Below are 114,356 nucleotides of genomic sequence, written 5' to 3'. Positions count from 1 at the left end.
AGAAGGCCCTGGTGCCGCCGCTGCGCCAGACACTCGATCAGAACGTCAACGCGCTCGCCGTGCTGGTGTCGCGCCCGCCGGAGAGCGTGCGCGTGCACGGCGGCTCCCTGGATCGCATCGCGATCCCGCGCGTGACGCCCGGCCTGCCGTCGGAGCTGCTGACGCAGCGGCCGGACATCCGCCGGCAGGAGGCGCAGCTCGCCTCGGCCACCGCCAACATCGGCAATGCCCGTGCGCAGTTCTTTCCGACCATCCAGCTCACCGGCAATGGCGGCTATCAGAGCGCGGCGCTGGTCTCGCTGTTCCAGCCGCATGCGGCCTTCTTCCAGCTCGTCGGCAGCGCGACGCAGCCGATCTTCGACGGCGGCAAGATCCTCGGCAATTTCGAATTGGCCAAGGCGCGGCAGGACGAGCTGCTGCAGACCTACCGCAAGACCATCGTCCAGGCCTTTGCCGACGTCGACAATGCGCTGTTCTCGATCAAGCAGACGACGATCAAGCTGCAATTGCAGCGCGACGTCGTCGCCGCCTCGCGTCGCGCTTTCGATCTCTCCGAGCAGCAATTGCGCGCCGGCACCGCCGACATCGTCACCGTGCTCAACACCCAACTGACCCTGTTCCAGGCGGAAGACGCGCTGTCGCAGGCCCAACTCGCACGGCTTCTGGCCATCGTCAGCCTGTACCAGGCGCTCGGCGGCGGCTGGGAGCCGCGAATGGAGAAACCGGTCAATGCTCTTTAAGCCCGACACCAAGCAGGGCGCGGGAGCGGGGACGGCGACGAGATCGCGCGGCCGCGGCTTCGTCATGACCCTGATCACGCTCGCGATCCTCGGCGGTCTGGGCTATGTCGGCTGGATCGTCATGCACCAGCAGCAGACGAACAACCGCAACCAGCGTCCCGATCTGCCTGTGCCGGTGCTGGCAGCGAGCCCGCGCATCCAGGACGTGCCGGTCTATCTCGACGGCGTCGGCGCGATCCGCGCGCTGAACACCGTGACCGTGCGCTCGCAGGTCGACGGCAAGCTGATCGCGGTCAACTTCACGGAGGGCCAGGACGTCAAGAAGGGCGACGTGCTCGGCGAGATCGATCCGGCCATCTATCAGGCGCAGTACGACCAGGCGGTCGCCAAGAAGGCGCAGGATCAGGCCCAGCTCGCAAACCAGCGCATCGACCTGACACGCTACGAGCAGCTCGCCGCCTCCAACGCCGGCTCCAAGCAGCAGGCCGACACCCAGCGCGCGCTGGTCGCGCAGACCGAGGCGCTGGTCAAGGCCGATCAGGCCGCGATCGACAACGCTGCGGCGACGCTGAGCTACACCAAGATCGTGGCGCCGATCTCGGGTCGTGCCGGCCTGCGCCAGGTCGACCAGGGCAACATCATTCATGCCTCCGACACCACCGGCCTCGTGGTGATCACGCAATTGCAGCCGATCGCGGTGTGGTTCAGCCTGCCGCAGCAACAGATCATGCGGGTCAATGCGGCCGCGGCGAAGGGTACGCTCGCGGTCGACGTGTTCGGCAATGACGGCATTACGGTGATCGATACCGGCAAGCTTACCGGCATCGACAACCAGGTCGACCAGACCACCGGCACGCTCAGGCTCAAGGCCGAATTTCCCAATGCCAATTACCAGCTCTGGCCGGGCCAGTTCGTCAACGTCCGCCTCAAGGTCGAGACCTTGACGCAGGCGCTGGTGGTGCCGACCTCGGCGGTGCAGCGCGGCCCGATCGGCACTTTCAGCTACGTCATCGGCGAGGGCAACATCGTCTCGGCCAAGCCCGTGACGGTGACCCAGCAGAACGAGCATGATGCCGTGATCGCCAGCGGCCTGTCGGCGGGCGACAGGGTCGTCACCACGGGCTTTGCCAATCTGTCCGACGGCTCCAAGGTGATCGTCGGCCGCGACGACCAGACGCCGTCGGCCGATCTCGCCCCGCGCAAGCGCTCGCGCGCACCGGACGCGCAGAGGCAGGACGGTGCCAAAGAAGGCCAGAAGGACGGGCAGGGCAAGGACGGCGAGTTACGCGCCAAGCGCAAGAGCAGCGAAGGCGACCAGAAGGGGCAGACAGGACCGGCACCGGGGCCGGGGGCATCGGAAAGTGGAGCCAAGCAGCCATGATCCGACAACGGCCGCTTGCAGCGGCAGGCACAGCCCATGGGTGTCTCTGAACCCTTCATCCGCCGGCCGATCGCGACCTCGCTGCTCGGCATTGCGCTACTGATCGGCGGGCTGCTGGGCTATTTCGCGCTGCCGGTCTCGGCGTTGCCGCAAGTCGATTTCCCGACCGTGCAGGTGACGACGCAGCTGCCTGGCGCGAGCCCCGACGTGATCGCCTCGCTGATCACCGCGCCGCTGGAGCGGCAGCTCGGGCAGATCCCGTCGCTCTCGGCGATGAACTCGACGAGCTCGTTCGGCGTCAGCCAGATCTCGCTGCAGTTCGATCTCAACCGCGACATCGACGGGGCAACGCAGGACGTGCAGGCCGCGATCAATGCCGCGGCCGGCGTGCTGCCCAAGACGCTGCCTTACCCGCCGACCTACGCGAAGGTGAATCCGGCGGATGCGCCGGTGATGACGCTCGCGCTGCGCTCGGACACGATCTCGCTGCGCGCAATGAGCGACATCGCCGACACCATTCTGGCGCAACGTTTGAGCCAGATCTCCGGCGTCGGGCGCGTTTCCGTGCTGGGCGGGTTGAAACCGGCCGTGCGTATCCAGGCCGATCTTGCGCGCCTTGCAGCCTATGGCATCGCGATGGAAGACCTGCGCACGGCGATCGCCAATGCCAATGTCTCGGGCCCGAAGGGCTCGCTCGACGGCGCACAGCAATCCTACGTCATCGCCGCCAACGACCAGATCGCCGTCGCCGAGGCCTACAAGCCCGTCATCATCGCCTACCGCAACGGCTCTCCGGTGACCATTGCCGACGTCGCCCAGATCGTCGACGGTCTCGAGAACGACCGCACCGGTGGCTGGTACCAGGGCACGCCGGCGGTGATCATCGACATCCAGCGCCAGCCCGGTGCCAACGTCATCGACGTCGTCAGCCAGATCCGCGCCGAAATTCCCAAGGTCCAGCGCGCGATCCCGGCCGGCGTGAACCTCACCATCGTCTCCGACCGCACCGTCACCATCCGCGCCTCGGTGCGCGACGTGCAGTTCACGCTGGTCCTTGCCGTCGTGCTGGTGACGCTGGTCGTGCTGTTGTTCCTGCGTTCGTTGCGCGCGACCGTGATCGCCGGCGTCGCGCTGCCGTTGTCGCTGATCACGAGCTTCGGCATCATGTATTTTGCCGGCTTCAGCCTCGACAATCTGTCGCTGATGGCGCTGACGATCGGCACCGGATTCGTCGTCGACGACGCCATCGTCATGATCGAGAACATCGTGCGCCACATGGAGAATGGCGATGGCGCGATGGAAGCCTCGCTCAAGGGCGCCAGCGAGATCGGCTTCACCGTGATATCGCTGACGGTCTCGCTGATCGCGGTGTTCATCCCGCTCCTGTTCATGTCGGGCCTGGTCGGGCGCATGTTCCGCGAGTTCGCGCTGACCCTGACCATCGCGGTCGTGACCTCGGCAGTGGTCTCGCTGACCCTGACGCCGATGATGTGCTCGCGGCTGCTCAAGCACGCCCACGAGGAGCTGGCCGTGCCGGGACTGGCCGCGATCAGCCGCTTCATCGACCGCACGGTCCATGCCTATCACCGATCGCTGTTGTGGGTGCTGGAGCGCCAGCGCGCCACACTGGTCGTGACCTTCGCCACGCTGATCGCGACCCTGGTGCTCTATGTCGTCGCGCCCAAGGGCTTCCTGCCGCTGCAGGACACCGCCTCGATCACGGCGGTGACGGAGGCGGGGCCCGACGTGTCGTTTGCGGAGATGAAGAGGCGGCAGGCCGAGGCGGCGGACGCCATCAGGGCTGATCCTGATGTGGTCGGCGTGGTCTCGGTGATCGGTGCGGGCTCCGTCAACCCGACCACCAATGTCGGCCGCCTCGTCATGAGCTTGCGGCCGCGCGGCGAGCGCCGTGACGATGTCAGCGTGGTCGTGACCCGGCTGAAGGAGAGGGTCTCCGGCATCCCCGGCATGACCGTCTATTTCCAGCCGGTGCAGGACGTGCAGATCTCGACCCAGTCGAGCCGCTCGCAATACCAGTACACGTTGACCGGCACCGATGCGACGCTGGTCTCGGAATGGGCGCGCAAGCTGGTTGCGGAGATGCGGCGCGATCCCCTGTTCCGCGACGTCTCCTCGGAGGCGCAGGAGGGCGGCCTGCGGGCGCAGCTCGACGTCGACCGCACCCGGGCCGGCCAGCTCGGCGTGAGCCTGCAAGGAATCACCGACACGCTGAACGATGCCTTCGCACAGCGGCAGATCTCGACGATCTACGGCCAGGCCAACCAGTACCGCGTGGTGCTCGAGGCGCTGCCGATGTACCAGCGCGATCCCTCGATCCTCTCAAAGCTCTATCTGCCGGGCGCGGCGAGCGCCACCGCCGGCGCGCCCAATGCCCAGGTGCCGCTGTCCGCCGTGGCGACGCTGAAGCGGACCACGGCGCCGCTGGCGATCTCGCACCAGGCACAATTCCCGTCGGTGTCGCTCAGCTTCAACCTCGCGCCGGGCGCGGCGCTCGGCGATGCCGTCGAAGCCGTGAAGGTGATCGAGACCCGCATCGAAATGCCGGGCAGCATCGTCGGCATCTATGCCGGCGATGCCGCCGAGTTCGCCAAGGCGCTGGCCGGCCAGCCCTGGCTGCTGCTCGCCGCCGTGATCACGATCTACATCGTGTTAGGGGTGCTCTACGAGAGCTACATCCACCCGATCACGATTCTTTCGACGCTACCCTCGGCCGGCGTCGGCGCCATCCTGGCGCTGATGTTGTGCGGGCAGGACCTCTCGGTGATCGGCCTGATCGGCATCATCCTCCTGATGGGCATCGTCAAGAAGAACGCGATCATGATGATCGACTTTGCGCTCGAGGCCGAGCGCGGGCAGGGCATGTCGCCCCATGAAGCGATCGTGCAGGCGTGTCTCTTGCGCTTCCGCCCGATCATGATGACCACGCTGGCGGCGCTGTTCGGGGCGTTGCCGCTGGCGATCGAGAGCGGCACCGGCGCCGAGCTGCGCTTCCCGCTCGGCATCTCCATCATCGGCGGCCTTCTGCTCAGCCAGCTACTGACACTTTACACGACGCCCGTGATCTATCTCGCGCTCGATCGCATCAACCGCCGTCTCGAGCGGGCGTTGCCGCCGACCGAATCCGGCGGCCCGCCGGTCGCCGGCGCGACCGAGGGGATGCAGTGATGGCGTCGATCTCGGAGCCCTTCATCCGCCGTCCGGTCGCGACCACGCTGCTGTCGATCGGGCTGTTCCTGCTGGGTGTCGTCGCCTACGAGTTCCTGCCCGTCGCCTCAGTCCCGAACGTCGACTTCCCCGCCATCTTCGTCTCCGCCAGCCGGCCCGGCGCCGATCCATCCGTGATGGCGGCGACGGTGGCTTCACCCTTGGAGCGGCGTCTCGGCGAGATCGCCGGAATTAATCAGATCACCTCGACCTCGAGCCTCGGCACGACCAGCATCCAACTCCAGTTCGATATCGGCCGCAACATCGACAAGGCCGCGCGCGACGTGCAGGCGGCCATCAACGCCGCGATGGTCGACCTGCCGAGCGACCTGCCGACGTTGCCGCGTTTCCGCAAGGCGAACACGGCCGGCGCACCCATCTTCGTGCTGGCGCTGACCTCCAAGACGATCTCTCCGTCGGCGATCTACGACGTCGCCGACAGCGTGCTGGCGCAACGCATCTCACAGGTACCGGGCGTCGGCAACGTGTCGATCTCCGGCGCCGACCAGCCGGCCGTGCGCGTGCAGCTCAACCCAGTCGCACTGTCCAATGCTGGAATAGCGACCGACGACGTGCGCACCGCGATCATCGGCGCCAACGCGCTCGGCCCCGTCGGCATCTTCGAGGGCGAACGTCAAAGCGAGACGCTGTCGCTGAACAAGCAGATGCGCACGGCGAAGGAGTTCCGCGACATCGTCATCAAGAGCTCGGGCAGCAATTTCGTGCGTCTGTCCGATGTCGCCGACATCGAGGATTCCGTCCGCAACGTCCGCTCGATCGCCTGGTTCAACAGGCAACCGGCGGTTCTGATCCAGATCACCAAGCAGGGCGATGCCAACGTCATCGACACTGTCGACCGGGTCAAGGCGCTGATCCCCGAGCTGAAGCAGTGGATTCCCGCCGGAGTCGAAATCTCCACCCTGGTCGATCGGACCGGCACGATCCGCGCCAGCGTGCTGGATATGCAATGGACGCTACTGGCGACGGCTGTCCTGGTGATGGTCGTCGTATTCCTGTTCCTGCGGCGGATCACACCGACCATCGCGGCCGGCATCTCGGTGCCGCTGGCACTCGCCGGGACCTGCGCCGGCATGTGGGTCGCGGGCTTCTCCATCGACAATCTGTCGCTGATGGCGCTCGCCATCTCCGTCGGCTTCGTCGTCGACGATGCCATCGTCATGATCGAGAACATGTTCCGCAATCTCGAGCACGGCATGCCCCCGTTCCGGGCGGCGCAGGAGGGCGCCAAGCAGATCGGCTTCACCGTGGTTTCGATCAGCCTGTCGCTGATCGCGGCCTTCACGCCGCTGATCTTCATGGACGGCGTCGTCGGCCGGCTCTTACGCGAATTCTCCCTGACGCTGACCTTCGCCATCCTGGTCTCGACGCTGGTGTCGCTGACGGTCACGCCGATGATCTGCGCCCATTACATCCGGCAGACCACCTCCGGCACGGCAACGCTGTTCGACCGCATCATCGAAGGCACGCTGTCGCGCACCATCGGGTTCTACGCTCGCAGCCTTCGCACAGTGCTGGAATTCCCGCTGCTGACGCTGCTGGTGTTCTTCGCCACCATCGCGCTCACGGTGACGCTCTACGTCAAGGTCCCCAAAGGCTACTTCCCGACGGACGATTCCGGCTTGATCATCGGCGCGACGCGCGCCTCGGCCGATATCTCGTTCCAGTCGATGCTCGGCCTGCAGCAGCGGCTCGCCGAGATCGTGATGAAGGATCCGGCCGTGGCCGGCATCGGATCGACCGTCGGCAGCGGAGGCGGGGGCCCGGGGCCGGCGACCTCGAACCGCGGCACCATGTTCATCAGCCTGAAACCGCCGGAGGAGCGCGCGCACGTGTCGACGGAGGTCGTGATCGACCGGCTCAGGCGGGCGCTGTATCCCGTGCCCGGCATCCGCCTCTTCATGTTCGCCGCCCAGGACGTGCGCGCCGGCGGGCGGCAGAGCGATTCCGATTACCAATATACGCTCACCAGCACCGATCTCGGCCTGCTGCAGACATGGGCGCCGATCGTGGCCAAGCGCATGGAGAGCGTGGAGGGCATCACCGACATCTCCAGCGATCGCGACCCCGGCGGACTGCAGCTGACGCTCTCGATCGACCGCCAGAAGGCGTCCGCGCTCGGCGTCAGGGTTCAGGACATCGACAACGCGCTGAACAACGCGTTCGCACAGCGGCAGATCTCCATCATCTACACCCAGCGCAACCAGTACATGACCGTGCTGGAGATCGACCCGAAGTTCCAGGTCGACCCCTCCAATCTCGATCGCATCTACGTCGCCGGCGCCGGAGATGCGCAGGTGCCACTGTCGGCCGTGGTGCGCGCGACGCGCGGACTCGCTGCGCTCGCCGTCTATCATTCGCAGTCGTTCCCATCGACTACGGTGTCCTTCAACCTGATGCCGGACGTGCCGCTTCAGGCGGCGACGCAGAACATCCAGCGCGCGGTCGATGAGTTGCACATGCCGGAAGGCATTCGCGGCAGCTTCGACGGCAATGCCGGCGACTTCGCCAGGACGAGCGGCCGCCAGCCGCTCTTGATCCTCGGCGCGTTGGTTGCGATGTATATCGTGCTCGGGGTGCTCTATGAGAGCCTCGCCCATCCGCTCACGATCATCTCGACGCTGCCCTCGGCCGGCTTAGGTGCGCTGCTCGCCTTGCAGCTCACCAACACGCCGCTGACGGTAATTGCCTTCGTCGGCATCATCCTCTTGATCGGCATCGTCAAGAAGAACGGGATCATGATGGTGGACTTCGCGCTCGAAGCCGAGCGCCAGCGCGGCCTGTCCTCGGCCGAGGCGATCTTCGAGGCCTGCCAGGCGCGTTTCCGCCCGATCCTGATGACGACCATGGCGGCGCTGTTTGCCGGCATTCCGCTGGTGATCGCGACCGGCCCCGGCACGGAGCTGCGCCGCCCGCTCGGAATCACCATCATCGGCGGCCTGTTCGTCTCGCAGATCCTGACGCTGTACACGACGCCCGTGATCTACCTGCTGATCGACCGCATGCGGCGCCGCTCCGTGCCGCGGCCGCTGGCGGCACCGGCGGAATAGGTTGTTGACGCGCCGCTTCAAGCGTATAGCGGCGCCATGTCCAACCCGCCCGACACCGTCGCCGCGCCGGCCGAACCGATCCCTGAATGCCCGCATTGCCAGAAGCCGATGCCGCTCTGCATTTGCGACAGCGTCACGCCGATCGAGAACCGGCTCTCGCTCCTGATCCTCCAGCATCCGCAGGAGCAGGACAGAGCGCTCGGCACGGCGCGGCTGCTGGCCAGGCACTTCGCCGATGCCACCGTGCGGGTCGGCCTGTCCTGGCCAAGCCTGTCCAAGGCGCTGGGACGGCCGGTCGAGATTGCCTCGCACTGGGCCGTGCTCTATCTCGGCTCGGCACGCGCGGCCGATCTCGATGCTGAAGGCGAGATCGTCGCGCTCAACCGCAAGGGCGAGGTCGCGGAGAACCAGCGCGCGCTCCTCGGCAAGCTCGAAGGCGTGGTGCTGCTCGACGGCACCTGGAGCCAGGCCAAGGCGCTGTGGTGGCGCAATCCCTGGATGCTGAAATGCCAGCGCGTGATCCTCAATCCGTCACGCCCCTCGCGCTACGGACGCCTGCGCAAGGAGCCGCGCCGCGACGGTCTCTCGACCATCGAAGCGGCGGCGACGATTCTGGCCGGCCTCGAGCGGCGTTCCGACATCGCCGAGACATTGCTTACCAGTTTCGAACGGATGCTGGCGCGCTACCGCGAGGTCCAGGCAGAGATGCCGGAACTCGCGCCCAAACCCGCGCCGAAGAGCCGTCGGCGCGACTTCCGGCGCGGCAAGCGCGCCTGACTTTGGTCCACATTGGAAAAGGCTAGTGCCGTCAAAGTCGGACGAAGGCGGTTGCCTCGGCCATTGATCCCCTATATTGCTCCGCCCCTACGGGGCCACGTGGCGGAGTGGTTACGCAACGGTCTGCAAAACCGTGTACACCAGTTCAATTCTGGTCGTGGCCTCCATTACAAGCTCCTGATTTTTCAGCAAAAGTGCGAACTCGCCGCGGCTTTCACGGCAGTGCCGGCAAGGCCTGCATTGCCGCGCCCACCGGGTTTGTCCGGGGCTTGGCGGAAACCCGCGATTGTCCCATGGCACAGACTTCGCATGTGCGAAGCGATGCATGTTCCCATCAACTGAGCGCTGGAGAGCACGTGGGCGAAATCGTCCGATTTGTCTCGAAATCCGAGCTGGAGCGGGCTCGTCTCATTCGTGAGGCGCGCGCGATCTATGACAGCATCTTCCCACCGGCCGTACCCGAGCGGGCGCCGCAGGACGGCGACGAGCGCGCCAAGAATTGATCGTCGTGACGCTGGGCGTGGGGGCTCGGTGGTGGGCCGCCCGCAAGGCGAGCCGCATCCGCTGACGTGAAGTCGGCCTCAGCAGGCCGCGTACCAGCCGTCGGGAAAGGGCAAGAGGGGCCAGGCGCCCTCGTTGTCATTGGCAGCCTTGGGCGTCGCGTCGAAGCTCCACGAGCGGGGCACGAATTCCTCCACCGGCACGGGCGCGAAATCTTCAAAGACCATGGCGTCCCGGACAGCATCCAGCAGCAAATTGAATTCGGCTTCGCTCATCACACCCTCGCAGAACGCGGATGGCGCAATGTCGCAAAGTCGGTTTGTTTCCGGATTGACCCGATCGTTCGCATTTTAACGATGCGGCGATCGGGATCCGAATGGTTAGCGATTCCTGAAAATCCCCATGGAACCCTAAGCGCCGCCGCCTCGCGGCGGGTGTGAAAGAGATCACATTCTCAGCGGTTTATTTCTCCTACCCCTTTGCACCATGCCGGCCAATGCAGGCCGGAGCGGGCAGGGTAGAGCGGGAGACTGGTCATGAAGGCGAGATTCTTGCGGTTTGCGGGCGTGAAGAGCCGGGCGCGGGGCGCCTCGACGGTCGGGCTGTTCCTGACGCTGTTTGCCTCCGCCGCCCATGCGCAGGGAACAGCGGAGCAGCGGCGGGCCTGTACCCCCGACGTCTACCGGCTGTGCGCCGGCGAGATCCCCAACGTCCGCGCCATCACCACCTGCCTGCGCCGCAACCGCGCCAGCCTCAGCGAGGCCTGCCGATCCGTGTTCGACCAGGCGGGTGGCTGAACGGCCCCGCTTGTGGGTTTGTGCGCAGCAAGGGCATCGCACGGGCTCGCGAATCCGCCACAGTCACCCTGTGGATATGCTGTGGATTTGCTGCGGATACCGGACGTGGATGCTTCGCTCTCTCGTCGCATCCTGGTCGGCAATCGTCATAGCTCTGTCAAAATTAGCTCACCGAATGATTCGTAAACGCGAAGAAGTTGCGGCGCCGGCCGATATCAGTTGGTTTCCAGCATTCGAAGCCCCATTGATGAACCACGGCCTGCCGAACCGTCCCCGCATTTCGCCTCAAATTGCAACCGACGCGTGCAAGAAGTCTTGATCGGCCGTGAGCTAGGGGTGATCAGGCCGCCTTGAACGCGGGCCCGGAGCGCCGCGACTAACCGACAGAGTGCATAGGGATCAGCGGAACGTGATCGAGCTTCCTCTTTCGAAAGCACCAAAATGGTGCTTTAGTGCTTTCCATGAGCCAATCGCCCCGACACGCGCCGTCTGCGCTGCGTTACAGGCTTGCCCCTGACCCGGCCGCCAAGGCCGCCATCGAGGCGACGTTTCAGGCCTATGACCGCATGATGGAGATCCTCGACGAGGTGGCGCGGGCTCACAATGTGGGTTCCAACGTGGTCCTGATCCACGCCCATGCCTACGAGCCGATCCGCAAACAGACCGCGCTGCCCTCGCGGCTGGTGACGCTCGGCCTGCGCGACCGCACGGAGTATCGCGCCGCCCAAGGACGCCGCCTGCCGCTCGACGACAAGCTCGCCAAGATCAAAGGGCCCGCCACCATTTCGATCGCGACCGTGCAGGGGCGCTTCAGCGTGCCCTTCGACTACGCCGGCTATGCCGAGGGCTGGGGGCAGAGCGTGCCGGCGCGCCTCATCCGCACCGACGACGGTTTCGAAGTTCACTACGGCGTCACGCCGAACAGCCTGCCAGAGGAGGAGAACGCCATGGATACCATCGCTGCCGCTCCCGACAACTTCCTGTCCCGTGTCGGGCGCCTGATCGCCGGGATCGCGTACGATGCGATCGAGCAGGCGGAAGGCAAGAACAAGCTCAAGGTGGTCGGACAGGCCATCCGCGAGATCGAGCGCGCCGAGAGCGAAGCGCGAGATGCGCTCGCCGCCGCGCGGGCCGAGGAATACCGCCTCAACGCGCGCCGTAGCGAAATCGAGCGCGCGATGACCGATCTGACCGCCAAGATCGAGGGCGCGATCGCCGATGGCCGCGACGATCTCGCTCGCGCCGGCATCGCGCGGCAGATGGATCTGGAGGCGCAGTTCGAGGTGCTCTCGCGGGCCATCGACGAGAACAACGAGAAGATAGAGCAATGCGTCACCTCGCTGCGCGCGGTGCTGTCGGCGCTCCAGGATGCCGAGCAGCGCCGCGCCGATCTCGAAAAGAGCGAGGCACATGCCAGCCCACAGGCATCAACGTCGTCGCGGAAATCCGGCGGCACCTCCGCTGCCGCGAAGGCGTTGCGCGCGGGCAGGGCGGTGGCGCGGGCCACCGGCGTGCCTCCGGGCATCCCTTATTCGAGCGACATCGACGAGCTCAGCACGTTGCATCGCGACAAGGAAATTGCAGCGCGGCTGGCCCGGTTGAAGTCGGGCTCCTGAGTGCCGTGTCATGAGCGCTCTGCTCGAACACGTCATGTCGCCGGAAGTCAGGCCGTTCGCTATCGCGGCGGCCATGATCGTCATCGTCGGCTCGATCGAGGTGGTCTCCATGCTGGTGGGGGCCTCGCTCAGCGAGATGCTCGGCACCAACATCGATTTCGCCCATCCCAGCGACAACGGCGTGCTCAATGCCATCTCCTGGGTCAATGTCGGTGGCGTGCCGCTCTTGATCTTCCTGTTGTTGCTGCTCGGCGCCTTTTCCATTACCGGCTTCCTGATCCAGGACATCGCCCGGTTTGTTGCAGGTCCCTTGCCGGCGACGGTCGCCTCTGCCGCCGCCGTCGTGGTGTCGGTTCCGCTGGTCCGCTCCGCCAGCCGGGCTATCGCGCGGATCATTCCCAAGGACGAAAGCTACGTCGTCGGCTTGGGCGATCTCGTCGGCCGCATCGGGGAGGTCGTCGTCGGCCCGCTCGACCAGGGGCCGCCGGGCCGCGTCAGCGTCGCCGACGTCCACGGCAACCGTCATTTCGTCTCGGCGGTCGCGGCGCCGTCATCGGGGCCTTTGCCGCAGGGAACCATGGTCCTGCTGGTCGACCGCGATGGCACCCGTTTCGTCGCGGTGAAGGCCGACGATGAACTCAAGCCGTCCAAGCCCACTCTAAGCAGTTAGCAAGTCCTACAGCGGAGAAAGCCATGTTCGACATCGCAGTCCCGGCCGTGATTGGCGTCGCGCTGATCGTCGTCCTGGGGATCGTCTTTACCATTCTCTACAAGCGCGCCACCCGCGACGAGGCCTTCGTGCGCACCGGGCTCGGCGGCAAGAAGGTGGTGCTCGACGGCGGCGCCATGATCCTGCCGATCTTCCACTCCTACGCCAGCGTCAATCTGAAGACGCTGCGGCTCACCGTCGAGCGCAAGGAGCGGGAATCCCTCATCACCAAGGACCGCCTGCGCGTCGACATCGTGGCCGAGTTCTATGTGCGCGTCCGCCCGGACGAGGAAAGCATCGCGCTCGCGAGCCAGACGCTGGGCGCGTTGACCAACGACGCCGAAGCGTTACGCAACCAGGTCGAAGCGAAATTCGTCGACGGTCTGCGCTCGGTCGCGGCGACCATGAGCATCCTGGAGCTTCAGGAGAAGCGCTCGGACTTCGTCAAGCACGTGCAATCGACGGTCGAGTCCGACGTGAAATCGAACGGGCTCGAACTGGAATCGGTGTCGCTGACCAAGCTCGACCAGACCGACGTCAAGTTCTTCAACCCGGAGAATTTCTTCGACGCCGAAGGTCTCACCCAGTTGAAGACGGTCACCGAGACCCGCCGCCGCGATCGCAACGCCATCGTGCGCGACAACGAGGTGGCGATCGCGCAAAAGGACCTCGAGGCGCGGCAGCAGACCCTCGGGATCGAGCGGACCAAGAAGGAAGCCGAGCTCTCCCAGGAGCGAGACATCGCCAACAAGACCGCGAGCACCCGCGCCGAGGTCGCAACCGCGACGCAGACCGCGCGCCTGACCGAGGAGAATGCCCGCATCGACACCGACAGGGCGGTTGCCGAGAAGGAGGCCGGCGCCAAGCAGGTCAAGGAAACCGCGGTCATCGAGTCGGACCTCGCAATCAACAAGCGCAAGACCGACGCCCAGCGCGAGATCCAGATCGCGACGCAGGAAAACGAGATCCAGATCGCAGCGAAGAGCAAGCAGACCTCGGAAGCCGTTGCCGAGGCCAAGGCCGCCGAAGCGCTCGCCGTCTCGGCCGAAGAAAAGGTCGTGACTGCACGCGCGGTCGAGGTCGCCGATCGCGCCCGTCTCACCCAGGTGCTCGCCGCCCGGACCGAGGCCGAGCGCAAGTCGACCGAGTTGATCGTTGCGGCCGAAGCCGAGAAGAAGGCCTCGCTCGACCGTGCCGAGGCCGTCAAGACGCTGGCCACGGCGGAAGCCGAATCCAACAAGATCAAGGCGGTCGGCGTGCGCAACATCGGCGAGGCGGAAGCTGCCGTCATCACCATGAAGAACGAGGCGCAGAACAAGCTCGGCAGCAACGTCATCGATTTCGAGATCGCCAAGAAGCGGATCGAGACCATGCCCTCGGCCCTGGCCGAGATGGTGAAGCCGATCGCGAACCTCAAGGACGTCCGCATCCTGCACACCGGCGGCGCTTTCGGCGGCAACGGCGCCGGCGGAGGCAATGTGGGCTTCGGCGAAGGCCTTGCCGGCGAGCTGCTCAAGGTGCACGCGCTGCGCCCGATGATCGACGAGATCCTGCGCCAGAGCGGCTTTGCGCCGGGCGACGATCCGGTGAAGGCGCTGGTCGGCGCCGTGACGGGAAAGAGCAACGGCGCGGCCGTGCCGGCGCCTGTGCCGGAGAAAACAAGCCCTGCCGAACTATGAATGCCCGTTCATTGCTGCGGAGAATTCCAACCGATAAACAGGCTGGGCGCGTCTCGCGTCGCGCAAACGTTCGGAAGTGCAGACCGATCGTCTCTTGAATCGTTCGATCTCGCTCCGGACTTGTCTTGAGGCAACGTTTTGTTTGCCGCAGCGCCTGCGTCGATCGACGTCGGGCGCTGAGACCTGTTTCGATCGGAGAATTTCACATGAAGCAATTTCTGTCTGGACTGATGGCCGTCAGTCTTTCGATCGCCGCTGCGCCGTCGCTTGCGGCCGATGCCCGCAACGTCACGGTCGTCAACGAGACCGGCTATGCCATCAAGTTCCTCGGCTTCAACGCGCCGGATGACGGGCTGGACGAATGGGAGAACGAACTCGACAAGGTGTTGCAGAACCAGGCCAGCACCTATGTCGAGTTCGACGACGACGACGAGGGCTGCGTCTGGAACATTCGCGTCGATTGGCAGAACTATGACGAGTCGGTGCTGTGGAAGAACGTCAATCTCTGCAAGTTCACCGCGCTCCGCTTGCGTTACGACCCCGGCACCAAGACCACCTCGTTCCTCGCCGAATAGTCTTTGCCCGGCAGGGCCGGAGGAGAGGCCATTCCAGGCCCCTCCCGAGCGCGTTGCGGATGATGACGAATTCGTCCTTTGCAAGCGCAAGCGGCTTTGTTATACGCAGCCGCGCGCGAACGAATGGTTCGCCTTTTCCTCGGTAGCTCAGCGGTAGAGCATCCGACTGTTAATCGGATGGTCGCTGGTTCGAATCCAGCCCGGGGAGCCAAATCTTTCAGATATTTCAATGATTTGTGTTCGCCTCCTAACGCGGCGCGCGATCTGCTTTCCCTGATCTTTGAACATTGCACCCGTGGTCCGGCGCGGAATCGGGGTCAAACAGATGTGTTTGCGTCGGTCGTCGTCTCGCCATTGGGACGACTCAATTCACGTCGAGCGTGGATTTGCCGGACATTTGCGGAGCTGATTCCCATGCCAGAGATCCAGGTCGACCGTTCGGATATCGCCCCCTCGATTCTGCCGGCCGGCATTCCCGAGCTCAGCGACGATCAATGCCTCGCTTGTCTCGCGCGCGCAGTCGAGGCGCCGGATTCGGCGAGGCTGGACAAGGTCGCTGCCCTGATCGGCCGCCTGGCCGTCGCCATCGAATAGGGCTCGTCGCGCCCCCATCAGGAGGGTTGCGGAGCGCGGTGCGCCACCGCCAACGGCCATGTTGCGTTTTGACCGAGCATGCTCCAAAGATGCCGCGATTTTTCTCCGCGGCATCGTCCGCATTGCAGGGTCCGCAAATGTCCGGTTTTTCGACCGCGCGCCAAAAAATGGTCGATGGCCAGGTGCGCACCAATGACGTCACCGACCGTCGTGTTCTCGATGCCATGCTCACGGTGCCGCGCGAAGCCTTTGTGCCGGCCGGCAGGCAGGCGCTGGCTTACCTCGATCTCGATCTCGACGTGAGCGAAGGCACCGCCAAGCGGTTTTTGATCAAGCCGGCGCTGACCGGCAAGCTGCTTCAGGCCGCCGAAATCGGCGAGGGTGACAACGTGCTGGTCGTCGGCTGCGCCACCGGCTATCTCGCCGCACTGGCCGCCAAGCTGGCGCGGCAGGTCACGGCGACCGAGTGCGATTCGGCTTTGGCCGCCAAGGCCGGGGACGCCTTCACCGCCCAGGGGCTGGCCAATGTCGCCTGCAAGGCGGCGGCCTGTACCGACGGGGATCCCGCTGCCGCCCCCTATGACGTGATTGTCCTCAACGGGGCGGCCGAAGTGCTGCCCGAAGCTCTGCTCGGGCAGCTGAAGGAGGGTGGGCGCCTGGTGGGGGTGTCGGCCGAATCGAGGCCGCCGCGCGCCATGATTGTGACCCGTACCCACGGCGAATTCGGCCACCGGGCGCTGTTCGACGCCGCCGCCCCGGTCCTTCCCGGGCTGGAGCGCGCGGCTGCGTTTGTCTTCTGACGGCCCCAAAGCCGCCCCAAATCCCGTTCTGAATCAGAAGTGTGGCCGGGATGCTGCACGTGAAGAGTTTCCACTGAGAACTACCCTCGGGTAGTTCCGTCGCGCTTGGCCGCGTCCTATGTTGCGGCGGGGCAACGACTCCACTGATACGGTAACCCAGCTCGCGGGCACGAGTCGGGCGTTAGAATGAACGGAATTTCACGGATGCATGGGGTGAAGCTCTTCACCGGAGCTGCGGTTTCGGTCCTGCTGCTGGCGCTTGCCGGGCCGACGCCTGCCTTGGCGGATACGATCGATGGCGCGCTGGTGCGCGCCTATCAGAACAATCCGCAGCTCAACGCGCAGCGTGCCCAGGTGCGCTCGACCGACGAAAACGTGCCGCAGGCCTTGTCTGGCTATCGTCCTCGGGTGTCGATGACTGCGAGCGGTGGCTATCAATACCAGGATCTGCAGAGCGGCGTCGGCACCAACTCAATCCACGGAACCACCTTACCTCGCAGCGCTGGAATTACCGCTTCGCAGACACTCTACAATGGCAATCAGACCGCCAACAGAACGCGGGCGGCGGAGAGCCAAGTGTCCGGTGCTCGCGAAGCGCTGCGCAGCCTCGATCAAAGTGTGCTGCTTCAGGCCGCGACGACCTACATGGACTATCTACGCGATGCGGCCACGCTTGAAGTCCAGCGCAGTAACGTGCGCGTGCTCGAGCAGACGTTGAAGCAAACCCGCGATCGCTTCAACGTCGGCGAAGTGACTCGCACAGACGTTGCGCAATCGGAAGCACAGCTGGCCGCCGGCAGGACGCAGGCCCTTACCGCGGAAGCAAATCTCACCACCACGCGCGCAAACTTCCGCCGCATCATCGGCAACGAGCCGGCAAATCTTGCACCCGGATCACCTGTCGATCGTTTCCTCCCCTCAACGCTTGCCGCAGCGATCGAGCTTGGCCTGATCGAGCATCCCAACGTCACGGCTGCGATGTTCGGCATCGACGTCAATTACCTGCAGGTCAAGGTCGCCGAAGGTGCGTTGCTGCCCACGATGACGATCCAGGCATCGGCCACACAGGCCAACGAACAGTCCTTGATTTCGTTGCGCTCGTTCAACGCATCCGCGATCGCGCAGCTCTCGGTGCCGATCTATCAGGGCGGCAGTGAATACGCGCTGATCCGCCAGTCCAAGGAAAACCTGGCGCAGCAGCGACTCAACCTCGAAACGACCCGCGACCAGACCCGTGCGACGGTTGTGCAATGGTGGGGCTCGCTGCAGGCCACCAAGGCGCAGGTCCAGTCGGCCCAGGCGCAGGTGGCGGCATCCGAGATCGCCCTGAACGGCGTACGTGAGGAGGCCAAGGCCGGCCAGCGAACCACGCTGGACGTGCTCAACGCGCAGCAGGCGCTGGTGAATGCGCGCGTTGCGTTGGTGACCGCGCAGCACGATCGCGTCGTTGCATCCTATAACGTCCTCGCTGCGGTCGGGCGTCTCTCGCCGCAAGTCCTCGGCCTTGCGACCACGGTCTACGACCCCAGCGTTCACTACCATCAGGTCCGCGACAGCTGGGCCGGCGTGCGCACACCTGACGGGCGCTGATTCCCGCAATCATCCGGTCGATCTCGCCAACAGCCGAGGTCGACCGGTGCTTTGCTTGCAATCATCAAAATCCCTGACATAGCCTTGCCAAGATGATGCGGGTCGATTCGCCCCGCGTTGATGTCGTGTGCGTAACGCTTCGGTGCCGGGGGCAGGGCACGCCGCTGCACGTTGAGCCGTGATCTGGGGACAAGTCGGGCTGCGGCGACGAAAATGACGGGCCTGTCGTTGCGGAACCGGCCAATCCTGCCGTGCTTGGTGTAAAACAACGCATGCGAGGGCGTTGATGATGTGGAGTCGGAGATGACGCAGCCTGCAAAGGTCACAGAACCCTCCATGGAGGAGATTCTGGCCTCGATCCGGCGCATCATTGCCGACGATGAGGCAAAGCCCCCGCCGGCCGAGGCCGCCAAGCCCGAGAAGGCGGCGGCGCCAGCCGCGCCGGCGAAGCCGCAGGCGATGAACGACATTCCGCCATCCAAGGTCGCTCCACCCAAACCGGCTGCTGAGAAGCCTGCTGCACCGCCGCCGGCCGCAAAGCCGGCGCCGCCACCGGCGCCCGCGGCGGACGCATCCAACAGCCAGGACGATATCGACGCGTTGCTGGCTGGCCTCGATGCGGCCACACCTGCGCCCGAGGTCCGCGCGCCCGAACCAGAGCCAGAGCCCGAGCCGGACGTGCTCGAGCTGACCGACGACATGGCGATGGACCCGACGCCGCCTCCGCCGCCGCCGAGCTTCCGCAAGGTCGAGCCGCGCGACGATCTCGAATTCGCCGAACCGCCGCGGCCCGCTCCGCCGCCGTCCTACGCGCCGGTGGACTTCGACGCGCCGCCGCTGCCCCCGCAGCAGCCGATCCTCGCGCAATCGACGGTCTCCGCGGTCGAATCCGCCTTCAACTCCCTGGCCCATACGGTGCTCAGCAGCAACGCGCGCACGCTGGAGGACCTCGTCAAGGAGATGCTGCGGCCGATGCTGAAGTCCTGGCTCGACGACAACCTGCCCGGCCTCGTTGAACGCATCGTGAAGGCCGAAATCGAGCGGGTCTCGCGCGGCGGCCGCTGAGGGCGGCCGACAGGCCCTCATAAAGCCCGGCTTGGGTGTCATATCCGCGCCCCGACCGGGCCGGAAAGCGCCGTTGCCGCCTCGTTTTTCCCTGACCTTTTCGTTGACTTGGCCCCCTCCCGCGGCTTTCTAGCAGCCCCATGATCGAGAAAAATTACCAGCCCGCCGATATCGAAACCCGCATGTCCGTGGTGTGGGAGGACAGCCTTGCGTTCAAGGCTGGCCGGCCCGACCGCCGTGATGCCGTGCCCTTCACCATCGTGATCCCGCCGCCGAACGTGACGGGCTCGCTGCACATGGGCCACGCCCTCAACAACACGCTGCAGGACATCCTGTGCCGGTTCGAGCGCATGCGCGGCCGCGACGTGCTCTGGCAGCCCGGCACCGACCATGCCGGCATCGCCACCCAAATGGTGGTCGAGCGGCAGCTGATGGAGCGTCAGCAGCCCGGTCGCCGCGAGATGGGCCGCGAGAAGTTTCTGGAGCGGGTCTGGCAGTGGAAGGCCGAGAGCGGCGACACCATCATCAACCAGCTCAAGCGGCTCGGTGCGTCCTGCGACTGGTCGCGCGAGCGCTTCACGATGGACGAGGGCCTGTCGAAGGCCGTCATCAAGGTGTTCGTCGAACTGCACCGTGAGGGCCTGATCTACAAGGACAAGCGGCTGGTGAATTGGGATACCAAGCTGCTCACTGCGATCTCGGATCTCGAGGTGCAGCAGACCGAGGTCAAGGGCAGCCTCTGGTATCTGCGCTACCCGATCGAGGGCAAGACCTTCAGCCCGGAGGATCCCTCGAGCTTCATCGTCGTCGCCACCACGCGCCCCGAGACCATGCTCGGCGATACCGGCGTGGCCGTGCATCCGGAGGACGAGCGCTATCAGAAGCTGATCGGCAAGAACGTCGTCCTGCCGCTGGTCGGCCGCAAGATCCAGATCGTCGCCGACGAGTATTCCGATCCTGAGAAGGGATCTGGTGCGGTCAAGGTGACGCCGGCGCACGACTTCAACGATTTCGAGGTCGGCAATCGCCACGGCCTGCGTCGCATCAGCGTGCTCGACAGGGAAGGCTGCCTCGATCTCCTCGACAATGAGGACTATCTGCGCGACCTGCCCGAAGGCGCCGCGCAATTCGCCGAGGAGTTCCACAAGGTCGACCGCTTCGCCGCGCGCAAGCGCATCGTCGAGCGGCTGGAATCGTTCGGCTTCGTCGAGCGGATCGAGCCCCACACCCACATGGTGCCGCACGGCGATCGCTCTGGCAGCGTGATCGAGCCCTACCTGACCGACCAGTGGTACGTCGACGCCAAGACGCTGGCGAGACCTGCGATCGCCGCGGTGCGTTCGGGCGAAACGACGTTCGTGCCGAAGAACTGGGAAAAGACCTATTTCGACTGGATGGAGAACATCCAGCCCTGGTGCATCTCGCGCCAGCTCTGGTGGGGCCACCAGATCCCGGCCTGGTACGGGCCGGACGGCAAGGTGTTCGTCGCCGAGACCGAGGAGGAGGCCGTCAGCCACGCGCTCGGCTATTACGTCGAGCAGGAGGTCATCACGGCCGAGCAGGGCCGCGAGATGGCGCTCGACCGCAACAAGCGCGAAGGCTTCATCACGCGCGACGAGGACGTGCTCGACACCTGGTTCTCCTCGGCGCTGTGGCCGTTCTCGACGCTCGGCTGGCCCGACGACACGCCCGAGGTAGAGCGCTACTACCCGACCAATGCGCTGGTGACCGGCTTCGACATCATCTTCTTCTGGGTCGCCCGCATGATGATGATGGGCCTGCACTTCATGAAGGAGGTGCCGTTCTCGACCGTCTACATCCACGCCCTCGTCCGCGACGAGAAGGGCGCCAAGATGTCGAAGTCGAAGGGCAACGTCATCGATCCCCTCCACCTGATCGACGAATACGGCGCGGACGCGCTGCGCTTCACGCTGGCGGCGATGGCAGCGCAGGGCCGCGACATCAAGCTCGCCACCAGCCGCGTCGAAGGCTATCGCAATTTCGCGACCAAGCTCTGGAACGCGTGCCGCTTCGCGGAGATGAACCACTGCGCCGTGCCGGAAGGCTTCGAGCCGGCGAAGGCAAAGGAGACGCTGAACCGCTGGATCGCGCATGAGACCGCCCACACCACGCGCGAGGTGACCGAGGCGATCGAGGCCTATCGCTTCAACGATGCCGCCGGCAGCATCTACCGCTTCGTCTGGAACGTCTATTGCGACTGGTATGTCGAACTCGCCAAGCCCGTGCTGCTCGGTCCGGACAGCCCTGCCAAGGACGAGACCCGCGCCATGGTCGCCTGGGCGCGCGACGAGATCCTGAAGCTGCTGCATCCCTTCATGCCCTTCATCACCGAAGAGCTGTGGGAGGTGACGGCCAAGCGCGACGGCCTGCTCGCGCTGGCACCGTGGCCGCTGAGGCCGGTCGAGCCGACGCCGGAGCAGCTCGCGATGCTCGCGGTGACCACGGGACCGACCGATGCGCTCGTCTCGCCGGCCTGGGTGCTGCCGATCTTCGATCATGCCGACTTTGCCGATCCCAAGGCCGAGGCCGAGATCGGCTGGGTCATCGACCTCGTCACGCAGATCCGCTCGGTGCGCGCCGAGATGAACATCGCGCCGGCAACGCTGACGGCGCTGGTGCTTGCCGGCGCCTCCGCCGAGACGAAGGAGCGCGCGCCGCGCTGGACCGATGTCATCAAGCGCCTGGCGCGGCTGTCGGATATCTCGTTCGCCGACCGCGCGCCTGACGGCGCTGTCCAGCTGCTGGTGCGCGGTGAGGTCGCCGCGCTGCCGCTCAAGGGCGTGATCGACGTGGCCGCCGAGCGCACGCGTCTCGACAAGGAGATCGCCAAGGCCGAGGCCGACATCAAGCGTGCCGAGTCCAAGCTGGCCAACGAAAAGTTCGTCGCCAACGCGGCCGAGGAGGTCGTCGAGGAGGAGCGCGAAAAGCGCGAGGCGGCGCTGGCCCGCAAGGCCAAGCTGCTGGAGGCGCTGGAGCGGCTGAAGCAGGCGTCTTAGGGCTACTTCGGAAACGGCTTGCTCAGAAACTTCGAGCCCCTGACGCCGTAGCGCCAGGGCAGCTCGACCGCCTTGGTGATGCCGATGCGGATGCCGGTTGCGACCTCCATCTCCTCCGTCCGCGCATGCAGCGAGATCGGCGGCCGATCCAGCGGCAGGGCGTTGTGCGCGATGGTGATGCCGAGTGCCTCGGTCAGCTTGCCCGGGCCAGAGCACAGCGCATGCACGTCCTGCATGTGCCGGCGTCGGCGCATCGCAGCCAGGCCATGCGTCGGCTCCAGCGCACGGATCAGCACGGCGCTGGCCGAGCCTTCCTCCTCGCAAACGAAGTTCACGCACCAATGGATGCCGTAGGAGCGGTAGACATAGGCAAAGCCGGGCGGGCCAAACATGACCTGGTTCCGCGGCGTCGCCCCGCGGTAGGAGTGCGCAGCCGGGTCGGTATGATGATAGGCCTCGACCTCGACGATGATGCCGCCGACACCGTCGACCAGCATGGTGGCACCGATCAGGTCGGGTGCGACCTCGTGCACGCTGCGCCCGAAGAAGGCGCGCTTCAGGGGCTTGCCGAGCCGCGGTGGAGAAGTCTTCGAGATTGGAGCCATTCGAGGTGAGAATCGCCTGAGAACAGAGCAGGATATTGCCCATATCTGCCATGTTCCCTGAAGCGGGGCGAGCCGGGTTGCGATGCCGGGCCAGACCGACTAGGTAGGACCTGAACAGACCGGACACCCCATGGTCGTTATTGTCGATACCATCGCGAACCCGCTGCGCCCACGCCACCCCGAAAAGGTGAACCGCCCCGATTCCGCTTCGCCGCCGAAGCCGGACTGGATCCGCGTGCGCGCACCCAACACCCGCGGCTACGCCGACACCCGCAATATCGTGCGCGCGAACGGCCTGCATACGGTGTGCGAGGAGGCGGGCTGCCCGAATATCGGCGAGTGCTGGGACAAAAAGCACGCGACCTTCATGATCATGGGTGACACCTGCACCCGGGCCTGCGCTTTCTGCAACGTCAAGACCGGGCTGCCGAATGCACTGGATGCGGCCGAGCCGCAGAACGTTGCCGAGGCCGTGGCCAAGCTCGGCCTCGCCCACGTCGTCATCACCTCGGTCGACCGTGACGACCTCTCCGATGGCGGCGCCGAGCACTTTGCCCAGACCATCCGCGCCATCCGCGCCGCGTGCCCCTCGACCACGATCGAGATCCTGACGCCCGACTTCCTGCGCAAGGAGGGGGCACTCGAAATCGTCGTTGCGGCGAAGCCTGACGTGTTCAACCACAATCTCGAGACGGTGCCGTCGCGCTATCTCACGGTGCGGCCCGGCGCGCGCTATTTCCACTCGATCCGGCTGCTGCAGCGGGTCAAGGAGCTCGATCCCACCATCTTCACCAAGTCCGGCATCATGGTCGGCCTCGGCGAGGAGCGCCACGAGGTGCAGCAGGTGATGGACGATCTGCGTTCGGCCGACGTCGATTTCCTGACCATCGGGCAATATTTGCAACCGACCCGCAAGCATCACGCGGTGATGCGCTACGTGCCGCCGGACGAGTTCTCGTCCTACGAAAAGATCGCCTACACCAAGGGCTTCTTGATGGTGTCGGCGAGCCCGCTCACCCGCTCGTCGCATCATGCCGGCGAGGATTTCGCGAGACTGAAGGCTGCGCGGGCAGCTCACGCCAGCTGACGTACCATGCATCGAGTTTCGAGCAAGCACCGTGTCAACCACAGCGCGTCCGAGATGTTCGATCTGGTCGCCGATGTCGAGCGCTACCCGGAATTCGTGCCGCTGTGCAGCGCGCTGAAGGTGCGCCAGCGCATGGCGAAGCCCGACGGCACCGAGGTGCTGGTCGCCGACATGACGGTGTCGTTCAAGCTGGTCAAGGAATCCTTCACCAGCCGCGTGACGCTCGACCGCGCCAATCTGAAAATCCTCGTCGAATACCTGCAAGGTCCGTTCAGGAATCTGGAAAATCGTTGGACGTTCGAGCCCAAGGGAGAGGGCGTCTGCGACGTCGGGTTCTTCCTCGCCTACGAATTCAAGAGCCGCATGCTGGCGATGCTGATGGGCTCGATGTTCGACGCCGCCTTCGCGCGGTTCTCGACGGCGTTCGAGAAACGGGCAGACGCGATCTACGGTCGGCCGAAGGTGGCATCGACGTAGGCACACTCTTTCCGCCGTCATTGCGAGGAGCCCTTGCGACGAAGCAATCCAGAATCCCTCCGCGGAAAGAGTCTGGATTGCTTCGCTTCGCTCGCAATGACAGTGAGGCTCAATCCACCGCCTTCACCACATCCGGCGGCTGCGAGGCGTAATACGCCGCCGCCTGCTCGATATCCTGCGGCGTCATCGCGCGCGCGATGTTGCGCATCTGCTGGCTGATGTCGTTGCGGCGCTCGCCTGACGCGAAGGCCTGAAGCTGCGCCTTCATGTACGTCTCCGATTGTCCTTCGAGCCATGGGCTGCCGGTCTTGTTGTCGAGGCTGCCATGGCAGGAGCCGCAGGGCGCGATCCCGCGCATCGGCGCGCCATAGATGACGATGTTGGGCTTCGGCAGTTGCGGCGTCGGATGATAGGCCGGCAGCCGCGGCAGATAGGCATAATAGTGAGAGAGATCGGCGATCTCCTGGTCGGTCAGATTGACCGCAAACGGCGACATCACGGCATTGGTGCGCGCGCCCGAGCGGAAGTCGTGCAGCTGCTTGTAGATGACCGCGGCATACTGGCCCGCAAGGTTGGGGGAGTCCGCGCGACTGATGCCGGTCGGGCCGTGACAGATGGCGCAACGCTGTGCCAGCGTCGCGCCGCGGCCGATCGCCTCCTGGCTCGGCCGTGAGAGCGTATTCGAGGTAAGCACGACGTCGGACAGACGCTTGGTCTGCTCGGGCGCCGTGACGGTTGCCGCGCGCTGTGGCAGGCCGGCGGCACTACAGATCGCATCCCAGACATTGGCGAACTGGACCCAGGGCTGCGCGAACGGCAGCACGATGAAGCCGCCGATCGCGGTCACGATGAGGATCGCGGCGGTGACGCCGACAGCCGTCGTAAAATGCGGGTTACGGAAGCTGAAGAGGTCGCGCGCGCTCATCACTGCGCTCCCACATAGACGGCCGGCACCGAGGTGCCTTCGTTCAGCGCCAGCGTCAGGATCGGGTAGCCGTAATTGGTGAGGGTGAGCGCGATCATCAGCCCGACCCACAGGGCGTAGGTGTTGAGCGCGACCGGCACGGTCGCCGGCTGGTGCACGGCCAGCGCAAACCGATAGGGCCCGGCGTCAGCCTGCGGCGCGCGCATGCCGCGCGCAAGAATGACCAGGAACAGAACCCCCGAGGCCAACAGGATGAATCCGCCGATCGCCGAAAGGGTCACGGACAGCGCCTGCGGCGAGATCGCTGGATCGGCGAAGTCGAAATAGGCCATGCGGCGCGGCATGCCCAGAATGCCGACCCAGTGCCACGGGAAGGTGGTGACCATCATGCCGACGAACCAGAGCCAGAGCTGGGTCCGGATCAGGCGGAGATCGATCAGCGAGCGGCCGGTCAGATGCGGCCACAGATCATAGGCGATCGCGAAATACATGATCACGATGGCGCCGCCGAAGATCAGGTGGAAATGGCCGGTGATCCACTGCGTGTTGTGGATGGACGCATCGAGCTGATAGCTCATGTTGATCAGGCCGCCGGCGCCGCCGAAGCCGAGCATGACGAACGAGAAGGCCAGCGCCAGCATCATCGGATTGTCCCAGGGCAGGGCCCTGATCCAGCCGAACAGGCCGCGCCCGCCGCGCAGCCGCGCAGCGATCTCGACCGAGGCGCAGATCGTGAACACGGTCAGCAGCGTCGGCAGCGCGACCAACGCGGTGAAAGCCGAATGGATGAACTTGAAGCCGGCGCCGACCTGCGGATCGGCAAAGGTATGGTGCATGCCGATCGGCATCGCGACCACCAGGAACAGGATGAAGGAGATGCGCGCCATGGTGTCGGAATAGACCCGCCCGCCGATCGCGCGCGGCACGATGGTGTAATAGGCAATGTAGGTTGGCATCAGCCAGAAATAGACGATGGCGTGCAGCGTCCAGGAGAAGAACACGCGGGCAAGGCCGGCATCGATTGTGCTCTTCAGGCCCGCCGCGACGGGAATGATCTGGAGCAACAGCTCGAGCGCGGCGCCGACTGCGGTCCAGGCCCATAAATAGGAGCCTGCGACATTGGCGAACATGGCGAGCGGCACCGGCGCGCCGGGATGGGCCTTGCGCCAGACGCGCAAATTGATCGACATCAGCGCGACCCAGACCCACGAGCCAACCACGACCAGCACGACGCCGAGATAGTAGAACACGTTGCCGATCAGCGGCGGATAGAAGGTGTAGAGCACCGAGGCGCGGCCGAGCGCGATCGGGATCACCGCCATGATGCTGCCGGCGACGATCAGCCAGAACCCGGTCCAGGCCCAGCGCACCCCGACCAGGCGCTGCTCCAGCGCGGACTCGGCTATGGCATAGCCAAAACCCATCGCGACCAACGTCGGGAAAACGTAGCCCATCACCGTGCCATGCGCGGTCAGCGAGCGGTAGTACAGTTCGGGATTGGACAGCCAGGTGCCGATCGGGCTGCGGATGAACATCTGCCAGGCGCCGAGCGCGAGCGCGATGCCGAACACGGCAAAAGCGAGCCAGAAATGAGCTAGGATGAGCTTCCTATTGGCCAACACAGCTCAGCCTCCCGCCACCCTTCGCACGACCGGCGAATTCGGCCTTTTCGATCACCTTGACCTTGCCCCACATGCCTTCGTGGCCGAAGCTGCAAAACTCCTGGCAGGGCATCAGATAATCGCCGGTCTTCGTGAAACGCATGAGCTGTTCGGAGATGTAGCCCGGCACCAGCATGGCGTTGACGTTGGTGCCCTGGATCAGGATGCCGTGCACGACGTCGGCGCTGGTGGCGCGCAAGGTGATCGGCGTGTCCGCAGGAACCAGGATGCAGGCCGGTGTGAAGGAATATTGCTGGCCGATCGCGCGCACGGTCACATTGCCGTTCGCCTCGAGCACGCTGCCGAGATTGCTCTCGACAAATTCGCCTGAGAGATGCAGCCGGGATGGATCGGTCGTTTCGACGCGCGGCTGCGGCATGGTCGCGCGATGGATACCGGCGAATGCCGCGAGCAGCGCCATCATCACGATGATGATCACGGCAATGGTCGCCCAGCGCCGCTCGACGCGGGCCGCGACCTCGGCGCTGGCGCTGGCGTGAGTGTCCTGGGCGCTCATTGCAGCGGTCCGCGCGGCAGGAAGACGAACAGATAGAAGGCAAACCACATTGCGACGACGCAGGCCGTGGCGATGCCGGCAAGCACGATCGCCCCGGACGGGCCTTGGGCGACGACCTCGTCGATCGCCTGGTCGGCGGCGGCTGGGCTGGTCGGCGGGTCGGAATTGATCATGACGGATCTCTGGGTCTCAGTTCAGCGGTGCGGAGCGCAGCTCGTTGGCCTCGCGCGCCGAGACCGGCGTGCCGCGATTGCCCCAGGCGGTGCGGATGTAGGAGACGACGGCAGCGATCTCGTTATCGGACAGAAGCCCCGCAAACGGCGGCATGCCGTAGGGCATCGGGTTGCCCTTGGTGCCCGGCGGATAGCCGCCATTGAGCACCATGCGGATCGGATTGACCGCCGACTGCATCTCGATCGACTGGTTGTTGGCGAGCGGCGGCCAGTGCGGCGGCTTGCCTTCGCCCTGAACGCCGTGACAGCTCGCGCAGTGCTTGTCGTAAACGGTCTTGCCGAGGCTGATCAAGAGGCTGCTCTCGCTGGTCGGCAGTGTCGAGCTTGCCGGCGGCGACGGCGAGGGCTCCGCAATGCTCTTGAGGTACACCGCCATTGCCCTGGTGTCCTCGTCGTTCAGATATTGCAGGCTGTTGTGCACGACCTCGGCCATCGGGCCGTAGACCACGCCGCGCATGGAAACACCGGTCTGGAGCAGGTCGGTGATGTCCTTGATGCTCCAGTCGCCGAGCCCCGCTTCGCGGTTTGAGGTGAGGGACGGCGCGTACCAGTTCTGCATCGGGATCAGGCCGCCCTTGAAGGCATCCGATTGCGAGGTGCCGCCAAGGGCGTTGATGGGCGAATGGCACATGCCGCAATGGCCGAGGCCCTCGACCAGGTAGGCGCCGCGATTCCATTCCGCCGATTTCTTCGGATCGGGCTTGAACTCGCCCTCGGTGAAGAACAGCGTGCGCCAGCCCAGGATGAGCTGGCGATTGTCGTAGGGGAAGCGCAGCTCGTGCGGCTTGTTCTTCTGGTTCACAGGCTGAATCGAGCGCAGATAGGCGTAGATCGCGTCGCTGTCGGCGCGCGTGACCTTGGTGTAGGAGGCGAACGGCATCGCCGGATAGATCAGCCCGCCATCGGGGAAGCGGCCGCTGTGCATGGTCTTGTAGAAATCGTCGGCGCTCCATTTGCCGATCCCGGTGTCGGGATCCGGCGTGATGTTGGAGGTGTAGAGCGTGCCGAACGGGGTCGGCATGGCGCGGCCGCCGGCGAAGAGGCGGCCTTCCGGCGCCGTATGGCACGCCGTGCAATCTCCGGCGCGGGCGAGATATTCGCCGCGCGCGATGATGTCGCTGGTCTTGTCCTGCGCCTGCGCAGCCGTGGTGAACGCGGCGAGTGCAATCAGTGCGATCGACAGTTTCGAGCCCATCATCCGCCTCGTCAGTTGGGCTGGCTGCCGCAGCCGAAGGGCAGGGCGTAGGTGCCTTTCGGGACGGGGGCCGGGTTGGCGGGCGCAGGCCGCGTCGCGAGCCAGGCCGCGACCGCCGTGACATCGGCCTCGGTGAGATGGCCGGCGACGAGCTGCATGCAGTCCGGCGACTTCGCCGTACGGGTGCCGTAGCGCCAGGCGCCGAGCTGGGCGCTGACATAGGCGGCGCGCAGGCCCAACAGGCCGGGGATGCCTGGCTGCATGCCGGTCAGGCCGGGGCCGTGGCAGCTCACGCATGCCGGAATGTTGCGATTGGCATCGCCGCTGGTGGCGAGCCGTTCGCCCTGTGCGAGGACGTCCTTGCTGACCTCGTTCGGCGCCGGCTGCGGCAGTGGCGGATGCTCGTTGGCAAAATACTCGGCCATCGCTTCGAGATATGGATCGGGCAGAAATTCCAGCAGATAGTTCATCGGTGGATATTTGCGCCGGCCGCTGCGGAAGGCGAGAAGCTGGTTGTAGAGATAGCCGGCCGGCTTGCCCGCGAGGCGCGGGAAATAGACGTCGCTGGTGCCTTCGCCCTTGTTGCCATGGCAGGGCGTGCACGCCTCCACCCGCGCTGCCATCGTGTCCGGCGGCTGGTTGGCCATTTGCGCGGACGCACCATCAATGGCGGCCAAAGTGATGATCACGGCGGCCGAGGCCGCGACGCGAGCGAACAATTGCGTCGCCCTCCACGATGCTGGTCCGGTTGATTCCGGAGCACAACCTAAGTCGGCATTATTGCGCCAATATTTTTCCGTGCAAGATCGGACACCAGCGATGAGGTTGGGTCGCGCCGTTCGCATGGGCGTTCCGATCGGAATCGACGAATTTGCATGCTTTCTGAAAACGGAACATAACGCTGCAGCCTCGCGACAGTTCCTGCCCGAGCTTTGCGTTGTCATGACGCCCTCAAATGTCAGAAGGCGCAGGGAAGGCCGGGTGCCGGCCGGGCACCCACGGTCCACTGTGCGAAGGTTGCGCTACAAGAGGCTGCACAGCGGCATACAGGTGAAGCCCAACAACCGGCCTTCCCTGCGCAGTGGTTTGACGGCTTATGCCGAGTTCTCCCCGGGGAGCGATGCACTATTGCCCCCGTCGCCTTGCCGATAGCTGACGCGCGCGTCCGGTTGGACCGCCACATCACCGCAAGACTTGACGCACAGACCCCGGGCGTCAGGACGACACGGTTTTGCCGTACGCAAATCACACCGGTCGTGTGCGCGACGGTTTTCGCTCACGGTTGCCCGCCCTGCGAACCCTTCGCGCCGATGTGACATGCGTCCACCGCAGCTCACCCCGCGTTCGTGACGATCGCGATACGCCCCTCTGACAAGGGATGAGGTGCGACGAGAATGCGACAAAGCCGAAATTCTGTAAAGGCGAATATTTCCGCGAGGGTGGATTGACCGCTCGCTTGAGTGTTTTGCCCGTCGGGCAGCGCAAGATCTCGTAGGGTGGATGTGCCGAAGGCGTAATCCACCATGTCTGCCGCCGCGGGACAGACGAGGTGGATTGCGCCGACCAGATGCGCGTGGCGCATCTGGTCGGCTAATCCGCCCTACCAAGAGTTTCCTCCCGTGTTCCGCCTCAGCCGTCGCGGGGATCATTTCGCATTGCGGCGCGTTCTCAACCGACGAGTCCGGGTTGGAGCCGCCATGACCATCAATTTCGACACGCTGAAAGCGTCGCTCGTCCTGTACGGGCTGAACGCGATCTACGCGATCCTGTTGCTCGCGGTCGGCTGGTATCTGTCCGGCGCGATGCAGCGCTTCGTCACGCGCGTCCTCAGCGTCACGCACCGCGTCGACCCGTTGGTGACGCTGTTCGTGGGCAGCCTTGCGCGCTATGGCGTGCTCGCGGTCGTCGGCATCGCCGTGCTGCAGCTCTTCGGCATCCAGACGGCGAGCCTCGTCGCCGTGCTGGGCGCGACCTCGCTCGCCATTGGTCTCGCCTTGCAGGGCACGTTGTCCAATCTCGCCGCCGGCGTGATGCTGCTCTTGTTCCGGCCCTTTCACATCGGCGACGATGTCGAGGTCGCCGGCAAGGCGGGGAAGGTGAGGTCGCTGTCGCTGTTCATGACCGAGCTGGTCGCGCCCGACAACACGCAGATCCTGTTGCCGAATGGACAGGTCTGGGGCGCGGCCATCATCAACCATAGCGCCTATCCCGGCACGGGCGAGGTCAAGGTGACGTTTCCGGTCCCCGCCGGCGCGGCCAATACGCTGGCCGATCGCATCCTGAAGGAATTGCGCAATGACTCCCGCATGGACGAGCAGGCTGCGCCTGCCGTCTCCGTCACCAAGGTTCTCGATGTCGCCAATCCCGCGGCACCGATCCTGGAGTTGACGGTTCGCGCAAAGGCGAAGCCGTCTGAAGCCGACGCGGTCAAGCAGTGCGTGCTCGATCATGCGAGCGCGTTGCTTGCGGCGGCGGCCTGAGGCGTTTTATCCCCGCGGCGAACGAGGCGGCCGGCGCTTCACCACATGTCGGCGCGGCGAGCGGGTCACGCGGGGGCGCAGGCGGCTTGCCGCGGCTCGTTGCGGCTTGGCCGCGACTTGCGGGCCGCGGGCCAGATCCATCAGCATGCGCAGCGCCTCGACGACCGAGCGGGCGCGCACCGCGCTGCGGCCGATGGCACCGAAGCGGTGCTCGCGGTGGATGATGCGGCCGTCGCGCGCGGCAGCGGCGAAGTGCACCAGACCGACCGGCTTGCCGGGCGTGGCGCCGCCCGGGCCGGCGATGCCGGTGATGGCGACGGCGAGATCGACATCGGCGCGCTCCAGCGCACCGATCGCCATCGCGGTCGCGGTCTCCTTGCTCACCGCACCGAAATTCGCAAGCGTGCTCGCCTCGACGCCAAGCATCGCGCGCTTGGCCTCGTTGGAATAGGTGACGAAGCCGCGGTCGATGACATCGGACGAGCCGGGGATGTCGGTCAGCGCGCCCGCAACGAGACCGCCGGTGCAGGATTCGGCGGTCGCGATCGTCAGCTTGCGCATCCGACACAGATCCAGCAGCGAGCGGGAGAGGGCGCGTGCGTCGCTGCCGCCCATGGCCTTACACGCCCCAGGGCAGGCGGATGGTGGCGCTCGCGGTGGCCGCGATGCCTTCCTCACGGCCGGTGAAGCCGAGCCGCTCGCTGGTGGTCGCCTTTACCGCGACGCGCGAGATGTCGACGCCGGAGATCTCGGCGATGCGCGCGCGCATGGTGTCGCGCAAGGGGCCGATCTTCGGCCGCTCGCAGATCAGCGTCACCTCGAGATTGGCGACGCGGCCGCCGCGCGCTGCGACGCGCTCGATGGCATATTTCAGGAACTGGTCGGAGGAGGCGCCCTTCCACTTCGCATCGCTCGGCGGAAAGTGCGAGCCGATGTCGCCGTCGGCGAGCGCGCCGAGAATGGCGTCGACCAGCGCATGCAGGCCGACGTCGCCGTCGGAATGAGCCAAAAAACCCTTGGTGTGCGGCACGCGCACGCCGCAGATCATGACATGGTCGCCTTCGCCGAAGGCGTGCACGTCGTAGCCGGTGCCGATCCTGATGTCGCCAAGCTGGGCGGCCAGGCGCGCTTCCTCGCGCACGAAATCCTCGGGAGTGGTGAGCTTCATGTTGGCAACATCGCCTTCAAAGGTTGCGACCGTCAATCCCGCCCATTCGGCAATCGCGGCATCGTCGGTGAAATCCGAGCGTGCATCCCTTGCCGCGCGACGATGCGCCTCGAGGATGACGTCGAAACGAAAGGATTGCGGCGTCTGTGCGATTCGCAAGGAAGCGCGGTCCGGCGTGGCCTCGACGTTGCCGCTCTCGCCGGTGACCTTGATGGTGTCGGTGACGGGAACAACGGGGATCGCAGCACCGGTGCGGCTCGCCGCCTCGATCGCGCGCGAGATTACGCCTTCCGAAACGAAGGGCCGCGCGGCGTCGTGGATCAGCACGATATCCGGCTTGTGCTTGGCCAGCGCTTCGAGGCCGGCGAGCACCGAAGCCTGCCGCGTCGCGCCGCCATTGGCCGGCGGCTCGTGCCTCAGCCCTGCGACCGCTGCCGTGAACATGGCATTGTCGTCGGGGTTCACCACCGGCTGCACCGCGAACACATCAGCGTGGCGGCTGAAGGCCTCCATGGCGCGGTGGATCACGGGCAGGCCGCCGATCTCGCGATATTGCTTCGGCCCGCCGGCGCCGGCGCGCAATCCACGCCCGGCTGCGACGAGGACGACCGCGGTGCGCTGTGATTTCGCCATAGGACTCAAATACTCAGTTGCCAATGAAAGAGCAGGGGTGATTTGCCGGCATGCCTCTAGCACGGCAGGCCCGCAAAAAAAGGGGTTTCCCCGGATTGTGGGAAACAGCATTTTGCTGCACTGCACTTGAAAGATCTACAGAACTGTCTAAACTGTAGGCATGACGCTTGACTGCACAAGAATTGTGCGCAAGATAGATCATGGCAGGCGCGATGAGGCCCTGCCCAGTCAACGAGACCCCCGTGACCGGCTCGGCAGTATCAGGCTCTAAGCCGTTGAAAATAGGCGATATTGAAGTCGCCGCCCCGGTCTTCCTGGCACCGATGTCGGGTGTGACTGACTCGCCCGTCCGCCGGCTGGCTGCCGAGCTTGGAGCCGGTCTCGTCGTGTCCGAAATGACTGCGAGCGATGAGCTCGCCAACGGCCACCGGATGTCCCGGTTGCGCTGCGAAGCCACCGGCATCGGCCCGCACGTGGTCCAGCTCGCCGGCTGCGAGACGCACTGGGTGGCCGAAGGCGCCCGGATCGCCGAAGCGGAAGGCGCCGATATCATCGACATCAACATGGGTTGTCCCGCCCGCCACGTTACCGGCGGCCAGTCCGGCTCGGCCTTGATGCGCGACCTCGACCATGCCGTCAGCCTGATCGAGGCGACGATCGCGGCGGTGAAGGTGCCGGTGACGCTGAAGATGCGGCTCGGCTGGGACGACCGCAGCCGCAACGCGCCGGAGCTGGCGCGGCGCGCGCAGGCCGCCGGGGTCAAGCTCGTCACCGTGCACGGCCGCACCCGCTGCCAGTTCTACAAGGGCGAGGCCGATTGGGATGCGATCCGCGCCGTGCGCGAGGCCGTCTCCATTCCGCTCGTCGTCAACGGCGACATCACCTCCTACGAGAAGGCGCTCGCGGCATTGGACGCCTCGGGCGCCGACGCCGTGATGATTGGCCGCGGCGCGCAGGGCCAGCCCTGGCTGCCGGGCCAGATCGGCCGCCGCCTGAAGGGCGGGGCCGAGGAAGCCGCGCCCTCGCTCGAAACGCAGCTGCATTATGTCCGCACGCTCTATGAAGGCGTGTGTGCGCTCTATGGTCTGCGCATCGGGCTGAGGCACGCCCGCAAGCATCTGGGCTGGGCGCTCGACGTCGCCGCGCAGGCGAGCCGCGCGCCGGCCGAGAAGCTGAAATCCTGGCGGCAGAAAATCCTGGTCTCGGAGGATCCGCGCCTCGTTCACGATTCACTGCAAGACGCCTTCGACGACTTCGCATGGAGCGCTGCTGCATGAGCTCAGCCGCTGAACATCGTCGGCCGCTTCAGTCCGACAGCGACGCCATCCTGGATGCCTTGCCCAACCCCGTGCTCATGATCGGGCCGGACGGCAAGATCGTCGCCGCCAACATCGCCACCGAAGCCTTCTTCGAGATCTCGACGCAATTCCTGAAGCGGCAGTCGTTGAAGGAGCTGGTGCCGTTCGGAAGTCCGTTGCTGGCGCTGATCGACCAGGTGCGCTCGTCGAACTCGCCGGTCAACGAATACAAGGTCGATCTCGGTACGCCGCGCATGGGCGGCGACCGCCAGGTCGACCTGCATGTCGCGCCGCTCACCGAGCGGCCCGGCCATATCGTGGTGATGCTGCAGGAGCGCACCATCGCCGACAAGATGGATCGGCAGCTCACCCACCGCAGCGCAGCGCGCTCGGTGATAGCGCTAGCAGCGATGCTCGCGCATGAAATCAAGAATCCGCTGTCGGGCATTCGCGGCGCCGCACAGCTGCTCGAGCAGCAGGCCTCGTCCGAGGACCGCATGCTGACGCGGCTGATCTGCGACGAGGCCGACCGCATCGTGACGCTGGTCGATCGCATGGAGGTGTTCGGCGACGAGCGCCCCGTGGTGCGCGGCCCCGTCAACATCCATTCGGTGCTCGATCACGTGAAGCGGCTGGCGCAGTCGGGCTTTGCCCGCAACATCCGCTTCATCGAGGACTACGATCCGTCGCTGCCGCCGGTGCTGGCGAACCAGGACCAGCTGATCCAGGTGTTCCTCAATCTCGTGAAGAACGCCGCCGAAGCGTTGATCGACGTGCCCGACGCCGAGATCCAGCTCACCACCGCGTTCCGTCCCGGTGTGCGCCTGTCAGTCCCCGGTCAAAAATCCCGGGTATCCCTTCCGCTCGAATTCTGCGTGAAGGACAACGGACCCGGCGTGCCCGACGATCTTCTGCCCAACCTGTTCGACCCCTTCGTGACCACCAAGCAGACCGGCTCGGGTCTCGGCCTGGCGCTGGTTGCCAAGATCGTCGGCGATCACGGGGGCATCATCGAATGCGAATCTCAGCCGCGCAAGACCACCTTCCGCGTGCTGATGCCGATGTATTCCACATCGGTGAAACACGCCGATCAAAGCAGTCGCGACGGCTCTGCCGGGAAGTCGTCGCCTGCGTCACAGGGGGCAAAATGAGGATTAACAATGCCCGCAGGTAGCATTCTCGTAGCCGATGACGATACCGCCATCCGCACCGTTCTCAATCAGGCACTGTCCCGCGCCGGTTACGAAGTGCGGCTGACCGGCAATGCCGCGACGCTGTGGCGCTGGGTCAGCCAGGGCGAGGGCGATCTCGTCATCACCGACGTGGTGATGCCGGACGAAAACGCCTTCGACCTGTTGCCGCGGATCAAGAAGATGCGGCCGAACCTCCCCGTCATCGTCATGAGCGCGCAGAACACCTTCATGACGGCGATCCGCGCCTCCGAGCGCGGCGCTTATGAATATCTGCCGAAGCCGTTCGATCTGAAGGAGCTGATCGCCATCGTCGGCCGCGCGCTGGCCGAGCCAAAGGAGCGGACCTCGACGCCGGACGAGGACGCCGAGATGGAGGCGATCCCGCTGGTCGGCCGCTCGCCGGCGATGCAGGAAATCTACCGCGTGCTGGCGCGCCTGATGCAGACCGACCTCACCGTGATGATCACGGGCGAGTCCGGCACCGGCAAGGAGCTGGTGGCGCGCGCGCTGCACGATTACGGCAAGCGCCGCAACGGCCCGTTCGTCGCCGTCAACATGGCAGCGATCCCGCGCGATCTCATCGAGTCCGAATTGTTCGGCCACGAGCGCGGTGCCTTCACCGGCGCCAACACCCGCGCCTCCGGCCGCTTCGAGCAGGCCGAAGGCGGCACGCTGTTCCTGGACGAGATCGGCGACATGCCGATGGAGGCGCAGACCCGCCTGCTGCGCGTGTTGCAGCAGGGCGAATACACCACCGTCGGCGGCCGTACCCCGATCAAGACCGACGTGCGCATCGTCGCGGCCTCCAACAAGGATTTGCGCGTCCTAATCCAGCAGGGCCTGTTCCGCGAAGACCTGTTCTTCCGCCTCAACGTCGTTCCGCTGCGGCTGCCGCCGTTGCGCGAGCGCATCGAGGACCTGCCGGATCTCGTGCGGCACTTCTTCACGCTGGCCGAGAAGGACGGGTTGCCGCCGAAGAAACTGGATACGCTGGCGCTGGAGCGGCTGAAGCAGCACCGCTGGCCCGGCAACGTGCGCGAGCTAGAAAACCTCGCCCGACGCCTCGCCGCGCTCTATCCGCAGGACGTGATCACGTCCTCCGTCATCGATGGCGAGCTCGCACCGCCCTCGGTCAGCCCGGGCGCCGCGGTCCAGCAGGGCGTCGACAATCTCGGCGGCGCCGTGGAGGCGTATCTGTCCTCGCACTTCCAGGGCTTCCCGAACGGCGTGCCGCCGCCGGGCCTCTATCACCGCATCCTCAAGGAGATCGAGGTGCCGTTGCTGACGGCGGCGCTCGCCGCCACCCGCGGCAACCAGATCCGCGCCGCGGACCTGCTCGGTCTCAACCGCAACACGCTGCGGAAGAAGATCCGGGACCTCGACATCCAGGTGTATCGGAGCGGGGGGTAATCTTTCGAGGCGGCCGGTGGCTCAGCTCCCCCTACCAAGGCAGAGCTGAGCCTGTCCGGATCGCGCTGGCCGTTGTGGCTGACGCGGTGAGCAGAAGTCCGCGCTGGGCCCAAATGTTCCGGTCGTCCATTTAAATTTGTTAGGCCGCAGCGCGCGGCATCACATCTATCTGACCAGCCGCCCAGATGCCGGCATCACGCTGGCGAGAGTCACCGGGTCCTGCTTATGGCCGAGGCCGTTGACCAGGAGGTCGGAGGCCACGATCAGCAGCAGAACGGCCGAAACCATCGTCGCGAGACAGATCTTATCCATGCTGATCAAGCCGGAATGGCGGGAATCCGTTCCCGTCCCTCCGCATGTGCCTGTGAATTGCGCGGGGCGGCCGCGGCCAAGGCGCCGCGGAATTGTCGCAATTCGGCAACAATGTGGTACGAATACATCAGTATCCGCGCGTCCGCGGACCCGTTTTCAGCACCGCCATTGCCGGAATGACCAGCGCAGAGACCTCGGCCGCACACTTTGACACGGCCCCAGCGGAAGAGCCCCGGCGTTGGTCGGTGCGACGCTGGCTGGCGCCCTTTGCCGTCGCGCTGGCGCTGCTGTCGGCCTTCCTGACCTTCCTGGTCCTGACCGGTCTGAGCACGATCGAGCCGACCCCCGGGGTGGTCCGCACATTCTATCTGATCAATGCCGCCACGATCCTGCTGCTGGTCGGGATCATCATCCGGGAACTCTGGCAGCTGATCCTGGCGCGGCGGCGGGGCAGGGCGGCGGCGCGTCTTCACGTCCAGATCGTCAGCCTGTTCTCGATCGTCGCGGTGCTGCCGGCGGTGCTGGTCGCCGTCGTCGCCAATGTCACCATCGAGCGCGGCCTCGACCGGCTGTTCTCCGGGCCGACCAAGCAGGTCATCCAGAACTCGCTGACGATCGCGCGGGCCTATATGCAGGACCATGCGCAGCTGATCCGCGGCGACATTCTCGGCATGGCCAACGACATCGCCCATGCCCGGCCGCTCTATGACCAGGACCGCCGCACGTTTCGCGAGATGCTGACGGCGAGCGCCGCGTCCCGCAACCTGCCGGGCGCGATGATCATCGACAAGAACACCAACATTCTGGAATCCGCCGACACCGGCATGCGGCTCGCTTATTCGCCGCCCGCGCCCGACTTTCTCAGCAACGTCAACGAGGCCGAGCCCGAGATCGCGGTGCTCCCCGATGCGAGCTTCGTCGCCGCGGTGATCCGCCTGCGTGCCTTCAACGACACCTTCCTCTATGTCGCCCGGCCGCTTGATCCGAATGTCGTCAATCAGCTCAAGCAGACCGAGGTCAGCGTCGCCGAATACGCCCAGATCGAATCGCGCCGGCTCGGTATCCAGGTCGCCTTCGCGCTGATGTTCGCGGTGATCGCGCTGACCATCTTGATGGCTTCGGTGCTGATCGGTCTCAATTTCGCCAACTCGCTGGTCTCGCCGATCCGGCGGCTGATGAATGCGGCCCACACGGTCTCGACCGGCGACCTGCACGTCCAGGTGCCCGTGCACCAGTCGGAAGGCGACCTCGCCCAGCTCGGCGAGACCTTCAACAAGATGACGCAGGAATTGCGCAGCCAGCGCGACGAGCTCGTGAGCGCCAGCGACCTCATCGACAGCCGCCGCCGCTTCATCGAAGCGGTGCTGTCATCGGCGAGCGCCGGCATCATCGGCGTCGACGCGTCCGGCAGCGTCGGCATCCTCAACCGCTCCGCCGAGAAGCTGATCGGGCATTCCGAAGCCGAGACGCTCGGCCACCCGCTCTCCGACGTGCTGCCCGAGCTGGACGAGATGATGAAGACCGCGCGGGAAGGGACCCAGCGCCTGGTGCAGGGCCAGATCACGATCACCCGCGACGGCACCGAGCGCAACCTGTCTGTCCGCGTCAGCGCCGAGAAGAACCAGCCGCACGACAGCTACATCATCACGCTCGACGACATCACCGAGCTGGTCTCGGCGCAGCGCACCTCGGCCTGGGGCGACGTGGCGCGCCGCATCGCCCACGAGATCAAGAACCCGCTGACCCCGATCCAGCTCTCGGCCGAGCGCATCCGCCGCAAGTTCGGCAAGACCATCACCGAGGACAAGGACAAGCAGATCTTCGATCAGTGCACCGACACCATCGTGCGCCAGGTCGACGACATCAGGCGCATGGTCGACGAGTTCTCGCGCTTTGCGCGGATGCCCAAGCCCGTGATGGAGGGTGAGGACGTCGCCGACACCGTGCGCCAGGCGGTGTTCCTGATGAAGGTCGCCCATCCCGAGATCGACATCGAGGCTGAGTTCAAGCAGGATCCGCTGCGCGCCCAGTTCGACCGGCGCCTGATCTCGCAGGCGGTCACCAACATCGTCAAGAACGCCACCGAGGCGATCGAGCAGGTCCCGCCCGAGGAGCTCGGCAAGGACGGTGGCAAGGGCCGGATCGACGTAGTCGTGTCGCGTGAAGGCGACGACGTGCTGATCGACGTCATCGACAACGGCATCGGCCTGCCCAAAGTCGCGCGCTCGCGCCTGCTCGAGCCGTACGTCACCACGCGCGCCAAGGGCACCGGGCTCGGGCTCGCCATCGTCGGCCGCGTGCTGGAAGACCATGGCGGGCGGATCGAGCTGAAGGATGCCTCCGACTTCCGTGCAGGCCAGCGCGGCGCCTGGATGCGCATGCGCTTTGCCGTCTCAGGGCAACCCGCGAAAACGGAGCACGTGCCGGCGGCCAACGCCGCGACCGAGACGACCTCCAAAGCCGACATCACGCAAACGGTGACGGAATCCGTCGAGAACCGGGAAACAAAAGAGCCGGCCGCCGGAACCAAAGAGCCGGCTGAAAAGACCAATGATTCAACCAAAATCGAAGCCTCAACAGGCAGCTGACAAGACAGGCGCGATCCATGGCAAGTGAAATTCTGATTGTCGATGATGAGGCCGATATTCGGGATCTCGTTGCGGGCATTCTCGAAGACGAGGGATTCGTCACAAGGACCGCACGCGACAGCGACTCGGCGCTCGCCGAGATCGCCAATCGTCGGCCGCACCTGGTATTCCTCGATATCTGGCTGCAGGGCTCCAAGCTCGACGGCCTGCAGCTCCTGGAGCAGGTCAAGAAGGACAATGCCGATCTGCCCGTCGTGATGATCTCCGGCCACGGCAACATCGAGACCGCGGTCGCCGCGATCAAGCGCGGCGCCTACGATTTCATCGAGAAGCCGTTCAAGGCCGACCGCCTCATCCTGGTCGCGACCAGGGCGCTGGAGAACTCGCGGCTCAAGCGCGAGGTCAAGGAGCTGAAGCAGCTCGCGCCGAGCGCCAGCCAGCTGGTCGGCCGCTCGCCCAGCATGAACCAGCTGCGCCAGACCATCGAGCGGGCGGCCAAGGCCAACAGCCGCATCCTGATCGTCGGCCCCGCCGGCGCCGGCAAGGAGCTGACCGCGCGCACGCTGCATGCCGCCTCGGGCCGCGCCGACGGCCCCTTCGTCGTCATCAACGCCGCCGCGATCACGCCGGAGCGGATGGAGCATGAGCTGTTCGGCGTCGAGCAGTCCAACGGCGAGCAGCCGCGCAAGCCTGGCGCGCTCGAAGAAGCGCATGGCGGCACGCTGTTCATCGACGAGATCGCGGACATGCCGCGCGAGACCCAGAACAAGATCCTGCGCGTGCTGGTGGAGCAGTCGTTCCAGCGCGTCGGCGGTACCGCCAAGGTGCAGGTCGACGTGCGCATCATCTCATCGACCGCCCGCAATCTCGAAGAGGAGATCACGGCCGGCCGCTTCCGCGAGGATCTCTACCACCGGCTCTCGGTGGTGCCGATCCGCGTGCCTGCACTGTCGGAGCGGCGCGAGGACATTCCGGAATTGATCGACTATTTCATGGAGCAGATCTCGGCGGGCAGCGGCCTGCCCAGGCGCCAGATCGGTCAGGACGCGATGGCGGTGCTGCAATCGCATGTCTGGCCCGGCAATGTGCGTCAGCTCCGCAATAATGTTGAAAGAGTCATGATTCTGGCCGCCGGTGGGCCGGAGGTCATCATCACCGCCGACATGCTGCCGCAGGATGTCGGCTCGATGGTGCCGGCGATGCCGACCAGCAACAATGGCGAGCACATCATGGGCCTGCCGCTGCGCGAGGCACGCGAAGTGTTCGAGCGCGACTATTTGATTGCACAGATCAGCCGTTTCTCAGGAAATATTTCCCGAACGGCCGAGTTCGTTGGCATGGAACGTTCGGCCTTGCACCGGAAGTTGAAAGCGCTCGGCGTCGGCTAAGGCCGCGACGCCGCGGCGGCATCTCGACAATAGGCGAAGAAATCATCGATTTCCGTAATTTTTCGGGGCAATAGGGCCGGGCCTGCCGCTTGAAGCGGCTTGCCTAATATCCCGACCTGTCCTCTAATCGAACCGCTGTTCCTTCCGAGGGGGATCTCATGAGGGACGGCAACCGGAGGAGGCCCCGAACTCCACAAAGAGGGCCGCATCCGGCGCAATAAAAAGAAACTCAAAGCGAGAAAAAAACAATGGCGGCAGACCGCGCACAAAACCTACAGGACACCTTCCTAAATCACGTTCGCAAAACCAAGACGCCACTGACGATCTTTCTGGTCAACGGAGTGAAGCTCCAGGGCATCGTGACCTGGTTCGACAATTTCTGTTTGCTGCTTCGGCGCGACGGTCATTCGCAGCTCGTCTACAAGCATGCGATCTCGACCATCATGCCGGGCGCTCCGATTCAGCTGTTCGAAGGCGGCGAGGACCAGCCGGCTTGAGAGTGATCTGATTGGAACCCCGGAATTTCGACGGGGATGCCGACCGTCCACGGTCGGCAGGGGCTACGCAGACGGGGCGGGTGCTTGTCATCGGTCCCTACTTGCGCGTGCGCGCGGGCAGTGCCGACGCGCAATCGGAGACTCATGCCTTGCGAGACACCGAGGCCCGGCTCGATGAAGCCGCGGGCCTTGCGCGCGCGATCGATCTCGTCATTGCCGACGCCATCGTCGCCCCGGTCAGCCAGATCCGGCCCGCGACCTATATCGGCAAGGGCAAGGTCGAGGAGATCGCCGGGCTGATCAAGACCCTCGAGGTCGAGCTCGTGGTGATGGATTGCGCGCTGTCGCCGATCCAGCAGCGCAACCTCGAGAAGGAATGGCACGCCAAGGTGCTCGACCGAACCGGGCTCATCCTCGAAATCTTCGGCCGTCGCGCCAAGACCAGGGAAGGCTCGCTGCAGGTCGAGCTTGCGCATCTCAACTACCAGCGCTCGCGCCTGGTGCGCTCCTGGACCCATCTCGAACGCCAGCGCGGCGGTTTCGGCTTCATGGGCGGTCCCGGCGAGACCCAGATCGAGGCCGACCGCCGCCTGATCCAGGAGCGCATCTCCAAGCTGGAGAGCGAGCTGAAAAAGGTGCAGGCGACGCGGCGGCTGCATCGCGCCGGCCGCCAACGCGTGCCGTATCGCGTGGTCGCGCTGGTTGGTTACACCAATGCCGGCAAGTCGACGCTGTTCAATCGCCTGACCCGCGCCGACGTGCAGGCGGCCGACATGCTGTTTGCGACGCTCGATCCCACCTTGCGGGCGCTCAACCTGCCGCATGGCGGCAAGGCGATGCTGTCGGACACCGTCGGCTTCATCTCCAACCTGCCGACGCAGCTCGTCGCCGCCTTCCGCGCCACGCTGGAGGAGGTGCTGGAGGCCGACGTCATCCTGCATGTCCGCGACATCTCGCATGAAGACGCCGAGGCGCAGCAGAGCGACGTTGACGCGGTGCTGCGCCAGCTCGGCATCAACCCGGACGATTCCGGCCGCATCATCGAGGTCTGGAACAAGATTGACCGTTTCGCCCCCGAGCAACGCGAAGAGCTGCTCAACATCGCCGCGCGCAGGCCGGAGGATCATCCGGCGATGCTGGTCTCAGCCGTGTCGGGCGAGGGCATCGATGCTCTGCTCGCCGCGATCGAGCAACGCCTGGCCGCCAAGCGCACCACGCTCGATCTCTCCATCGACGCCGCCGACGGCGCCGGCATCAGCTGGCTGCACCGCAATGCCGAGGTGCTGTCGAAGGAGCTGCACGACGGCCGCTTCGACATGACAGTGCGGGTGGACGAGACCAAGCGGGACATCGTGGTGAACAGGTTCGACGCTGTGCCGCATCACGCCACATAACGGCGCGATGGCATTGGTGCGCGGCATCGATCGCGTGGTTCCAGCGAGAGATTACACGCGGCATGGATCGGTACACCCTCGTGCGCGCTACGCACGGGGCACGAACGACAGCTGACCTGGCGGCGTGCTGACGCTCGTCGGTTGCGAACTTGATCAGCACATCAGAACGGAATTGTCAGGCCCGGATGTTTGGCTTGCGCCCTGGTATAGGCGACGCCGTGAACCTTGATACCACGCGTGTCCAGCAGCGAGATAATGCCGCCCTGGTTCGACAATTCCATCGGCTTCTCCACGACGACGGCGAGCGTTCCTCCGGCTGCGATCTTCCCCGACAGCGTCATCTTCTTCTTCTGCTTGTCGGCCAGCTTCCAGCCCGTGAGATCGATGTCGCGATCGGCCGTGTTGAGCAGTGTGACGACTTCGCGCTCCGGCGTCTTCACGGCGTTGACGAGTGCCGCAATGATCCGCACGAGCCCATCCGGCATTTCCTCCGTCGGAGGGGCCGTCGGATCCAGCGGCGCTGTCGGCGTGCCGCCGCCGAGATCAATCGGATGACCGGTCTCGTCGTCAGTGTGCCAGGCCTGCGTCTGGAATTTGAGAAGGACTGCCGTCCATAAATTTTGCTCCGGGAATTCGAACACGAGCCCGCCGTCCTGCCACGGCCCGTTGTCGCCCGAGAACCTTCCGATGGGATTTCCCTGGTTCATATGGATGTCGTGAATGCCGCGTCCCGGCCTGAAGCCGAAATAATTGTCCGCCTTGGTCTCGGGGCCCCATGTCTCGCCGAACGCGTAGACCATCGCGCTTTCGTCCGAGAGTGCGCGCTGGACGAACTGGTCGAGCTTCTCGTTGAGGTCGTTGTCCGGCCCAGGCACGGACAGCGGCAGCGGCACCATCTCCTGGGGCTGCATCAGATTACCGCGGATGAAGTCCAGCGCGATGCTGTTGGGCTGGGGGGCCTGCGGGTGCAGCCCCTCCGGGAGTGCCGCGAGTCGTTCGGTGATCGGATGGACGAAACGAGATCGCACCAGGAATTCGACCTCGCTTCCGTCGGCCGACTGCACGTTGACGGCAATGCGGAAATCTTCACCGCCGGCGACGATATGGACTTGATAGTGCGGCGACCTGCCGGTGCCGAAACGCATCGCAATCGGGCGTCCCTTGAGGACTGAATAATGTTTCAATGGCATCGCGCTTCACCTGCCGTAGGGGGGTGGCTGCGTCAGAACTATACAACTTTAGACTGTCTGCGGTGACAATTTCATGGCGGCGGCTTGACGCATCTTTCCGTGCGAGCCGCTGGGAGCGGTCAATCGGGGTACATTGCTGACCGATCGGCGATGGATGGTGTTGCCGGATCTCTCTGCTACCGCACCCGGCTAAGTGGCGGTCTTGGCCGCATTCCACAGCGCGTCCATCTCCGCCAGCGAGGCCTGCTCGAGCGTCCGGCCCTGCGCCGCCAGCGCCCGCTCGATATAGGCAAAGCGCCGCTCGAATTTGGCGTTGGTCGCGCGCAGCGCGGCTTCCGGATCGGCGTCGACGTGGCGGGCGAGATTGACGAGGGCGAACATCAGGTCGCCGGTCTCTTCCGCCAGGCCCGCGCGGTCGTTGCGGTCCAGCGCGGCTTCGATCTCGTCGGCTTCCTCGCGGATCTTCTGCAGGACCGCGCGCGGGTCGTTCCAGTCGAAGCCGACGGTGGAGGCCTTGCGCTGCAGCTCCATCGCGCGCGTCAACGCCGGCTGGCCGGCCTTCACGCCCGACAGCAACGACTTGTGCGTCGGCGTCGCTTCCGGCGGCCGGCGCGCGGCGCGTTCGGCCTTTTCCTCGGCCTTGATGCGGTCCCAGACCTCCTTGACGTGGTGCGGGGCGAGATTGCCGTCCTTGTCGGCGAAGACGTGGGGATGGCGGCGGATCATTTTTCGCGTGATGGCTTCGACCACGTCGCCGAAAGCAAAGGCGTTCTGCTCTGAGGCCATCTGCGCGTGGAACACCACCTGAAGCAGGAGATCGCCGAGCTCCTCTCTGAGATCGTCGAGATCGCCGCGGGTGATGGCGTCGACCACCTCATAGGCTTCCTCGATCGTGTAGGGCGCAATCGTCGCAAAGTTCTGCTCGAGGTCCCAGGGGCAGCCGCTCACCGGGGTGCGCAGTGCCGCCATGATTTCGATCAGGCGGGAGATATCGCGGGAAGGGGTCATTGCCGGGCAGTCTCCTGGGGTCCAGAGCCTTATGCCAAAAGCGGACCCCCGATCCCAGCGCAAGGCGGCGGAACAGGCCGATTTCCACCGATTGGCGAGCAAGCCGCGCAATGCTAAAGCGCGGGCCATGAGCGACGCATTTTCTTCCGAAACCGCGCTGGTGCTGTTCTCCGGCGGCCAGGATTCCACCACCTGCCTCGCCTGGGCTTTGAGCCGCTTCGCCCGCGTGGAGACGCTGGGGTTCGAGTACGGCCAGCGCCACGCCATCGAGCTTGACTGCCGCGACCGCCTGCTCGACGGCATCAAGGGCCTGCGCGCCGATTGGGCCGCAAAGCTGGGCGAGAGCCACACGCTGTCGATCCCGACGCTGGCGGCCGTCTCCGAGACGGCGCTAACCCGCGACGTCGCGATCGCGATGGGCGCCGACGGCCTGCCCAACACCTTCGTGCCGGGCCGCAACCTCGTGTTCCTGACCTTCGCCGCAGCGCTGGCCTACCGGCGCGGCATCCGCCACATCGTCGGCGGCATGTGCGAGACCGACTATTCCGGCTATCCCGATTGCCGCGACGAGACCATCCGCGCCATGCAGGCCGCGCTCTCGCTCGGCATGGCGAGGCCCTTCGAGCTGCACACGCCATTGATGTGGATCGACAAGGCCGCGACCTGGGAGCTGGCGCACGATCTCGGCGGCGAGGGGCTGGTCGATCTCATCCGCGAGCAGTCGCACACCTGCTACCTCGGCGAACGCGGCGCGCGGCACGAATGGGGTTATGGCTGCGGCGAGTGCCCGGCGTGCAGTTTGCGGGCGAAGGGGTGGCGAGAGTTCGTGGCCGGGAAGTAGGCTCGTTCTGCCGTCATTGCGAGGAGCTCGCGACAAAATTGCGCAGCAATTTTGCGCTGATGCGACGAAGCAATCCAGACTGCCGCCGTGGAGGGATTCTGGATTGCTTCGCTGCGCTCGCAGTGACGAACTCAGCGATCAACTACTGAAAATCCTCCTCCCGCAACTCGATCGGCTTGCCGTGCGGCGTGCGATCCGCGGCGTGGTCCCAGGCGTCGCGATAGCGGTGCAGCGTTTCCATCGACGCGACGCCCTTGCGCGCGACGAGGCCCTCCAGCGTGGCGAGCCAGTGCAGATAGTAGGTTTCGCCGGTGTCAGGATCGCCCGCGGCCTGGGCGCGCTTGATCTCGTCGGCGAGTGCTGCGGCCCATTCCGGCCAGGTGAAAACGCCGCGCTCGTGCAGGCTCAAGGCCATCGCGAACGCATGCGCCTCCCAAGGCGCGCGGAACACCGGGCCGTCGTCGTCGCGCGGAATGCTCGGGATCGCTGCCGTCGCCGCGGCCGCAAGTGCGCCGCTCATCACGCCGGATCCAGATAGGGCTCGAACGCGTCGATCGAGACCTTCAGCGTGGGATCGCCGTCCTCGCCCCAGAGATCGCGGCCCTCGAACACCACGGTATAGAGCCATTGCGGGTTCTCGCCGCGCTCCATCGCCGCCGTATCCGGAAACACGTGACAGCCGTGATTCAGCTCGACGACACCGACATGGCCGCGGACATAGCGAGGCAGCCGCGTGTGGGTCGCGGGATGGATGTTCTTCGCCCGCACGCGATCGCCGATCTTGAATTTCGCCGGAGCCGGGGCAGGGCGGTCGAACTTGCCGCGCACCATCACGCGCTCGACGTTGGCGCGGTCGAACGTGCCGTGCTTGAGCGCCTTTGCGGGCTGCATCGCATGGCCGGCAGCGACCTCCTCGCGGGTGAGATAGCCCTTGTCGATCAGCATCTCCTCGAGCCCGAGAAACCATTTCTTGTAATAGGAGCTCGACAGATAGACCTGCGGCGGCAAGGTCTCGCGATAGAAGCGCGAGGTGTCGATGTTGAAGGCGCCGGCCGCGCCCATCGCGCGCACCATGGCCAGCACGCGCGATTCCCATTCCCAGTGAAACATCGGCTCGTTCGGCTCGGGCTCGACCTTGCCGAACCCGTCCATGCCGCCCATGTCGTGCACGCCGTTCACGACGGGGCTCCCGGCGTCTTGGGAAAACCGGTGCCGATCATGGAATCGCGCGTCACGAGCTCGGCGAGCTGCTCCTCGCTCCAGCCTTCCGTGCCGGCGGGGCGCATCGGCAGCACCAGGAAGCGCGTCTCGGCGGTGGAATCCCACACCCGGATCTCCGTGTCCTTCGACAGCGCGACTCCGAAATCGGCGAGCACGCCGCGCGGATCCTTCACCGCACGCGAGCGGTAGGGCGCGGCCTTGTACCAGACCGGCGGCAGCCCGAGCATTTCCCAGGGATAGCAGGAGCACAGCGTGCACACGACCATGTTGTGCCGCTCGGGCGTGTTCTCGACCACGACGAGATGATCGCCGACGCGGCTGACATGGCCGAGCGTGCCGATGGCCTTGGAGCCATCCTCCAGCAGCGCCTTCTTGAACGCCGGATCGGTCCAGGCCTTGGCGACGACGCGCGCGCCATTGTGCGGGCCGATCTTGGTCTCATAGGCCTGGATGATGGCATCGAGCGCAGCCGGCTCGACATAGCCCTTCTCGGTCAGGATCGTCTCGAGTGCGCGCACGCGCAGCTCGGTCTCGGACAGCTCGGAATGGTCGTGATCGTGGTGATGGTCGTGATCGTGGCTCATGGCGCGAAGATAGGCGCAAGGGTCCGTTTCTGTCGAGCGTTCGTTGCAGCCCAATCCGGCCACGTGTTCGTGACGCTGTTGTGCGCTGACATTGCTGTCGGCAACCTGGCGAAGCCATCGCAAAAGATGGTCCAGACGGCCATTGATTGCACCGAGGACAATCCGTATACGCGGCGCAAAGACAAAAGGGCTCCGTCAGGCCGGAACGACGCGACGACAATCGAGGGATCTACTTCGCATGCCACCGCAGTGCTGCCGGTGGGTGCTGGCGGTCGGCTCGGGCATCGCCGACCTACCAGTCACGACGCTGGCCATGCTTTACATGTATTCGCTCGGCCTGATGGCGTGATCTCGCTTCTTACGCACCGGACCTGCGCCGATGTATTTCGGCAGCGGCTATATCCGGAAGGGCAGTTCTGGGCCTTCGGACTGCTCTATTTCGCGGGCACCTGCTGATCGTGCTGCCCTGGCTGAGGGTCTACCGAGCCAGTGTGGAGGCTGATGCGGCGGAGGAATTTTCTGCTTCAGGGAGTGATCGGGAAATCTTCGTCCAACTCCTGCCAAATATCTGAAATTGCAAGAAAGACTGGAAAAGGCGATGGTGCGTGCTGCGGTGCAGCGCGCTCGTTCCGGATCCTCACCGCTGTCTCTCTCCCGTCGCGCGATGCGACTTGGTTCCCGAGCGCGCAACCGGGAACGCGAACTATTGTGCATGAAGGCTGCCTCCATGAATGCCCACCAATCGCTCGCGATCGGACGACCGATCGAAACGCTTGAAGCGATTTCACCCGCGCCGGCGGAGCCCGACGCGATGGTCCGTTTCGCCAATATCTCGAAGACCTATCCAGCCTATCGCGGCAAGCCCGGCGTCAACGCGCTGCAAGACATCGACTTCGCGATACCGCGCGGTTCCATCACAGGCGTGATCGGCCGCTCCGGCGCCGGCAAATCGAGCCTGGTCCGGCTCATCAACGGGCTGGAGAAGCCGACCACGGGCCGCGTGATCGTGGACAACAGGGATATCTCGGCGCTCGCCGGCCGCGAGCTGCGGCTGGCGCAGCGCTCGATCGGCATGATCTTCCAGCATTTCAATCTGCTGTCCTCGCGCACTGCGGCCGACAACATCGCGCTGCCGCTGGAGATCGCCGGCTGGGCCAAGGCCGACATCAAGACCCGCGTCGCCGAGCTGCTCGCACTGGTCGGTATCGCCGACAAGCACGATCGCTATCCTTCCGAACTGTCCGGTGGCCAGAAGCAGCGCGTCGGCATCGCCCGCGCGCTGGCGACGCGGCCGAGCGTGCTGTTGTCGGATGAAGCGACCTCGGCGCTCGATCCGCAGACCACGCGGGCGATCCTCGATCTGCTTGCGAGCATCAACCGCGAGCTCGGGGTGACCATCGTGCTGATCACGCATGAGATGTCCGTGGTGCGCCAGCTCGCCAAGAAGGTGGTGGTGTTAGACGCCGGCCGCGTCGTCGAGAGCGGCCACGTCGCCGACATCTTCACGCATCCCAAACATCCGATTACGCAGTCCTTCCTGGCCGAGGTGATCGGCGACAGCCTGCCGGTGTCGCTGGCGAGCCGGATCGTTTCGGAGCAGCCTGCCGGCGGGCACGCCGTGATCCGGGTCCAGGTGCGCGGGGCAGGGGCCGGCGACACATTGGTGGCCCGGCTCGCGCGCGAGCTTGGGCTCGACGTCGCGCTGCTGTCGGCGCGCATCGACGAGATCGGCGGCCAGCATGTGGGCTCGCTCACGCTCGGACTTCCCGGCGGCGAGGACGCGGTGACGCGGACGCTCGCCTGGCTCTCTCAATATCAATTCTCGGCGGAGCGTCTCGGCTATGTCGCCTGAACTCATCAACCTGATCATCCAGGCCACCTTCGAAAGCCTGTACATGGTCGGCATCGCCGCACTGCTCGGCACCGCCTTCGGCCTGCCGCTCGGCGTGTTCCTGGCCACCAGCCGCAAAGGCGAGCTGTTCGCGGCACCCATCGTCAATCGCGTGCTCGGCATCGTCGTCAATGCGACGCGCTCGACGCCCTTCATCATCCTGGTCGTTGCCATCATCCCGTTCACCCGCCTCGTTGCCGGCACCTCGATCGGCTCGACGGCGGCGATCGTGCCGCTGACGATTGCCTCGACGCCTTTCATCGCGCGCCTCGTCGAGGCTGCGATCCGCGAGGTCGACGGCGGCCTGATCGAGACCGCGTCCTCGTTCGGCGCCTCGCCGCTCCAGATCGTGTTCAAGGTGCTGATCCCGGAGGCGCTGCCGGGACTGCTGCTGGCGCTGACGCTCGCCGTCGTCAGCCTGCTCGGCTACTCCGCGATGGTCGGCGCGGTGGGCGGCGGGGGCCTTGGCGATCTCGGCATCCGCTACGGCTATCAGCGCTTCATGCCGGAGATGATGCTGGCCGTCGTGGTCGTGCTGATCGCCCTGGTGCAGATCGTCCAGAGCGCGGGCGATTACCTGGCACGCCGGGTCAATCGCCGGCTGCGGCATCGCTGAAACATTTCCCGATGTTTCAGACAGGGCGATTCTGCTTCTGCCTGGAAACATTCCAAACTGCGAAGCGCGCCTGAGCGCATTCGTCGCAGGTGCGGCGCACACGTCTGGAGAAATTCTAACGCGGTTCCTATCGCACTCGAAAACCGGCTGAGCTAGGGCGGGGCATCAAAAACGGTACCGGCGAAGCCGGCAGTGCGTGGGGCCTCGAAAGACGTGAGCGACTTTCAATTTTCTTCGCGTGGCGACACGCGTCGTCGACAGATTCAGGTGCTTTTCCTCGGGGCGGTCAGCACATTCTCTCTCGTCATTCCCTTCGCTACCGTGGAGGCGCAGACGCAAATTCCCGCGGTCACCGTCGAAGCGCCGGCGCAGCGCGCCCGTCCTGCGGCCATTGCGTCCTCGCGACGGGCGGCGGCGGCGCGAACCGCACGCGCCAATCGCAGCGGCCCGGCGCAGCAGGCTGCGCCAACGCAGTCGGCGTCATCGAATGGCGCCACAGGCGAACGCGCCAATGGTCCGGTACGCGGTTTTGTCGCCACGCGCAGCGGTACCGCGACCAAGACCGACACACCCCTGATCGAAACGCCGCAGTCGGTGTCCGTCATCACCACCGACCAGGTCAGGAACCAGGGCGCGGTCTCGATCGGCGAGGCCCTACGCTACACCGCCGGCGTCAGCGGCGACGTCAATGGCGGCTCCGACACCCGCTTCGGCGGCCTCCAGATCCGCGGCTTCGACATGACCATGCCGGGCCTCTACGTCGACGGCTTGCGGATTCCCTCCAGCAATTACGTGCATTTCAACGGCCTCGATCCCTATGGGGCCGAGCGGCTCGAGGTGCTCAAGGGCCCGTCCTCCGCGATGTATGGCGGCAGCGGCACCGGCGGCATCCTCAATTACGTGACCAAGCTGCCGACCGCGCAGCAGTTCGGCGAGGTCTCGATCTCCGGCGGCAGCTTCAACCGCTATCAGGGCCAGTTCGACATGGGCGGCCCCGCCAACAAGGAAGGCACCGTGCTGTGGCGCCTGACCGGCGTCGTGCGCGACGGCGAAACCCAGGTCGACTTCAGCAAGGACAATCGCGTCTTCATCGCGCCCGCCGTCACCTTCAAGCCGAACGAGGACACCACCATCACCTTGCTCGCCAACTACCAGAGGGATCGGGCAGGGTGGGGCCTCCAGTTCCTGCCGGCCTCGGGCACGGTGTGGCCGAACAACGGCCGCACCATCCCGGTCTCGTTCTTCGCGGGCGTGCCGAGCTTCGACGCGTTCAACACCGAGATCGCAACAATCGGCTACCAGCTCTCGCACGATTTCACCGACTACCTCACGTTCCGTCAGAACCTGCGCTACGCCTATCAGCACAACGAGGAAAAGGTGTTCTACGGCGGCGGCTATGCCGATGAAGCCGCGGGGCAGCTCGCGCGCTATGGCAGCTACAGCAACTCCTACATCAATTCCTTCGCCGTCGATAATCAGCTCCAGGGCAAGTTCACCACCGGCATTCTCAGCCACACCACGCTGGTCGGCGTCGACTACCGCAACACGTCCTTCCGCGACACCGCCTATGGCGTGACGACCTCGTCTCCGACGATCGACGTCTTCAATCCGGTGTACAGCTACGACTATGCCGTGGACGGCCTGCCGAGCGACAAGACCGGCGTCAAGCAGTCGCAGGTGGGAGTTTACGCGCAGGATCAGATCAAGCTCGGCCGGCTCTCGTTCCAGCTCGGCGGCCGCCAGGATTTCGTGACGACGCAGGTCGACAACGGCATCTTCAACACCACGGTCGCGAAGGACGCCTCGGCCTTCACCGGCCGCGCCGCCGTGATGTACAATTTCGACAACGGCATCGCGCCCTATTTCAGCTACTCGGAATCGTTTTTGCCGCTGCTCGCGACCGGATTTGGCGGACAGATGCTCAGTCCCGAGACCGGCGTCCAATACGAGGTCGGCGTCAAGTACCAGCCGATCGGCTGGAACGCGCTGTTCACCTTCGCCGCCTTCGACCTGACGCGTGACAACCTCGCTGTGTACGTGCCTGCAGCCACCTTTTACGAACAGATCGGCCAGGTGAAGTCGCGCGGCATCGAGCTCGAAGGCACGATGTCGCTCGCCGACGGCTGGAACCTGCGCGCGGCCTATGCCTATGTCGACGCCATGGTCACGCAGGATCCGGTCAACGTCGGCAAGGCGCCGGTCACCGTGCCGCTCAACCGCGCTTCGCTGTGGAGCGACTACACGCTGCAGAACGGACCGCTCGCGGGCCTGCAGTTCGGCGGCGGCATCCGCTATGTCGGCGCGACCTGGGGCGACGACGCCAACACCTTCAAGGTGGGCGCCTCGACCGTGCTGGACGCGCTGCTGGCCTACACCCATGACAATTGGCGCCTGTCGCTGAACGTGACCAACCTGGCCGACACGCGCTACGTCGCTGCGTGCTACAGCCTGGCGGGCTGCTTCTATGCCGAGGGACGCAAGGCGATCGGCAAGCTGACTTATCGCTGGTGAAATCAAAGACGGTCCGGCACCCGGGGGCCGGAGCCGCTGGATGAGAGTGGAAGACGATGAGAGCGATATTCGGCAGGCTGCATCGCTGGGCTGGACTGCTCACGGCCGGATTCCTGTTCTTCTCCGGCATCACCGGCGCGATCATCTCCTGGGATCACGAGATCGACGACGTCCTGAACAGCCATCTGTTCGATGTCTCGACGAAGGGGCCGGCCATTCCCTCGCTCGAGCTCGCCAAGATGATCGAGCAGCGTGATCCCCGCGCGCGCGTCGTCTACCTCTTCATGACGCCGGAGCAGGGCCACTCGCTGTGGTTCTTCGTCATGCCGCGGATCGATCCCGCGACGGGCAAGCGTTACCCGCTCGACTACAATCAGGTCTTCCTCGATCCCAACACCGGCGCGGAGCTTGGCCGGCGCTATTGGGGGGCGGTGTGGCCCGTCACGCGGGAAAACTTCGTCTCGTTTCTCTACAAGCTGCACTACACGATGCACATTCCGGAATTCTGGGGCAGCGACCGCTGGGGCATGCGCGTGCTCGGCATCATCGCCATCATCTGGACCATCGATTGCTTCGTCGGCTTCTACCTGACGCTGCCCTCGCGCCGGCGCGCCAAGGCGGCGCGGGCGCCCGAGGTCGCGCGCCGGCTCGAGCGCGGCTTCTGGGCGCGCTGGGCGCCGGCCTGGACCATCAAGACCTCAGGGAGCGCCTACCGGATCAACTTCGACATTCACCGCGCTTTCAGCCTGTGGACCTGGGGTGTGCTGTTCATCATCGCCTTCACGGCGTTCTCGCTGAACCTCTATTTCGAGGTGTTCTCGCCGCTGATGAAGATGGTGTCGAACTACACGCCGACGCCCTATGAGCAGCGGCCGTACCGCGATCTCGACGATCCCATCGAGCCCAAGGTCACCTTCGCCGACATCGCCGCGCGCGCCGCGGCCGACGGCAAGGCGCGCGGGTGGACCGTCCCGGTCGGGTCGATCAATTACGGCCCGGCCCATGGCGTCTATGCCGCCGCCTTCTTCCACCCCGGCGACGATCACGGCGCCGGCGGCGTCGGCCCGGCGCAGCTCTATTACGACAGCGAGGACGGCCGTCCCATCGGCGAGCGACTGCCCTGGGTCGGCACCGCCGCCGACATCTTCGTGCAGGCGCAGTTTCCGCTGCATTCGGGCCGCATCGTCGGATTGTTCGGGCGCATCCTGATCTCGGTGATGGGCCTCGTGGTCGCCGCGCTCTCGGTCACCGGCGTCGTGATCTGGTGGCGCAAGCGCCGCGCCCGGGTTCGCGTGCGCGAGACCGCGGCCCTGCGGCTGAACCGGCAGCAACTCACGCCGGCAGAGTAGGGCACCCGCGTTCTGCCAGCGGATGAACCTTCGCACCCGGCGTCGGCACAAAGATGGGAGATCGCTCTCCAGTCTTCCGGAATTGCAATGAGATTGCCTGCCTTGCTCTGCCTGCTCGTCCTGGCCGCGCCTGCCCGTGCTGCCGCGCCCGAGCAGCACTATCTCGACCTGCGCGACCGCTACATCGCAAAATTTTCCAGCGCCACGGAGAGCGACGAGATCTACAAGCAGCATGATGCGGCCCTGAAGGAGCTGGCCGGCGTGCTGCGCGGCCTGGTCGGTCCGGTCGCGATCAAGGGGCTCCCGGCCGAGGGCAAGTCCAACGTCGATACGCTGTTCAAGAGCGACATCGGCTTCGGCCATCTCGACGGGCTGAGCTTCGCTTCCGAAGGCGACAAGATGCAGGCCGTGGTGACCACGACCGGGCTGCTCAGGCACTGGCTGGGCGAGCATCGCGAGGACGGCATGCCGCTGGAGAGCGGCGCAGCGTTGAAATCCGACCGCTTCTATTATTATGCGATCCAGGACGCCGCCTTCGCGATCTATGCGGAGCTGCCGATCACCAAGCCGGCAAGGGCGAGCGTCGCAGCCGCTGTGCTCGGCGTGCGCGGCAATGGCGACCTCAAGGGTCCCCCGGACGAAATCGACGTCGTCGCGATCCAGGGCGACAAGGTCTATTTCCTCGCGGCAACGGAGGCCGTGAAGACCGCCCCGATCCCGGCCTGCGAGAAGGTCTGGAAGCAGATGATGGCAAAGCCCGTCGACAAGAAGGATCCGCGCGGCGAGATGACCCGCGAAGACAAGGCGATGACCGCCTTCACTTCGTGCTTCGCCAAGGAAGCCCCGAGCCAGAGCTGGTATGCGGCCGCCGTCAAGAAGGCGCAGAGCCAGTTGGAGCGGCTGCCGCTTCCCTAGAACGCCAGCTCAAGATCCTCCACCTTGATACTCCGCCTTGGCCTGTGCCGGCGAGGCGGCCGACGCGCCGTCCGGCAAAGGGCAAGACATGAGATTTTTGAGCAAGTTAGACCGATAAGCGCCGTGTTCGGCGGATGCAATCCGCGAGCTTCCACTTGCGGGTTAGGCGAGATACTATGGCCTTTTGTCATACTTGCTGCATCCGGTCTGGCACCAGCTGGGGACCGTTCTTGCGGTTCGTCAACGATTTGGCTGCGATTGACGATGAGTACGCAAACCCGCGATCCAAAAGGCGAACGTCATCGATTGACGGTGCTGTTCTCTGACCTTGTGGGGTCCACGGCCCTGGGCAGAGATGTCGAGTCCGAGCACCTTTCCGAGCTCCTCAGCCAATTGCGGCAGATCTGGCATCGCGCGGTGGCGAAGCACGGCGGTCACATCATCAGAACACAGGGAGACGGTGCCCTCGCTATTTTCGGCCATCCCCAGTCGGGCGAGGACGACGGTCGTCGTGCTGCGGAAGCAGCGCTCGATATTCACCAATGGGTCGGGCAGCTGCGCCACGATGGCGTGTCGCCGGCGCTGATGCCGCTGCGAATGCATTCGGGTATCCATGCCGGCACCGTGCTCCTGACCCAAGGCGACATCGAGTCCGGCCGGTATGACCTGATCGGCGATGTCGTAAACACGGCGGCGCACCTGTCGCGTCACGCCGGTCCGGATCAGATCCTCGCCAGCCTCGATGCCCTTGGGCCGCACGCCAACTTCTTCGAGCTCGGTGCCCACCTCCCATCGGGAGGGATTTCCGGAATGCCGCAGGCGAGGCTGGTGCTGAGACGAAGCACGGCGACCCGACGCTTCGAGGCAACCGCGCGCCGCGGCTTGACACCCTTCATCGGTCGCAACGAGGTATTCGGCTTCCTGACACGCTTTCTGAGCGAGGCACCTCCGCCCGCGCAACGCTGCACGGTCGTCGTGGGCGGCCCCGGCCTCGGCAAGACACGCCTTCTGGAAGAAGTGCTGGAGCACGTCGGCACCGAGCGCTTCAGGCTGCTGCGGGGCAGTTGCGAGAGTTATGTCGGTGCCGAGGTTCTGCAACCGTTCCTGCAAATGCTGCGCTCCGCTCTCGGAATAGGCCCGGATGCTTCCATCGTTGAGGCCAAGGAGACCGCGCGCACGGCTCTGGAGCCATGGGCCGCCCAGCTCGGCCCGCATGCAGAATCGATCCTCGCTCTGGCGTCGGCCGGCGCCGATGCGCGCGGCGGCCGCATCACCGTCGACGGCGTCGTCGGCGATCTCCTCGCGTTCTTCACCGGCCTGTCGGCGCAGGGCCCGCTGGTGCTGGTGATCGACGATTGGCAATGGTCCGACGATGCAAGCCGCCAATTGCTCCAGGCCTTGCTGGAATTGCCCAACGGACCTCGTGTCATCCTCGCCAGCCGGCCACGCGAGGACGGCACCGAATGGATTTCAGGCGCGCCGCACCTGCTCCTCGAACCGTTTCAGGGGCCCGAAACCGACCTTGCCGTACGCCGCTGGGTGCCGCAGGCCGATCCGTTCCTCGTCGCGCGCATCCACGCCTACGCGGGCGGGGTGCCGTTGTTCATCGAAGAGCTCTGCCATTCCATCGCCGCCAACGATCCTGCTTCATTCGAAGCGCGCAGCAAACAGGGCTGGATCGCAACACTGGTCGCCTCGCGCCTGGCACGCCTGCCGTCCGATGAGGCGAAGGTGGTCCGCGCCGCGGCCGTCATCGGCAACACCGTGCCGCACGGGTTGCTGGTTTCGGCCTGCGGCAGCGAACCCGACCCGGCCATCGTGCGGGCATTGGCCGATGCGGACTTTCTCTATGCCGATCCAGGGGGCGACGTCCTGCGCTTCAAGCACGGCATCACGCGCGACGCGGTCTACGACAGCATTGGCTTGCACGAGCGTCAGGCATTGCACAAGCGGATCGAAGCCACCTTGCTGGCGCGGTCCGAGCAGGCTGATCGCGAGGACGCGATGGAAGCTCTGGCCTATCATTCGCGCGGCGCAGGTCATTGGGAAAGCGCCGCCCGCTATGCCGAACGCGCCGGCGACAAGGCCATGGCTGCATTCGCGCTCGATCGTGCCAGTGCGCAGTACCAGGTCGCCATGCAAGCGCTGGATCGCGTGCCGGATCGCTCCCGCGAGCAATCGCTGCGCTGGTGCTTGCTGGCCAATAAGCTTGGTATGGCCAACATCTTCGACCCGCTGTCGCTGACCGACGATACGTCCGTGTTCGAACGCGCGGTTGCGATCGCGTCCTCCCTCGGCGAGACCGCCGCGATGGCGAGCGCCTATGAATGGCTCGGCTACATGTGCTACGGGTTCGGCCGCTTCCGGGACGCTGTGACACACACGCGGACGGCACTGGAATTGGCGCGCAAGCTCGGTGATCATCGCCTGATCGCCCAGATCGAAGCAACGCTCGGGCAAATTCTGGCCGCAAGCTGTCAGTACGACGAAGCCATCGCCCTGATCGACGCTGCCATTTCGACCAAGCAGCAGCGCACCCGGCGGCATGGCGCGATATCCTTCGGAGCGGCCTACGCGCTGTCGTGCAAGGGCGGCATCCTCGCCGATCGCGGCGATTTCGACGGTGCCCACGCATGTTTCCGCGAAGCCATGGCCCTGGTCGAAGGCTCGACCCATCCGGTCGTCAATTCCGTACGCAACTGGATTGCGGTCGCGCTGAACTGGCAGGGCCGCTGGCGCGAGGCGGAGCAGCTTGCCGTCGAAGGGGCGCGCATCGCCGAGAACACCCGCAGTCTGCTGCTGCTGGCGGATTGCCGGGCCGCCTCGGGATTTGCCCGCTGGTCGGCGACCGCCGACGCCGATGGCTTGCTGCAGCTGCGCAACGCCGCGGAATGGATGGAGCGGCGCAATTTTCAATTCTACACGTCGGTTCAATATAGCTGGCTCGTCGAGGCGGCGACGGCCGAAGGCGACGTCGAGACGGCACGGCGATATGCCGCCCATGTCCTGCGCCGCGCGCGCGAAGGCGAGCGGCTGGGCGAGGCGGCAGCGTGCCGCTCGCTGGCGAGGCTCGCAGCCCGGCGCCAGGATCTTAGCCTCAGCGAACGCTGGTTGCAGCGGGCCGAGGCTTCCGCAGGCTGGCGCGGTTCGCTGCGCGATGCGGCCCTGAACCTGGCCCTGCGCGGCGAGCTTCTCGCGGGGCAGGGCCAGGGCGAGGCGGCCCGCCAGACCATGATGGAAGCCGCCGAGAAACTCAAGGCGCTCGGCATGCACTGGCATGCGGAGCAGGCGATCCGGCTCTTCATCGGCACACCCGTCGTCTACGCCAACGATCAACTCGGTCGTGCTCAGCCTTGTGCCGTCTAGTCGCTGCGCCGCCTGTCTTGAACGGCTCTAAATTTAGCGCAGAGCTGGACTCGGCGGCGCGGGAACCCTTCCGTCCATCGTCAGGCTCATTGGAATGGGGCCGGCCCGCAAGGGTAGCGGCGTCTCCACCAATGCGCTGAAGAAACCCAGCATCACTGCCAATGCCGGATCTGCTCCGGGACATGAATGCGTGGGATGCCCCGCGACCCTGCGGTTGCCGCCGAAAGCGTGATAGAGGTCCTGACGACCTTCGGCGAGATTTTGCTGGGTGGCGGAGACCGCGCCGGCGACGATGACGTCCCCCGGCCTGACCTCGACACCTCCGATGGTTTGCGAAACGACGGCTGTCCGCCAGATCAGTTCGGGCACCGCGCGAAGCTGCATCGCGGGGATGAAGTCGTCTCTCAGGCGGTTGAGGGCGTCCATGTAGTTCTTTGCCTCCGTGCCGGCATAGCGAGCGCGCAACGCCCATAGCGTTCCTTCGCGCAGCCATTCGTTCAATATCCTGCGCAGGTTGCCGTCGACGGTCGGAATGAAGCCCATCATGGCGCCGGCGATGGTACGAGCCACGAACGGAATGTCGCCGGTGCCTCGCGGCGAATTGTAAACCGCCTTCGTCACGGGTCCGCTCGTCGGCCCGAACTGCGTCAGGAAACTCTCCATGGCGCGGCGCGCAGCGTCGCCATGTGCCGCGCCGATCGCCTCCACCGTCGTGTTCGGGTGGGGCTGGAAGATGTAGCGCGAAGGGGAGAGGAAATGGCCGGGATAACCGGGCGGCTCGCCTGGCTTCCAATCCCAGCGGTAGCCGATGCGGCGGAAATGCCCCCCGTCTTCGCTCAACCCGAACCACGCTTCGCAGAAGGCGGCGAGCAGCGGATCCACCAATTCGTGCACGTCGACGGTCAGTTCCCAGCTCGCTTCGCCGTCGCTAGCGGCATAGTCAATCATCTGCTTGACCATGAAGCCCAGCACCTTCTGTGTGACTGTGCGCGCCAGCTCGAATGCGGCGGGTTGGTCAAGGGCCATGATCGCAGCGTTGCAGGCTGCGGATTCCTGCTCATAGACCTGGTCAGGCTGTCCGGCGTCGCGGCCAAGATAGAGGATGCCGAACGACCGCAGCATGCGGGGAAGGTAGCCGGTGATGGTCAGCTTGGTGTCGGAATCGGCAAAGACCTGGTAGACCATCTCGCGGTCGGCGACCAAGACACCGAAGGGCGTGCGGAGCGCGCCGCCGTGGCGCTCGCGGATCGCAGCCCAGATCGACGCGTTGACGAAATGCGAGGCCGAATCCGGATCTTCGAGCGCCGTCTTCCATGCGGCCATCGCCGCGGCTTCGCCCTGCCGGCTCTCGATCAGGCGTAGACGCGCGATCTCCTTTTCCCCCTGATCGACGCTCCACGTCACCGCCGGTTTGTGCCCCTGGCTCGCCGCCCATTGCTGCAGGTCGGCAAGCGCCTTCTTGGATGGCGCGAAGAAATACGCTCCCCATTCCAGACGCACGAAGGGACGGGGTTCGTCGTGGAGGCGGTCCGAGCCGTCCAGCGCCACGCGAATGGTTTGGCCTCCATGCTCGAAACGGAAATGTCGGAGCCGGCCAGGCTCGGCGAGGCCGAGGAAAGGATCGCTTACCCCCGAGGACGACCCCGAGCTGTTGCCGCCGGCCAGCCAGCTCTGCACCACCTCGAACTGCTCGCCGAGGCTGGCATTGTAGGCCATGAAAACCAGGCCGCGTTCTGGTTGCGGAGCGGATTTGGCGGCTTGCGCGTCGACGGGCGGACCGTAGGACATGCCGCGCCTGACGATCCGTGGGGGCCTGGCGCCGGCATCCGCCTTGGTGATCGAGAGGCGCGGATTGGCGCGCCGTATGTGCGCGTGAAACGGGCACAGTTGGGCCTGCGGATCGGCGTCGTAGTTGAAGTCGTTGTAGCCTTTGTCAGGGGGCGGAGTAGGGGTCAGGGGTTGGCCGGCCTGGGGATGGCCCGTCGGCCAGCGTCCCATCATCTTGGCCATCAACATCTCGCGCGTCAGGGCAGGTGCGTCCGGTCCGGCCGTCTCGGTCGCCTGTCGCGTCGCGCGGCACAGGACGTCCTCGAGCTGCTCGACATCCTGTCGCAGCTTGCGCAGCGCCATGAAGCTGCCGTCGCGGAGCATTGCGTGAGCACGATTGGTCGCGTCGCCGAGCGGCGCTGTCTCGTCGGCGAGGTTGGGGTAGCCGCACAGAATCTCGCCAAGATGCACCCGATTGGAATAGACCTCGCCGGCCTCGCTCGCGTCCAGCACCGGGTTCGAACTGCCATCGGCGAAACCAAAATGGTCCTTCATGTTCTCAGAGGACCCAACACGTTGCCGCTGCATCCACTGAATCGACAGCGGCCTGACGCCTGGATCCACCTCGACCAGGCGGTTCATTTCGGCCATCAACGGTTTTCTCGCGTCCGCCGCCGTCTGCGGGTCCTTGTTCGGGTCCTTGGTCAGCAGGCGAAGCTGAAGGACGGCATGGACGGAGCTCATGCTGATGCGCGGCGCCGGGGCGCCTTCGGGCAGGTCCGGCGCGTTGATCCCGAGCGCCCAGTTGCTGGCCGGAAGGCGCCATCGCTGGGGGTGATTCCAGCGCACGTCGCCGAGCAGGCCGGCGCGTCTTTCCATGCCCTGCACAAACTCTTCCGGCAGTGTGCGAACCTCTTCGTCCGACAGGCCGGCCTGACGCAGCCCCTCGACTGTGAATGCGATGTTGCTGACGATCTGCCCCGGTGTCAGAACGTCGGCCGCGGACGTCACCTGCAGGACGTCGAGAAATGCCGCCAGCGCGGCCGGATTGGCGAACTGCAATAGCAGCAGGCAGCCGTGATCCGAAGCGGGGTAGGCGGAGAGAATCCCGCCCTGCACGTTGCGGCGATCCTGCAACGGCGATTGGGGCGGCAGGGCGAGCGGCAGCTTCTGTCGCACCGGCGCCATGTCGGGCGGGGTCATCAACCAGTGCAGGGCTTCTTCATAGCGCCGGCTGGCGCGTTTGACGCCTTCCGCATAGGCGGGGGTGTTGATCATGGTGACGAATTCCGGCAGCAGCTCATGGGCGGCCCGATGCAGAACCACTCCGTCATGCGTCCCCGGCGGATAGAAGTCGGCCAGACGGTAGAGCCCCGCCAGCGCAAGGATGCCGTGGCGAAAGGCAGGCCGGCCGGCCGCTTCGGGGGTGAGCGGTTCGCTGAAGCCGGCATTGGTCGGATCGACGCCCTGGAATACCGAGCGTCGCGCAATCTCTTCCGGCGACGGAATCCTCATCTGCGTGACGATCTGATCGGCGCCTGCGCCCGAGGCGCGCCGATAGACCCGCTCCTCCATGCGCAGGAAGCGCGTGTCGTCCACGGTCAGGTCGGGTGTGGCATACAGGAAATAGGCTTCGGTCTGCCTGCTCTTGAGCCAGATACCCCAGTTCTCGTAGGTGTTCTCGTGCCCGAGCACGTAGCCATCGGTATTGCAGAAGATGAGGTCGAGCAGCCGGGCGGCCTTCTGCCAGATGACGCGGACATAGGCTTCCCAGGAGCCGTCGAACGTCGCGGTCAGCAGCACGTAGTCCACGGCATCGACGGAATCGTCCTCGGGTTCGAGCACGGCGATGCCGACCGAATGGATCCGTCCGACGCGATCCACGGAATCGGTCAGCACGCGGGCGAGCTCGTATTCATACGCATTGGCGCGACCGCTATTCAGCGCCCGCAATACATATTTGACGCGGGTCTTGTACGTGGTCGCATCCAGGGAGGGCACGAACCCCTTCTTGATCGGAGCCATCACCCTGAAATCGGACGTGCCGGCCATGCTGCCGGTCTTGATGGTCAAATCACGACGCATATCTCTGGCTCCCCCGGGTCGCACGCGGGCTGGAGGCGCCTTCGCGCCTGGGCCCGGCAACCGAAACGTGTTTCGTTATGCAACGCTATTTGAGAATAGTGCGGCTCTCGGCCGTTCAATTGTATGAACTGGCCCACACTCTCCGAACTTTCGGGCGCGGCGCGCAGGCGGAAGTTTCGCCGGAGCAATGCAATCAGGTAGCCTGCGAGAGCGGCATAGGTTTGAGCCCGGGAAGGGGCCGCAATCGGGCTCGCGCGCGAGCTGGCGGTGCAGCTCACAGGCCGTGCAGACAGCGGTCGGCATCCATATTCCTGATTCGCATAAGGTATATTATGGAATATCTTTATCTACAATCAGATCAATAGTTTAGCCAAAACTCCTCCAACGGTATCTCCACTTGAGCGCTGGTTGCGGCCTGCGCCTCGACCGTCGCCTGAGCTCGTGTCGGCTACTGTGCATGGGGTTGTTTTTGCAGATTTGAAATCGGGTCTCCTGTGCCGAAAGCCGATATTGCCGTGACCTTGTCCGGCTGCAATAAGCGAGGCTTCCGCGAGATCGCAGATGACCTTAAGGCGACCGTCCGTATAGGTTTGCATCTCAGAACAACAACAAACCTTCCGAGGAAGCAGACCCATGGTCTTTTCGACGCGCTTTTCCCGACGCACGCTTCTCAAGGCCTCCGCCGCGACCGCGGTCCTGGGCGGCATCGGTGCGCCCCATGTGGCCCGTGCCCAGAGCGCCGAGTTCACCTACAAGTACGCCAATAACCTGCCCGACACCCATCCGCTCAACGTCCGCGCCAAGGAGATGGCGGCGGCGATCAAGACCGAGACAGGCGGCAAGTTCGACCTGCAGATCTTCCCGAACAACCAGCTCGGCTCGGACACCGACATGCTGAGCCAGATCCGCTCCGGCGGCGTCGAGTTCTTCACGCTGTCGGGCCTGATCCTGTCGACCCTGGTGCCGGCAGCGTCGATCAACGGCATCGGCTTCGCGTTCCCGGACTACGATACGGTCTGGAAGGCCATGGACGGCGATCTCGGCGCCCATGTCCGCGGCGAGATCAAGAAGGCCGGTCTCGAGGTCATGGACAAGATCTGGGACAACGGCTTCCGCCAGACCACGTCCTCGACCAAGCCGATCACCGGGCCTGACGACCTCAAGGGCTTCAAGATCCGCGTGCCGGTGTCGCCGCTGTGGACGTCGATGTTCAAGGCGTTCGATGCCGCGCCGGCCTCGATCAATTTCAGCGAAGTCTATTCGGCGCTGCAGACCAAGATCGTCGAGGGCCAGGAGAACCCGCTGGCGATCATCTCGACCGCCAAGCTCTACGAGGTGCAGAAATACTGCTCGCTGACCAACCACATGTGGGACGGCTTCTGGTTCCTGGCCAACCGCAGAGCCTGGGAAAAGCTGCCGCAGGACGTGCGCACCGTGGTCGCCAAGAACATCAATGCCGCTGCCGTCAAGGAACGTGAGGATACCGCCAAGCTCAACGCCAACCTGCAGCAGGAGCTCGCGGGCAAGGGCCTGACCTTCAACCAGCCGGCCGTGGCGCCGTTCCGCGACAAGCTGCGCTCTGCCGGCTTCTATGCCGAATGGAAAGGCAAGTATGGCGATCAGGCCTGGGAGCTCCTGGAGAAGGCCGTCGGCAAGCTGTCGTAACGCGTTGGGTCCGTTATGGCTCACGTCGAGATCGAGGTGACCGAAGTGGTGGGCGAGGTGACGTTGCAGTCCCCTCGCCGACCTTCGCTGCTGACTTCGCTCGAGCGCGTGCTCGGTCTCGTCGTCGAAATCCCGGCGGCGACCCTGGTCGTCGCCGAGATCGTGATCCTGTTTGCCGGTGTGGTCGCACGCTACGGCCTGCACCGGCCGCTGATCTGGTCGGACGAGCTCGCCTCGATCCTGTTCCTGTGGCTTGCCATGCTCGGCGCGGCGGTCGCATTCCGCCGCTCCGAGCATATGCGCATGACCGCGATCGTCGCCAGCGCCAGGCCGGCAATGCGAGCCTATCTCGATCTGGTCGCGACCTCGGCCGCGCTGGCATTCCTGGCGCTGATCGTCTGGCCGTCCTGCGACTATGCCTACGAAGAGAGCTACATCACCACGCCGGCGCTGCAGATCTCCAATATGTGGCGGGCGGCCGCGCTGCCGGCCGGCATCGGCCTGATGGCGGCCTTTGCCTTGCTGCGGCTGCTACGCGCCGCCGACCACCGTGTGGTGGCAGCCGCCGTGCTGTCGGTTGCGATCGTGATCGGCCTGTTCTGGCTAGCGGAGCCGCTCCTGCGGCCGCTCGGCAATCTCAACCTCGTCATCTTCTTCGTCGGCGTTGCCGGCTTCTGTGTCTTTGCCGGCGTTCCCATTGCGTTCGGCTTTGGCCTCGCCATCTTCGGCTATCTCGCGCTGACCACGCGCACGCCGGTCATGGTCCTGGTCGGGCGCATGGACGAGGGCATGAGCCACCTCATCCTGCTTTCCGTGCCGCTGTTCGTGTTCCTGGGCCTGCTGATCGAGATGACCGGCATGGCGCGGGCCATGGTGGCGTTCCTGGCGAGCCTGCTCGGCCACATCAGGGGCGGCCTGCATTACGTGCTGGTCGGCGCGATGTACCTCGTCTCCGGCATTTCCGGCGCCAAGGCCGCCGACATGGCCGCTGTCGCGCCCGTGCTGTTTCCCGAGATGAAGCAGCGCGGCGCCAAGCCCGGCGACCTCGTCGCGCTGCTGGCGGCAACAGGCGCCCAGACCGAGACCATTCCGCCGAGCCTGGTGCTGATCACGATCGGCTCGGTGACGGGCGTCTCGATCGCCGCCCTCTTCACCGGAGGCCTGCTGCCCGGCGTCGTGCTCGCGGTCACGCTCTGCATGCTGGTGTGGTGGCGCTACCGCCACGAGGACATGAGCCATGTCCGCCGCGCCACCGCTTCCGAGATCGGCAAGACCTTCGTCATTGCCCTGCCCGCGCTCGCGCTGCCCTTCGTGATCCGCTATGCCGTGGTCGAGGGCATCGCGACCGCCACCGAGGTTTCCACAATCGGCATCGTCTATGGCGCGCTCGTCGGCCTCCTGGTCTATCGCCGCTTCGACTGGCGGCGGCTGTTTCCGATGCTGGTCGAGACCGCCGCGCTGTCGGGCGCGATCCTGCTGATCATCGGCACCGCCACCGGCATGGCCTGGGGCCTGACACAGTCCGGCTTCTCGCGCTCGCTGGCCGCTGCCATGACCGGATTGCCAGGGGGAGCTGCGACCTTCATTGCCGTGTCCATCCTGGCCTTCACCGTCCTCGGCAGCGTGCTGGAGGGCATTCCGGCCATCGTGCTGTTCGGGCCGCTGTTGTTCCCGATCGCCCGCGCCGTCGGCGTGCACGAGGTGCACTATGCCATGGTGATCATTCTGGCCATGGGTATCGGGCTATTCGCCCCGCCGTTCGGTGTCGGCTATTATGCCGCCTGCGCCATCGGACGCGTCGATCCGGCCGAAGGCATCAAGCCGATCTGGGGCTATCTGCTGGCGCTGCTGGTGGGATTGATCATCGTCGCGATCTTCCCCTGGATCTCGATCGGATTTCTTTGACGCGGTTTAAGGAGGGTGTCGATGAGTGAGCGACCGAACCCGTACAATATCGGCCTCGACAAGACGCAAGCCAATTATGTGCCGCTGAGCCCGCTCAGCTTCCTCGCGCGCAGCGCCGCCGTCTATCCCGATCACGTCAGCACGGTCTATGAAGGCCGCAGCTTCACCTGGGCGCAGACCTATGAGCGCTGCCGGCGCTTTGCGTCCTGGCTCGCAGGCAAGGGCATCGGCGTCGGCGACACGGTCGCGGCGATGCTGCCGAACATTCCCGCGATGAACGAGGCGCACTTCGCCGTGCCCATGACGGGCGCGGCGCTCAACGCGCTCAACATCCGCCTCGATGCGCCTTCGATCGCGTTCCAGCTCGACCATGGCGGCGCGAAAATCATCCTGGTCGATCCCGAGTTTTCAGGCGTCATCAGCGACGCGCTGGCGAAGATGACCGGCCCCAAGCCGTTGGTGATCGACGTCGACGATGCATCGTTCAAGGGCGGCAAGCGCATCGGCGAGATCGAATATGAGACGGCGGTCGCCGAAGGCGATCCCGGCTTCGCGCCGATCACGCCACGCGATGAATGGGACGCGATCGCACTGAGCTACACCTCGGGCACGACCGGCAATCCCAAGGGCGTCGTCACCCACCATCGCGGCGCCTATCTGAACGCCGTCAGCAACATCCTCGCAGGCAATCTCGGCCAGCATCCGGTCTATCTCTGGACCCTGCCGATGTTCCACTGCAACGGCTGGTGCTTTCCGTGGACCATCGCGGCCGCCGCCGGCATCAATGTCTGCCTGCGCAAGGTCGAGCCGACAAAGATATTCGAGCTGATCAAGAGCCAGGGCGTGACCCATATGTGCGGCGCGCCGATCGTCTACAACACGCTGATCAACGCCCCCGATGCGCCCAAAGGCAATGCCGCCCGCCGCGTCGTCGGCCTGATCGCGGGCGCTGCGCCGCCGGTCGCCGTGCTGGAAGGCGCCGAAAGCATCGGCATCAAGCTGACGCATGTCTACGGCCTGACCGAGGTCTACGGCCCCGCCTCCGTCTGCGCCGAGCAGCCGGGCTGGGACGAGCTTCCGCCTGCCGAACGCGCGCGCATGAAGCGCCGGCAGGGCGTGCCCTACCCGCTCGAGGAAGCCGTCACTGTGATCAATCCGCAGACCATGCTGGAGGTGCCGCGCGACGGCGAGACCATCGGCGAGGTCATGTTCCGCGGCAACATCGTGATGAAGGGTTACCTCAAGAACGAGAAGGCGACCAAGGAAGCGTTCGAAGGCGGCTGGTTTCACACCGGCGATCTCGGCGTGCTCGACGAGCACGGCTACGTCATCATCAAGGACCGCTCCAAGGACATCATCATCTCCGGCGGCGAGAACATTTCCTCCGTCGAGGTCGAGGACGTCCTCTACAAGCACCCGGCAGTGCTGTTCGCCGCCGTGGTGGCAAAGCCCGATCCGAAATGGGGTGAGGTACCTTGCGCCTTCGTCGAGCTGAAGGACGGCGCGAGCGCAACCGAGGCCGAGATCATTGCGTTCTGCCGAACGCACATGAGCGGCTTCAAGACGCCGAAGGCGGTCGTGTTTGGGCCGATCCCGAAGACGTCCACCGGCAAGATCCAGAAATTCCTGCTGCGTAACCAGGTGGACTCCGCGAAGGCGATCTCAGCGTGAGCTTCTCGCGGCCTCACAAAAGGATCTGAAAGTCTCCGCCCGCGCGATGATTGTGCGCAGGACACGTCGGAGACGCATTCCCGCCGCAGCCCGGGGCAGGCTTCGACGGCCTCCGGTAGCATCCTTATCGACAGCCACACCAGGGCTCCCGCTTGCACGTGAGCCTGACGACTGAAACGCGTGTAGCGGAGGAACCTCCCGCATGCGGGACCATTGGTGTTCGACCTTTCCCGAACCACGCTCGGAATGCACGTTGCCAAAGGCTGAGAACGACGGCGAACAATCTGAAGCTCCCTCCCGAAACCCGAAGCGGCGTGGTCTCGCGCGCTCGCTCGGGCTAGGTGTGGTCACCGGAGCCGCTGACGACGATTGCTCGGCCATAGGAACCTATGCGAGCGCCGGAGCGCAATTTGGAACATCGCTGTTGTGGACTGCCCCCATCACGTTTCCAATGATGTTCGCGGTCGTCTACCTCTCCTCCAAGCTCGGGCAGGTCAGCGGCAAGGGGCTGTTTCACGTCATCAAAGATCACTATTCAAGTTGGGTCCTCTGGCCGACGCTGATAGGCGTGCTGGTTGGGAACACCATCGAAGCGGCCGCGGATCTCGGCGGCATGGCAGCAGCGCTCGGACTGTTCGTTCCGTTGCCTGCTCCGGTCATCGTGTCCGGCGTCGCCCTCGCGATTCTCGCGCTTCAGGTTTGGGGTTCGTACGAGACCATCCGCAACATTTTCAGATGGCTCGCCCTGGTGCTGTTTGCCTATGTCGGTTCGGCCCTTCTCGCCAAGCCGGACCCGTGGGAGGTGCTGCGCGGCACCTTGGTTCCGACCGTGCAATTCTCAGGCGAATTTCTCTCGATCCTCGTTGCGATTATCGGCACGAGCCTGTCGGCGTACCTCTACACCTGGCAATCCAATGTCGAGGTCGAGGAGAAGATTCAGCAGGGACGCACCACGCTGGAGGAGCGGCGCGGAACGACGCAGGGCGATTTGCGCCGATCGCGCAATGATATCCTGATTGGAATGCTGTTCTCCAACATCATCATGTATTTCATCATCCTTTCGACCGGCGCCACCCTTCACAAGGCGGGCCAAACCAATATCGACACGGCGGCACAGGCCGCCGAAGCCTTGCGCCCGATCGCCGGGGACACAGCAGGCATCCTGTTCGCGGTCGGAATTATCGCAGTCGGCTTCCTCGCTGTGCCGATCATGACCACCGGCGCGGCCTACGATCTCTGTCAGGTGATAGGCTGGAAGAGCAGCCTGCACGCGCGTCCCAAGGAGGCCAAGAAATTCTATGCAGTGATCGCCGGCTTTACGCTGGTTGCGGTTGTCCTGAATTTTCTTGGCTTCAATCCCATGCGCGCGCTGGTCTATTCCGGGATCGTACAGGGCTTTTCGACCCCACCGCTGCTGTTGTTCATCCTGTTGATGACAAACAACCGCAAGATCATGGGTGATAAAGTCAACACCCTGCCGCTCAACATCCTCTCGTGGATCACGGTGGGCGCAATCTTCGCGGCGACGGCGGGCCTCGTCGCTTCCTGGTTCATCTAGTCTGGGCTAAGCGCGATCGGATCGGGATGGATCCTTACCGCGCCTTACCTCATGGCTCGCGCATGGTCGTTTCGTAAATCGCTGCACCCTTGCCCGGATCATGCTTTAACGTTTCACTGACCAGAATTCTTGCTCGCCTCAGTGCGTCTCCAGCCGCAGCCCGTCATAGGCCGGCACCACGCCAGGGGGCAGCGACTGCCGGATGACCTCGTAGTCGACATCGGCGGTCATGTTGGTGATGACCGCGCGCTTCGGCTTGAAGCGCTCGATCCAGGACAGCGCATCGTTGATGCTGAAATGGCTGACATGGCTGGTATAGCGCAGGCCGTCGACGATCCAGAGATCGAGATTCTCCAGCGCGCCCCAGCTCTCGCGCGGGATATCATTGAGATCCGGCGTATAGGCCGCATTCCCGATGCGGTAGCCGAGCGCGGGAATGTTGCCGTGCTGCACCAGAAACGCAGTCATCGTCACGGCGCCGCCCTTCCCCAGAATGGTCTGGCTTTCGCCCGCCTCGATCGAATGCCGGGTCAGGATCGGCGGATAATCGCTGCCCTCGGGCGAGATGAAGCAATACGAGAACCGCGACAGGATGTCCTTGGCGGTCGACTGGTTGAAATAGGTCGGAATGCGCCGGCGCATGTGCATGACGACCGACCGCAGATCATCCATGCCGTGAGTCTGGTCGGCATGCTCGTGCGTCAGGAACACCGCATCGATGTGGTCGACATTGGTCGAGAGCAATTGCTCGCGCAGGTCCGGTGAGGTGTCGATCACGATGCGTGTCGTACCGTGCTCGGACGTCCGTTCGACCAGCAGCGAGCAGCGGCGACGGCGGTTCTTGGGATTGTTGGGATCACAGGCGCCCCAGCCGAGCGCCGGGCGCGGCACGCCGGCGGAGGAGCCGCAGCCCAGGATCGTCAGCGTCAGCGTCAGCGTCATGCGGCTCCCAGTCTCAAGCTTTCACCTTCGAGAACAGGCGGAAGAAATTTTCGCTGGTCTGGCGCGCAACCTCGTCAAGCGACACGCCGCGCGTCTCGGCGAGTACTTTTGCGACCTCGACCACGTAGGCCGGCTCATTGCGCTTGCCCCGAAACTTGCCGGGCGCAAGATAGGGCGAGTCTGTTTCAACCAGAATACGGTCGGGCGGCAGTTCGGCTGCGAGCGCGCGCAATGCCTCCGATTTCTTGAAGGTCAGGATTCCCGTGAAACCGATATAGAGCCCGAGCGACACCGCCTTCAGCGCCAGCTCGCGCCCGCCCGTGTAACAATGCAGCACGGCGCGAAACGATCCCTTTGCCGCCTCCTCTTCCAGGATGCGCGCGCAGTCCTCGTCGGCCTCGCGGGTATGGATCACCAGCGGCAGGCCGGTGGCACGGGCGGCGGCGATGTGGGCGCGAAAGCCCCTCGCCTGCGCTTCCGGCGAGCCGTTGTCGTAGAAATAATCGAGCCCGGCTTCACCGAGCGCGACGACCTTGGGATGCTGGGTCAACGCAATCAGCTCGTCCGGCGCGATGCCGTCCTCCTCGTCCGCATGATGCGGATGGGTGCCGACCGAGCAATAGACGTCGTCATAGCGCTCGGCGATGGCGAGCAAGTCCTTTAGCCGCCGCACCCGCGTCGAGATCGTGACCATGCGTGCGATGCCGGCGGCTCGCGCCCGCGACACGATCCCGTCGAGATCTTCCGCAAAGTCCGGAAAATCCAGATGGCAATGACTGTCGACCAGCATCGTGCGAGCGCCTTCAGGCCGCCGGCTCAATGTAGCGCGGAAACGCCGGCGTCGGCGCCGGCAGCGTCGAATCGGGCGCGATGCGCTTTGCGCCGCCGAGCATGGCGAAGTTGCGCTCGGCTTCGGGGATACCGAGGCTGTCGAGCAGCTTGCCGGAGGCGGTCGGCATCGCTGGCTGAGCCAGGATCGCGATCTGGCGCACGACTTCGGCGGTGACGTAGAGCACCGTCTTCTGCCTGGCGGGATCGGTCTTGGCGAGCGCCCACGGCGCCTCGCCCGCAAAATAGCGGTTGGCCTCCGCGACCACGGCCCAGACGGCGTTGAGCCATTGATGGATCTGCTGCGTCGCCATGGCCTCGCGCGACGCTGCAATCATGCCGTCGGCCATCGAAAGGATCGCCTTGTCGTTGTCGCTGAACTCGCCGGGCTCAGGCAGCACGCCGCCCAGTTGCTTGGCGATCATCGAGAGCGAACGCTGCGCGAGATTGCCGAGATCGTTGGCGAGATCGGCATTGATGCGCGCCACGATGGCCTCGTGATTGTAGTTGCCGTCCTGGCCGAACGGCACCTCGCGCAGGAAGAAGTAGCGCATCTGGTCGACGCCGTACTGCTCGGCCAGGTTGAAGGGATCGACGACGTTGCCGACCGACTTCGACATCTTCTCGCCCCTGTTGAACAGGAAGCCGTGGGCATAGACCCGCTTCGGCAGCGGAATGCCGGCCGAGAGCAGGAAGGCGGGCCAGTACACCGCATGGAAGCGGATGATGTCCTTGCCGATGATGTGCACATCGGCCGGCCAGTAGCGCCAGTTCTTGTCGCTCTCGTCGGGGAAGCCGACGCCGGTGATGTAGTTGGTCAGCGCGTCGACCCAGACATACATCACATGCTCTTCGTCGCCGGGCACCTTCACGCCCCAATCGAACGTGGTGCGCGAGATCGAGAGATCGCGCAGGCCGCCCTTGACGAAGCTCACCACCTCGTTCTTGCGGGAATCCGGCCCGATGAAATCGGGGTGGTCCGCATAGAGCTTGAGCAGCTTGTCCTGGTAGGCCGACAGGCGGAAGAAATAGCTCTTCTCCTCCACCCATTCCACCGGCGTGCCCTGTGGTCCGAGCCGCACGCCGTCGTCGTTCACGCGCGTCTCGTCCTCGGCGTAATAGGCCTCGTCGCGGACCGAGTACCAGCCCGAATAGGTGTCGGCGTAGATGTCGCCGCTCGCTTCCATGCGCCGCCAGATCTCCTGGCTGGAGCGATGGTGCTGCTCCTCGGTGGTGCGGATGAAGCGGTCGAACGACACGTCCAGGCGCTCGTCCATCTCCTTGAAGCGGCCGGCATTACGCGTCGCGAGCGCGGCAGCGGACATGCCTTCGTTCGCCGCCGTCTGGATCATCTTCTGACCGTGCTCGTCGGTGCCGGTCAGGAAGAACACATCCTTGCCGTCGAGGCGCGCAAAGCGCGCCAGCGTGTCGGTCGCAATCGCCTCATAGGCATGGCCGATATGCGGGCTGCCGTTGGGATAGGCGATCGCGGTTGTGATGTAGAAGACGTTGTCGCGCGCGACCGCGGGCGCGGCAACTTGCGGCGAAGTGACGGGCTTTGGCGCACGCGGGGCCTTTGGCTTCGTCGGCTTTGGCTTCACAGGCGTGATGACGGGAGCCGGCGCGGCGGCCACGGCAGGCGCAGTCGCCTCTTTCGCGACCTTCTTCGCCGGAGCCTTGGCCGGCCGCTTGGCAGCCTTCTTTACCGCCTTCTTGGCGACGACCTGCTTCTTCGCGGCCTTCTTGCCCGCCTTCTTTGCTGCGCCCTTCTTCACGCTCTTCTTGACGGCACCCTTCTTGGTCTTTTTGACCTTCTTGGCGGCTTTGCTCGCGCGCGCCTTCACGGCCTTTTTCGCGGCTTTCTTGACGGCCTTCTTCGCAGACTTCTTGCCGCTCTTGCGTTTGACGGATTTCTTAGCTCGCGTTGCCACCACGAATTCCTTTACCGGCTTCTCGAATTTTGGAAACGGCTCGGCGCTTAGCGCGTTGCGTCCGCCAGCCAGCCAAACACCGAGAAAACCAAGGGCTTGCGCTCCAGATTGTAGGTTTCGGTGTCGCGCGCGGCGCGGACGATCTTTTCCCATACCTCAGCTAGCCGCGCAAGGCGCGGCAGGTTCTGGTTGGCATTGGCCTCATCCGCATGCAGGCGCTCCGCAATCCAGCGGTCGATGCCGTCGATGAAGGCCGCAAGCGCCACGCGGTCGCTGGTGCCAAGCGAATCGCCGAGCGTGTGCAATTCGCGCGGGTCGACCTGCGGCAGGCGCGCGAGCAGCGCCGCCGTGCGCTGCTGAAGTTTCAGGGCGTCGCCACCGAGCAACGTCAGCGCCCGTGCGACGCTGCCCTCGGAGGCCTCGGCCGCCTCGCGCAGCGCGGCATCGTTCGGATCGAGCCCGGCCGCTGAAGCCGCAGCGTCGATCACCTCGTTCGTGGCGAGCGGCCGCAGGCGCAGCTTGCGGCAGCGCGACTGAATCGTGGCGAGCACCCGCGCGGGCGCGTGGCTGACCAGCAGGAACAGTGATTGCTGCGGCGGCTCCTCGAGAATTTTCAGAAGCGCGTTGGCCGCGTTTGGATTGAGTTCGTCGACGGTGTCGACGATGCAAACGCGCCAGCCTTCGGCCGCCGCGGTCGAGCCGAAGAACGCGATCGTCTCGCGCGTCTCGTCCACGGTGATCACGGTGCGCATCACGCCGCGCTCGTTGGCGGTGCGCTCGAGCGTCAGCAGGCCACCATGTGAGCCGGCCGCCACCTGCCGCGCCACGGCGTCGTCGGGACCGATCGCAAGGCTCTTGGCGCGCTGCACGGCCGGCGCCAACGGCTGCGCATGGGCGAGCACGAACCCCGCCATCCGATAGGCCAGCGTGGCCTTGCCGATCCCCTGCGATCCGCCGATCAGCCAGGCATGGGGAATGCGCCCGCTGCGATAGGCATCGAGCAGCGCAGCCTCCGCCTCGCGATGGCCGAACAGCTGCGACGTCTCGCGCGGATGCGGTACGGCGGTTTCCCGCTCGGCCTGACGCGGACTCATATCGACACCACTGACGCAGGCGTGGGCAGCAGACGCTCGCGCAGCGCGGTCCAAACGCGCGCGGCAACCGTGTCCGGATCGGAATTGGCGTCGATCAGCACGCAGCGCGCCGGATCCTCCGCCGCGATCCTGCGATAGGCCTCGCGCAAGCCCTCGTGGAAGCTGAGCTTCTCGGCCTCGAACCGGTCAGGCGTACTGCTGCCGCGGCGCGCGGCGGCGCGTTGCAAGCCAATCTCGACCGGCAAGTCGAGGATGATGGTGAGGTCCGGCTTGAGATCGCCGATGGTAACCCGCTGCATGGCGTTGATCAGGCCCTCAGGTACGCGGCCCAGGCTGCCCTGATAGGCCCGCGTCGAGTCGGCGAAGCGGTCGCACAGCACCCAGACGCCCTGGCTCAATGCCGGCTGAATCACGGTGTGGACATGATCATCGCGCGCGGCGGCAAACAGCAGCGTCTCGGCTTCGGGACCGAGCAGCTTGCCCATGCCCGACAGCACCAGATGGCGCATGATCTCGGCGCCCGGCGAGCCGCCCGGCTCACGCGTGACCCGGATGCGAAGCTTGGCCGCCGTGAGGCGATCGGCGAGCTTCTTGATCTGGGTCGACTTGCCCGTGCCCTCGCCACCTTCAAAGGTGACGAAGCGTCCCCGTCCGGACGGCCGCTGTGCAGCGCTCTCACTCATGATCAGAGCTTCTCGGCACCTGCGCGGAACATGCCGATCACGAGCTCGCTGGCGCCGTCGATCGCGCGGCGCATGGTCGAGCCGGTGCTGATCGCCTCGGCGGCATAGACCGGCGTCTCGACCGCGATGTTGCCGCTGCGCCAGACCCTGACCACGCCGACCCGCTGGCCGGCCTCGACCGGCGCGCGCACCGGGCCGCTGTAGACGATGCGCGCAATCAGCTTGTCGCTGCCGTTCTTGTGCACCATCACCTTCACCGGCGTCTTGGCGACGAGCTTGACCGACCGGCTCTCGCCGCCGAACACCTTGGCGTAGCCGACGGGCTGCTCGGCCGCGATCAGGGTGCGGGTCTCGAAATTGCGAAAACCCCATTCCAGCATCTTCTTGGCTTCCGTGGCGCGGTCCTCGGGATCTTCGAGTCCGTTGACGACGACGATCAGCCGCGTGCCGTTCTGCACGGCAGAGCCGACCATGCCGTAGCCGCCTTCCTTGGTGTAGCCGGTCTTCAGACCGTCAGCGCCTTCCATCGAATTGAGCAGCGGATTGCGGTTGGGCTGGCGGATCTTGTTCCAGGTGAACTCCTTCTCGCCGAACAGTTTGTAGAATTCCGGGAAGTCCAGGATGATGTGCCGGGCGAGCATGCCGAGCTCGCGCACCGTCATCTTGTTGCCGGGATCGGGCAGACCGTTGGAATTGGCGAAGGTCGACTTGGTCATGCCAAGCTCGCGGGCGCGCTTGGTCATGAAGTCGGCGGCAAAGATCCGCTCGTTGCCCGCCATGGCTTCGGCAAGCGCGATGCAGGCGTCGTTGCCGCTTTGGATGATCGCGCCGCGCAGGAGATCGTCGACCGAGACCTTGCTGTTGATGGCGGCGAACATGGTCGAGCCGCCCGAGGGGGCGCCGCCTCTGCGCCAGGCGTTCTCGCTGATCCGGTACTCGTCGGTCAGCTTGATGTCACCCTTCTTGACCGCGTTGAAAACGACCTCCGCCGTCATCAGCTTCATCATGCTCGAAGGCGCGCGCAGCTCGTCGGCGTTCTTCTCGAACAGCACGCTGCCTGAGGAGGCTTCGATCAGGATCGCGGTCGGGGCATCGCCATCGAAGCCGGCATCTTCCGCTTTCTTGGCACCCTGGACGCTCTGGTTGGCCGCATAGAGCGCCCCACCCCAGCCGATGCCAGCCACCAAAACCGTCGCGATCAGCCCGCGCGCCAGCGTTCCGGCGGTGAGCCAGTTGCGACGAAGCAAAGGAAGACGAAGTGCCATGGCGAAGCCCTGAGGAAGGCGTTCTAACAGCTGGAACAGATGCGAACAACACGCGGTTGGACGCTGTCCCTGAGATTGCACGATTCTCGCCGCGCCCCTATCGTGGCGCCTCATGTTTTTCGACCAAACCCCTGAAACAAGGCGGAAAAGCGAATGTCCTCAACCCGCATGATCAAGACCAACGGGGTCGAGCTGTTCGTCCGCGAAGCCGGCCAGGGACCGCTGGTGGTGCTGTGCCATGGCTGGCCGGAACTGTCGTACTCCTGGCGCCACCAGATCCCCGCACTTGCCGCAGCCGGGTTTCACGTCGTCGCCCCTGATATGCGCGGATACGGCCAGAGCGCGGCGCCGCTCGATGTGAACGCCTACTCGATCTTCGATACGGTCGGGGACGTGGTCGGCCTCGTCCAGGCGCTCGGCGAGAGCAAGGCGATGGTGGTCGGCCACGATTGGGGCGCACCGGTCGCCTGGCACGCAGCGCTGTTCCGGCCCGATATCTTCACGGCCGTCGCGGGGCTGAGCGTGCCGCCGCCGTTCCGCGGCCGCGGCAAGCCGCTCGACCTGTTGCGCCAGGGCGGCGTCACCAATTTCTACTGGCAGTATTTCCAGACGCCCGGCGTCGCCGAGGCCGAACTCGAGCGAGACGTCGCACGCACCATGCGCATCGTCCTCGGCGGACGTGGCCTCGCCGATCCCACCGCGGCCATGTTCGTGCAGGAGGGCAAGGGCTTTCTCGGCCATGCGACCGCCGAGGAGCCGCTGCCTGGCTGGCTCAGCGAGGCCGACCTCGCCTATTTCACCGAAAGCTTCCGCAAGTCCGGCTTCCGCGGCGGGCTGAACTGGTACCGGAATATCGACCGCAATTGGGAGCTGACCGCGCCCTGGCAGGACGCGCAGATCCGCCAGCCTTCCCTCTTCATCGCAGGCTCGAAAGACGCGGTGATCACCGGCCTGATCGGGGCCAAGCGCGTCAACGAGCTCGAGCGCGTGCTGCCCAATCTGACGCGCAAGCTGATCCTCGATGGCGCTGGCCATTGGGTGCAGCAGGAGCGGCACGACGAGGTGAACGCGGCCCTCGTCACGTTCTTGAAGGAGAGCACGGCTCAGTAGAGGCCGCGGCCGCTCAGGATGCTGCGGGCCTCGGCGGCGCCGTCCGTCGCGCTCTCGCTCGCGTAGCGGCCGTCCTGGTCATAGGACACCGCGCGGGCGTTCTGGAGCGTCCGGCCCCGGCTGCGGCTCGAGGCCGACATTTCCGAGGTGGCATTGAGCGAGGCCATGTCGGCCGAGCTGCTGCCGAGATTGTACGGTCGTCCCTCCGGCATCGGGACCTCGCCGCGAAGGGCGCCGCGGGTCGAGGACGGCAGCTCCGGCACGAACGGCTTGGCCGAGGCGACGCGGACCATCGAGGGCGATGGCGCCGGAACGCCGGTGCGCAGCGTCGCGAGAAGCTGACGGTCGTCGGAGCCTTCGAGCGGCGCCCGGCCGACATATTCGACCCGGACCTTGGCGACGCCATTGCCTTTGAATTCAAGGAGTTCGGCCGCCCTGTTCGAGACATCGATGAGGCGGTTGCCGTGATAGGGCCCACGGTCATTGACGCGCACGATCAGCGACTTGCCGTTGGAGACGTTGGTGACCCGGGCGTAGGACGGCATCGGCAGGGTCGGATGCGCCGCGGTCAGCGAGGTCATGTCGAACACCTCGCCATTGGCCGTCAGGCGGCCGTGGAAATCATCGCCGTACCAGGACGCCATGCCCTCGGCGCGGTAGTTGACGTCCTCCTCCGGCACGTAGGTCTTGCCCGCCACGACATAGGGCTTGCCGACGCGGTAGGTGCCGCCGCCCTTCGGGACCGGATCGCCCCAGGCCACGACGCGCGGGCTCGAGGATACGCCGTATTTCGGATCGACGCGGCTGGCGAACTTGTTCGAGGAGGCGCAATTGGCGAGCGCAAGGCAGGTCGCGACCGCCGCAACACCGCGCGCGGCCCGCAAAACCGAATCTGACCGACGGATCCCCATGCGCCCCAAATACCACTTCGCCGGAGGCGTACCCAACCCGCTTTGGTGACGGGGAGCGCTGTCCGGTCCTTCAACTTCCGAGGCGGCCCACCACCGCATCGGACGTGGTAAGGATAACGCAACCCGAACGCGGCGGAAATGGGGAGCCCACGGCGATCACGCCGGGATGGTAAACGGGACGTTCGCATTTTTCCGTTGTTCTACGGGACGATGGCGCCCGGGCTGTGCCAGTGCTGGACATTCTGTTGCGCCAAATCCTCACTCCACCCCCATTGTCGCGCCGCTCACCGAAATTCTTTTGACTGTGCAAGGCCGCACGCGTTCTCTCGGACGCAAGGGCGGGATTTGGAATTTAACGATGATCGAGACGGTTTCGGCACTGATGGGTCTGGTAAGCGCGGGGATCTTCCTGGCCCATGCGTTCGAAGGTTACCGCACGAGGGCCTGAAGGCACGCGCGCGGACGGCAAGCATCACCTCTTTCAATGCAGCGCGTTCGGACGGTCTTAGTCGATCCGGTCGCGCATCGAACACGAGAGCGGCAGGTGTCCCATGCGTAACCATGACCTCGTATCCGATGGCTTCCTGGCCTTGACCGCCGGCGGCTTGGTGCTGCTCTGCTCGAGTCTCGTCGCGCTGGCGTTTGCCTGAGGCGCACGTCCTCCCTTCCAATCCGCTCGTTTCCGACGCGGCTCTATTGCGGCGCAGCAAGCAGGCCCGTGCTCCGCTCCCATTCAGTTGATTGAATTATTGCGTGCGGCGCCTCGACCTATTGCAAGAGGCCATCACCAACGAGGGTGACGCAAATGCTTGCCGAGAAATTCTTCCTGGTCCTGGAATCCCTGATCCGCGGCGACCGCACCTATCCGGATGGAAGTCCCCGGGTCATCAGCACCTCCCCGCACGTGCCGGTCAGGCCGACACCGCCGAAATAGCCGACGCGTCCGCCAGCCGGCCACACGCGCCGCTCAGCGCAGACCCAACAGCGAGCGGCGGTAGAAGCTGCCGCGGGCCTCGTTCTGGCAGACGAAGCTGCCATCGAAGCCCTGGCCGTAACGCTTCTGCCCCTTGCGGTAGTAGACGCCCTTCCTGAAGTCGAGCCAGACCACCTTGTCGCGCGGGCAATGACGCTGGGCCTGCGCCTCATAGCGAAACGGCGTCAGCGGCGTCGCCGAGACCTCGGCGCCGCCTGCACCGACCAGCATGGCGCCAGCGCATGCGATTGCGCCGGACCATTTGCCAAAGCCGCTCCGAGACACCCCCACCTCCCGCTCGCCGCCGTCCCCCGACGGCCGGTCGGCACGGTAGCACGAAACGGTCCAGCCTGCGGAAGCGGAAGCGCGCGTCACGTCTTCCGCCAGCCATCTTGTCGGGGTACATGACGGCAAGATCGTCTCGATGCGAGGGTGCTGCCCGAATGTCGGTTGAGCCTGAGACAACAACTGGTCCCCGCCGGCCCTCGCCGCAGCTCGGCCTGTTGCCGATGATCATCTTCGGCTCGCGCTGGCTGCAGCTGCCGCTCTATCTCGGACTGATCGTGGCGCAGTGCGTCTACATCGCGCTGTTCGTCAAGGAGCTCTGGCACCTCTCCTGGCACGCCCTCGACCTCACCGAGCAGCAGATCATGATGAGCGTGCTGGCGCTGATCGACGTCGTGATGATCTCCAATCTGCTCGTGATGGTGATCGTCGGCGGTTACGAGACGTTCGTCTCGCGGCTCGATCTCCAGGGCCATCCCGACGAGCCGGAATGGCTCGGCCACGTCAATGCGAGCGTCCTGAAGATCAAGCTCGCCATGGCCATCATCGGCATCTCCTCCATCGCGCTGCTGCGCACCTTCATCGAGGCCGGCAATCTCGGCTCCAACCGCGCCGGCTTCACCGAGACCGGCGTGATGTGGCAGGTGCTGATCCACATCACGTTCATCGTCTCGGCGCTCGGCATCGCCTATGTTGACAAGCTCAGCGAGTCCGGAATGCGCAAGCGCGCCGAATGAAGCGCTGCTGCAGGTTCAGGGCCGGTCCGCTTCCAGCTGCGCCAATGCCTGATGCAGACATTCCTGAAGCCTCGCGGCGACCTGCTCGCGCGCGATCCCCTTGCCGGCGAGATCGCCCGAAACCTTGCCGACCACATCGTCCATCGTCCGGCTCTCCAGATGGTCCGTCACCAGCGCCGCTGCGTAGCTTGCCGCGGCATCGCCACTGAGCCCGAGCTGGCCTGCGGCCCACAGCCCGAGCAGCTTGTTGGACCGCGCCGTGGCCTTGAACATGAATTCCTCGTCGTGGGCGAATTTGGCTTCAAAGCCCTGCTCGCGCTTGTCGAACGTGGTCATGGTCAGCTCCATTCTGATTCGCTGATGAGGATCGGACTTGCTGGGAGCGAACGTCTCCGTGGTTCAGGTCAGTTTAGGATCATTTGAAGCTTCCTCCCGGAAGCCGAACGGCGTCAAGCCTGCCGAAGCGCCCGCCAGGCCGGTGCACAGGCGGCGCGAGCCCCGCGCCAGCCAGCTCGGCCAAGCTGAGAATGTTTACCATTCGTTAAGCAGACTCAGCGTCGGATGACGACAGAGACATCGAGAGCTGACGCATGAACAGAGAGCTGCGGGAGTTTCGGCGGCTTGAACGGGTCTGCCTGGAGCAGGCCGCCCTCTCCCCCATGGACCTGACGCGAAGCGGACTGCTGAAGGTCGCCGACGATTGTCGGATCGCGGCCGAAGCGATCGAGGCCCAATTGCCTCGCGGGGTCTTTGCGGACGCCGTCCAGGCGTTCAAGCTGGCCTTGAGCGCAAAGGCCAAGCGGCACTAAGTCGGCCGCCGCGGGAGAAGCGATTTGCGAGCTTGGGCGGCGAAGCGCGTTCGCTCAGCCTTTCGCCGCCGCCGCTTCACGCGCCAGCCGCTCGGCCTTCAGCCGTTCCTTGTTGGCGTAGAACGCCTTCTGCGCCGCTTCGTGGTCGCGCATGGCCTTTTCGGCCTCGATCCGGCGCGCCGCATCGCGGGCGTGGCGTTGTTCGGGGGTCAGGGGTTTGCGTCGGAAGGAAAGGTCTTCAGTCATGCCAAGTGAACGTGGCTGCCAGGAAAAAGTTCCGGCCGAGACGGTCGGCCGGTCATGACGTTCCGCGAAAACAACCCCATGCACAGTAGTTAAGCCCCTCTTCTGCAACGCTTTTTTCTAAACGACTCAAGCGTCCACTTGCCGACTGGCAAACAGCGGCATCTGTGAGCCGCAAGCGACGTGATCCGCTCGCAGGAACCATCAGATCGCGATGTCCGCAATCACGGGCAAATGGTCCGAATAGGCGCGCGCTTCCTCGTCGGTCCAGACTTTCCCGAACCGGCTGTCCCGCGTTGCATAGATGCGGTCGAGCCGAAGCAACGGCAGATGCGCCGGAAAGGTGCGCAGTCGCGTCCGGTTCGGGCAGACCTGCGCGAGCACGCGCCGCACCGATTTCACCCAGAACCAGTCGTTGAAATCGCCGAGCACGACGGTTCTTTCGGGCTTCACCAGGCTCACCAGGGCCTGAGCCTGCTCGTAACGCTCGTGGATGCTCAGGCCGAGATGCGTGGCGACCACGCGAAATTCGCCGAAAGGCGTCTGCAATCCCGTGGCAATCGCCCTGCGCGGCTCTCGCTCCCGATAGGACACGTCGACGATCTCGGGCACGCCGGAGAACGGAAAGCGGCTCATGAGCATCTGCCCGTAGTCACCGTCCTCCGTGACGATCGACTTGGCATGAACGCGATGATCGCCGACGACCCGCGCCAGCTTCGCAAACGGATCGTCCGACCGCGATCGGGAATCCACCTCCTGAAGCGCGACGACGTCCGGCGACCATTTGCGAATGATCGAGCAAACCCCCTCCAGATCGAACGTCGGATTGAGATTGAAGGTGCCGTGCACATTCCACGTCATGAAACGCACCGGCATCAACGTCTCCCGGCAAGCCAGGTCGCGACGAACTGTGCGCCCGCGCAGATCCCGAGCCATCCCAGGAACGCCAGTGCCAGCAGCGCGATGTTGCTCAAGGACGCATTCCTGGCCAGATCTGCGATCTGCGCTCCCAGAACGGCCATGGCGAGAATTCCGGGCATCATGCCCAGCAGCGTTCCAACCATGAAATCACGAAGCGGCAGCGTGCTCGCGCCAGCCGCGACGTTCACCAGCGAGAATGGTGCGATCGGAATCATCCGGATGACCACGACGGCCAAAATTCCCTTGCCGACAACCCGTTCCTGGATGCGCGCGGCACGGCGTCCCAGCAAGCGCTGAAGACGTTCTCGGCCCAGGAACCGTCCGATCGCAAAAAGCATGAGCGCGCTGAGCAAGACGCCCGCCATGGCGGTGACGAAACCCAGCCATGGCCCAAGTGCGGCAGCAGTCGCAGCGATGAGCACGAGAACCGGAAAGATCACCAGCCCGCCGAGGACGAAGGCCGCGATCGCGAATGGCGGTCCCCAGCCGGACTGCGCATAGGCAGACAGGAACGACGAGAGATGGCCCGCATCGGCGTAATCGCTCAAGGACGTGTACGACCAGGCCAACGCCAGTCCAAGAAGCGCCAGCGCGATCGAGGCGATCCCGATGATCGTCTTCGTGCTCCACATGCGAGATGCCGCGCGTTCCAGATGAAGCGGCAGCTCAGGGTCCGCCACCGGCTGAACCAAGGTGGCCAGCGTGCTGGTCAGGACCGAGGACTCCACTTTTCGCAGCGTCTTCGCCCCACCCGTTTTCGACACCTGGTCCAGCACAGCGAATAGCCCATGCTCGTTTTGCGTGACGGAGTGTTCGTCGAGACCGCAGAAATGAGCGATGAGACGACGGCGGACGGAGGCGATGAAATCCCGATGCTCCTCGGATTCAGCTTCAAAAATCAGGTCGCATTCGCTGTCGGCGCCCATGGAACGATTGTTCAAATTGGCCGAGCCGATCCGCAGGATCCTGTCATCGACGACCATGAGCTTGCTGTGCACCATCACGGCGGCTTCCTTGTTCCCGCTGCGGGAAACCGGATAGACGAAGCGGATGCGATCGGCGATGCCAGCCGCGCTGAAACAGTCGATGAAGGCGCCACGGCCGTTCTGCATGGCCTGGGATTCCAGCCACGAGGAATGCAGTTTCGGCGCGACGACCAGAACCCGAAGCGACGGCACGCGACGCATCTGCTCCGCCAACTCGCTCGCCATCCTGGTCGCGCTGGTGAACTGATTTTCGATGTACACGAAGCTCGTTGCCGACCGGATCGCCGCAATGAAGGAGCGTTCGACCTCCCTGATGGTCGAGCCTGCCGGACAGACCACCTCGGTCCTGGCAATCCCGACCGGCAAATGCTCGGCCTCGACAGGCACGCTCGCCGGCCAGCGACCATTCCTCAGCGCGCGCCGTTCATCGACCTGTTGGCCTGCCGCACGCCAGCGTTGCTCCGCAAGGGCGAACAGCTGCTCAGCGGCCTCGCCGTCGACGAGGCACTGAACATCGTGAAACGGCGGATACGGCTTGCGCTGAGGGTCGCAGCGCATGGCGTTGTCGGCGCGGTGGTCACTCGTGTCCCAGCGCCTGATCGTCAGATCGAGCCCGCCGACGAACGCCAGTGATCCGTCGACACAGACGATCTTCTGGTGTTGCGCCGAACCGAACGGAAGCGTGGCGTCCAGATGAAACCGGACTCGGCCGTCGGTGTCGGCGATGAATTTCGCCGCGGAATTCCACTCCCTCTCGGAGGCGTAAAACGAGACGAAGTCCCAGACGAGAATATTGATGCGCAAGGCGGGCCGGCGCTGCACCAGGGCGCGCAGGAAGGGACCAAGCTCCTCAGGCAGGCCATCATCCGCACGTCCCGCGGCTCCGACCAGGCGCGTCCTGCTATGGATATCCCATCCGATGATGTAGACGAGATCCTGCGCCTCCAGCAGGGCCTCCCGCAGGGCTGCGAAATAGGCAGCGGCATCGTTCAGAACCGCCACGCGCCGCGCCCTGCACCGTCGCCAGACGGTGTCGCCGGGAGTCAGTGTCGATGCGCTCTGAAGCAGGTGGACCTCGCAATTCGCGTTTGCGTCTAAACGCGCTGGAGGCTCAAGGGGTTCCACGCCGTCAACGGCTGCGGTTCGATGCAAATGCCCGACGTCCGGCGCTCACCGGGCCCATCGCACAATTCGTCATTTGGTGCGGACAAACTTCGCACCGGCGCTCCTCAACACTTCCACAATTTTCTCAGGGGCGTCGCCGTGAAAATCGACGGAAACCTCGATCAGGCCTTCCAGCTTCTGCCGCCCCTCCGGCGCGGGCGCAGTCTTGACGTCGGGACCTGCCGGGCGTGTTCCCACCGTATTCGCATCGCCGACGGGCTGGACGAAGACGTCGCCTCGCGGCACGCCGCATTCCTGCACGACATGCTCAACCGCAAGCTCGGCGCCGCGGCGCGTGTCGAATTCTCCAATGATGGTGCTTTCCAAGGCTGCTCTCCGTGTGGTCTCGCGTGCGGACAACAGGCGAACTGGGGTCAGGTTCCTGAAGCTTGAGCGAGCGGCATCTCAAGGGCAGTGGCGTTCCTGACGCGTCGCGCGTCGTTTGGCTCGAGCAGGCAGCGCTTTTCGCGCGTCATTGAGACAGGTCAATACCAGCAAGCCGAAGCTCTGGAAAACTGACTTCAACAAGTCAACGGAGCCCGCCATGTCACAGCAGAGCAGCATGCATTTCTATCTCAACTGGGCCAAGGAGCGGATCGACGAAATGGATGCCGCATTGGCCTCGTTCGAGATCAAGGCAGGCCAGGCCAAGGCCGAGTCCAAGGTCAAGACCGATCAGCTCCTGTCCGATCTGACCAAGCGCCGCGACGAGTTTCAGGCGCTGCTCAAGGCCAAGGCGCAGGCGGGTGAAGCGGCGTGGGTGGATGCCAAGGCCGAGTTGGAACGGCAATGGGCTGGTTTCGAAGCCCAGATGAAGACCTACTTCGAAGGCGCAGGCAAACAGCTCGAGCAGCAGCAGGCCACGTTCAGAGATCTTGCGGCTGCGCAGGCCAAGGCCTGGGGCGAAGCCGCAGAGAAATTCCGCGAGGCCGCAGGCAAGGTCACTGCTGCCCGCACCGTCGACATCGACGCCGCGCTCAAGCAGATGAAGTCCGACGCCTCCGAAGCCGAAGCGCGCCTGCAGAAGCTGAAGCAGGCGGGCAGCGAGTCCTGGTCGGTGATGAGCGCCGCCCTCGCCGAATCCCGCAAGGCATTCGATCAAGCGAACAAGGCGGCGTGGGACGCGCTGAAGGGCGGTGATGCGAAGAGGTGAAGGTGGGCTTCAGTTGATGCCCCGGCCTTTCCAGCGCAGGCTAGTGCAACACCCGTCCGGCTTCGGCGCGCCGGACCCTTTCTCGCAGCTCCTCGAGCTCTTCGATCGAGTCCAACAGTCTCACCAGCTCGCGGGCAATATGTGTCAAACCGGACTTGGATTGCTTTAAGATACGAACTCGCTGTGCCATCGGTGCACGCCTCCATGCTTGGGCAAGTCCAATTGGCAAGGAGCGTGCCACCCCATGAAGGGAACTTATGATTTATGGCGGAAGCAAGGGGAGACTCGCAGGGGGGCGCCGTCATTGCGGCACGGTCTACGCGCCTCCCTGCCAAGACTTCTTGATCAGAGCAGCGATCTTCGTGAAAAGCTCCGCATTCCGCTCGATCATTTCCTTGTCCACGGTCACTTTTATGGACTTAGTTTTGCGGACATAGGTGATGTTATTTCCATCAAGAAGTCCCGCTGCTTCGTCTTGCAGTGATGGAGCCATACGAAACGTTAGCAGGGACTTGTCCGACGTGCGCTTGTGGAGCCACATGTAATTGTTACCGTCGACAGTGATTGCGACGTAAGCTCCGACGTAGTTAAGGCTTGGCTGCCCAAGGACGCTACTTGTGATGCTCACCAGCGCATCTGCGGCATCGAGCGTCCATTTTGCCTTCCTGCTCCAATCTTCACGAGTGACTCTATACGTCCATTGCCACCCAAAGGGTCTAGCGGTGGAGAAGTTCGCCCTAGAGTTCGCGCTGGATACCGTGACCAAGAAAGCGGTCAACGCCGGAATGTCCGAGGTTACGGCGGTTGGAGCAGTCAGGGCATCACCATTCAGGAAGCGCTGAGCAGCGGCGCAGTTCAAACCATGACGATAGCGAATGATGCTTCATCGGTTCACAGGCGACATACGATGATCGGGAGGAAGCTGACACCATCGCAGTACTACGGGACCTGCAAATGAAAAGGACTTTCTTCTCAGCTTTGCCATTCGGCCTTTTGTTGCTAGCAGCGTCCCCCGCAATTGCAGAATTTGATGACGGCAACACCCTCTTGAAAATGTGCAACAGCGAAAAGGGGTCGTTCGGGCGAGGCGTCTGTTACGGATTGATCACCGGATATTTCGAGGGCATGCAAATGTCCTACACTTGCTCCAAATTTGCTCCCAACATCAAACGGGGGCAAATCATAGATGTCGTCGCAAAATTCTTGAAGGACAATCCTGCGGATCGCCATCTACCGGCATCGTTGTTGTCATACCGCGCTTTCTACGTGGCATTTGATTGCAAGGAAAAGACTAACTAGCTTGAGTGCGACAGCCTTTTGGGCCGAAGGTTCGCGTGAGCTCTTTGCGAACTTGGGCTGACCTAGAGGCTACGTCCTCCGCTCGTGGGACGATCCCGAGCGATTTTCCTGACCGGAGCTCCGTGCCGGGTCCGGTCCAAAAATACCATCTAAATCGTTGATATTGCACATGATATGGCGGAAGGGGTGGGATTCGAACCCACGGTACCCTTGCGGGCACGCCGGTTTTCAAGACCGGTGCCTTAAACCACTCGGCCACCCTTCCTGAGCCTGGAATGGCTGTCGCTTAACCCAGTCGCCCGCCCAAGGCAACGCGAAGTTGGCCTGCCCTCGCCTCCGGCCTGTTGTCAGGCAAGCGTCAGCCTGTTCGCTTGGGCTGTACCTTCGGCAAATCCGCGGACACCGGCGACATCTCCCAGGGCGTCGCTGGTTGCGAGGCCCGGCCGGATTGGTCTCCATACCCGGGCCTCGTTTTGCGCTTCGCCAAAAGCAAACGGCGCCCCGTGGGAAGCGCCGCTCGAAGACGGTTCTCTTGCGCGGGCGTCAGTAGCCGCACGATGCGCAGTTCATCTGCACCGGGGCGTAATAGGAATAGCCGGGCGAGACCATCTCGACGCGCTGGCGGGTGGCGTATTGCGGCGGGATGCGCTCGTACTGGACGCCCGGCGGCGCCACCATCACGGTCTGCGGCACCATCACGGTGCGATACTGCGCCGGCGTGCGATGCGCGACGACGGAGCCAGGCGAGACCATCACGGTCTCGTCGACGGTGCGGTATTGCGGCGGCACGTATTGCTGCTGGTAGCAGGTCGTGCACGGCGGCGGCGTGTAGCAATTGTAGCAACCGGCGGAGGCTGCGCCCGTCATGGAAATCGCGGCGACGGCCGTGGAGAAGACAACGGCGAGAGTACGAGACATTGCGGTGGTGCCCCAGTTGCCCGAAATGTATTTGCGAAGGTGGCCACGAGTATACGCCGCAAAATCCAGGGCTGCTGAAGTTCATCAAGGCATCCTTAATGCGAATGGCACGCTTTCGCCGGACGTTCAGAACTCATTGACCATCGCGCGAAGGACAGACGACGCGGCGCCTTCAGAACGCGCAACTCGGATCGGCATCGCGGCGCGCGCGCCGACCGCATCGGGCCGAATGACGGGCCGCCCGTCCGCGTGGCTCTGGGATCACACCCGCCGAAAATCCGTCAATCCTCGCGGTTGATGACCGCAACTTGTGCATCTATCTCGCCCAGGTTGCGGCTCACCCTGCTGACCCGCGTGGCCGGATCTGACATGATCCGTCGCAAAGAATCGTCGGCCAGCACCTTAGGATTGCTGAGCTGTCGGCAGGGGTTGGCGGATGCATCTTTGGTCAGTGTCGCGGCGCGACCGGTGCGCCTTGGGCGGCAAGCTCTCATCTGGTAACAAGTCTGCCCTGCTTGCGGTCTTCGCGGCCGCATCCATCGCAATCGTCGCCGCGCATCCCGGCAGCGCCCTCGCCGCCTGCGTCGTGACGGCTGGTCCCAACACGGTCACCTGCAACAGCACGGTCACGACGAACACGGTCAATACGAACGCGGCAAGCGCCTCATCGACCGACCGGACCCAGGCGTTCAGCACGGGTTCGGTGAGCGCCACAATCAATGCCGGCCAGACGGTCAGTGGCTATGGGCTCGCCATCGCCGCGAGCGGGGGCGACGTCAACGTCGTCAACAACGGCGCCCTGACCACCAATCAGCCGGCGAGTGCGCTGGCCGTCAGCACCAGCGCCGGCAGCATCACCTATTCCGGCAACGGCAGCGCCAGCAACCTGGCTGGCAATTCGCCCGGTCTCACCTTCCTCGCCTCCGGCAGCATCACCATCGGGACTAGCGGGACGCCCGTGACACCGAATTTCCAGGGGTCGACCGCCATTGTCGCGTCCGCGTCGAACGCGATCAACCTGGCCCTGAACGGCGGGTCGCTGACGACGCTGTGGCCGGGCGGCGGCGGCGCGCTGCTCAGCGGCGGTGACGTGTCCGTGGCATGGACCGGCAACGGCGCCATCATCAACGCGAGCGGCGCCACCGCCAACAGAGGCCTCGACATCTTCGGGACCGGAGCCCTGACCGTCAGTTCGAATGCCACGATCGGCGGCGCCAGCGCCGCCACGTCGTTCCAGACCGGCATCCTGGCGTCCGCCTTCGGTGCCACGGGCAATGGGGACGTCAACGTCAACCAGACCGGCGGCACAATCTTCGCGACCAACCGGGGCATCATCGCAAGCATCGGCCCGGCGGGATCAGGGACTGTCGCGGTCAACACGGCATCCACCAGCGCGATCACGCTCACCGACCCGGCAGCCTACGGCATCCAGGCCGACACGAGCGGCACCGGAGCCGTGACCGTGCAGCAGGCGGGTGCGATCACCGGAGGTGACATCGGCATCAATGCGGTGATCTCCAATGCCGCAAATTCCCGCGATATCACCATCACCAGCAGCGGCACTATCGATGTCGCATCGACGGGCATCAACGCAGCCACGGCCGGAAGCGGCAACATCAACATCACCACGTCCGGCAACATCCAAGGACCCTTCGGCGGCGGTATCATCGCCAATGCCGTCGATGGCCGCATCACCGTCAACGTGAATGCCGGCACCGTCCTCGGCAGCGCCGGCGGCTTCACCACCCCGGGCATCGGCGCGACTGCATCCGGCAGCGGCGGCGCGACCATCAACATCGCCGCGGGCGCGACCGTCGCCGCATCCCAGTTCATCGGCATCACGGTCAACGGCACGAACAACATCATCAACAATTTCGGCACCATCAGCGGGGACGGAGGTGTCCGTACCTTCGGCGCCACGACCATCGTCAATGCCGGCACGATCGCGGCGTTTTTCGAGGCGGTGCGGTTCGACAACGCCGGAAGCACGCTGGAGATGCAGGGCCCCGGCGCCACGCTCACCGGCCTGGTCGTCGGCAGCGGCGCCGATACGATCCGCTTCTCCGGCACGGGGGCGAACACGTTCAATGCAAGCCAGATCGACACCGGCTGGGGGCTGATCGATAAGACAGGCTCCTCGAACTGGGCGCTCACGGGAACGTCGACGACGACCGCATTCGTGACGATCAATGGCGGTACCTTGTCGGTGAACGGCGACATGACCTCGACCGGCGGCTTCACGGTGAATGCCGGCGGCACGCTCGGCGGCACCGGCATGGTGTCGTCGACCATCATCAACGCCGGCGGCTCGCTCGCGCCCGGCAACTCGATCGGCACGATGACGGTGAGTGGCAATCTCACCTTCACCGGTGGCAGCAATTACGTCGTCGAGGTCTCGCCGGCCACGGCGGACCGCACCAATGTGACCGGTAACGCGACCCTCGCCGGCACGCTGCGCGCCATCGGCACCGGCGGGGCCTATACGGCGGGCACGCATTACACCGTGCTCAACGCCGCGGGCACACTCGGCGGGACCTTCGGAGCGCTGACCGTTTCGGGCAATTTCGGCGCCACGCGCCCGCATATCGAGTACGACGCGAATAACGTCTATCTCGTGCTCGACCAGGCGCTCGTCTCGCCGTTTTTGGTCAACGGCACCCGCAACCAGATCGCGACCGCAGGCGCGGTCGATTCCGCCTTTCTCGGCGGCAGCAGCGCATTCTCAGCGCTGATCGGATTGACTTCGCCGCAGCTCAACGCCGCGCTGGATCAATTGTCGGGCGAGGTGCACGCCTCCACGGTCGGGACTCTGGCGAACGACAGCCTGGCAATGCGCGGCGCGATCCTCGGCCGCTTGCGGCAGGCCTCGTATGGCGGTGACATGGACTCCATGGGCGCGTTCTCGCTTGGCGGCCCCCAGACCGCGTTCGCCGCCTACGCCATGGAGACCGCCCTCGCCTACGGCAAATCGCCTGTGGCGACCAAAGCGCCGATGGCGCCGCCGCGGCCGATCTCCGACACCGTGTTCTGGGCTCAGGGCCTGGGCGCCTGGGGCACGTTCAGCGGCGACGGCAATGCAACCGGCGTGCGGCGTGATCTCGCCGGCTTCATCACTGGCTTCGATACGCGCGTCGGCGGCGCCGGCCGTCTCGGCCTGGCCGCAGGCTATACCGGCACCAAGAACTTGCTCGACGGTCGCGGCTCTTCGAACTTCGATACCGCCCACATCGCCGGCTATGGCGGCTGGCGCTTCGGCAACATCAATCTGCGGGCGGGCGGCGCCTATGCATTCCACAAGATCGATACCGATCGGATGGTGAACATCGTCGGCTTGGCCGATCGCCTGACCTCGCGGACTGACGGCAGCACCGGGCAGATCTTCGGCGAGCTCGGCTACGGCGTCGCATTCGGCAAGGTGGCGTTTGAGCCCTTCGCTGGGGCCGCTTGGGTGCGCGTGCATATCGATGCGACCGCCGAGCTCGGCGGTCCGGCGGCACTGAACGTTGCGGCGCAGACCTTCGAAACCGGCTACGCGACGCTCGGCGCGCGCGCCGCCACTTTCGTGCCGCTGGCGCCCGACATGACGCTGATCCCGAGGGCGACCGTCGCCTGGCAGCATGCCTTCAACAACGTGACCCCGGCCGCCGTGATGGCGTTCCAGGTCGCGCCGGCAACGTTCACGATCGCCGGCGCGCCGATCGCGCGCGACTCGCTGCTCACCGAAGCGGGCTTCGATCTTTCGTTCGGCCGACACATCACGGTCGGCCTCTCCTATGTGGGCCAGATCGGCAACACCGTCACCGATCACGCTGCCAAGGGCAAATTCTCCTGGGCGTTCTAGCTTACTTCGCGCGCCGCTGGTGCTGAGCGCGGCCTGGCCTGCAGCGCCGTCGCGACGGCCCTCGACAATCGAGCTTCAACGCCTCGCTGCTCTTTCCAGGAACTCCAGCAACGAGGGATCGGTCTCCTCGAGCTCGACAAAGCGGCGGCGCAGCTCATCGGCGATTTCGGCGGTGGCATCCCGCGACCATCCCTCCGCGGTATTGAAGGCCACGATCCGTGTGGGATGGAGATACTGCCCCTCGGCGAGATGCCTGAGCAGGGTCGCGCGATTGGCGTCCTCCTCGGCCGTCTCACACCAGGCCCGGCCCAGCCGGCGGCCGAAGTCATCGAGCACGAGATAGACGTCCCGGTCTGTCGTGATTTGCGGCACGAGTGAGGGAGAATGACTCATGGCTAACTCCGCTACTGGAAATCCGGACTTGTGCGGACGGATCTCGATACGGCGACCGCCTCGGCCGAATTCGGAAAAAGGGATTTCGACGATTTTTCACAATGGCACAATTAAATAACAAATAAAAATAAAATTAATAGAAATTAAATAGCGAAATGTGGACAAATGCACTAAGTTGACGGTGCCTGGCGGGCGAGCCCGCACGTCGGGTGCCCACTGCGCAAACGGCTCCCGCTCCCCACCCAACCAGCCCACGCCCCCCGGGGAGGCGGGAGCCGTTCTTTCCGAATCTCCGCTTCGGCTTCGCGTTTCCTGCAACGGCGCATGCGCGTGCTCGCGCGGAGCCGCGCGTCGTTCCGAAGATCTTCGATCCAGCCTTTTGGTGCCGATCAGGCGCTTACTTGCCGCGCCGCTTCACCTCGCGCACCGCGCCGCGCGCGGCGCTGGTAGTGAGCGCGGCGTAAGCCTGCAGCGCGGTGGAGACGTTGCGCTTGCGGTTGGCCGGCTGCCAAGCGGCATCGCCCTTCGCCTCCTCCGCAGCGCGGCGCTTGGCGAGCTCCTCGTCGGAGACCTCGAGGCTGATGCTGCGGTTCGGGATGTCGATGGCGATGCGGTCGCCGTCGCGCACGAGGCCGATGTTGCCGCCTTCGGCGGCTTCCGGCGACAGATGGCCGATGGACAGGCCGGACGAGCCGCCGGAGAAGCGACCGTCGGTGACGAGCGCGCAAGCCTTGCCGAGGCCCATCGATTTCAGATAGCTGGTCGGATACAGCATCTCCTGCATGCCGGGGCCGCCGCGCGGGCCTTCATAGATGATGACCACGACCTCGCCGGCGACGACCTTGCCGCCCAGAATGCCTTCGACCGCCGCGTCCTGGCTTTCGAACACGCGCGCGGGGCCGGAGAATTTCAGGATCGAGGCATCGACACCGGCGGTCTTCACGATGCAGCCGTCCTGCGCGAGGTTGCCGTAGAGCACGGCGAGACCGCCGTCCTTGCTGAAGGCGTGTTCGAGGTCGCGCACGACGCCCTTCTCGCGATCGGCATCGAGCTCGTCGTAGCGTCGCTCCTGGCTGAAGGCGACTTGCGTCGGGATGCCGCCGGGCGAGGCGCGATAGAAGGTGCGCACCGTCTCGCTCTTGGTGCGCTTGATGTCCCAGCGCTCCAGCGCCTCGTTCATGGTCGGCGCGTGCACGGTCGTAACAGAGGTGTCGATCAGCCCGGCGCGATCGAGCTCGCCGAGAATGCCCATGATGCCGCCGGCGCGGTGCACGTCCTCGACATGCACGTCGGCGACCGACGGGGCGACCTTGCAGAGCACGGGCACGCGGCGCGACAGCCGGTCGATGTCGCGCATGGTGAACTCGACCTGCCCTTCATGGGCGGCGGCGAGCAGATGCAGCACGGTGTTGGTGGAGCCGCCCATGGCGATGTCGAGCGTCATCGCATTCTCGAACGCCCTAGAGTTGGCGATGTTGCGCGGGAGCACGGATGCATCGTCCTGCTCGTAATAGCGGCGGACCAGATCGACGATGGTGTGGCCGGCCTCGACGAACAGGCGCTTGCGGTCGGCATGGGTTGCGACCACCGAGCCATTGCCGGGCAGCGCGAGGCCGAGCGCCTCGGTCAGGCAGTTCATGGAATTGGCGGTGAACATGCCCGAGCAGGAGCCGCAGGTCGGGCATGCCGAGCGCTCGATCACCTTGACGTCGTCGTCGCTGACCTTGCTATCGGCCGCCGCCACCATGGCGTCGATGAGGTCGACGGCCTTGGTCTTGCCGGCCAGCTTGACCTTGCCAGCCTCCATCGGCCCGCCCGAGACGAACACGGCGGGGATGTTGAGCCTGAGCGCTGCCATCAGCATGCCGGGCGTGATCTTGTCGCAATTGGAAATGCAGACGAGGCCGTCGGCGCAGTGCGCGTTGGCCATGTACTCGACGCTGTCGGCGATCAGTTCGCGCGACGGCAGGCTGTAGAGCATTCCGTCATGGCCCATCGCGATGCCGTCATCGACGGCGATGGTGTTGAACTCCTTGGCTACGCCGCCGGCCTGCTCGATCTCGCGGGCGACCAGCTGGCCGAGATCCTTGAGGTGGACGTGGCCGGGCACGAATTGGGTGAAGGAATTGACCACCGCGATGATCGGCTTGCCGAAATCGGCGTCCTTCATGCCGGTCGCGCGCCAGAGGCCGCGGGCACCCGCCATGTTGCGGCCGTGGGTGGTGGTGCGGGAGCGATAGGCTGGCATGGCGGTTTCCGTCCTCGGGTTTGCGGGCCGGGCGGGAAAATGTGGAGCCGCCTCAGGCCTTTCCGGCCGGATAGCGCACGGACCCGGCGGGCGCAACGGGAACTTGGGCTGGACAGGGCTCCTCTGCTCCCGGCGCGGGCTTTTTGTCGCCCGTCTTGCTCTCCGTCATTCCGGGGCGATGCGCAGCATCGAACCCGGAATCCATCGGGCGGCAGCACCCGCGGGACGATGGATTCCGGGTTCGCGCCTTTCGGCGCGCCCCGGAATGACGGTGGGGGCGTCGGCGCCTTACTGCAGCGTCGGATCCAGCCGGTCGCGCAGCCAGTCGCCGATGACGGAGACGGCCAGCGTGGTCACGACGATGGTGGTCGCCGGCGCCAGCATGATCCAGGGCGCGCGGGTCAGATATTCGCGGCCGTAGCCGACCATGTTGCCGAGGCTGGTCATCGGCGGCTGCACGCCGAGGCCGAGGAAGGACAGGCCGGATTCCATCAGGATCACCTCGGGGAAGACCAGGGTCGTCGAGACGATCAGGGTCGAGGCGATGTTGGGCAGGATGTGTCGGAGGTAGATCCGCGACGGCGTCGCGCCTAACTGGCGGACGGCGGCGGCGTAGCCTTGCGCATTGGCCGAGATGGCAAGGCCGCGTGCGATGCGGGCATAGCGTTCCCAGCCGAACAGGCCCATCAGGCCGATCAAGAGCGGCAGCGAATTGCCAAAGAAGGCGAGCACGGCCAGCGCCATGATCAGGAACGGCATGCTGGCCTGGAAGTCGGACAGCATCAGCACGAGCTGCTCGACGGCCCCACGAAAATGCGCGGCGAGGAAGCCCAGCGTGGTGCCTGCTACGGCCGAGATCGCGGTGGCGCCGAAGGCGATCAGCAGCGAGATGCGGATGGAAACGAGCAGCCGCGACAGCACGTCCCGGCCGAGCTCGTCGGTACCGAGCCAGTGCGCGGCGTTGCCGGGCGCAGCGAGTCGGTTGCGCAGGTCGAGCTGGGTGAAGCCGTAAGGCGCGATCTTCTCCGCGAAGGCCGCGATCAGGAGCATCGCGACGATCCAGCTGACCGCCAGCGCAACCGAGACCGGAATGGCCGGCAGGCTGATGCAGCGGCGGACAGACGTATCCTTCAGCGTCGCGTCGGTCATGCTTGGGCTCCCTTGCTGCGCAGGCGCGGATCGAGGAAGCCGTAGAGGAAGTCGACGATCAGGTTGGACGTCACCATGGTCATCGCAACCAGCAGCAGGATGCATTGCACGACCGCGAGATCGCGGTTGGCGACGGCGACGACGAGCAGGCGCCCTACTCCCGGCCAGGCGAACACGTTCTCGACCACGACGGCACCGGCGATCAGCGTGCCCACCATGAAGCCGAGAATGGTCACGGTCGGGATCGCCGCGTTCGGCAACGCATGCGAGGTCACCACCTTGCGCCACGGCACGCCTTTTGCGGAGGCGGTGCGGATATAGGGCTGGCCCAGCACCTCCAGCATGGCGCTCCGGGTGAAGCGCGCCAGCACCGCCGCGCCGCCGAGGCTGAGCGTTGCGATCGGCAGGATGGCGTGGCGCCAGCTGTCCTGTCCGCCCGAAGGCAGCCAGCCGAGCTGCACGGCGAAGACGAGCACCAGCAGCAGCGCCAGTACAAAGCTTGGGACGGTGAAGCCGGCGACCGCCGTCATCATCACGGCGCGGTCGATCCCCGAGCCCCGATGCAGCGCCGCGTAGATCCCGGCGGGAATGCCGAGTGCGACCTTGAAAAAGAACGCCGGCAGCGTCAGCGCCAGCGTCGCCGGGATGCGTTCGAGCACCAGCTCGATCGCGGGCCGGCCATCGCGCATGGAGCGGCCGAGCTCACCTTTGGCGATGGCGCCGAAATAGTCGAAATATTGGGCCCAGATCGGATCATCGAGGCCCCAGGCCTTGCGAAACGCCGCGAGCACCTCAGGCGGCGCCTCCGGCCCCAGGATCATCAGCGCGGGATCGCCCGACAGCCGCAACACGATGAAGGCGAAGGTGACGACGAGCACGATCGTGAGCGCGGCGCGTCCGATCCGAATGGCGAAATAACGTCCCATCACGCGGCGTCCCGTGTCGCAGCGCCGGTGACGAGATGGCAGGCGACCTGCCTGTCGCCGCCGACGGCGGACAGCGCCGGCACCTCGCTCGCACAGCGTGCGATCGCCCGCGGGCAGCGCGGATGGAAGGCGCAGCCGGTGGGGCGCGCGGCCGGGTTCGGCGGATCGCCTGCCAGAACGATGCGGCCCGCGCTGCGGCGGCCCGGCGCGGGCGAGGCCGAGACCAGCGCCTGGGTGTAGGGATGCTCGGGCCGCGCGAACAGATCGTCGGCGCTGCCGATCTCGACGATGCGGCCGAGATACATCACGGCGACGACATTGCTGATCTGCCGGACGACGCGCAGATCGTGGCTGATGAACAGCAGCGTCAGCGACAGCTGCGCCTGGAGATCGCAGAGCAGGTTCACCACCTGCGCCTGGATCGAGACGTCGAGCGCGCTGACCGGCTCGTCGCAAACCAGGAAATCCGGCTTCGTGGCGAGCGCCCGGGCCAGCACGATGCGCTGCCGCTGGCCGCCGGAGAGCGCGCCGGGATAACGCGCGCCATGCGCCGGCGTGAGCTCGACGGCGCGCAGCAGCTCGCGGACGCGCTCCTCGCGCATCGGGGGCGTGCCGAGGCCGTGAATGTCGAGCGGCTCGCGGATCTGCGTTGCGACCGGCAGCCGCCGGTCGAGCGCGCCGAGCGGATCCTGGAAGATCATCTGCACCCGCGCGCGCTGCGCGCGCCACGCCGTCGTCCCAGGCGCGGCCATCGGCTTGCCGTCGAACCGCACCTCGCCGCTGTCGGGCGGCTCGAGGCCGAGCACGATGCGCCCCGTGGTGGATTTTCCTGAACCGGATTCGCCGACGAGACCTAGCGTTTGGCCTCTGGCAATCCTCAGCGACACGCCGTCGACGGCATGCACGGCCGCAGCTCGCCCGAACATTCCGGACCGCATCGCATAAGTGCGCGAGATCGCGGAGACCTCGACGAGTGGGGGGCTCATTCGGCGGCAATCCCGAGCAGCGCGCGGCGCGAGGCCTCGGCGCGGATGCAGGCGACGCTGCGATCATCGGCGATCGGCGCCAGGCTCGGCGCCGCAAGGCCGCATGATTCCGCGACCAGCGCGCAACGCGGCGCGAAGGCGCAACCGCCGGGCATGTGCGCGGGATCAGGCACGGTACCGGGGATGGCGGTGAGGCGCCGCCGCGGACCATCGAGCGGCGGCAGCGCGCCGATCAACCCTTGCGCATAGGGATGCAGGGGATCGGCGAACAGCTGGTTGCTCGGGGCCTGCTCGACGATGCGGCCGGCATACATCACGGCGACACGGTCGCAATTCTCCGCGACGACGCCGAGGTCGTGGCTGATCAGCACCATCGTCATGCCGAGCTCGCGGCGGACCGTGGAGAGCAGCTCCAGGATCTGCGCCTGAATGGTGGCATCGAGCGCGGTGGTCGGCTCGTCCGCGATCAGGAGATCGGGATTGCCGGCCAGCGCCATCGCAATCATGATGCGCTGGACCTGGCCGCCCGAGAATTCGTGCGGATAGGCCTCCAGCCGCCGGCCCGCGTCGGGAATGCCGACGAGGTCGAGCAGCCGCCGCGCTTCCGCCTTCACGGCGTTGCCGGAGAGATTGCGATGAAGCGCCAGCGCTTCGCAGAGCTGCTTGCGGATGGTCAGCACCGGGTTGAGCGCGCTCGCCGGATCCTGGAAGATCATGGCGATGCGCCCGCCCCTGACCTGGTCGAGCTCGGCGGCCGGAGCGCCGAGAATCTGGCGCCCGTCGAGCCGCACCGAGCCCGAGACTTGCGCATGCCTCGGCAACAGGCCGAGTGCGGCCAGCCACGTCACCGACTTGCCGGAGCCGGACTCGCCGACGAGGCCGATGGCCTCGCCCTTTTGCAAGGTAATATCGACGCCGCGCAGGACCGGCACGCCATTGAAGGCGACGCGCAAGTCCTCGATGCTGACCAGCGGGGGCACCTTCAGACCTCGAAATTGCCGGCGCGGAAATCCATCGCGAAGGCGGGCGCCGCCTTCCACTTGATCGATTTCGGCTTGGCCGTGAAGGTCGCGTTCTGGTGCAGCACCGTGTAGGCGGGATCTTCGCGCTCGGCGATCTCCAGCATGCGGCGGAACGCCTTCTTGCGCGCCGCGCGGTCGGTCGAGGTCTCCAGGAATTCGGAGAGCGTATTCAGCTCGGCGTTGGTCCATTCGCCGATCTGCTGCTGCTGGCCGTTCGGGCCGTGCTGGGCGACCAGCGACGACACCGGATCGTTGAACGCGGCCGAGTTCGACCAGTCGCGCACGGCGCGGGTCGGCGCGCGCTCCATGATCTGCGACCAGTTCTCCTTGGTCTCGATCTGCACATTGAGGCCGACCGACTTCCACATCTCGACCAGGATCTGCGCGGTGGCGACCTGGTTGGTGTAGTAATTGTTGAGCAGGCGGTACGGGATCGGGTCGCCCTTGTAATTGGCCTGCTTGAGCAGATCCTGCGCCAGCTTGGGATCATAGGCCGGCACGCTCCAGTCGGCGTTGAACATGTCGCCGTAGAATTCCCATTGCAGGCCCTTCGGCACGCGGGTGCGGCCGGCCCACAGGCTGTCGACAATCGCCTGGCGGTCGATCGCATGGGTGAAGGCGCGCCTGACGAGTGGATTGGCGAGCACGGCATGGTTCTTGTCGAACACGGTGAGGCGGTGATTCTGAATCGTGCCGCCCTGCACTTCGAAGGAGGAATTCTTCTCGATGCCGGCGATCTGGTCCGGCGGGATGTCGCAGGCGAACTGATATTCGCCCGACAAGAGGCCGTTGATGCGGCTGGCGACTTCGGGCACTTCGAGGAAGCGGATGCGCTTGAGCGGCGGCCGGCCGCCCCAATACTCATCATGGGCTTCGAGCGTCAGCGAGACGTCGGGCTTGAGCTCCACGACCTTGTAGGGGCCGGTCGTCACCGGCTTGCGGGCCCAGTCGAGATAGCTCGCCGCCTCTTCCCAGGCGCGGCGGTTCATAATGTCCGAGCCGTAGCGCGACAGCCGGCCCTCGATGGTGACGTCGGGCGTCGCGTTGTAGAAGCGCACCGTGTACTTGTCGACGGCATCGACGCGCACCAGGTCCGGCCAGATGCGGCGGGCGACCGCGGGGACGTCCGGCGGCAACTCCTTGCCCGGGCGCGGCGTCGGGATCTTCTCGAACGCCTTGATGGTGGAGCGGTTCTTGGCCTCGGTCTCGCCGAACATGCGCTCGCGGCTGAAGGTGAACACAACGTCTTCCGCCGTCAACTCGTCGCCGTTGTGGAACTTGACGCCCTGGCGCAGCTTCACCTCGACCGTCTGGTCGTCGATGCGGCGCCATTCGGTGGCAAGGCCTGGCACTGCTTCGAGGCTGCCGCGCCAGTTCTTCGAGATCAGGCCTTCCCAGATCGAGGAGAAGAACACGCGCTCGCCGACATTGGACTGCTCGCGCAGCACGTCGAGCACGTTCGCATTGGTGACCTTCTGCACCGCGATCGTCACTGATGGACGGTTGTCTGCTTGCGCGATCGCAAAGCGCGGCAGCAGCAAGGTGCTTGCGGCGGCGCCGCCGGACTTCAGGATGGTGCGACGGGTGAGCTTGCTCATGAGGAGGACCCCTGCCCTTTGGTGATATCTGTTATTCGGCGAGACCGAGCGCGGCGAGATGCGCCGCGCCCTTGCGGACGTCGTCGTGATTGCGGAGTTCGAGGATCAGCCGTGGATTTGAAGTCAGCCGGCCAAGTGCGCGGAACACGGCGACCCAGGGAATGTTGCCTTCGCCCGGCGCCCAGTGCCGGTCGGCAAAGCCGTCGGTGTCCTGCAGGTGCACATGCGTCAGCATGTCGCCGGCGGTCTCGACGTAATAATCGACTGGCGGCGCGCCGGTGGAGATGTGGGCATAGTTGGCGTGTCCGGTGTCGAGCGAGACCCGGACCTTGCTGCTTTCCAGAGCCTTGGCGAGCCGCACGCGGTCGCGCGGGTCCTTGTCCTCGATGTTCTCGATGACGATCTCGCAGCCGATCGTCTCGGCACGCGCGATCACCTCGGCCAGCGTCGCCTTGACGCGCTCGACGATATTGGCGCGGTTGTCCGGATAGAGATCGAGATTGTTGTGGTCCCAGGTCGTGAACGGCGAGTGGATCACCATCTGCGTGGCGCCGAGGAACTCGGCGGCCTCCAGCCCCTGGAGCAGACGCTTGGTCACGGCCTGGCGGATCATCGGATCGTGGCTGTCGATCTTGAAGCCCCAGAACGGGCCGTGGATGCCGAGCCGGCCGGTGTGACCGGAAAGCATCTGCTTGATCTCGCCGGCGGTTGCGCGCCAGTCGCTATCGAGCAGATCGGCGCGGAAGAAGTCCTGGATTTCCAGATCGCGCTGCTTTTCGAGAAGCCAGTCGCGATGCGCAGGGATCGATTTGATGGACAATGCGGCGCCCAGCACCGGCTTCGACATGGCATGCTCCTTCGTCGTCAGCGATGACGGAGAGCAGCGCTAGACCAGTTCAATGACAGGCCGGTGAAATCCGTCTTCGGCAGCGCGGACGAGATGTGGACATCTCCTGCCCGCGCGCGTTGGCGAGTGAGGCAGCGGCGATCGCTGCGAGAGATGCCGAACGGGCACATGGCAAGCGCTATCGTGTCCGTAGTGATCCGGAATGGAATCCTAGCCGACCTTCGCGTACATCGCGGGACATCGATCGGCGGCCACTTCCACAGGCATCACCCTCTGATCGCGCTACATGGGGTTGGGGGACCACATGGGGCGGGGGATTGAAGGCTGGGGCAAGGTGACGAGGTCCGGACTCCTAGGCACTCCGGACCTCGAAACTTTTTAGATTGAACGCAGCAACGCGCCGTCCGGTGGGGCATCCGGGCGGCGCGTTGTCGTTTCAGCGCCTCTTTTGTTTCGGCGCTTAGCGCGTCTGCGGCTCGATCGTCACCGTGCAGTCGCCCTGCCCTTGCGTCGCGACCACGATATTCCCCGCGGCAGTGCCGAGCGCAATCGGCGCGGACGTGCCGCCGCCGGGCATCTGAACCGTCACGCTCAGGGAATCCGTGCGCGCGGTCGAGCCAACGGTCGAAGGTTCCGCCTGGGCGACATTGCCCGAGGCATCACGCCGCATGATCTGGCAGTTCACATTGCTTCCGCCGGCTGCCGCCATGCTCGACGACGCGCTGCCGCCCATCTGCGCGCGGGCGCGCGACGGATCGCGCGGCACCTGGCTGACGATGCGATGGGTGCGCGGCTCCACGATGACGACGTCGTCCTCCGTGGCAAAGTACTCGTAGTCCCGATATTGCGGCTCGATCGAGATGATCTCGGGCGGAAGCCGATGGAGACGCACGCGCGAGGGAATGGTCTCGCCGACCCGGATCGAGATGTTCAGATTGCGCTCCGGCTGCGCGAGGCGCGCGCGGCTCACGGTTTCGGAGATCCGCACCTGCCTCTCGGTCGTCATCTGGGCCTGCTGATTGACCTGCGTGTTGGTCTGCGTGGTCTGGTTGGCCTGATTGGTTTGCGTGCCCGTGGAGCCGGGCGCGGTCTGTGCATTGTTGGTCGGAGCCGTGCGGCTGGTATCCGTCGCGGTGGCCGGCCGGTTGTTCTGTTGTGCCGGCGGCTGTTGCTCGGCGGCATTGCGCGGCGGCTGGCTCTGGTTGCGCTCGTTCTGGTTGGCCGTTGCTCCCGCCCGCTCGTTCTGCTGGCCAGCCGCGCCCGCCGGCCCCGTCTTGGATTTCTCGGACTCTGCGGTTGATTTCTGCGGCGCAGACTTGTCCTGCCTGGTATCGGCGCTGCTCTTGCTGTCGCGTCCCGGCTTGGTGCTCTCCGCCTCCCGGTTGCGATCACGCGAAGGTTCGCGAGATTCTTGTGCCTGATCCTTCCCCTTCGGCTGATTGCGCTCGGCAGAACTGGCCGGCTGGCGCTTGTCGTCGTTCGCCTCCTGCTTGGCAGCGCCGCCCTTCTCTTCGCGGCCCGCGCCCTGCAGTCGTTCTTGAGCGCCCTGCGCGCGCTCCTGAACACGTTCCTGGGCTCCGCCGCGCTGCGGCGCAGCGCCCTTGGCCGGTTCCTCGGTCCGTCTTGGTTCGTCCCTGCGCTCAGCCGGCGCCTGGGCGTAGGCAAGGCCGGACGCAAGCATGAGTCCGACGGCCGCAGTCGATAACATCAAATGTTGACGCATGGTCCCTCTCCTCGACAATTCGCAACGACAAACGCGAACGTTCTGTCCGTGCGAAGGTTCCTGAGCAGGAACGCAGTCGTGGAAGTGAACCAATCAAGTCGCCATCACATCGCATCCTTCAGCGTCAGTCGCGCCGTGAATGTCACCGTGGTTTTGCCGACCAGCGCCATGCCTTCGACTTCCGCCCCCCCGGGAAAATAGACGCCGGAAAAGCCGCAGGTGACCTCCCGGCCGCCGAATGCGAGCGTCCTGCCGACCGCCTCGGTGTGCTGGTTGACGATCATGTCGCCCCGCCACTTGCCGTTACGGAAGGTGTAGCTGCCGGTGTAGTAGAAGTAGCTGTCGCCGCCCATGATGCGGCCGTCGCAGAGCATGACCACGCCCCTGGCCTGCCCACGCTTGCCGTCCCGCATCTCGATGTCGAAGATGTAGAGGCCGTTGACGACCCTGGCCTCCTCACCCGCTTCCGCCTCATCGCCAGCCGACATCCGATCATCCCCACCCGATCCGCTGCTCCGATCAGTTCGGTACGTTCCGCTCGAGATCCTCGAGCCATGCCGCCGCGCTCGAATCCGAGGGCGCGCGCCAGTCGCCGCGTGGCGACAGCGAGCCGCCGGCCGAGACCTTCGGTCCGTTCGGCATGGCCGAGCGCTTGAACTGGCTGAAGGCGAAGAAACGGCGCAGGAACACGTCCAGCCAGCGGCGGATCTCCGGCAGATCATAGGCCTTGCGCCGGTCGCTCGGGAATGCCGGCGGCCATTCCCCCTTCGCAACGTCCTTCCACGCCTGGAGCGCTATGAAGGCGATCTTGGACGGCCGCATGCCGAAGCGCAGCGTATAGAACAGGTTGAAATCCTGCAGCTCGTAAGGTCCGACGGACGCTTCCGTGCTCTGCGGCTTCTGGCCGGCCTCGACCGGCACGAGCTCGGGCGAGATTTCGGCCGCCAGGATCGATCCGAGCGTCCGGTTGACGTCGTCGCTGAATTGTTTCGAGGAGATCACCCAGCGGATCAGATGCTGGATCAGCGTCTTCGGCACGCCGGCGTTGACGTTGTAGTGCGCCATCTGGTCGCCGACACCATAGGTGCACCAGCCGAGCGCAAGCTCGGAGAGATCGCCGGTCCCGATCACGATGCCGCCGTGATGGTTGGCGAGCCGGAACAGATAGTCCGTGCGCAGGCCCGCCTGCACGTTCTCGAAGGTGACGTCGTAGACCTTCTCGCCCTTGCCGAAGGGATGGCCGATATCCTTCAGCATCTGCGTCGCCGTGGTGCGGATGTCGAGCTCCTGCCAGCTCGTCTGCAGCGCCTTCATCAGCGCGAGCGCGTTGGTCTTGCTCTCGCTGCCGGTCGCAAAGCCCGGCATGGTGTAGGCCAGGATGTTCTCACGCGGCAGACCGAGCAGGTCGACCGCCTTGGCGGCGACGATCAGGGCATGGGTGGAATCGAGGCCGCCCGACACGCCGATCACGACGCGCTTGGTGCCGGTGGCGCGCATGCGCTGCACCAGCCCGGCGACCTGGATGTTGTAGGCCTCGTAGCAGTCCTGCTCGAGCAGGCTCTCATCGCTCGGCACGAACGGAAAGCGCTCGACCTTGCGCAGGAAGCCGATATCAGCCGCCGGCGGCTTCAGGGCAAATGTCACCTTGCGGAAAAATGCCTCGCGCTGCCGCCTGTTGTCGTCGAACGTTCCCATCAGCGCGCGTTCCTGCCTGAGCAGGTCGAGATCGACGTCGGCCAGCGTGATCTGGCCGCCCTGGCGGAACCGCTCGCCCTCAGCCAGCAGCACGCCGTTCTCGTAGATCGAGGTCTGGCCGTCCCAGGCGAGATCGGTGGTGGATTCCCCGGCCCCGGCTGCGGAATAGACGTAAGCTGCGAGGCAGCGCGCCGAGGTCGATTGGCACAGCAGCGCGCGCGAGCGCGCCCGGCCGATCGTGATCGGACTGCCCGAGAGGTTGATCAGCACGCTCGCGCCCGCAAGCGCGAGCTCCGAGGCCGGCGTCACCGGGATCCACATGTCCTCGCAGATCTCGACGCCGATGGTGAGGCCTGGAACGTCCTCGGCCGCGAACAGGAGATCCACGCCGAACGGCGCGTGCATGCCGCCAAAGGCGATGGTCTCGCCGGCGATGCCGGCACCGGAGGCGAAATGCCGTCCCTCGTAGAACTCGCGATAGGTCGGCAAGTAAGATTTCGGCACGACGCCGAGGACGTTGCCGCGATGAATGACGACGGCGCAGTTGTAGATGCGATTGCCAAAGCGCAGCGGCGCCCCGACGATCAGGACCGTCATCAGCCCCGCGGAGGCCTCAACGATCCCTGCGAGCCCGCGCTCGACCGCATCGAGCAGCGGATCCTGCTTCACCAGGTCCTCGATGGCATAACCGGACAGGCATAGCTCGGGAAACACGGCAACCGCGACCGACTGCTCATGGCAGGCATTGGCCGCCGCCAGGACGGCTTTCGCGTTGGCCGTGGGATCGGCGACGTGGGAGGTGGTCACGCAGGCCGCCACACGCGCAAATCCATGGACGTAAATCGAGTGGAAAGTCATCGAGCGCAGTACCCTTCTTGCCGGCGGCCGCCGCCGTCAGCTCCGGTCATATGTAGCCCATCGATCTGGCCCCGTGCAGGCCATCCGGCATCATGCATAACGGATTTGCGCCTCGGCCGGTCCTATGCCCGCGAGCTCAGGCGCTGCGGGCCAGCACGCCGGGCAGATCGCTGCGCAGCCACCCGGCGATCCGGGGCCAGGCGTGCGCATGGGTGCGCGCGCCCATGAACAGGCCGAGATGGTTGCTGGGCTCGGACGCTGCCGCGATGAAGGCTGGTGGCGTGCCGACGAGGCCGGCCGTGGCGAGCGCTTGCGTCGCCGGCACCACATCGTCGTCGAGCCCGGCGAGCAGGAAGATCGGCGCCCTGACGTCCTTCAGGTCGATCGGGCGGCCGAGCGCGACGAAACTGCCCTCAGCGATCCGGTTCTTCCGGAAAATCGCGTTGACGATCTCGAGATAATAAGTGCCCGGCAGGTTGAGCGTCTCGGCGTTCCAATGGTCGAACCGCGCCAGCAGCTCAGTGCCCTGCTCGTCCGAGAGTTCCCGCTGCAATGCCGCCACGATAGCGTCGTGGTCAGGCGCTTTGGACCAGAAGCGCAGCATCTCCTCGCCGCTGACATTGCCGCCGCCGCGCGCGACGAGCTGGTCATAGAAGAGCTCGGGTGCGTTACGGGCGAGCCGGGACAGCGAGGACTCGATCGACAGGTCCACGGGAGCACCGACGAGAACCAGCCGCCGCACCTTGGCTGGAAAGCGCGCGGCATAGAGCAGCGACAGCCATCCACCCTGGCACAGTCCGACGAGATCGACCGGCGCGCCGATCTCGTCGATAGCGACGTTGAGGTCGCCGAGATAGCTGTCGATCGAGAGATAGCGCATGTCCGGTGTCGCCGACCGCCAGTCGGTGAGATAGACCCGGTCGATGCCGCCATTCTGCAGCGACTGCACCACGCTGTGTCCTGGGGCGAAATCGGCGATCAGGGCCCGGTGCAGCGCATAGGGCGCGCAGACCAGCGCCGGCTGGCCGGACCGGGTCTGCGAGCAATCGCGCAAGCGCATCGTTGCGAGCTCCAGCGCAACGCGGCTCGGCGTCGTCCATGGCAGGCTGCTGTCACCCTGTTTCTCGGGTGCCCGCTCCAGCCACCAGAAGCAGGCATCCATGGCGAACTGCGCCGCGGCAAACGGCCAGAGCCGCGGATCATCGGGGGCCTGCCCTGGCCCGCGTGGCGGTTTGGCGGTCTTGTCCACCATGGCTACCTCGACATCCTCACAAAAACGCCTCGAGGCTCACGACAGCAATGCCGAGGTCCCGAAAACTCCGATGGGTCGCCGCGACCGAGCCGTCGAGATCGATACCGCGACAGGCATCCTCGATGACGGCGACCTCCAGGCCCGCCTTGCGCGCATCTTCCGCCGAGAAGCGGACGCAGAAGTCCAGCGCCAGGCCGGCGACAAAGACGGTCTTCAGCTCGCGTTCGCGCAAATAACCCAGCAGCCCGGTCGGTGTCCGATGGTCGTTCTCGAACAACGCCGAATAGGAATCGATGCCGCGGCGAAAGCCCTTGCGCACGACGAGGCTCGCCCGCGTCACGTCGAGATCGCGATGAAATTCCGCGCCGGCCGTGCCCTGCACGCAATGCGTCGGCCAGAGCACCTGCGGTCCGTAGTCGAGCTCGATGGTCTGGAACGGCTGCTTGCCGGCATGGTTCGGCGCGAACGAGGCGTGGTCGCTCGGATGCCAGTCCTGCGTCAGCACCACATTGGCGAATTTTTGGGCGATCCTGTTGATGGCGGGGACGACCTTCTCGCCACCGGGAACGGCGAGCGCCCCACCGGTGCAGAAGTCGTTCTGTACGTCGATCACCAGCAGCACGTCGCGGTCGGAAATCTTCATCGCCGTCCCATTCGATCTGCCGGGCGCGAGGGCACCGGGCGAGCCAGCTCAGTGTCGGCCTTCCCGCGCTGCTTCGCAACCACTGGCGCGCGCGGCAGCTGCGCGAATTGGTCAGTGCAAGCCGCCACGATGCAACGGTTTGACCTCGTCCGTGTTGACTAGGCGCACCCAAGGGCAGATTCTCGCACCGCCCGCGCCAGGCGGATCGGGTCGAAGGAGCGGAGGACAGGGCTGCCAGGGCCTGAAGGTCGTGGCGGCGATGAGGCCATGAATATCGGCAAGACCGGAAAAATTCTTCTCGCCGATATCGGCGGCACCAATGCGCGCTTCGCGCTGAGCCCGAGCGGTCAGACCGGACCGATCGACTATGTCAAGGTCGCGGATTTCCCGACCGTCCGCGAAGCCATCGCGGACGTGCTGGCGCGCCGGTCGAACGGCGAGCAGCCCCATCGCGCGGTGCTGGCCGTGGCAGGTCCCGTCACCAACAATCGCTGCGTCATGACCAACAGCCCCTGGGTCATCGACGGCAACGAGCTGCAGGGCGCGCTCGGCTTCGACAGCGTCCATGTGCTGAACGATTTCGAGGTGGTGGCCTGGTCCCTGCCCGCCTTGGAGTCTTCCGACCTGGTCCCGCTCGGCGGCGGCGACGGCTTGCCCGGAGAGCCGTTGCTGGTCGTGGGGCCCGGAACCGGATTTGGTGTCTCCTGCCTGGTCGACCGCCATGGTTCGCGACTGGCCGTCGTCACTGAGGCCGGACATGCGACCCTGCCGGCCGAGAACGAGCGCGAGGAGCGCGTGATCGCCTGCTTGCGCCGGCGCCTCGGCCATGTCTCCATCGAGCGCGGCGCCCTCTCGGGTTCCGGGCTGCAGAACCTCTACGAGGCGCTGGCCGAGATTGACGGCGTTCAGGTGCCGCATCGCGATGCCGCCGCGATCACCAAGGCTGCGCTGGAGAACAGCTGTCCGGTCAGCCGCGCGACGCTGGAGATGTTTTGCGCCGTCCTCGGCTCGGTCGCCGGCAATCTCGCGGTGACTTTCGGCGCCCGCGGCGGCGTCTATATTGCCGGCGGAATCGTGCCGCGCTTCCGCGAGTTCCTCGCCGCCTCCGCGTTCCGGGCGCGCTTTGAAGCCAAGGGACGGTTTCAGGACTATTTGCGCAATATCCCGACCAGGCTCGTGATCAAGCCCGATGCGAGCTTCCTCGGCCTGACGATGTTTGCCGAGCACAATCCCGGCTGAGGGCGACCTCCGCCCGGCGAGTTCGCGTCATGCACAGCTGATTCAGCCTACCGGCGGTTCCACGCAGGTTCGTGCTTGCCTGCGTGTTCCCGATGAGAAACAATCTCCCCGTGTGTGGCGTAGTTGCGGGGGCGTGACATGCGTAAGCAGGATCCGGGTTTCGACTATCATCGCTATCACCGCCTGTTGCGCGAAGCGGACAGCGAAGACAAGCGGCTGGCGCTCATCGAGCTCCTGATCGAGGAAAAGGCCCGCGACCAGCTGGCTGCCCAGCGCGCTTCGGACCGCGCGGCCATGACGGCTCACACCATTGCCAGGGTGCTGAGGAACGGCCGCACCCCTGCCGGTTGAGCCCCTCTCCGGCCATGCGCCAAAGGCGCGATCGGTCAGCTCGGGATTTTGGCTGACGGCTCGGGAAACATGGAATCGATCATTGCCTTGAGCTGATCCATCGCGATCGGCTTGCGCAGGATCGGCCTGCGCCGAAGCAAGGACGGCAGTAGCTCCGGACCGTAGCCTGTGGCGAACAGAAACGGCTTTCCGCGACGTTCGATCAGGTCGGCGACGGGATCGACATAGACGCCCATCAGATTGATGTCGAGGATGGCCAGATCGTACTGCGCGGTCATGGCAAAGGCGCTGGCGTCGCGCACATTGTCTGCCTCCGCAACGACGTGGTGGCCGAGCTCCTCCACCATGTCGGCGATCATCATCCGGATCAACGCCTCGTCTTCGACCAGGAAAACGGAGAGTCCGTCCGCCATATCAACCCCGCAATCAGCCTTGCGAAGCTAAGCATAACCGAATTGCGCTGTGGATACACGAATTCGTGGCGGGCGCCGTTAATTCAGACGCGCCCGAACCGATTCAACTTGATCAATCCAGCCCACGCTCGTGGCTGAGGTGCACCATCTCCTGGATGAACACCTGCTTCTGCTTGTCGTCGAGGCTCGAAAAGAGCGGCTCGGCGGCGTCGGCGACGTTGCGCTGATCGGCGGCGCGATCGATCAGGAACTGGGCCTCGTTGCGCATCTGCTCGATGATGTCGTCGGGCGGATCGCGCTTGGCGCGCGCAATCCGCAGGTTGAGCCGCTCTGCGCCATTATGCCCGAGGTAGTGCATCGCGCTCGAGAATCCGTACCAGTGCTTTTCCTGATCCGGCGTGAGGTTCAGCTGGCTCTTGATCCGCTCGATGTAGGAATCGCTGTTGGCGACGATCTGCTCGGCGGTCAGCTGCGGCGCGCCGGGCTGAGTCAGAACCGTGACTTCCTTGTTGTCCTTGCCCTTGTTGTCCTGCGGCGCGTTCTTCGCCTCCTTGCTCGCCTTGGCGCCCTTGCCCTTGGCGCTCTTGGCGTCCTTGTCCTTGGCCCCGCCCGGCTGCTTGGAATCCTTGGCCGTGTCCTTGCCGGCCTCCTTGGGCGGCGGCGCCTGATTGCTATTGTTGCCGACGCCGAGCACGCCGGTGAACACGCCGACCACGCCGCCGATGGCGCCACCGAGCACGCCGCCGACCGGACCTGCCGCCTTGTTTCCGGCCGCCGCGCCTTCCTGAACGCCCTTGACGAGACCTTGAGCATTCGCCACCGCTGCTGCCCCGAGCAACAGCGCGAGCACGGACCCCAGCGCCAGGCATCGCCGCAGGTGAAGCCGCGCGAGTGGCGCCGGTTTGATCATTCTCATCTCCATCATCAATCTCGTCTATCAGCGGGAGTCAGCCGCCAGGCGCAACTCTATCGTTTCCGCCGCTTCGAGGTCCAGACGCGGCCGATTGCTGTCCACGCCCGAAAAGTCTTTCACGCGAAGCGTTTATCCAAACTGCGGCGTAAATGCGCACGACAGCGTTTGAGACCGTTTGGCGCGAAGTGTGCGTCGCAAAAAAAACACCGTGCGCCGCGCCTGCAGCCGCGTCGCTCGCCACGCATTGCGACGTTTCCGGGCACACCATTAGTTTTAGACGCGAAGCCATCGGCTTTCTCGACAGATGCGATCAATCATGATCTGATCGCGCTACCAATTTGCCGCGACCTGCGTGAATTGCCTCACGCCTGCCGACGGCACCAACAAGAAAATCGAGCAACAAGAACTCAAGAAAGAAGTCTCAGAGGAAACTCCAACAACAACACCCAAGCGAGGAAACGAGATGTCACGCAAGACACTGACGCGACGTCAATTTGTGGCTGCCACTGCAATGTCCTCCGCGGCGCTGATCTCGGCGCCCTATGTCCGGGGCGCTTACGCCGCCGGCAAGCTATCGATCGGCTTCTGGGACCATTGGGTGCCGAATGCCAACGACGCCTCCACCGCCATGGTCAAAGCATGGGGCGAAAAGGAGAAGGTCGACGTCTCGATCGACTACATCACCAGCAACAACAACAAGATCCAGCTCACGGTCGCTGCCGAGGCACAGGCGAAATCCGGCCACGACATCCTGCAGATGCCGACCTGGTGGCCGCACGCCTACTCTGAAAATCTAGAGCCGGTGAACGACGTCATGGAGCCGCTCATCAAGCAGAACGGCGAGGTCAACGGCACCGTCAAATATCTCGGCCAGGCCGGCGGCAAGTGGCTCGCCGTTCCCGCAATCCCGGGAAGCCAGATCAAGGGGCCCTGCTCACGCATCGATCTGATGAAGAAGCATGCCGGCATCGACGTGCAGGAATTGTACCCCGCCGGCGCCCCCGCAAAGGCGGACAATTGGACGTTGGAGACCTTCCTGAAGGCGGCCGAGGCCTGCCACAAGGGCGGCGTGCCGTTCGGGATCGGCCTCGGCGAAACCACCGACAGCGTCGACACGGCAGGCGCGATCTTCCAGTCGTTCGGTGCCGAGCTCGTCAACGCCAAGGGCGACGTCACGGTGAAGACCGATGCCGTTCGTCAGGCGCTCGAATATTACAAGAAGCTGATCGCCTTCCTGCCGCCGGACGCTCCGTCCTGGGACGATGCCTCCAACAACAAATGGCTGATCTCGGGCCGCGGCGCGATGATCCTGAATCCGCCGAGCGCCTGGGCGGTCGCCAGGCGCGACGCGCCGCAGATCGCCGAGCAGTGCTGGACCCACGGCATGCCGTCCGGGCCCAAGGGCCGCTTCGCACCCTACCTGCCGTACTTCTGGGGTCTCTGGAGCTTCAGCAAGAACAAGGAAGCGGCCAAGAGCCTCCTCACCTACCTGTCGCAGCCGTCCTCGATCGAAAAATTTGTCGCGGCGAGCGGCGGCTACGATCTGCCCGCCTACGCCAACATGACGACGCTGAAGACCTGGGCCGAGGAAGCGCCGCCGAAGGGGACGCTGTATCACTATCCGAATCCCAACAATCATCAGACGCTGTCGATCGCGGCGTCTCCGGCGCCGCCCAAGATCGCGCAGCAGATCTACTTCCAGGCGACGTTGACCAAGATGGCGCTGCGCTATGCGCAGGGCGAAAAGATGGAGGCCACGCTCGCCTGGGCCGAAGGCGAGTGCGAGGGCTTCATGCGGAGTTGATGCCGGGCGTGTGCCAGGCGGTTCACGCTCGAGGCGTGAGCCGCCACGCATCGCGTGCCGCCAATCGAGGAAGCCGGCCGACCGGGCCGGCTTCGCCAGTCGACAATTTCCGAGAAAGCTACGCCATGGCCGATGTCGTCGTTGAGCAAGGTCAAGCGGTCCGTGCGGCGCGCGCGCGCAAGCCGGCCAGCCTTCGCAATGTCCTGGGACGAAAATCGACGGTCGCGTTCTTCCTGACGCTGCCGCTGATCCTGCTGATAGCGCTTCTGGTGCTCTATCCCGCCGTCTACTCCGTCCATCTCGCGACGCTGAACAAGTCGATGCAGAAGTTCGTCGGTTTCGGCAACTTCCTGTTCCTGTTCAAGCGCGACACCTTCTGGATGGTGGTGAAGCAATCCTGCATCTTTGCCGTCACGGCCGTGTTCTTCAAGGCGCTGATCGGATTCATCGTCGCCCATTTCGTGCACAACATTCCGGCCAAGGGGCAGCGGAAATGGCGCGGCATGCTGCTGGTGCCCTGGGTGATCCCGCCGGCGATGAGCACGCTGGCCTGGCTGTGGCTGTTCGACCCCTCCTACAGCGCCTTCAACTACACGCTCTCGTTCTTCGGCATCGGCCCGATCAACTGGCTCGGCGACAATGTGTGGGCGCGCTTTTCCGTCATCCTCGTCAACATCTGGTACGGCGCGCCGTTCTTCATGATCATGTATCTGGCCGCGCTGAAATCGGTGCCGGACCAGCTCTACGAGGCCGCGGCGATCGACGGCGCCAATTGGTGGCAGAAGATCTGGTACATCACGCTGCCGATGATGCGGAACATCATCGCGATCACGGCGCTGTTCTCGCTGATCGTGACCTTCGCCAATTTCGACATCGTTCGCATCCTGACCTCGGGCGGCCCGCTCGACCAGACGCATATCTTCGCCACCTGGGCCTTCAAGGTCGGCATCGAAGGCAGCGACATTCCGCTCGGCGCCAGCGTCTCGCTGTTCATGGTGCCGATCCTCGCCATCGCAGCGATTTTCATCCTGCGCGATGTCTCCAAACGCGGGAATGAAGCCTGATGAGCACGCTTGCAATCGACAAGGCCGGACCGTCGCGCAAGGTCAAGTATGGCAGCATGAGCCGGGACCGCGCCTGGGCGCTGCGCTGGTCCTATTTCTTCCTGGTGCTGTTCGCGATCTTCTTCCTGACGCCGCCGATCTACATGCTGATCACCTCGCTCAAGAGCAGCGCGGAGATATCGGCGGCGACCAATCCCTGGTGGGTGTTTCACCCCACCTTGTCGAACTATGTCGAGCTCCTGACCTCCAACCAGTTCCTGCGCTTCTTCTGGAATTCGTCGATCGTCTCGCTCGCCGTCGTCCTCGTGACCATGCTGATCAGCGTTCCCGCGGCATTCGCGCTGGCACGCATGAAGTTCTGGGGCTCGACGACGCTGGCAACCGGCGTCTTCCTCACCTACCTCATCCCGGACAGCCTGTTGTTCATCCCGCTGTTCAAGATGCTGGCGTTGGTCCAGGACTACACCGGCATCACGCTGCTCAACAGATGGTACGTGCTGCTGTTCATCTATCCGACCCTGACGGTGCCGTTCTGCACCTGGATCATGATCGGCTATTTCGCCTCGATCCCGAAGGAGCTCGATGAAGCCGCGCTGATCGACGGCGCCTCCTGGCTGCAGACGCTGACACGGATCTTTATCCCGGTGGCGCTGCCCGGGCTGATCGCCGCGACCATCTTCGCCTTCACGGTGTCCTGGGCGCAGTTCCTCTATCCCCTGGTGTTCACGACGTCGGTCGACCAGCTCGTGCTGCCGGTGGGCATCACCACCACCCTGATCAAGGGCGACGTCTTCAACTGGGGACAGATCATGACCGGCGCGCTGCTCGGCGCCGCGCCGCCGCTGATCATCTACGCATTCCTGATGGACTACTACATTGCCGGCCTGACCGCCGGCGCGACAAAGGGTTGATGACGAGGAGCTGAAGTTCGATGGCTGACGTTGCTTTGCGGAAGGTTGTCAAGCGTTACGACGATGTCGAAGCCGTGCGCGGCATCGACCTCGACATCGCCGACCATGAGTTCATCGTGCTGGTCGGCCCCTCCGGCTGCGGCAAGTCGACCACGCTGCGCATGATCGCGGGCCTCGAGGACATCAGCGATGGCGACATCATGATCGGCGGCGACGTCGTCAATGACGTGCCGCCGAAGGACCGCGACATCGCCATGGTATTCCAGAACTACGCGCTGTATCCGCACATGACGGTCGCCGAGAACATGTCTTTCGGGCTGCGCCTCAAGCACTACCCCAAGGCCGAGATCAAGGCCCGGGTGACCGAAGCCGCCCGGCTTCTCGACATCACCGACCTGATCGACCGCAAGCCGAAGCAGCTCTCCGGCGGCCAGCGCCAGCGCGTCGCCATGGGCCGCGCCATCGTGCGCAATCCCAAGGTCTTCCTGTTCGACGAGCCGCTGTCCAACCTCGACGCCAAGCTGCGCGTTCAGATGCGGATCGAGATCAAGAAGGTGCACCAGAAGGTGCGCACCACCACGGTCTACGTCACCCACGACCAGGTCGAGGCGATGACGCTGGCCGATCGCGTCGTCGTCATGAACAAGGGCAAGATCGAGCAGATCGGCACGCCGAACGAGCTCTATCACAAGCCGGCGACGCGCTTCGTGGCGGGCTTCATCGGCTCGCCCGCGATGAACTTCATTCCGTGCCGGCTCGAGGATGTCGCCGGCACGCTTCAGCTGCGCCTCACCGACCGCATCGCCTTCGCGCTGCCGCCGGCCCGCGCCGCGCGCTACAACGCACTGCCGCGCACCGACAAGCTGCTGCTCGGCATCCGGCCCGAGCAT

General features: G+C 65.1%; 98 protein-coding genes, 3 tRNA genes and 1 pseudogene (2 of these 102 cut by a window edge). 53 read left to right on the top strand and 49 right to left on the bottom strand.

Annotated elements, in window-relative coordinates:
* The 7 genes from ACNJYD_RS19640 to ACNJYD_RS19610 all read left to right on the top strand — a co-directional run.
* Positions 1 to 740 carry the 3' portion of an efflux transporter outer membrane subunit gene (locus ACNJYD_RS19640; protein ID WP_439363050.1) on the top strand. Its footprint begins 682 nt before the window's first position, so only the last 740 of its 1,422 coding nucleotides appear in the window; its start codon lies off the left edge, out of view; the stop codon is at positions 738 to 740.
* The gene (locus ACNJYD_RS19635; protein WP_439363049.1) at positions 730 to 2,121 is read left to right on the top strand and encodes an efflux RND transporter periplasmic adaptor subunit; all 1,392 of its coding nucleotides are present in this window, start codon (positions 730 to 732) and stop codon (positions 2,119 to 2,121) included. The genes ACNJYD_RS19640 and ACNJYD_RS19635 overlap by 11 nt, the downstream gene beginning before the upstream one ends.
* 36 nt (positions 2,122 to 2,157) lie before the next feature.
* Complete coding sequence (locus ACNJYD_RS19630; RefSeq protein ID WP_439363048.1) at positions 2,158 to 5,307, top strand: efflux RND transporter permease subunit; 3,150 nt, start codon at positions 2,158 to 2,160, stop codon at positions 5,305 to 5,307.
* Positions 5,307 to 8,414: an efflux RND transporter permease subunit gene (locus ACNJYD_RS19625; RefSeq protein ID WP_439363047.1), complete on the top strand. Its 3,108-nt coding sequence runs from the start codon at positions 5,307 to 5,309 to the stop codon at positions 8,412 to 8,414. The genes ACNJYD_RS19630 and ACNJYD_RS19625 overlap by 1 nt, the downstream gene beginning before the upstream one ends.
* Before the next feature lie 36 nt (positions 8,415 to 8,450).
* Entirely contained in the window at positions 8,451 to 9,191 is a 741-nt protein-coding gene (locus ACNJYD_RS19620) for a tRNA-uridine aminocarboxypropyltransferase (protein WP_439363046.1), read from the top strand.
* 93 nt (positions 9,192 to 9,284) lie between these two features.
* Positions 9,285 to 9,358: transfer RNA gene (locus ACNJYD_RS19615), tRNA-Cys, on the top strand.
* 189 nt (positions 9,359 to 9,547) lie between these two features.
* A complete protein-coding gene (locus tag ACNJYD_RS19610; protein WP_172789092.1) occupies positions 9,548 to 9,694 on the top strand; it encodes a hypothetical protein in 147 nt (48 codons plus the stop codon).
* Between the two features lie 78 nt (positions 9,695 to 9,772).
* On the opposite strand, the gene ACNJYD_RS19605 is transcribed toward ACNJYD_RS19610, so the two are convergent.
* Positions 9,773 to 9,967, bottom strand: coding sequence for a hypothetical protein (locus tag ACNJYD_RS19605; protein WP_172789091.1), 195 nt, complete (start codon positions 9,965 to 9,967; stop codon positions 9,773 to 9,775).
* 261 nt (positions 9,968 to 10,228) lie between these two features.
* On the opposite strand from ACNJYD_RS19605, the gene ACNJYD_RS19600 reads away from it, so the two are divergent.
* The 11 genes from ACNJYD_RS19600 to ACNJYD_RS19550 all read left to right on the top strand — a co-directional run bounded on the left by ACNJYD_RS19600 (position 10,229) and on the right by ACNJYD_RS19550 (position 22,134).
* On the top strand, positions 10,229 to 10,489 hold the full coding sequence (locus tag ACNJYD_RS19600) for a hypothetical protein (protein ID WP_212257044.1): 261 nt from the start codon (positions 10,229 to 10,231) through the stop codon (positions 10,487 to 10,489).
* Positions 10,490 to 10,941: 452 nt separating this feature from the next.
* On the top strand, positions 10,942 to 12,105 hold the full coding sequence (locus ACNJYD_RS19595; protein WP_439363045.1) for a PspA/IM30 family protein: 1,164 nt from the start codon (positions 10,942 to 10,944) through the stop codon (positions 12,103 to 12,105).
* Positions 12,106 to 12,115: 10 nt separating this feature from the next.
* Positions 12,116 to 12,775 carry an OB-fold-containig protein gene (locus tag ACNJYD_RS19590; RefSeq protein ID WP_439363044.1) on the top strand — a complete coding sequence of 220 codons (660 nt, stop codon included), beginning with the start codon at positions 12,116 to 12,118 and terminating at the stop codon, positions 12,773 to 12,775.
* A 23-nt stretch (positions 12,776 to 12,798) separates the two neighbouring features.
* Entirely contained in the window at positions 12,799 to 14,493 is a 1,695-nt protein-coding gene (locus ACNJYD_RS19585; RefSeq protein WP_172789087.1) for a flotillin family protein, read from the top strand.
* A 206-nt stretch (positions 14,494 to 14,699) separates the two neighbouring features.
* Positions 14,700 to 15,068, top strand: coding sequence for a hypothetical protein (locus ACNJYD_RS19580; RefSeq protein WP_439363043.1), 369 nt, complete (start codon positions 14,700 to 14,702; stop codon positions 15,066 to 15,068).
* A gap of 136 nt (positions 15,069 to 15,204) precedes the next feature.
* Positions 15,205 to 15,279 (top strand) — tRNA-Asn (locus tag ACNJYD_RS19575).
* Between the two features lie 203 nt (positions 15,280 to 15,482).
* Positions 15,483 to 15,662 (top strand): hypothetical protein, encoded by a 180-nt coding sequence (locus tag ACNJYD_RS19570; protein WP_439363042.1) that lies wholly within the window; start codon positions 15,483 to 15,485, stop codon positions 15,660 to 15,662.
* Between the two features lie 137 nt (positions 15,663 to 15,799).
* Positions 15,800 to 16,462 carry a protein-L-isoaspartate O-methyltransferase family protein gene (locus ACNJYD_RS19565; protein WP_439363041.1) on the top strand — a complete coding sequence of 221 codons (663 nt, stop codon included), beginning with the start codon at positions 15,800 to 15,802 and terminating at the stop codon, positions 16,460 to 16,462.
* Between the two features lie 204 nt (positions 16,463 to 16,666).
* Positions 16,667 to 18,052, top strand: a complete 1,386-nt coding sequence (locus tag ACNJYD_RS19560) for a TolC family outer membrane protein (RefSeq protein WP_260379132.1) — start codon at positions 16,667 to 16,669, stop codon at positions 18,050 to 18,052.
* A 303-nt stretch (positions 18,053 to 18,355) separates the two neighbouring features.
* The gene (locus ACNJYD_RS19555) at positions 18,356 to 19,117 is read left to right on the top strand and encodes a PopZ family protein (RefSeq protein WP_212257050.1); all 762 of its coding nucleotides are present in this window, start codon (positions 18,356 to 18,358) and stop codon (positions 19,115 to 19,117) included.
* Between the two features lie 140 nt (positions 19,118 to 19,257).
* The gene (locus ACNJYD_RS19550) at positions 19,258 to 22,134 is read left to right on the top strand and encodes a valine--tRNA ligase (RefSeq protein ID WP_439363040.1); all 2,877 of its coding nucleotides are present in this window, start codon (positions 19,258 to 19,260) and stop codon (positions 22,132 to 22,134) included.
* Between the two features lie 2 nt (positions 22,135 to 22,136).
* Here ACNJYD_RS19550 and ACNJYD_RS19545 read toward each other — a convergent pair whose 3' ends face one another.
* On the bottom strand, positions 22,137 to 22,739 hold the full coding sequence (locus ACNJYD_RS19545; RefSeq protein WP_439363039.1) for a DNA-3-methyladenine glycosylase: 603 nt from the start codon (positions 22,737 to 22,739) through the stop codon (positions 22,137 to 22,139).
* A 130-nt stretch (positions 22,740 to 22,869) separates the two neighbouring features.
* On the opposite strand from ACNJYD_RS19545, the gene lipA reads away from it, so the two are divergent.
* Both lipA and ACNJYD_RS19535 read left to right on the top strand, forming a co-directional pair.
* A complete protein-coding gene (gene lipA / locus ACNJYD_RS19540; protein WP_439363038.1) occupies positions 22,870 to 23,826 on the top strand; it encodes a lipoyl synthase in 957 nt (318 codons plus the stop codon).
* Between the two features lie 6 nt (positions 23,827 to 23,832).
* A complete protein-coding gene (locus ACNJYD_RS19535; protein ID WP_172789079.1) occupies positions 23,833 to 24,303 on the top strand; it encodes a type II toxin-antitoxin system RatA family toxin in 471 nt (156 codons plus the stop codon).
* 109 nt (positions 24,304 to 24,412) lie between these two features.
* Here the strand turns inward: ACNJYD_RS19535 and ACNJYD_RS19530 are convergent, their stop codons facing one another.
* From ACNJYD_RS19530 to ACNJYD_RS19500, 7 genes are all read right to left on the bottom strand, one after another.
* On the bottom strand, positions 24,413 to 25,228 hold the full coding sequence (locus ACNJYD_RS19530) for a c-type cytochrome (protein WP_439363037.1): 816 nt from the start codon (positions 25,226 to 25,228) through the stop codon (positions 24,413 to 24,415).
* Entirely contained in the window at positions 25,228 to 26,850 is a 1,623-nt protein-coding gene (locus ACNJYD_RS19525) for a b(o/a)3-type cytochrome-c oxidase subunit 1 (RefSeq protein WP_439363036.1), read from the bottom strand. Before ACNJYD_RS19525 ends, ACNJYD_RS19530 begins: the two co-directional genes overlap by 1 nt.
* Positions 26,837 to 27,406: a cytochrome C oxidase subunit II gene (locus ACNJYD_RS19520; RefSeq protein ID WP_439363035.1), complete on the bottom strand. Its 570-nt coding sequence runs from the start codon at positions 27,404 to 27,406 to the stop codon at positions 26,837 to 26,839. The genes ACNJYD_RS19525 and ACNJYD_RS19520 overlap by 14 nt, the downstream gene beginning before the upstream one ends.
* Positions 27,403 to 27,579: a hypothetical protein gene (locus ACNJYD_RS19515; RefSeq protein WP_260379138.1), complete on the bottom strand. Its 177-nt coding sequence runs from the start codon at positions 27,577 to 27,579 to the stop codon at positions 27,403 to 27,405. The genes ACNJYD_RS19520 and ACNJYD_RS19515 overlap by 4 nt, the downstream gene beginning before the upstream one ends.
* Positions 27,580 to 27,595: 16 nt before the next feature.
* On the bottom strand, positions 27,596 to 28,834 hold the full coding sequence (locus ACNJYD_RS19510; protein WP_439363034.1) for a cytochrome c: 1,239 nt from the start codon (positions 28,832 to 28,834) through the stop codon (positions 27,596 to 27,598).
* 11 nt (positions 28,835 to 28,845) lie between these two features.
* Positions 28,846 to 29,553, bottom strand: a complete 708-nt coding sequence (locus ACNJYD_RS19505; protein ID WP_439363033.1) for a c-type cytochrome — start codon at positions 29,551 to 29,553, stop codon at positions 28,846 to 28,848.
* Positions 29,554 to 30,167: 614 nt separating this feature from the next.
* Entirely contained in the window at positions 30,168 to 30,416 is a 249-nt protein-coding gene (locus ACNJYD_RS19500) for a hypothetical protein (RefSeq protein ID WP_439363032.1), read from the bottom strand.
* A 115-nt stretch (positions 30,417 to 30,531) separates the two neighbouring features.
* Here ACNJYD_RS19500 and ACNJYD_RS19495 point away from each other — a divergent pair, with 115 nt between their 5' ends.
* Positions 30,532 to 31,314 carry a mechanosensitive ion channel family protein gene (locus ACNJYD_RS19495; protein WP_260379140.1) on the top strand — a complete coding sequence of 261 codons (783 nt, stop codon included), beginning with the start codon at positions 30,532 to 30,534 and terminating at the stop codon, positions 31,312 to 31,314.
* Positions 31,315 to 31,320: 6 nt separating this feature from the next.
* Here ACNJYD_RS19495 and ACNJYD_RS19490 read toward each other — a convergent pair whose 3' ends face one another.
* Both ACNJYD_RS19490 and ACNJYD_RS19485 read right to left on the bottom strand, forming a co-directional pair.
* Positions 31,321 to 31,929, bottom strand: a complete 609-nt coding sequence (locus ACNJYD_RS19490; RefSeq protein WP_157284384.1) for a CinA family protein — start codon at positions 31,927 to 31,929, stop codon at positions 31,321 to 31,323.
* A gap of 4 nt (positions 31,930 to 31,933) precedes the next feature.
* The gene (locus ACNJYD_RS19485) at positions 31,934 to 33,115 is read right to left on the bottom strand and encodes a bifunctional 2-C-methyl-D-erythritol 4-phosphate cytidylyltransferase/2-C-methyl-D-erythritol 2,4-cyclodiphosphate synthase (RefSeq protein WP_439363031.1); all 1,182 of its coding nucleotides are present in this window, start codon (positions 33,113 to 33,115) and stop codon (positions 31,934 to 31,936) included.
* Between the two features lie 275 nt (positions 33,116 to 33,390).
* Between ACNJYD_RS19485 and dusB the strand changes: the two genes are divergently transcribed.
* From dusB to ntrC, 3 genes are read left to right on the top strand one after another with little or no spacing between them, the layout of a single operon-like run.
* The gene (dusB, locus tag ACNJYD_RS19480) at positions 33,391 to 34,392 is read left to right on the top strand and encodes a tRNA dihydrouridine synthase DusB (protein WP_439367496.1); all 1,002 of its coding nucleotides are present in this window, start codon (positions 33,391 to 33,393) and stop codon (positions 34,390 to 34,392) included.
* Positions 34,389 to 35,564 carry a two-component system sensor histidine kinase NtrB gene (locus ACNJYD_RS19475; protein WP_172788966.1) on the top strand — a complete coding sequence of 392 codons (1,176 nt, stop codon included), beginning with the start codon at positions 34,389 to 34,391 and terminating at the stop codon, positions 35,562 to 35,564. Before dusB ends, ACNJYD_RS19475 begins: the two co-directional genes overlap by 4 nt.
* Before the next feature lie 9 nt (positions 35,565 to 35,573).
* Positions 35,574 to 37,016, top strand: coding sequence for a nitrogen regulation protein NR(I) (ntrC, locus tag ACNJYD_RS19470; protein ID WP_128261688.1), 1,443 nt, complete (start codon positions 35,574 to 35,576; stop codon positions 37,014 to 37,016).
* Positions 37,017 to 37,181: 165 nt separating this feature from the next.
* On the opposite strand, the gene ACNJYD_RS19465 is transcribed toward ntrC, so the two are convergent.
* Entirely contained in the window at positions 37,182 to 37,328 is a 147-nt protein-coding gene (locus tag ACNJYD_RS19465) for a hypothetical protein (protein ID WP_172788964.1), read from the bottom strand.
* A gap of 176 nt (positions 37,329 to 37,504) precedes the next feature.
* On the opposite strand from ACNJYD_RS19465, the gene ACNJYD_RS19460 reads away from it, so the two are divergent.
* The 4 genes from ACNJYD_RS19460 to hflX all read left to right on the top strand — a co-directional run bounded on the left by ACNJYD_RS19460 (position 37,505) and on the right by hflX (position 43,195).
* Positions 37,505 to 39,916 (top strand): sensor histidine kinase, encoded by a 2,412-nt coding sequence (locus tag ACNJYD_RS19460; protein ID WP_212257058.1) that lies wholly within the window; start codon positions 37,505 to 37,507, stop codon positions 39,914 to 39,916.
* Positions 39,917 to 39,933: 17 nt separating this feature from the next.
* Positions 39,934 to 41,304 carry a nitrogen assimilation response regulator NtrX gene (ntrX, locus tag ACNJYD_RS19455; protein WP_172788962.1) on the top strand — a complete coding sequence of 457 codons (1,371 nt, stop codon included), beginning with the start codon at positions 39,934 to 39,936 and terminating at the stop codon, positions 41,302 to 41,304.
* 248 nt (positions 41,305 to 41,552) lie between these two features.
* Positions 41,553 to 41,801 (top strand): RNA chaperone Hfq, encoded by a 249-nt coding sequence (gene hfq / locus ACNJYD_RS19450; RefSeq protein WP_007591126.1) that lies wholly within the window; start codon positions 41,553 to 41,555, stop codon positions 41,799 to 41,801.
* Positions 41,802 to 41,812: 11 nt separating this feature from the next.
* Positions 41,813 to 43,195, top strand: a complete 1,383-nt coding sequence (hflX, locus tag ACNJYD_RS19445; RefSeq protein ID WP_439363030.1) for a GTPase HflX — start codon at positions 41,813 to 41,815, stop codon at positions 43,193 to 43,195.
* 161 nt (positions 43,196 to 43,356) lie between these two features.
* Here the strand turns inward: hflX and ACNJYD_RS19440 are convergent, their stop codons facing one another.
* Complete coding sequence (locus ACNJYD_RS19440) at positions 43,357 to 44,385, bottom strand: DUF2278 family protein (RefSeq protein ID WP_439363029.1); 1,029 nt, start codon at positions 44,383 to 44,385, stop codon at positions 43,357 to 43,359.
* Between the two features lie 189 nt (positions 44,386 to 44,574).
* Positions 44,575 to 45,393 (bottom strand): nucleoside triphosphate pyrophosphohydrolase, encoded by an 819-nt coding sequence (mazG, locus tag ACNJYD_RS19435; protein WP_439363028.1) that lies wholly within the window; start codon positions 45,391 to 45,393, stop codon positions 44,575 to 44,577.
* A 127-nt stretch (positions 45,394 to 45,520) separates the two neighbouring features.
* Between mazG and queC the strand changes: the two genes are divergently transcribed.
* A complete protein-coding gene (gene queC, locus ACNJYD_RS19430) occupies positions 45,521 to 46,234 on the top strand; it encodes a 7-cyano-7-deazaguanine synthase QueC (RefSeq protein WP_439363027.1) in 714 nt (237 codons plus the stop codon).
* 142 nt (positions 46,235 to 46,376) lie between these two features.
* On the opposite strand, the gene ACNJYD_RS19425 is transcribed toward queC, so the two are convergent.
* From ACNJYD_RS19425 to nthA, 3 genes are read right to left on the bottom strand one after another with little or no spacing between them, the layout of a single operon-like run.
* Entirely contained in the window at positions 46,377 to 46,754 is a 378-nt protein-coding gene (locus tag ACNJYD_RS19425; protein WP_439363026.1) for a nitrile hydratase accessory protein, read from the bottom strand.
* Entirely contained in the window at positions 46,754 to 47,413 is a 660-nt protein-coding gene (gene nthB / locus ACNJYD_RS19420; protein WP_212257063.1) for a nitrile hydratase subunit beta, read from the bottom strand. Before nthB ends, ACNJYD_RS19425 begins: the two co-directional genes overlap by 1 nt.
* On the bottom strand, positions 47,410 to 48,039 hold the full coding sequence (nthA, locus tag ACNJYD_RS19415; protein WP_439363025.1) for a nitrile hydratase subunit alpha: 630 nt from the start codon (positions 48,037 to 48,039) through the stop codon (positions 47,410 to 47,412). The genes nthB and nthA overlap by 4 nt, the downstream gene beginning before the upstream one ends.
* A 231-nt stretch (positions 48,040 to 48,270) precedes the next feature.
* Between nthA and ACNJYD_RS19410 the strand changes: the two are divergent.
* From ACNJYD_RS19410 to ACNJYD_RS19380, 7 genes and pseudogenes are all read left to right on the top strand, one after another.
* A pseudogene (locus tag ACNJYD_RS19410) lies at positions 48,271 to 48,518 on the top strand (anion permease); the annotation flags it as partial.
* A gap of 233 nt (positions 48,519 to 48,751) precedes the next feature.
* Positions 48,752 to 49,891 carry a methionine ABC transporter ATP-binding protein gene (locus ACNJYD_RS19405; protein WP_439363024.1) on the top strand — a complete coding sequence of 380 codons (1,140 nt, stop codon included), beginning with the start codon at positions 48,752 to 48,754 and terminating at the stop codon, positions 49,889 to 49,891.
* Entirely contained in the window at positions 49,881 to 50,546 is a 666-nt protein-coding gene (locus tag ACNJYD_RS19400; RefSeq protein ID WP_212257066.1) for a methionine ABC transporter permease, read from the top strand. The genes ACNJYD_RS19405 and ACNJYD_RS19400 overlap by 11 nt, the downstream gene beginning before the upstream one ends.
* Positions 50,547 to 50,738: 192 nt before the next feature.
* Positions 50,739 to 53,057: a TonB-dependent siderophore receptor gene (locus ACNJYD_RS19395; protein WP_439363023.1), complete on the top strand. Its 2,319-nt coding sequence runs from the start codon at positions 50,739 to 50,741 to the stop codon at positions 53,055 to 53,057.
* 56 nt (positions 53,058 to 53,113) lie between these two features.
* On the top strand, positions 53,114 to 54,406 hold the full coding sequence (gene fsrB / locus ACNJYD_RS19390; RefSeq protein ID WP_439363022.1) for a siderophore utilization protein FsrB: 1,293 nt from the start codon (positions 53,114 to 53,116) through the stop codon (positions 54,404 to 54,406).
* Positions 54,407 to 54,493: 87 nt separating this feature from the next.
* Positions 54,494 to 55,321, top strand: a complete 828-nt coding sequence (locus ACNJYD_RS19385) for a hypothetical protein (RefSeq protein ID WP_439363021.1) — start codon at positions 54,494 to 54,496, stop codon at positions 55,319 to 55,321.
* A 264-nt stretch (positions 55,322 to 55,585) separates the two neighbouring features.
* A complete protein-coding gene (locus ACNJYD_RS19380; protein WP_439363020.1) occupies positions 55,586 to 58,687 on the top strand; it encodes an ATP-binding protein in 3,102 nt (1,033 codons plus the stop codon).
* A 33-nt stretch (positions 58,688 to 58,720) separates the two neighbouring features.
* On the opposite strand, the gene ACNJYD_RS19375 is transcribed toward ACNJYD_RS19380, so the two are convergent.
* Positions 58,721 to 62,539, bottom strand: a complete 3,819-nt coding sequence (locus tag ACNJYD_RS19375; protein ID WP_439363019.1) for a hypothetical protein — start codon at positions 62,537 to 62,539, stop codon at positions 58,721 to 58,723.
* Positions 62,540 to 63,172: 633 nt separating this feature from the next.
* Between ACNJYD_RS19375 and ACNJYD_RS19370 the strand changes: the two genes are divergently transcribed.
* The 4 genes from ACNJYD_RS19370 (at position 63,173) to ACNJYD_RS19355 (ending at position 69,338) form a co-directional block, all read left to right on the top strand.
* On the top strand, positions 63,173 to 64,204 hold the full coding sequence (locus ACNJYD_RS19370) for a TRAP transporter substrate-binding protein (protein WP_212257072.1): 1,032 nt from the start codon (positions 63,173 to 63,175) through the stop codon (positions 64,202 to 64,204).
* Between the two features lie 15 nt (positions 64,205 to 64,219).
* Entirely contained in the window at positions 64,220 to 66,109 is a 1,890-nt protein-coding gene (locus tag ACNJYD_RS19365) for a TRAP transporter large permease (protein WP_212257073.1), read from the top strand.
* Positions 66,110 to 66,130: 21 nt separating this feature from the next.
* On the top strand, positions 66,131 to 67,780 hold the full coding sequence (locus ACNJYD_RS19360) for an acyl-CoA synthetase (RefSeq protein WP_212257074.1): 1,650 nt from the start codon (positions 66,131 to 66,133) through the stop codon (positions 67,778 to 67,780).
* 202 nt (positions 67,781 to 67,982) lie between these two features.
* On the top strand, positions 67,983 to 69,338 hold the full coding sequence (locus ACNJYD_RS19355; RefSeq protein WP_212257075.1) for an Nramp family divalent metal transporter: 1,356 nt from the start codon (positions 67,983 to 67,985) through the stop codon (positions 69,336 to 69,338).
* A 138-nt stretch (positions 69,339 to 69,476) separates the two neighbouring features.
* Here the strand turns inward: ACNJYD_RS19355 and ACNJYD_RS19350 are convergent, their stop codons facing one another.
* The 6 genes from ACNJYD_RS19350 to ACNJYD_RS19325 are packed head-to-tail and all read right to left on the bottom strand — an operon-like array spanning position 69,477 to position 76,081.
* Entirely contained in the window at positions 69,477 to 70,274 is a 798-nt protein-coding gene (locus ACNJYD_RS19350) for an MBL fold metallo-hydrolase (protein WP_172788942.1), read from the bottom strand.
* A gap of 19 nt (positions 70,275 to 70,293) precedes the next feature.
* Complete coding sequence (locus ACNJYD_RS19345) at positions 70,294 to 71,070, bottom strand: TatD family hydrolase (RefSeq protein WP_212257076.1); 777 nt, start codon at positions 71,068 to 71,070, stop codon at positions 70,294 to 70,296.
* Between the two features lie 13 nt (positions 71,071 to 71,083).
* Positions 71,084 to 73,039: a methionine--tRNA ligase gene (metG, locus tag ACNJYD_RS19340; RefSeq protein ID WP_212257077.1), complete on the bottom strand. Its 1,956-nt coding sequence runs from the start codon at positions 73,037 to 73,039 to the stop codon at positions 71,084 to 71,086.
* A 47-nt stretch (positions 73,040 to 73,086) separates the two neighbouring features.
* Positions 73,087 to 74,133 carry a DNA polymerase III subunit delta' gene (locus ACNJYD_RS19335; protein WP_439363018.1) on the bottom strand — a complete coding sequence of 349 codons (1,047 nt, stop codon included), beginning with the start codon at positions 74,131 to 74,133 and terminating at the stop codon, positions 73,087 to 73,089.
* On the bottom strand, positions 74,130 to 74,816 hold the full coding sequence (tmk, locus tag ACNJYD_RS19330; RefSeq protein WP_172788938.1) for a dTMP kinase: 687 nt from the start codon (positions 74,814 to 74,816) through the stop codon (positions 74,130 to 74,132). The genes ACNJYD_RS19335 and tmk overlap by 4 nt, the downstream gene beginning before the upstream one ends.
* A gap of 2 nt (positions 74,817 to 74,818) precedes the next feature.
* Positions 74,819 to 76,081 (bottom strand): D-alanyl-D-alanine carboxypeptidase family protein, encoded by a 1,263-nt coding sequence (locus ACNJYD_RS19325; RefSeq protein ID WP_439363017.1) that lies wholly within the window; start codon positions 76,079 to 76,081, stop codon positions 74,819 to 74,821.
* A 153-nt stretch (positions 76,082 to 76,234) separates the two neighbouring features.
* Here ACNJYD_RS19325 and ACNJYD_RS19320 point away from each other — a divergent pair, with 153 nt between their 5' ends.
* Positions 76,235 to 77,191 carry an alpha/beta fold hydrolase gene (locus ACNJYD_RS19320; RefSeq protein ID WP_172788936.1) on the top strand — a complete coding sequence of 319 codons (957 nt, stop codon included), beginning with the start codon at positions 76,235 to 76,237 and terminating at the stop codon, positions 77,189 to 77,191.
* Here the strand turns inward: ACNJYD_RS19320 and ACNJYD_RS19315 are convergent.
* Positions 77,185 to 78,102, bottom strand: a complete 918-nt coding sequence (locus ACNJYD_RS19315; protein ID WP_439363016.1) for a septal ring lytic transglycosylase RlpA family protein — start codon at positions 78,100 to 78,102, stop codon at positions 77,185 to 77,187. The two genes, ACNJYD_RS19320 and ACNJYD_RS19315, sit on opposite strands and share 7 nt — an antisense overlap.
* A gap of 805 nt (positions 78,103 to 78,907) precedes the next feature.
* Between ACNJYD_RS19315 and ACNJYD_RS19310 the strand changes: the two genes are divergently transcribed.
* Complete coding sequence (locus tag ACNJYD_RS19310; protein ID WP_256375401.1) at positions 78,908 to 79,036, top strand: hypothetical protein; 129 nt, start codon at positions 78,908 to 78,910, stop codon at positions 79,034 to 79,036.
* Positions 79,037 to 79,069: 33 nt separating this feature from the next.
* Here ACNJYD_RS19310 and ACNJYD_RS19305 read toward each other — a convergent pair whose 3' ends face one another.
* The gene (locus tag ACNJYD_RS19305; protein ID WP_210268518.1) at positions 79,070 to 79,306 is read right to left on the bottom strand and encodes a hypothetical protein; all 237 of its coding nucleotides are present in this window, start codon (positions 79,304 to 79,306) and stop codon (positions 79,070 to 79,072) included.
* 212 nt (positions 79,307 to 79,518) lie between these two features.
* Between ACNJYD_RS19305 and ACNJYD_RS19300 the strand changes: the two genes are divergently transcribed.
* Complete coding sequence (locus tag ACNJYD_RS19300) at positions 79,519 to 80,097, top strand: TIGR00645 family protein (protein WP_439363015.1); 579 nt, start codon at positions 79,519 to 79,521, stop codon at positions 80,095 to 80,097.
* 15 nt (positions 80,098 to 80,112) lie between these two features.
* Here the strand turns inward: ACNJYD_RS19300 and ACNJYD_RS19295 are convergent, their stop codons facing one another.
* Positions 80,113 to 80,433, bottom strand: a complete 321-nt coding sequence (locus ACNJYD_RS19295) for a DUF1476 domain-containing protein (protein ID WP_212257082.1) — start codon at positions 80,431 to 80,433, stop codon at positions 80,113 to 80,115.
* A 254-nt stretch (positions 80,434 to 80,687) separates the two neighbouring features.
* Here ACNJYD_RS19295 and ACNJYD_RS19290 point away from each other — a divergent pair, with 254 nt between their 5' ends.
* A complete protein-coding gene (locus ACNJYD_RS19290) occupies positions 80,688 to 80,906 on the top strand; it encodes a hypothetical protein (RefSeq protein WP_212257083.1) in 219 nt (72 codons plus the stop codon).
* A gap of 54 nt (positions 80,907 to 80,960) precedes the next feature.
* Here ACNJYD_RS19290 and ACNJYD_RS19285 read toward each other — a convergent pair whose 3' ends face one another.
* From ACNJYD_RS19285 to ACNJYD_RS19270, 4 genes are all read right to left on the bottom strand, one after another.
* Entirely contained in the window at positions 80,961 to 81,152 is a 192-nt protein-coding gene (locus tag ACNJYD_RS19285; protein WP_035999201.1) for a hypothetical protein, read from the bottom strand.
* A gap of 201 nt (positions 81,153 to 81,353) precedes the next feature.
* Positions 81,354 to 82,025 carry an endonuclease/exonuclease/phosphatase family protein gene (locus ACNJYD_RS19280; protein ID WP_260379164.1) on the bottom strand — a complete coding sequence of 224 codons (672 nt, stop codon included), beginning with the start codon at positions 82,023 to 82,025 and terminating at the stop codon, positions 81,354 to 81,356.
* Positions 82,025 to 84,058: a VTT domain-containing protein gene (locus ACNJYD_RS19275; RefSeq protein WP_439363014.1), complete on the bottom strand. Its 2,034-nt coding sequence runs from the start codon at positions 84,056 to 84,058 to the stop codon at positions 82,025 to 82,027. Before ACNJYD_RS19275 ends, ACNJYD_RS19280 begins: the two co-directional genes overlap by 1 nt.
* 192 nt (positions 84,059 to 84,250) lie before the next feature.
* Entirely contained in the window at positions 84,251 to 84,547 is a 297-nt protein-coding gene (locus ACNJYD_RS19270) for a hypothetical protein (RefSeq protein ID WP_172788929.1), read from the bottom strand.
* A 217-nt stretch (positions 84,548 to 84,764) separates the two neighbouring features.
* Between ACNJYD_RS19270 and ACNJYD_RS19265 the strand changes: the two genes are divergently transcribed.
* Complete coding sequence (locus tag ACNJYD_RS19265) at positions 84,765 to 85,373, top strand: hypothetical protein (protein ID WP_439363013.1); 609 nt, start codon at positions 84,765 to 84,767, stop codon at positions 85,371 to 85,373.
* Positions 85,374 to 85,689: 316 nt separating this feature from the next.
* Here the strand turns inward: ACNJYD_RS19265 and ACNJYD_RS19260 are convergent, their stop codons facing one another.
* Positions 85,690 to 86,001, bottom strand: a complete 312-nt coding sequence (locus ACNJYD_RS19260) for a hypothetical protein (protein WP_439363012.1) — start codon at positions 85,999 to 86,001, stop codon at positions 85,690 to 85,692.
* A 326-nt stretch (positions 86,002 to 86,327) separates the two neighbouring features.
* Between ACNJYD_RS19260 and ACNJYD_RS19255 the strand changes: the two genes are divergently transcribed.
* A complete protein-coding gene (locus ACNJYD_RS19255; RefSeq protein ID WP_439363011.1) occupies positions 86,328 to 86,672 on the top strand; it encodes a Rap1a/Tai family immunity protein in 345 nt (114 codons plus the stop codon).
* 175 nt (positions 86,673 to 86,847) lie between these two features.
* On the opposite strand, the gene ACNJYD_RS19250 is transcribed toward ACNJYD_RS19255, so the two are convergent.
* Together ACNJYD_RS19250 and ACNJYD_RS19245 are read right to left on the bottom strand one after the other, a co-directional pair.
* Positions 86,848 to 86,937, bottom strand: a tRNA-Ser gene (locus ACNJYD_RS19250).
* A 278-nt stretch (positions 86,938 to 87,215) separates the two neighbouring features.
* On the bottom strand, positions 87,216 to 87,539 hold the full coding sequence (locus ACNJYD_RS19245; RefSeq protein WP_172788970.1) for a hypothetical protein: 324 nt from the start codon (positions 87,537 to 87,539) through the stop codon (positions 87,216 to 87,218).
* Positions 87,540 to 88,026: 487 nt separating this feature from the next.
* On the opposite strand from ACNJYD_RS19245, the gene ACNJYD_RS19240 reads away from it, so the two are divergent.
* A complete protein-coding gene (locus ACNJYD_RS19240) occupies positions 88,027 to 91,431 on the top strand; it encodes an autotransporter outer membrane beta-barrel domain-containing protein (RefSeq protein ID WP_439363010.1) in 3,405 nt (1,134 codons plus the stop codon).
* Positions 91,432 to 91,506: 75 nt separating this feature from the next.
* On the opposite strand, the gene ACNJYD_RS19235 is transcribed toward ACNJYD_RS19240, so the two are convergent.
* The 13 genes from ACNJYD_RS19235 to pncA all read right to left on the bottom strand — a co-directional run bounded on the left by ACNJYD_RS19235 (position 91,507) and on the right by pncA (position 106,771).
* On the bottom strand, positions 91,507 to 91,824 hold the full coding sequence (locus ACNJYD_RS19235) for a hypothetical protein (RefSeq protein ID WP_172788926.1): 318 nt from the start codon (positions 91,822 to 91,824) through the stop codon (positions 91,507 to 91,509).
* Between the two features lie 397 nt (positions 91,825 to 92,221).
* Complete coding sequence (gene ilvD, locus ACNJYD_RS19230; RefSeq protein WP_172788925.1) at positions 92,222 to 94,072, bottom strand: dihydroxy-acid dehydratase; 1,851 nt, start codon at positions 94,070 to 94,072, stop codon at positions 92,222 to 92,224.
* A 288-nt stretch (positions 94,073 to 94,360) separates the two neighbouring features.
* Complete coding sequence (locus ACNJYD_RS19225; protein ID WP_212257090.1) at positions 94,361 to 95,221, bottom strand: ABC transporter permease; 861 nt, start codon at positions 95,219 to 95,221, stop codon at positions 94,361 to 94,363.
* Positions 95,218 to 96,147: an ABC transporter permease gene (locus tag ACNJYD_RS19220; RefSeq protein ID WP_439363009.1), complete on the bottom strand. Its 930-nt coding sequence runs from the start codon at positions 96,145 to 96,147 to the stop codon at positions 95,218 to 95,220. The genes ACNJYD_RS19225 and ACNJYD_RS19220 overlap by 4 nt, the downstream gene beginning before the upstream one ends.
* Positions 96,147 to 97,133 carry an ABC transporter ATP-binding protein gene (locus tag ACNJYD_RS19215; protein ID WP_212257092.1) on the bottom strand — a complete coding sequence of 329 codons (987 nt, stop codon included), beginning with the start codon at positions 97,131 to 97,133 and terminating at the stop codon, positions 96,147 to 96,149. Before ACNJYD_RS19215 ends, ACNJYD_RS19220 begins: the two co-directional genes overlap by 1 nt.
* Positions 97,130 to 98,113 carry an ABC transporter ATP-binding protein gene (locus tag ACNJYD_RS19210; RefSeq protein ID WP_439363008.1) on the bottom strand — a complete coding sequence of 328 codons (984 nt, stop codon included), beginning with the start codon at positions 98,111 to 98,113 and terminating at the stop codon, positions 97,130 to 97,132. Before ACNJYD_RS19210 ends, ACNJYD_RS19215 begins: the two co-directional genes overlap by 4 nt.
* Before the next feature lie 2 nt (positions 98,114 to 98,115).
* Positions 98,116 to 99,753: an ABC transporter substrate-binding protein gene (locus ACNJYD_RS19205; protein ID WP_439363007.1), complete on the bottom strand. Its 1,638-nt coding sequence runs from the start codon at positions 99,751 to 99,753 to the stop codon at positions 98,116 to 98,118.
* A gap of 31 nt (positions 99,754 to 99,784) precedes the next feature.
* Complete coding sequence (locus ACNJYD_RS19200) at positions 99,785 to 100,600, bottom strand: sugar phosphate isomerase/epimerase family protein (RefSeq protein WP_212257095.1); 816 nt, start codon at positions 100,598 to 100,600, stop codon at positions 99,785 to 99,787.
* Between the two features lie 460 nt (positions 100,601 to 101,060).
* On the bottom strand, positions 101,061 to 102,323 hold the full coding sequence (locus ACNJYD_RS19195) for a DUF1236 domain-containing protein (RefSeq protein ID WP_212257096.1): 1,263 nt from the start codon (positions 102,321 to 102,323) through the stop codon (positions 101,061 to 101,063).
* A 104-nt stretch (positions 102,324 to 102,427) separates the two neighbouring features.
* Complete coding sequence (locus ACNJYD_RS19190) at positions 102,428 to 102,811, bottom strand: GrlR family regulatory protein (RefSeq protein ID WP_212257097.1); 384 nt, start codon at positions 102,809 to 102,811, stop codon at positions 102,428 to 102,430.
* 31 nt (positions 102,812 to 102,842) lie between these two features.
* Positions 102,843 to 104,876 carry an NAD(+) synthase gene (locus ACNJYD_RS19185; protein ID WP_439363006.1) on the bottom strand — a complete coding sequence of 678 codons (2,034 nt, stop codon included), beginning with the start codon at positions 104,874 to 104,876 and terminating at the stop codon, positions 102,843 to 102,845.
* A 136-nt stretch (positions 104,877 to 105,012) separates the two neighbouring features.
* Entirely contained in the window at positions 105,013 to 106,128 is a 1,116-nt protein-coding gene (locus ACNJYD_RS19180; RefSeq protein ID WP_439363005.1) for an alpha/beta fold hydrolase, read from the bottom strand.
* A gap of 16 nt (positions 106,129 to 106,144) precedes the next feature.
* On the bottom strand, positions 106,145 to 106,771 hold the full coding sequence (gene pncA / locus ACNJYD_RS19175) for a bifunctional nicotinamidase/pyrazinamidase (RefSeq protein WP_172789625.1): 627 nt from the start codon (positions 106,769 to 106,771) through the stop codon (positions 106,145 to 106,147).
* Positions 106,772 to 107,038: 267 nt separating this feature from the next.
* Between pncA and glk the strand changes: the two genes are divergently transcribed.
* Both glk and ACNJYD_RS19165 read left to right on the top strand, forming a co-directional pair.
* Positions 107,039 to 108,010, top strand: coding sequence for a glucokinase (gene glk / locus ACNJYD_RS19170; RefSeq protein WP_439363004.1), 972 nt, complete (start codon positions 107,039 to 107,041; stop codon positions 108,008 to 108,010).
* A 138-nt stretch (positions 108,011 to 108,148) separates the two neighbouring features.
* Positions 108,149 to 108,361, top strand: coding sequence for a hypothetical protein (locus ACNJYD_RS19165; protein WP_172789623.1), 213 nt, complete (start codon positions 108,149 to 108,151; stop codon positions 108,359 to 108,361).
* A 35-nt stretch (positions 108,362 to 108,396) separates the two neighbouring features.
* Here ACNJYD_RS19165 and ACNJYD_RS19160 read toward each other — a convergent pair whose 3' ends face one another.
* Complete coding sequence (locus ACNJYD_RS19160; RefSeq protein ID WP_172789622.1) at positions 108,397 to 108,774, bottom strand: response regulator; 378 nt, start codon at positions 108,772 to 108,774, stop codon at positions 108,397 to 108,399.
* Between the two features lie 112 nt (positions 108,775 to 108,886).
* A complete protein-coding gene (locus ACNJYD_RS19155; protein WP_439363003.1) occupies positions 108,887 to 109,684 on the bottom strand; it encodes a Spy/CpxP family protein refolding chaperone in 798 nt (265 codons plus the stop codon).
* A 466-nt stretch (positions 109,685 to 110,150) separates the two neighbouring features.
* On the opposite strand from ACNJYD_RS19155, the gene ACNJYD_RS19150 reads away from it, so the two are divergent.
* The 4 genes from ACNJYD_RS19150 to ACNJYD_RS19135 form a co-directional block, all read left to right on the top strand.
* Positions 110,151 to 111,491: an ABC transporter substrate-binding protein gene (locus ACNJYD_RS19150; RefSeq protein WP_172789620.1), complete on the top strand. Its 1,341-nt coding sequence runs from the start codon at positions 110,151 to 110,153 to the stop codon at positions 111,489 to 111,491.
* Positions 111,492 to 111,616: 125 nt separating this feature from the next.
* Complete coding sequence (locus tag ACNJYD_RS19145; RefSeq protein ID WP_172789619.1) at positions 111,617 to 112,555, top strand: carbohydrate ABC transporter permease; 939 nt, start codon at positions 111,617 to 111,619, stop codon at positions 112,553 to 112,555.
* Positions 112,555 to 113,466, top strand: a complete 912-nt coding sequence (locus tag ACNJYD_RS19140) for a carbohydrate ABC transporter permease (protein WP_061881679.1) — start codon at positions 112,555 to 112,557, stop codon at positions 113,464 to 113,466. Before ACNJYD_RS19145 ends, ACNJYD_RS19140 begins: the two co-directional genes overlap by 1 nt.
* A gap of 20 nt (positions 113,467 to 113,486) precedes the next feature.
* Positions 113,487 to 114,356: the 5' portion of an ABC transporter ATP-binding protein gene (locus ACNJYD_RS19135; RefSeq protein ID WP_212257103.1), read on the top strand. It continues 231 nt past the right edge of the window; only the first 870 of its 1,101 coding nucleotides appear in the window; it begins with the start codon at positions 113,487 to 113,489; its stop codon lies off the right edge, out of view.

The organism is Bradyrhizobium sp. SPXBL-02 (genome assembly GCF_051853065.1).
In the GTDB taxonomy this organism is placed as follows: domain Bacteria; phylum Pseudomonadota; class Alphaproteobacteria; order Rhizobiales; family Xanthobacteraceae; genus Bradyrhizobium.
Note: the sequence above shows the minus strand (reverse complement) of the source record. Positions and strands in the feature narration are given on the sequence as shown.

Excerpts from the sequence above, each read along its gene's own strand:
- hfq (WP_007591126.1), top strand. The coding sequence starts at position 41,553 with ATGGCGGCAGACCGCGCACAAAACCTACAGGACACCTTCCTAAATCAC.
- mazG (WP_439363028.1), bottom strand. The coding sequence starts at position 45,393 with ATGACCCCTTCCCGCGATATCTCCCGCCTGATCGAAATCATGGCGGCA.
- ACNJYD_RS19550 (WP_439363040.1), top strand. The coding sequence starts at position 19,258 with ATGATCGAGAAAAATTACCAGCCCGCCGATATCGAAACCCGCATGTCC.
- ACNJYD_RS19440 (WP_439363029.1), bottom strand. The coding sequence starts at position 44,385 with ATGCCATTGAAACATTATTCAGTCCTCAAGGGACGCCCGATTGCGATG.
- ACNJYD_RS19425 (WP_439363026.1), bottom strand. The coding sequence starts at position 46,754 with ATGAGCGGCGCACTTGCGGCCGCGGCGACGGCAGCGATCCCGAGCATT.
- ACNJYD_RS19320 (WP_172788936.1), top strand. The coding sequence starts at position 76,235 with ATGTCCTCAACCCGCATGATCAAGACCAACGGGGTCGAGCTGTTCGTC.
- ACNJYD_RS19515 (WP_260379138.1), bottom strand. The coding sequence starts at position 27,579 with ATGATCAATTCCGACCCGCCGACCAGCCCAGCCGCCGCCGACCAGGCG.
- ACNJYD_RS19195 (WP_212257096.1), bottom strand. The coding sequence starts at position 102,323 with ATGCGTCAACATTTGATGTTATCGACTGCGGCCGTCGGACTCATGCTT.
- ACNJYD_RS19305 (WP_210268518.1), bottom strand. The coding sequence starts at position 79,306 with ATGCTGGTCGGTGCAGGCGGCGCCGAGGTCTCGGCGACGCCGCTGACG.
- ACNJYD_RS19545 (WP_439363039.1), bottom strand. The coding sequence starts at position 22,739 with ATGGCTCCAATCTCGAAGACTTCTCCACCGCGGCTCGGCAAGCCCCTG.
- ACNJYD_RS19215 (WP_212257092.1), bottom strand. The coding sequence starts at position 97,133 with ATGAGCCCCCCACTCGTCGAGGTCTCCGCGATCTCGCGCACTTATGCG.
- ACNJYD_RS19630 (WP_439363048.1), top strand. The coding sequence starts at position 2,158 with ATGGGTGTCTCTGAACCCTTCATCCGCCGGCCGATCGCGACCTCGCTG.
- ACNJYD_RS19635 (WP_439363049.1), top strand. The coding sequence starts at position 730 with ATGCTCTTTAAGCCCGACACCAAGCAGGGCGCGGGAGCGGGGACGGCG.
- ACNJYD_RS19625 (WP_439363047.1), top strand. The coding sequence starts at position 5,307 with ATGGCGTCGATCTCGGAGCCCTTCATCCGCCGTCCGGTCGCGACCACG.
- ACNJYD_RS19160 (WP_172789622.1), bottom strand. The coding sequence starts at position 108,774 with ATGGCGGACGGACTCTCCGTTTTCCTGGTCGAAGACGAGGCGTTGATC.
- ACNJYD_RS19580 (WP_439363043.1), top strand. The coding sequence starts at position 14,700 with ATGAAGCAATTTCTGTCTGGACTGATGGCCGTCAGTCTTTCGATCGCC.
- ACNJYD_RS19145 (WP_172789619.1), top strand. The coding sequence starts at position 111,617 with ATGGCCGATGTCGTCGTTGAGCAAGGTCAAGCGGTCCGTGCGGCGCGC.
- ACNJYD_RS19555 (WP_212257050.1), top strand. The coding sequence starts at position 18,356 with ATGACGCAGCCTGCAAAGGTCACAGAACCCTCCATGGAGGAGATTCTG.
- ACNJYD_RS19560 (WP_260379132.1), top strand. The coding sequence starts at position 16,667 with ATGCATGGGGTGAAGCTCTTCACCGGAGCTGCGGTTTCGGTCCTGCTG.
- ACNJYD_RS19570 (WP_439363042.1), top strand. The coding sequence starts at position 15,483 with ATGCCAGAGATCCAGGTCGACCGTTCGGATATCGCCCCCTCGATTCTG.
- ACNJYD_RS19520 (WP_439363035.1), bottom strand. The coding sequence starts at position 27,406 with ATGAGCGCCCAGGACACTCACGCCAGCGCCAGCGCCGAGGTCGCGGCC.
- ACNJYD_RS19310 (WP_256375401.1), top strand. The coding sequence starts at position 78,908 with ATGCTTGCCGAGAAATTCTTCCTGGTCCTGGAATCCCTGATCCGCGGC.
- ilvD (WP_172788925.1), bottom strand. The coding sequence starts at position 94,072 with ATGCCAGCCTATCGCTCCCGCACCACCACCCACGGCCGCAACATGGCG.
- ACNJYD_RS19235 (WP_172788926.1), bottom strand. The coding sequence starts at position 91,824 with ATGAGTCATTCTCCCTCACTCGTGCCGCAAATCACGACAGACCGGGAC.
- ACNJYD_RS19190 (WP_212257097.1), bottom strand. The coding sequence starts at position 102,811 with ATGTCGGCTGGCGATGAGGCGGAAGCGGGTGAGGAGGCCAGGGTCGTC.
- queC (WP_439363027.1), top strand. The coding sequence starts at position 45,521 with ATGAGCGACGCATTTTCTTCCGAAACCGCGCTGGTGCTGTTCTCCGGC.
- ACNJYD_RS19200 (WP_212257095.1), bottom strand. The coding sequence starts at position 100,600 with ATGTCGAAGCCGGTGCTGGGCGCCGCATTGTCCATCAAATCGATCCCT.
- ACNJYD_RS19500 (WP_439363032.1), bottom strand. The coding sequence starts at position 30,416 with ATGCGCCACGCGCATCTGGTCGGCGCAATCCACCTCGTCTGTCCCGCG.
- ntrC (WP_128261688.1), top strand. The coding sequence starts at position 35,574 with ATGCCCGCAGGTAGCATTCTCGTAGCCGATGACGATACCGCCATCCGC.
- lipA (WP_439363038.1), top strand. The coding sequence starts at position 22,870 with ATGGTCGTTATTGTCGATACCATCGCGAACCCGCTGCGCCCACGCCAC.
- ACNJYD_RS19485 (WP_439363031.1), bottom strand. The coding sequence starts at position 33,115 with ATGGCGAAATCACAGCGCACCGCGGTCGTCCTCGTCGCAGCCGGGCGT.
- ACNJYD_RS19325 (WP_439363017.1), bottom strand. The coding sequence starts at position 76,081 with ATGGCACTTCGTCTTCCTTTGCTTCGTCGCAACTGGCTCACCGCCGGA.
- ACNJYD_RS19590 (WP_439363044.1), top strand. The coding sequence starts at position 12,116 with ATGAGCGCTCTGCTCGAACACGTCATGTCGCCGGAAGTCAGGCCGTTC.
- ACNJYD_RS19225 (WP_212257090.1), bottom strand. The coding sequence starts at position 95,221 with ATGACCGACGCGACGCTGAAGGATACGTCTGTCCGCCGCTGCATCAGC.
- ACNJYD_RS19535 (WP_172789079.1), top strand. The coding sequence starts at position 23,833 with ATGCATCGAGTTTCGAGCAAGCACCGTGTCAACCACAGCGCGTCCGAG.
- ACNJYD_RS19495 (WP_260379140.1), top strand. The coding sequence starts at position 30,532 with ATGACCATCAATTTCGACACGCTGAAAGCGTCGCTCGTCCTGTACGGG.
- ACNJYD_RS19300 (WP_439363015.1), top strand. The coding sequence starts at position 79,519 with ATGTCGGTTGAGCCTGAGACAACAACTGGTCCCCGCCGGCCCTCGCCG.
- ACNJYD_RS19165 (WP_172789623.1), top strand. The coding sequence starts at position 108,149 with ATGCGTAAGCAGGATCCGGGTTTCGACTATCATCGCTATCACCGCCTG.
- ACNJYD_RS19465 (WP_172788964.1), bottom strand. The coding sequence starts at position 37,328 with ATGGATAAGATCTGTCTCGCGACGATGGTTTCGGCCGTTCTGCTGCTG.
- ACNJYD_RS19585 (WP_172789087.1), top strand. The coding sequence starts at position 12,799 with ATGTTCGACATCGCAGTCCCGGCCGTGATTGGCGTCGCGCTGATCGTC.
- ACNJYD_RS19295 (WP_212257082.1), bottom strand. The coding sequence starts at position 80,433 with ATGACCACGTTCGACAAGCGCGAGCAGGGCTTTGAAGCCAAATTCGCC.
- ACNJYD_RS19290 (WP_212257083.1), top strand. The coding sequence starts at position 80,688 with ATGAACAGAGAGCTGCGGGAGTTTCGGCGGCTTGAACGGGTCTGCCTG.
- ACNJYD_RS19345 (WP_212257076.1), bottom strand. The coding sequence starts at position 71,070 with ATGCTGGTCGACAGTCATTGCCATCTGGATTTTCCGGACTTTGCGGAA.
- ACNJYD_RS19565 (WP_439363041.1), top strand. The coding sequence starts at position 15,800 with ATGTCCGGTTTTTCGACCGCGCGCCAAAAAATGGTCGATGGCCAGGTG.
- ACNJYD_RS19405 (WP_439363024.1), top strand. The coding sequence starts at position 48,752 with ATGAAGGCTGCCTCCATGAATGCCCACCAATCGCTCGCGATCGGACGA.
- ACNJYD_RS19155 (WP_439363003.1), bottom strand. The coding sequence starts at position 109,684 with ATGATCAAACCGGCGCCACTCGCGCGGCTTCACCTGCGGCGATGCCTG.
- glk (WP_439363004.1), top strand. The coding sequence starts at position 107,039 with ATGAATATCGGCAAGACCGGAAAAATTCTTCTCGCCGATATCGGCGGC.
- ACNJYD_RS19385 (WP_439363021.1), top strand. The coding sequence starts at position 54,494 with ATGAGATTGCCTGCCTTGCTCTGCCTGCTCGTCCTGGCCGCGCCTGCC.
- ACNJYD_RS19370 (WP_212257072.1), top strand. The coding sequence starts at position 63,173 with ATGGTCTTTTCGACGCGCTTTTCCCGACGCACGCTTCTCAAGGCCTCC.
- tmk (WP_172788938.1), bottom strand. The coding sequence starts at position 74,816 with ATGAGTGAGAGCGCTGCACAGCGGCCGTCCGGACGGGGACGCTTCGTC.
- ACNJYD_RS19475 (WP_172788966.1), top strand. The coding sequence starts at position 34,389 with ATGAGCTCAGCCGCTGAACATCGTCGGCCGCTTCAGTCCGACAGCGAC.
- ACNJYD_RS19280 (WP_260379164.1), bottom strand. The coding sequence starts at position 82,025 with ATGCCGGTGCGTTTCATGACGTGGAATGTGCACGGCACCTTCAATCTC.
- ACNJYD_RS19180 (WP_439363005.1), bottom strand. The coding sequence starts at position 106,128 with ATGGTGGACAAGACCGCCAAACCGCCACGCGGGCCAGGGCAGGCCCCC.
- ACNJYD_RS19375 (WP_439363019.1), bottom strand. The coding sequence starts at position 62,539 with ATGCGTCGTGATTTGACCATCAAGACCGGCAGCATGGCCGGCACGTCC.
- pncA (WP_172789625.1), bottom strand. The coding sequence starts at position 106,771 with ATGAAGATTTCCGACCGCGACGTGCTGCTGGTGATCGACGTACAGAAC.
- ACNJYD_RS19240 (WP_439363010.1), top strand. The coding sequence starts at position 88,027 with ATGCATCTTTGGTCAGTGTCGCGGCGCGACCGGTGCGCCTTGGGCGGC.
- ACNJYD_RS19365 (WP_212257073.1), top strand. The coding sequence starts at position 64,220 with ATGGCTCACGTCGAGATCGAGGTGACCGAAGTGGTGGGCGAGGTGACG.
- ACNJYD_RS19245 (WP_172788970.1), bottom strand. The coding sequence starts at position 87,539 with ATGACGGGCGCAGCCTCCGCCGGTTGCTACAATTGCTACACGCCGCCG.
- ACNJYD_RS19400 (WP_212257066.1), top strand. The coding sequence starts at position 49,881 with ATGTCGCCTGAACTCATCAACCTGATCATCCAGGCCACCTTCGAAAGC.
- ACNJYD_RS19460 (WP_212257058.1), top strand. The coding sequence starts at position 37,505 with ATGACCAGCGCAGAGACCTCGGCCGCACACTTTGACACGGCCCCAGCG.
- ACNJYD_RS19255 (WP_439363011.1), top strand. The coding sequence starts at position 86,328 with ATGAAAAGGACTTTCTTCTCAGCTTTGCCATTCGGCCTTTTGTTGCTA.
- ACNJYD_RS19285 (WP_035999201.1), bottom strand. The coding sequence starts at position 81,152 with ATGACTGAAGACCTTTCCTTCCGACGCAAACCCCTGACCCCCGAACAA.
- ACNJYD_RS19510 (WP_439363034.1), bottom strand. The coding sequence starts at position 28,834 with ATGGGCTCGAAACTGTCGATCGCACTGATTGCACTCGCCGCGTTCACC.
- ACNJYD_RS19185 (WP_439363006.1), bottom strand. The coding sequence starts at position 104,876 with ATGACTTTCCACTCGATTTACGTCCATGGATTTGCGCGTGTGGCGGCC.
- ACNJYD_RS19335 (WP_439363018.1), bottom strand. The coding sequence starts at position 74,133 with ATGAGTCCGCGTCAGGCCGAGCGGGAAACCGCCGTACCGCATCCGCGC.
- ACNJYD_RS19265 (WP_439363013.1), top strand. The coding sequence starts at position 84,765 with ATGTCACAGCAGAGCAGCATGCATTTCTATCTCAACTGGGCCAAGGAG.
- ACNJYD_RS19620 (WP_439363046.1), top strand. The coding sequence starts at position 8,451 with ATGTCCAACCCGCCCGACACCGTCGCCGCGCCGGCCGAACCGATCCCT.
- ACNJYD_RS19380 (WP_439363020.1), top strand. The coding sequence starts at position 55,586 with ATGAGTACGCAAACCCGCGATCCAAAAGGCGAACGTCATCGATTGACG.
- ACNJYD_RS19605 (WP_172789091.1), bottom strand. The coding sequence starts at position 9,967 with ATGAGCGAAGCCGAATTCAATTTGCTGCTGGATGCTGTCCGGGACGCC.
- ACNJYD_RS19360 (WP_212257074.1), top strand. The coding sequence starts at position 66,131 with ATGAGTGAGCGACCGAACCCGTACAATATCGGCCTCGACAAGACGCAA.
- ACNJYD_RS19315 (WP_439363016.1), bottom strand. The coding sequence starts at position 78,102 with ATGGGGATCCGTCGGTCAGATTCGGTTTTGCGGGCCGCGCGCGGTGTT.
- ACNJYD_RS19600 (WP_212257044.1), top strand. The coding sequence starts at position 10,229 with ATGAAGGCGAGATTCTTGCGGTTTGCGGGCGTGAAGAGCCGGGCGCGG.
- ACNJYD_RS19205 (WP_439363007.1), bottom strand. The coding sequence starts at position 99,753 with ATGAGCAAGCTCACCCGTCGCACCATCCTGAAGTCCGGCGGCGCCGCC.
- ACNJYD_RS19220 (WP_439363009.1), bottom strand. The coding sequence starts at position 96,147 with ATGGGACGTTATTTCGCCATTCGGATCGGACGCGCCGCGCTCACGATC.
- fsrB (WP_439363022.1), top strand. The coding sequence starts at position 53,114 with ATGAGAGCGATATTCGGCAGGCTGCATCGCTGGGCTGGACTGCTCACG.
- ACNJYD_RS19150 (WP_172789620.1), top strand. The coding sequence starts at position 110,151 with ATGTCACGCAAGACACTGACGCGACGTCAATTTGTGGCTGCCACTGCA.
- ACNJYD_RS19530 (WP_439363037.1), bottom strand. The coding sequence starts at position 25,228 with ATGAGCGCGCGCGACCTCTTCAGCTTCCGTAACCCGCATTTTACGACG.
- nthA (WP_439363025.1), bottom strand. The coding sequence starts at position 48,039 with ATGAGCCACGATCACGACCATCACCACGATCACGACCATTCCGAGCTG.
- ACNJYD_RS19140 (WP_061881679.1), top strand. The coding sequence starts at position 112,555 with ATGAGCACGCTTGCAATCGACAAGGCCGGACCGTCGCGCAAGGTCAAG.
- ntrX (WP_172788962.1), top strand. The coding sequence starts at position 39,934 with ATGGCAAGTGAAATTCTGATTGTCGATGATGAGGCCGATATTCGGGAT.
- ACNJYD_RS19490 (WP_157284384.1), bottom strand. The coding sequence starts at position 31,929 with ATGGGCGGCAGCGACGCACGCGCCCTCTCCCGCTCGCTGCTGGATCTG.
- ACNJYD_RS19355 (WP_212257075.1), top strand. The coding sequence starts at position 67,983 with ATGCGGGACCATTGGTGTTCGACCTTTCCCGAACCACGCTCGGAATGC.